The sequence below is a fragment of the Streptomyces sp. NPDC094034 genome, assembly GCF_040303865.1.
Lineage (GTDB): Bacteria > Actinomycetota > Actinomycetes > Streptomycetales > Streptomycetaceae > Streptomyces.
Map to the genome: position 1 here is coordinate 57,672 of NZ_JBEOUD010000017.1, position 102,482 is coordinate 160,153.

98 protein-coding genes, 2 tRNA genes, 2 pseudogenes and 2 riboswitches (1 of these 104 only partly in view) are annotated in these 102,482 nt (G+C 70.4%); of the genes and pseudogenes, 76 read left to right on the forward strand and 26 right to left on the reverse strand.

Translation table 11 applies throughout. The annotated features are described in order from the left end of the window. The 8 genes from ABTZ59_RS17290 to ABTZ59_RS17325 all read left to right on the forward strand — a co-directional run. Window positions 1–758, forward strand: partial view of a uroporphyrinogen-III synthase gene (locus ABTZ59_RS17290; protein ID WP_351397551.1) — the 3' portion only. The gene continues 382 nt to the left of window position 1, outside the view; only the last 758 of its 1,140 coding nucleotides appear in the window; its start codon lies beyond the left edge, outside the window; its stop codon occupies window positions 756–758. A gap of 26 nt (window positions 759–784) precedes the next feature. After that, window positions 785–1,312, forward strand: a complete 528-nt coding sequence (locus tag ABTZ59_RS17295) for a GNAT family N-acetyltransferase (protein ID WP_351397554.1) — start codon at window positions 785–787, stop codon at window positions 1,310–1,312. A gap of 109 nt (window positions 1,313–1,421) precedes the next feature. Beyond that, complete coding sequence (locus ABTZ59_RS17300; RefSeq protein ID WP_351397557.1) at window positions 1,422–2,027, forward strand: CGNR zinc finger domain-containing protein; 606 nt, start codon at window positions 1,422–1,424, stop codon at window positions 2,025–2,027. A gap of 276 nt (window positions 2,028–2,303) precedes the next feature. Continuing rightward, window positions 2,304–2,891 (forward strand): sigma-70 family RNA polymerase sigma factor, encoded by a 588-nt coding sequence (locus ABTZ59_RS17305; RefSeq protein ID WP_249953362.1) that lies wholly within the window; start codon window positions 2,304–2,306, stop codon window positions 2,889–2,891. After that, entirely contained in the window at window positions 2,888–3,706 is an 819-nt protein-coding gene (locus tag ABTZ59_RS17310; protein ID WP_351397560.1) for a zf-HC2 domain-containing protein, read from the forward strand. The genes ABTZ59_RS17305 and ABTZ59_RS17310 overlap by 4 nt, the downstream gene beginning before the upstream one ends. 62 nt (window positions 3,707–3,768) lie before the next feature. Next, window positions 3,769–6,249 carry a HelD family protein gene (locus tag ABTZ59_RS17315; RefSeq protein WP_351397563.1) on the forward strand — a complete coding sequence of 827 codons (2,481 nt, stop codon included), beginning with the start codon at window positions 3,769–3,771 and terminating at the stop codon, window positions 6,247–6,249. A 413-nt stretch (window positions 6,250–6,662) separates the two neighbouring features. Next, window positions 6,663–8,099 (forward strand): NAD-dependent malic enzyme, encoded by a 1,437-nt coding sequence (locus tag ABTZ59_RS17320; protein ID WP_351397566.1) that lies wholly within the window; start codon window positions 6,663–6,665, stop codon window positions 8,097–8,099. A gap of 482 nt (window positions 8,100–8,581) precedes the next feature. Further along, a complete protein-coding gene (locus ABTZ59_RS17325) occupies window positions 8,582–8,863 on the forward strand; it encodes an HU family DNA-binding protein (RefSeq protein ID WP_004571953.1) in 282 nt (93 codons plus the stop codon). A gap of 180 nt (window positions 8,864–9,043) precedes the next feature. Here ABTZ59_RS17325 and murA read toward each other — a convergent pair whose 3' ends face one another. Then, on the reverse strand, window positions 9,044–10,384 hold the full coding sequence (gene murA / locus ABTZ59_RS17330) for a UDP-N-acetylglucosamine 1-carboxyvinyltransferase (RefSeq protein WP_351397571.1): 1,341 nt from the start codon (window positions 10,382–10,384) through the stop codon (window positions 9,044–9,046). A 274-nt stretch (window positions 10,385–10,658) separates the two neighbouring features. On the opposite strand from murA, the gene ABTZ59_RS17335 reads away from it, so the two are divergent. From ABTZ59_RS17335 to ABTZ59_RS17375, 9 genes are all read left to right on the forward strand, one after another. Continuing rightward, a complete protein-coding gene (locus ABTZ59_RS17335; RefSeq protein ID WP_249953357.1) occupies window positions 10,659–11,219 on the forward strand; it encodes a YqgE/AlgH family protein in 561 nt (186 codons plus the stop codon). Window positions 11,220–11,434: 215 nt separating this feature from the next. Then, the gene (locus ABTZ59_RS17340) at window positions 11,435–11,725 is read left to right on the forward strand and encodes a DUF3039 domain-containing protein (protein WP_351397574.1); all 291 of its coding nucleotides are present in this window, start codon (window positions 11,435–11,437) and stop codon (window positions 11,723–11,725) included. A gap of 271 nt (window positions 11,726–11,996) precedes the next feature. Further along, complete coding sequence (locus tag ABTZ59_RS17345; protein ID WP_351397577.1) at window positions 11,997–13,301, forward strand: extracellular solute-binding protein; 1,305 nt, start codon at window positions 11,997–11,999, stop codon at window positions 13,299–13,301. Window positions 13,302–13,306: 5 nt separating this feature from the next. Then, window positions 13,307–14,299 carry a carbohydrate ABC transporter permease gene (locus tag ABTZ59_RS17350; RefSeq protein ID WP_351397579.1) on the forward strand — a complete coding sequence of 331 codons (993 nt, stop codon included), beginning with the start codon at window positions 13,307–13,309 and terminating at the stop codon, window positions 14,297–14,299. A 2-nt stretch (window positions 14,300–14,301) separates the two neighbouring features. After that, window positions 14,302–15,135: a carbohydrate ABC transporter permease gene (locus tag ABTZ59_RS17355; protein WP_351397786.1), complete on the forward strand. Its 834-nt coding sequence runs from the start codon at window positions 14,302–14,304 to the stop codon at window positions 15,133–15,135. An 11-nt stretch (window positions 15,136–15,146) separates the two neighbouring features. Then, complete coding sequence (locus tag ABTZ59_RS17360; RefSeq protein WP_351397583.1) at window positions 15,147–16,790, forward strand: beta-N-acetylhexosaminidase; 1,644 nt, start codon at window positions 15,147–15,149, stop codon at window positions 16,788–16,790. Between the two features lie 294 nt (window positions 16,791–17,084). Continuing rightward, window positions 17,085–17,981 carry an FAD binding domain-containing protein gene (locus ABTZ59_RS17365; protein ID WP_351397586.1) on the forward strand — a complete coding sequence of 299 codons (897 nt, stop codon included), beginning with the start codon at window positions 17,085–17,087 and terminating at the stop codon, window positions 17,979–17,981. After that, complete coding sequence (locus tag ABTZ59_RS17370) at window positions 17,978–19,672, forward strand: (2Fe-2S)-binding protein (RefSeq protein WP_351397589.1); 1,695 nt, start codon at window positions 17,978–17,980, stop codon at window positions 19,670–19,672. Before ABTZ59_RS17365 ends, ABTZ59_RS17370 begins: the two co-directional genes overlap by 4 nt. Further along, the gene (locus ABTZ59_RS17375) at window positions 19,669–21,984 is read left to right on the forward strand and encodes a xanthine dehydrogenase family protein molybdopterin-binding subunit (protein WP_351397592.1); all 2,316 of its coding nucleotides are present in this window, start codon (window positions 19,669–19,671) and stop codon (window positions 21,982–21,984) included. The genes ABTZ59_RS17370 and ABTZ59_RS17375 overlap by 4 nt, the downstream gene beginning before the upstream one ends. A gap of 757 nt (window positions 21,985–22,741) precedes the next feature. Here ABTZ59_RS17375 and ABTZ59_RS17380 read toward each other — a convergent pair. From ABTZ59_RS17380 to ABTZ59_RS17395, 4 genes are all read right to left on the reverse strand, one after another. Further along, window positions 22,742–23,575 carry a Scr1 family TA system antitoxin-like transcriptional regulator gene (locus ABTZ59_RS17380; RefSeq protein WP_351397595.1) on the reverse strand — a complete coding sequence of 278 codons (834 nt, stop codon included), beginning with the start codon at window positions 23,573–23,575 and terminating at the stop codon, window positions 22,742–22,744. Beyond that, window positions 23,565–24,086: a DUF6879 family protein gene (locus tag ABTZ59_RS17385; protein ID WP_351397597.1), complete on the reverse strand. Its 522-nt coding sequence runs from the start codon at window positions 24,084–24,086 to the stop codon at window positions 23,565–23,567. The genes ABTZ59_RS17380 and ABTZ59_RS17385 overlap by 11 nt, the downstream gene beginning before the upstream one ends. After that, complete coding sequence (locus tag ABTZ59_RS17390; protein ID WP_351397600.1) at window positions 24,070–24,276, reverse strand: hypothetical protein; 207 nt, start codon at window positions 24,274–24,276, stop codon at window positions 24,070–24,072. Before ABTZ59_RS17390 ends, ABTZ59_RS17385 begins: the two co-directional genes overlap by 17 nt. Window positions 24,277–24,548: 272 nt before the next feature. Continuing rightward, a tRNA-Cys gene (locus ABTZ59_RS17395) sits at window positions 24,549–24,623 on the reverse strand. A gap of 207 nt (window positions 24,624–24,830) precedes the next feature. Here ABTZ59_RS17395 and ABTZ59_RS17400 point away from each other — a divergent pair. The 5 genes from ABTZ59_RS17400 to ABTZ59_RS17420 all read left to right on the forward strand — a co-directional run bounded on the left by ABTZ59_RS17400 (window position 24,831) and on the right by ABTZ59_RS17420 (window position 31,218). Continuing rightward, complete coding sequence (locus ABTZ59_RS17400; protein WP_351397603.1) at window positions 24,831–26,330, forward strand: MFS transporter; 1,500 nt, start codon at window positions 24,831–24,833, stop codon at window positions 26,328–26,330. 143 nt (window positions 26,331–26,473) lie between these two features. Then, entirely contained in the window at window positions 26,474–27,331 is an 858-nt protein-coding gene (locus ABTZ59_RS17405; protein ID WP_351397605.1) for an aldo/keto reductase, read from the forward strand. A gap of 151 nt (window positions 27,332–27,482) precedes the next feature. Continuing rightward, complete coding sequence (locus ABTZ59_RS17410; protein ID WP_351397608.1) at window positions 27,483–29,270, forward strand: DEAD/DEAH box helicase; 1,788 nt, start codon at window positions 27,483–27,485, stop codon at window positions 29,268–29,270. A 339-nt stretch (window positions 29,271–29,609) separates the two neighbouring features. Further along, window positions 29,610–30,251 (forward strand): IclR family transcriptional regulator, encoded by a 642-nt coding sequence (locus ABTZ59_RS17415; protein ID WP_351397610.1) that lies wholly within the window; start codon window positions 29,610–29,612, stop codon window positions 30,249–30,251. Window positions 30,252–30,429: 178 nt separating this feature from the next. Further along, window positions 30,430–31,218 carry a S16 family serine protease gene (locus ABTZ59_RS17420; RefSeq protein WP_351397613.1) on the forward strand — a complete coding sequence of 263 codons (789 nt, stop codon included), beginning with the start codon at window positions 30,430–30,432 and terminating at the stop codon, window positions 31,216–31,218. A 41-nt stretch (window positions 31,219–31,259) separates the two neighbouring features. On the opposite strand, the gene ABTZ59_RS17425 is transcribed toward ABTZ59_RS17420, so the two are convergent. Beyond that, complete coding sequence (locus ABTZ59_RS17425) at window positions 31,260–32,174, reverse strand: NAD(P)-dependent oxidoreductase (RefSeq protein ID WP_351397789.1); 915 nt, start codon at window positions 32,172–32,174, stop codon at window positions 31,260–31,262. A 215-nt stretch (window positions 32,175–32,389) separates the two neighbouring features. Between ABTZ59_RS17425 and ABTZ59_RS17430 the strand changes: the two genes are divergently transcribed. After that, a complete protein-coding gene (locus ABTZ59_RS17430; protein WP_351397792.1) occupies window positions 32,390–32,752 on the forward strand; it encodes a winged helix-turn-helix transcriptional regulator in 363 nt (120 codons plus the stop codon). Here the strand turns inward: ABTZ59_RS17430 and ABTZ59_RS17435 are convergent. Further along, window positions 32,739–33,296, reverse strand: coding sequence for an Lrp/AsnC family transcriptional regulator (locus ABTZ59_RS17435; RefSeq protein WP_351397617.1), 558 nt, complete (start codon window positions 33,294–33,296; stop codon window positions 32,739–32,741). The two genes, ABTZ59_RS17430 and ABTZ59_RS17435, sit on opposite strands and share 14 nt — an antisense overlap. A gap of 156 nt (window positions 33,297–33,452) precedes the next feature. On the opposite strand from ABTZ59_RS17435, the gene hppD reads away from it, so the two are divergent. Beyond that, window positions 33,453–34,592 carry a 4-hydroxyphenylpyruvate dioxygenase gene (gene hppD, locus ABTZ59_RS17440; protein WP_351397795.1) on the forward strand — a complete coding sequence of 380 codons (1,140 nt, stop codon included), beginning with the start codon at window positions 33,453–33,455 and terminating at the stop codon, window positions 34,590–34,592. Window positions 34,593–34,664: 72 nt separating this feature from the next. Here hppD and ABTZ59_RS17445 read toward each other — a convergent pair whose 3' ends face one another. Next, a complete protein-coding gene (locus ABTZ59_RS17445; protein ID WP_503003021.1) occupies window positions 34,665–36,197 on the reverse strand; it encodes a tetratricopeptide repeat protein in 1,533 nt (510 codons plus the stop codon). A gap of 98 nt (window positions 36,198–36,295) precedes the next feature. Between ABTZ59_RS17445 and ABTZ59_RS17450 the strand changes: the two genes are divergently transcribed. Continuing rightward, window positions 36,296–37,663, forward strand: coding sequence for an FAD-binding oxidoreductase (locus tag ABTZ59_RS17450; RefSeq protein WP_351397620.1), 1,368 nt, complete (start codon window positions 36,296–36,298; stop codon window positions 37,661–37,663). A 101-nt stretch (window positions 37,664–37,764) separates the two neighbouring features. Here ABTZ59_RS17450 and ABTZ59_RS17455 read toward each other — a convergent pair whose 3' ends face one another. Continuing rightward, window positions 37,765–38,241: an SsgA family sporulation/cell division regulator gene (locus ABTZ59_RS17455; RefSeq protein ID WP_351397623.1), complete on the reverse strand. Its 477-nt coding sequence runs from the start codon at window positions 38,239–38,241 to the stop codon at window positions 37,765–37,767. 314 nt (window positions 38,242–38,555) lie between these two features. Between ABTZ59_RS17455 and ABTZ59_RS17460 the strand changes: the two genes are divergently transcribed. Both ABTZ59_RS17460 and ABTZ59_RS17465 read left to right on the forward strand, forming a co-directional pair. Continuing rightward, a complete protein-coding gene (locus ABTZ59_RS17460) occupies window positions 38,556–40,106 on the forward strand; it encodes an RDD family protein (RefSeq protein ID WP_351397626.1) in 1,551 nt (516 codons plus the stop codon). A gap of 104 nt (window positions 40,107–40,210) precedes the next feature. Then, the gene (locus tag ABTZ59_RS17465) at window positions 40,211–40,936 is read left to right on the forward strand and encodes an RDD family protein (RefSeq protein WP_351397629.1); all 726 of its coding nucleotides are present in this window, start codon (window positions 40,211–40,213) and stop codon (window positions 40,934–40,936) included. Here the strand turns inward: ABTZ59_RS17465 and ABTZ59_RS17470 are convergent. Continuing rightward, window positions 40,922–41,221: a hypothetical protein gene (locus ABTZ59_RS17470; protein WP_351397632.1), complete on the reverse strand. Its 300-nt coding sequence runs from the start codon at window positions 41,219–41,221 to the stop codon at window positions 40,922–40,924. The genes ABTZ59_RS17465 and ABTZ59_RS17470 overlap by 15 nt on opposite strands. 417 nt (window positions 41,222–41,638) lie before the next feature. Between ABTZ59_RS17470 and ABTZ59_RS17475 the strand changes: the two genes are divergently transcribed. Next, the gene (locus tag ABTZ59_RS17475; protein ID WP_351397636.1) at window positions 41,639–44,053 is read left to right on the forward strand and encodes an immune inhibitor A domain-containing protein; all 2,415 of its coding nucleotides are present in this window, start codon (window positions 41,639–41,641) and stop codon (window positions 44,051–44,053) included. Window positions 44,054–44,177: 124 nt separating this feature from the next. After that, on the forward strand, window positions 44,178–44,498 hold the full coding sequence (locus ABTZ59_RS17480; protein ID WP_249953334.1) for a hypothetical protein: 321 nt from the start codon (window positions 44,178–44,180) through the stop codon (window positions 44,496–44,498). 70 nt (window positions 44,499–44,568) lie between these two features. Here the strand turns inward: ABTZ59_RS17480 and ABTZ59_RS17485 are convergent, their stop codons facing one another. Then, a complete protein-coding gene (locus ABTZ59_RS17485; protein WP_351397641.1) occupies window positions 44,569–45,171 on the reverse strand; it encodes an isochorismatase family protein in 603 nt (200 codons plus the stop codon). Between the two features lie 196 nt (window positions 45,172–45,367). Beyond that, entirely contained in the window at window positions 45,368–46,747 is a 1,380-nt protein-coding gene (locus tag ABTZ59_RS17490; RefSeq protein ID WP_503003025.1) for a nicotinate phosphoribosyltransferase, read from the reverse strand. A gap of 140 nt (window positions 46,748–46,887) precedes the next feature. Here ABTZ59_RS17490 and clpS point away from each other — a divergent pair, with 140 nt between their 5' ends. The 11 genes from clpS to ABTZ59_RS17545 all read left to right on the forward strand — a co-directional run bounded on the left by clpS (window position 46,888) and on the right by ABTZ59_RS17545 (window position 55,886). Further along, on the forward strand, window positions 46,888–47,193 hold the full coding sequence (clpS, locus tag ABTZ59_RS17495) for an ATP-dependent Clp protease adapter ClpS (protein WP_030355090.1): 306 nt from the start codon (window positions 46,888–46,890) through the stop codon (window positions 47,191–47,193). Beyond that, window positions 47,193–47,771 carry a DUF2017 domain-containing protein gene (locus tag ABTZ59_RS17500; RefSeq protein WP_351397644.1) on the forward strand — a complete coding sequence of 193 codons (579 nt, stop codon included), beginning with the start codon at window positions 47,193–47,195 and terminating at the stop codon, window positions 47,769–47,771. The genes clpS and ABTZ59_RS17500 overlap by 1 nt, the downstream gene beginning before the upstream one ends. A gap of 334 nt (window positions 47,772–48,105) precedes the next feature. Next, complete coding sequence (locus ABTZ59_RS17505) at window positions 48,106–49,572, forward strand: amino acid permease (protein WP_351397647.1); 1,467 nt, start codon at window positions 48,106–48,108, stop codon at window positions 49,570–49,572. Between the two features lie 83 nt (window positions 49,573–49,655). Further along, on the forward strand, window positions 49,656–50,069 hold the full coding sequence (locus ABTZ59_RS17510) for a M67 family metallopeptidase (RefSeq protein WP_351397649.1): 414 nt from the start codon (window positions 49,656–49,658) through the stop codon (window positions 50,067–50,069). A 29-nt stretch (window positions 50,070–50,098) separates the two neighbouring features. Next, a riboswitch (cobalamin riboswitch) is annotated at window positions 50,099–50,248 on the forward strand. A 45-nt stretch (window positions 50,249–50,293) separates the two neighbouring features. Continuing rightward, a complete protein-coding gene (locus ABTZ59_RS17515; RefSeq protein ID WP_351397808.1) occupies window positions 50,294–51,292 on the forward strand; it encodes an ABC transporter substrate-binding protein in 999 nt (332 codons plus the stop codon). Then, window positions 51,289–52,320: a FecCD family ABC transporter permease gene (locus ABTZ59_RS17520; protein ID WP_351397652.1), complete on the forward strand. Its 1,032-nt coding sequence runs from the start codon at window positions 51,289–51,291 to the stop codon at window positions 52,318–52,320. The genes ABTZ59_RS17515 and ABTZ59_RS17520 overlap by 4 nt, the downstream gene beginning before the upstream one ends. Further along, window positions 52,317–53,093 (forward strand): ABC transporter ATP-binding protein, encoded by a 777-nt coding sequence (locus ABTZ59_RS17525; protein ID WP_351397654.1) that lies wholly within the window; start codon window positions 52,317–52,319, stop codon window positions 53,091–53,093. Before ABTZ59_RS17520 ends, ABTZ59_RS17525 begins: the two co-directional genes overlap by 4 nt. A gap of 69 nt (window positions 53,094–53,162) precedes the next feature. Continuing rightward, window positions 53,163–53,276 (forward strand): putative leader peptide, encoded by a 114-nt coding sequence (locus ABTZ59_RS17530; protein WP_326612102.1) that lies wholly within the window; start codon window positions 53,163–53,165, stop codon window positions 53,274–53,276. A gap of 103 nt (window positions 53,277–53,379) precedes the next feature. Then, a complete protein-coding gene (locus ABTZ59_RS17535) occupies window positions 53,380–53,682 on the forward strand; it encodes a MoaD/ThiS family protein (RefSeq protein WP_351397656.1) in 303 nt (100 codons plus the stop codon). Beyond that, entirely contained in the window at window positions 53,682–54,632 is a 951-nt protein-coding gene (locus ABTZ59_RS17540; RefSeq protein WP_351397659.1) for a PLP-dependent cysteine synthase family protein, read from the forward strand. The genes ABTZ59_RS17535 and ABTZ59_RS17540 overlap by 1 nt, the downstream gene beginning before the upstream one ends. 501 nt (window positions 54,633–55,133) lie before the next feature. Next, window positions 55,134–55,886 (forward strand): MBL fold metallo-hydrolase, encoded by a 753-nt coding sequence (locus ABTZ59_RS17545; RefSeq protein WP_249953324.1) that lies wholly within the window; start codon window positions 55,134–55,136, stop codon window positions 55,884–55,886. 96 nt (window positions 55,887–55,982) lie between these two features. Here the strand turns inward: ABTZ59_RS17545 and ABTZ59_RS17550 are convergent, their stop codons facing one another. Both ABTZ59_RS17550 and ABTZ59_RS17555 read right to left on the reverse strand, forming a co-directional pair. After that, entirely contained in the window at window positions 55,983–57,266 is a 1,284-nt protein-coding gene (locus tag ABTZ59_RS17550; RefSeq protein WP_351397662.1) for a PTS transporter subunit EIIC, read from the reverse strand. Between the two features lie 143 nt (window positions 57,267–57,409). Further along, on the reverse strand, window positions 57,410–58,693 hold the full coding sequence (locus tag ABTZ59_RS17555) for a PTS transporter subunit EIIC (RefSeq protein ID WP_351397665.1): 1,284 nt from the start codon (window positions 58,691–58,693) through the stop codon (window positions 57,410–57,412). Window positions 58,694–58,885: 192 nt separating this feature from the next. On the opposite strand from ABTZ59_RS17555, the pseudogene ABTZ59_RS17560 reads away from it, so the two are divergent. The 4 genes and pseudogenes from ABTZ59_RS17560 to rdgB form a co-directional block, all read left to right on the forward strand. Further along, a pseudogene (locus ABTZ59_RS17560) lies at window positions 58,886–59,128 on the forward strand (PTS sugar transporter subunit IIB); the annotation flags it as partial. A gap of 88 nt (window positions 59,129–59,216) precedes the next feature. Continuing rightward, a complete protein-coding gene (gene rph, locus ABTZ59_RS17565; protein WP_351397668.1) occupies window positions 59,217–59,948 on the forward strand; it encodes a ribonuclease PH in 732 nt (243 codons plus the stop codon). Between the two features lie 126 nt (window positions 59,949–60,074). Further along, entirely contained in the window at window positions 60,075–60,473 is a 399-nt protein-coding gene (locus tag ABTZ59_RS17570; protein WP_351397671.1) for a hypothetical protein, read from the forward strand. A 34-nt stretch (window positions 60,474–60,507) separates the two neighbouring features. Next, window positions 60,508–61,110 carry an RdgB/HAM1 family non-canonical purine NTP pyrophosphatase gene (gene rdgB, locus ABTZ59_RS17575; protein WP_351397674.1) on the forward strand — a complete coding sequence of 201 codons (603 nt, stop codon included), beginning with the start codon at window positions 60,508–60,510 and terminating at the stop codon, window positions 61,108–61,110. 57 nt (window positions 61,111–61,167) lie between these two features. On the opposite strand, the gene ABTZ59_RS17580 is transcribed toward rdgB, so the two are convergent. The 3 genes from ABTZ59_RS17580 to bcp form a co-directional block, all read right to left on the reverse strand. Next, window positions 61,168–61,251: transfer RNA gene (locus tag ABTZ59_RS17580), tRNA-Leu, on the reverse strand. A gap of 41 nt (window positions 61,252–61,292) precedes the next feature. Next, entirely contained in the window at window positions 61,293–62,801 is a 1,509-nt protein-coding gene (proP, locus tag ABTZ59_RS17585) for a glycine betaine/L-proline transporter ProP (RefSeq protein ID WP_351397677.1), read from the reverse strand. A gap of 116 nt (window positions 62,802–62,917) precedes the next feature. Next, window positions 62,918–63,385: a thioredoxin-dependent thiol peroxidase gene (gene bcp, locus ABTZ59_RS17590; RefSeq protein WP_351397680.1), complete on the reverse strand. Its 468-nt coding sequence runs from the start codon at window positions 63,383–63,385 to the stop codon at window positions 62,918–62,920. Window positions 63,386–63,522: 137 nt separating this feature from the next. Here bcp and ABTZ59_RS17595 point away from each other — a divergent pair, with 137 nt between their 5' ends. The 3 genes from ABTZ59_RS17595 (at window position 63,523) to ABTZ59_RS17605 (ending at window position 64,705) form a co-directional block, all read left to right on the forward strand. Then, on the forward strand, window positions 63,523–63,843 hold the full coding sequence (locus ABTZ59_RS17595) for a DUF3618 domain-containing protein (protein WP_351397683.1): 321 nt from the start codon (window positions 63,523–63,525) through the stop codon (window positions 63,841–63,843). Between the two features lie 103 nt (window positions 63,844–63,946). Beyond that, the gene (locus ABTZ59_RS17600) at window positions 63,947–64,249 is read left to right on the forward strand and encodes a GroES family chaperonin (protein WP_351397811.1); all 303 of its coding nucleotides are present in this window, start codon (window positions 63,947–63,949) and stop codon (window positions 64,247–64,249) included. Window positions 64,250–64,285: 36 nt separating this feature from the next. Next, window positions 64,286–64,350: riboswitch (guanidine-III (ykkC-III) riboswitch) on the forward strand. Between the two features lie 34 nt (window positions 64,351–64,384). Next, the gene (locus ABTZ59_RS17605; RefSeq protein WP_351397686.1) at window positions 64,385–64,705 is read left to right on the forward strand and encodes a DMT family transporter; all 321 of its coding nucleotides are present in this window, start codon (window positions 64,385–64,387) and stop codon (window positions 64,703–64,705) included. Between the two features lie 26 nt (window positions 64,706–64,731). Here the strand turns inward: ABTZ59_RS17605 and ABTZ59_RS17610 are convergent, their stop codons facing one another. Then, window positions 64,732–67,197, reverse strand: a complete 2,466-nt coding sequence (locus ABTZ59_RS17610) for a transglycosylase domain-containing protein (RefSeq protein WP_351397689.1) — start codon at window positions 67,195–67,197, stop codon at window positions 64,732–64,734. Between the two features lie 251 nt (window positions 67,198–67,448). Between ABTZ59_RS17610 and ABTZ59_RS17615 the strand changes: the two genes are divergently transcribed. The 4 genes from ABTZ59_RS17615 to ABTZ59_RS17630 all read left to right on the forward strand — a co-directional run bounded on the left by ABTZ59_RS17615 (window position 67,449) and on the right by ABTZ59_RS17630 (window position 71,170). After that, window positions 67,449–68,249, forward strand: coding sequence for an ABC transporter permease (locus ABTZ59_RS17615; protein ID WP_351397821.1), 801 nt, complete (start codon window positions 67,449–67,451; stop codon window positions 68,247–68,249). Further along, window positions 68,242–69,213, forward strand: a complete 972-nt coding sequence (locus tag ABTZ59_RS17620) for an ABC transporter permease (protein ID WP_503003032.1) — start codon at window positions 68,242–68,244, stop codon at window positions 69,211–69,213. Before ABTZ59_RS17615 ends, ABTZ59_RS17620 begins: the two co-directional genes overlap by 8 nt. A gap of 141 nt (window positions 69,214–69,354) precedes the next feature. Then, entirely contained in the window at window positions 69,355–70,392 is a 1,038-nt protein-coding gene (locus ABTZ59_RS17625) for an ABC transporter ATP-binding protein (protein WP_351397693.1), read from the forward strand. Window positions 70,393–70,423: 31 nt separating this feature from the next. Then, window positions 70,424–71,170 carry a DUF1707 SHOCT-like domain-containing protein gene (locus ABTZ59_RS17630; protein WP_351397697.1) on the forward strand — a complete coding sequence of 249 codons (747 nt, stop codon included), beginning with the start codon at window positions 70,424–70,426 and terminating at the stop codon, window positions 71,168–71,170. Between the two features lie 107 nt (window positions 71,171–71,277). Here the strand turns inward: ABTZ59_RS17630 and ABTZ59_RS17635 are convergent, their stop codons facing one another. Then, window positions 71,278–72,609 carry an SGNH/GDSL hydrolase family protein gene (locus tag ABTZ59_RS17635; protein ID WP_351397700.1) on the reverse strand — a complete coding sequence of 444 codons (1,332 nt, stop codon included), beginning with the start codon at window positions 72,607–72,609 and terminating at the stop codon, window positions 71,278–71,280. A gap of 259 nt (window positions 72,610–72,868) precedes the next feature. Here ABTZ59_RS17635 and ABTZ59_RS17640 point away from each other — a divergent pair, with 259 nt between their 5' ends. Then, entirely contained in the window at window positions 72,869–74,299 is a 1,431-nt protein-coding gene (locus tag ABTZ59_RS17640) for a DUF445 domain-containing protein (RefSeq protein ID WP_351397702.1), read from the forward strand. Between the two features lie 216 nt (window positions 74,300–74,515). Continuing rightward, a complete protein-coding gene (locus tag ABTZ59_RS17645) occupies window positions 74,516–75,499 on the forward strand; it encodes an alpha/beta fold hydrolase (protein ID WP_503003035.1) in 984 nt (327 codons plus the stop codon). 297 nt (window positions 75,500–75,796) lie between these two features. On the opposite strand, the gene ABTZ59_RS17650 is transcribed toward ABTZ59_RS17645, so the two are convergent. Then, on the reverse strand, window positions 75,797–76,000 hold the full coding sequence (locus ABTZ59_RS17650; RefSeq protein WP_351397705.1) for a hypothetical protein: 204 nt from the start codon (window positions 75,998–76,000) through the stop codon (window positions 75,797–75,799). A gap of 105 nt (window positions 76,001–76,105) precedes the next feature. Between ABTZ59_RS17650 and ABTZ59_RS17655 the strand changes: the two genes are divergently transcribed. Next, window positions 76,106–76,738 (forward strand): hypothetical protein, encoded by a 633-nt coding sequence (locus tag ABTZ59_RS17655; protein ID WP_351397707.1) that lies wholly within the window; start codon window positions 76,106–76,108, stop codon window positions 76,736–76,738. Here ABTZ59_RS17655 and ABTZ59_RS17660 read toward each other — a convergent pair. Then, window positions 76,719–76,931, reverse strand: a complete 213-nt coding sequence (locus tag ABTZ59_RS17660; protein WP_351397710.1) for a DUF397 domain-containing protein — start codon at window positions 76,929–76,931, stop codon at window positions 76,719–76,721. The genes ABTZ59_RS17655 and ABTZ59_RS17660 overlap by 20 nt on opposite strands. Further along, entirely contained in the window at window positions 76,931–77,776 is an 846-nt protein-coding gene (locus ABTZ59_RS17665) for a helix-turn-helix domain-containing protein (RefSeq protein ID WP_351397712.1), read from the reverse strand. Before ABTZ59_RS17665 ends, ABTZ59_RS17660 begins: the two co-directional genes overlap by 1 nt. A gap of 295 nt (window positions 77,777–78,071) precedes the next feature. Between ABTZ59_RS17665 and ABTZ59_RS17670 the strand changes: the two are divergent. From ABTZ59_RS17670 to ABTZ59_RS17680, 3 genes and pseudogenes are all read left to right on the forward strand, one after another. Further along, window positions 78,072–78,278: pseudogene (locus ABTZ59_RS17670) on the forward strand (ATP-binding protein); the annotation flags it as partial. A gap of 21 nt (window positions 78,279–78,299) precedes the next feature. Then, complete coding sequence (locus ABTZ59_RS17675; RefSeq protein WP_351397837.1) at window positions 78,300–78,422, forward strand: hypothetical protein; 123 nt, start codon at window positions 78,300–78,302, stop codon at window positions 78,420–78,422. Between the two features lie 314 nt (window positions 78,423–78,736). Then, complete coding sequence (locus tag ABTZ59_RS17680) at window positions 78,737–79,852, forward strand: MrcB family domain-containing protein (protein WP_351397715.1); 1,116 nt, start codon at window positions 78,737–78,739, stop codon at window positions 79,850–79,852. A gap of 140 nt (window positions 79,853–79,992) precedes the next feature. Here the strand turns inward: ABTZ59_RS17680 and ABTZ59_RS17685 are convergent, their stop codons facing one another. Then, complete coding sequence (locus ABTZ59_RS17685; protein WP_351397718.1) at window positions 79,993–80,991, reverse strand: SEC-C metal-binding domain-containing protein; 999 nt, start codon at window positions 80,989–80,991, stop codon at window positions 79,993–79,995. A 73-nt stretch (window positions 80,992–81,064) separates the two neighbouring features. Here ABTZ59_RS17685 and ABTZ59_RS17690 point away from each other — a divergent pair, with 73 nt between their 5' ends. Beyond that, window positions 81,065–81,277 (forward strand): DUF3311 domain-containing protein, encoded by a 213-nt coding sequence (locus ABTZ59_RS17690; RefSeq protein ID WP_351397720.1) that lies wholly within the window; start codon window positions 81,065–81,067, stop codon window positions 81,275–81,277. Next, window positions 81,274–82,950, forward strand: coding sequence for a sodium:solute symporter family protein (locus tag ABTZ59_RS17695; protein WP_351397723.1), 1,677 nt, complete (start codon window positions 81,274–81,276; stop codon window positions 82,948–82,950). Before ABTZ59_RS17690 ends, ABTZ59_RS17695 begins: the two co-directional genes overlap by 4 nt. Here the strand turns inward: ABTZ59_RS17695 and ABTZ59_RS17700 are convergent. After that, window positions 82,892–84,397: an MFS transporter gene (locus ABTZ59_RS17700; protein ID WP_351397726.1), complete on the reverse strand. Its 1,506-nt coding sequence runs from the start codon at window positions 84,395–84,397 to the stop codon at window positions 82,892–82,894. The two genes, ABTZ59_RS17695 and ABTZ59_RS17700, sit on opposite strands and share 59 nt — an antisense overlap. 163 nt (window positions 84,398–84,560) lie before the next feature. Between ABTZ59_RS17700 and ABTZ59_RS17705 the strand changes: the two genes are divergently transcribed. The 4 genes from ABTZ59_RS17705 to ABTZ59_RS17720 all read left to right on the forward strand — a co-directional run bounded on the left by ABTZ59_RS17705 (window position 84,561) and on the right by ABTZ59_RS17720 (window position 87,439). After that, window positions 84,561–85,145 (forward strand): winged helix-turn-helix transcriptional regulator, encoded by a 585-nt coding sequence (locus tag ABTZ59_RS17705; RefSeq protein WP_351397729.1) that lies wholly within the window; start codon window positions 84,561–84,563, stop codon window positions 85,143–85,145. A 110-nt stretch (window positions 85,146–85,255) separates the two neighbouring features. After that, window positions 85,256–85,573, forward strand: coding sequence for a DUF6412 domain-containing protein (locus tag ABTZ59_RS17710; RefSeq protein ID WP_351397732.1), 318 nt, complete (start codon window positions 85,256–85,258; stop codon window positions 85,571–85,573). A gap of 116 nt (window positions 85,574–85,689) precedes the next feature. Next, window positions 85,690–86,448, forward strand: coding sequence for a YidC/Oxa1 family membrane protein insertase (locus ABTZ59_RS17715; protein WP_351397735.1), 759 nt, complete (start codon window positions 85,690–85,692; stop codon window positions 86,446–86,448). A gap of 130 nt (window positions 86,449–86,578) precedes the next feature. Next, on the forward strand, window positions 86,579–87,439 hold the full coding sequence (locus tag ABTZ59_RS17720) for a fumarylacetoacetate hydrolase family protein (protein ID WP_351397738.1): 861 nt from the start codon (window positions 86,579–86,581) through the stop codon (window positions 87,437–87,439). 204 nt (window positions 87,440–87,643) lie between these two features. Here the strand turns inward: ABTZ59_RS17720 and ABTZ59_RS17725 are convergent, their stop codons facing one another. Both ABTZ59_RS17725 and ABTZ59_RS17730 read right to left on the reverse strand, forming a co-directional pair. Beyond that, window positions 87,644–88,153 carry a heme-degrading domain-containing protein gene (locus ABTZ59_RS17725; protein ID WP_351397741.1) on the reverse strand — a complete coding sequence of 170 codons (510 nt, stop codon included), beginning with the start codon at window positions 88,151–88,153 and terminating at the stop codon, window positions 87,644–87,646. After that, window positions 88,150–89,244: a Gfo/Idh/MocA family oxidoreductase gene (locus ABTZ59_RS17730; protein WP_351397744.1), complete on the reverse strand. Its 1,095-nt coding sequence runs from the start codon at window positions 89,242–89,244 to the stop codon at window positions 88,150–88,152. Before ABTZ59_RS17730 ends, ABTZ59_RS17725 begins: the two co-directional genes overlap by 4 nt. 47 nt (window positions 89,245–89,291) lie before the next feature. Between ABTZ59_RS17730 and ABTZ59_RS17735 the strand changes: the two genes are divergently transcribed. From ABTZ59_RS17735 to ABTZ59_RS17795, 13 genes are all read left to right on the forward strand, one after another. Continuing rightward, window positions 89,292–90,566, forward strand: a complete 1,275-nt coding sequence (locus tag ABTZ59_RS17735) for an ROK family transcriptional regulator (protein ID WP_351397747.1) — start codon at window positions 89,292–89,294, stop codon at window positions 90,564–90,566. 322 nt (window positions 90,567–90,888) lie between these two features. Next, window positions 90,889–91,737: a hypothetical protein gene (locus ABTZ59_RS17740; protein ID WP_351397750.1), complete on the forward strand. Its 849-nt coding sequence runs from the start codon at window positions 90,889–90,891 to the stop codon at window positions 91,735–91,737. A 37-nt stretch (window positions 91,738–91,774) separates the two neighbouring features. Continuing rightward, window positions 91,775–92,542, forward strand: a complete 768-nt coding sequence (locus tag ABTZ59_RS17745) for a GntR family transcriptional regulator (protein ID WP_351397753.1) — start codon at window positions 91,775–91,777, stop codon at window positions 92,540–92,542. Window positions 92,543–92,696: 154 nt separating this feature from the next. After that, on the forward strand, window positions 92,697–93,818 hold the full coding sequence (locus tag ABTZ59_RS17750; protein ID WP_351397756.1) for a TIGR03364 family FAD-dependent oxidoreductase: 1,122 nt from the start codon (window positions 92,697–92,699) through the stop codon (window positions 93,816–93,818). A gap of 134 nt (window positions 93,819–93,952) precedes the next feature. Then, window positions 93,953–94,714: a phosphonatase-like hydrolase gene (locus ABTZ59_RS17755; protein ID WP_503003045.1), complete on the forward strand. Its 762-nt coding sequence runs from the start codon at window positions 93,953–93,955 to the stop codon at window positions 94,712–94,714. After that, on the forward strand, window positions 94,714–95,844 hold the full coding sequence (locus ABTZ59_RS17760) for an ABC transporter ATP-binding protein (protein ID WP_351397759.1): 1,131 nt from the start codon (window positions 94,714–94,716) through the stop codon (window positions 95,842–95,844). The genes ABTZ59_RS17755 and ABTZ59_RS17760 overlap by 1 nt, the downstream gene beginning before the upstream one ends. Window positions 95,845–95,899: 55 nt before the next feature. Then, the gene (locus ABTZ59_RS17765) at window positions 95,900–96,796 is read left to right on the forward strand and encodes a 2-aminoethylphosphonate ABC transporter permease subunit (protein ID WP_503003047.1); all 897 of its coding nucleotides are present in this window, start codon (window positions 95,900–95,902) and stop codon (window positions 96,794–96,796) included. Beyond that, a complete protein-coding gene (locus ABTZ59_RS17770; protein WP_351397765.1) occupies window positions 96,783–97,580 on the forward strand; it encodes an ABC transporter permease in 798 nt (265 codons plus the stop codon). Before ABTZ59_RS17765 ends, ABTZ59_RS17770 begins: the two co-directional genes overlap by 14 nt. Window positions 97,581–97,594: 14 nt before the next feature. Next, entirely contained in the window at window positions 97,595–98,725 is a 1,131-nt protein-coding gene (locus tag ABTZ59_RS17775) for a 2-aminoethylphosphonate ABC transporter substrate-binding protein (protein ID WP_351397768.1), read from the forward strand. A gap of 147 nt (window positions 98,726–98,872) precedes the next feature. After that, window positions 98,873–99,652, forward strand: a complete 780-nt coding sequence (locus ABTZ59_RS17780) for an HAD-IIA family hydrolase (protein ID WP_351397771.1) — start codon at window positions 98,873–98,875, stop codon at window positions 99,650–99,652. Between the two features lie 93 nt (window positions 99,653–99,745). Continuing rightward, on the forward strand, window positions 99,746–100,408 hold the full coding sequence (locus ABTZ59_RS17785) for a hypothetical protein (RefSeq protein WP_351397774.1): 663 nt from the start codon (window positions 99,746–99,748) through the stop codon (window positions 100,406–100,408). Window position 100,409: 1 nt separating this feature from the next. Further along, window positions 100,410–101,087, forward strand: coding sequence for a class F sortase (locus tag ABTZ59_RS17790; protein ID WP_351397777.1), 678 nt, complete (start codon window positions 100,410–100,412; stop codon window positions 101,085–101,087). Between the two features lie 140 nt (window positions 101,088–101,227). Then, on the forward strand, window positions 101,228–102,277 hold the full coding sequence (locus ABTZ59_RS17795) for a glycoside hydrolase family 6 protein (protein ID WP_351397780.1): 1,050 nt from the start codon (window positions 101,228–101,230) through the stop codon (window positions 102,275–102,277). Window positions 102,278–102,482: the final 205 nt, after the last annotated feature.

Here is a 102,482-nt window from a genome sequence, read left to right on the forward strand (position 1 = left end):
TGGCCGAGGTCCTCGACCGGCTGCTCGGCGAGGGCGTCGAGGGCCGCCGGATCGCGCTCCAGTTGCACGGCGAGCCCCTGCCCGGGTTCGTGGAGGCGCTACGGGCCGGGGGCGCCGATGTCGTCGTCGTACCCGTCTACCGCTGGATGCCCCCGGAGGATCTCGCCCCGGTCGACCGGCTCATCGACGCGACCGTCGCCCGCGCCGTGGACGCCGTCACCTTCACCAGCGCGCCCGCCGCGGCCTCCCTGCTGTCGCGCGCCGATGAGCGCGGCCGGCTGCCCGAGCTGCTGGCCGCCCTGCGCCACGACGTACTGGCCGCCTGTGTCGGGCCCGTCACCGCGCTGCCGCTCCAGGCGCGGGGCGTCGACACCGTCCAGCCCGACCGCTTCCGGCTCGGGCCGCTCGTCCAGGTGCTCTGTACGGAGCTGCCGGGGCGCGCCCGGGCGCTGCCGGTCGCGGGCCACCGCGTCGAGATCCGTGGTCACGCGGTCCTGGTCGACGGCGATCTGCGGCCGGTGCCGCCCGCCGGAATGGCGCTGCTGCACGCGTTGACCCGAAAACCCGGCTGGGTGGTGTCGCGGGCCGACCTGCTGCGCGCGCTCCCTGGCTCGGGCCGCGACGAACACGCCGTCGAGACCGCGATGGCCCGGCTGCGGACCGCGCTGGGCGCTCCCAAGCTGATTCACACCGTGGTCAAGCGCGGCTACCGGCTCGCGCTCGACCCGTCGGCGGACTCCAAATACGCGGACGTGTGAAACCGGCCCGTGGGTACCGTACGAAGATGTCCCACGACTCCTCGATCCGCCTCAGGCCCGCCACCCCGGACGACGCCGAACTCGTCACCGAGGCACTTGTCCGCAACAGGGATCACTTGAGCCCCTGGGAGCCGGACCGCCCCGCCGACTTCTACACCCCGAGGGCCCAGGCCAACCGGCTCTCCGATCCCGCCGTCCGGCGCTGGCACCTCGTGGACGGCGACCGCATCGTCGGCGAGGCGACCCTTCTCCACATCGCCCTCGGACCGTTTCGGAGTGCGAATATCGGCTACTGGATCGATGCCGCGTACACCGGCCGCGGTCTGGCGACCCGCGCGGTCGGGGAGGTCTGCCGCGCCGCCCGTGACGAGCTGGGTCTGCACCGCCTGGAGGCGGCCGTGGTCCTGGCCAACACCGCCTCGCAGCGCGTGCTGGGCAAATGCGGCTTCGAACTGATCGGTACGGCGTCGGGCTATCTCCACATGCACGGCGAGTGGCGCGATCACCATCTCTTCCAACGCGTCCTGCACAACGGCCCGCCGAACAGGCCCTAGGGGAAAATCCGCCGACACCGCCACCGGCGGCAGGGGTTCCGGCCGCGTCCCGGGGCAGGCACTCTGAGGAGGACGGCACCCACGGTGAACCCGAGGCGGTGACAGGCACATGACGGCGGGCACGGCGGCGGGCATGGGCTCGTACGAGTGGCGGTTCGACTCCGGGCGTATCTGCCTGGATCTGGTGGCCACCGGGGAACGGACCTCCAGAGGCCGGGAGCGGCTCGACGGCGCCGCGCCGCTCGGCCGGTGGCTGATCGGCGCGGGGCTGGTGCCCGAAGGGACGCCGCTCGCGGGGGTCGACGCCCGCTGGGTTCGGTCGTTCACCGAACTGCGCGACCGAGTGGGGCAGTTGGTGCATGCCGAGATCGACGGGCGGGACGCCGCCGGCGCGCTGGAGCGGGTCAACACGCTGGCCGCGGCGGCGCCGCCGGGGATCCGGGCGGTCCGGGACGAGGACGGCGATCTCGTACGGGCGCTGAGCGCCGAGCCCGAGTGCGACGCGCTGCTGGCCGCCGTGGCCAGGGACGCGGTCGAACTGCTCACCGACCCCGCCGCACGGGCCCGGTTGCGCGAGTGCGAGGGCGACAGCTGCCGGCGCGTCTATCTGGACACCTCGCGCGGGCGGCGCCGCCGGTGGTGCTCCAGCGAGGTGTGCGGCAATCGCGAGCGGGTCGCCAGGCACCGCCGCAGGGCGGCTCTCGCGCGGCCCTGATGAGACCTGGGCGGCTCTTTCCGTAAGGTTGTTGCGCGATTTTCAGACAACTACCGCACGGTATCCGCGCGAGTTCGAGACATGCCCTCCACATCTCCTCCATCAATCGCGCACGGGTCCCGGACCCGTGCGAACCCGCCCATGCCGCCGCCCTTCGCCCTCCCTTCCGACGCAAAAGATCTTGAAAGTTTTCGCGTCGGCCGTTGAGTGCCCTCTCCCGGGCTTCCGTAGTGATGAAAGAGAAGCAGCCATGAAGGTCTCGACCGGGAGGTTTGGGTGCGCAAAGATGCGGCCGTGGCCGATGACCGCCCTCACCGGGCCCGACACCGGAGCGCGGCACCGCGCGCCAACACCCCCGTGCCCGACGAGGAGATGATGCGCGCCCTCTACCAGGAGCACGCGGGACCGCTGCTCGCCTATGTCATGCGTCTGGTCGCGGGCGACCGCCAGCGGGCCGAGGACGTCGTACAGGAAACGCTCATCCGTGCCTGGAAGAATGCCGGTCAGCTCAATCGGGCGACCGGCTCTGTCCGACCCTGGCTGGTGACGGTCGCCCGGCGCATCGTCATCGACGGTCACCGCAGCCGGCAGGCCCGGCCGCAGGAAGTCGACCCGTCGCCGCTGGAGGTCATGCCCGCGGAGGACGAGATCGACAAGGCGTTGTGGCTGATGACGCTCTCGGACGCGCTTGAGGATTTGACCCCTGCCCATCGGGAAGTACTCGTGGAGACGTACTTCAAGGGACGCACGGTCAACGAGGCGGCCGAGACGCTCGGCATACCCAGCGGGACCGTGCGTTCCCGTGTGTTCTACGCACTACGTTCGATGAAGCTCGCATTGGAGGAGAGGGGGGTCTCGGCATGACCACGCACGAGCAGTACGGACTGGGCGACGAAAGTACTGTGCATGAAGCCGTCGGAGCGTACGTCCTCGGAATTCTGGACGATGCCGAGGCCACGGCCTTCGAGGCGCATCTGGCCGGCTGCCGGATCTGCGCCGTCCACCTGGAGGAGTTCTCCGGGATGGAGCCGATGCTGGCCATGCTGGCGGACGACCCCGACCCCTTCCTCGCGCCCACCCCGCTGACCCCGCCCCCCGTACCCCTCGCGCAGCTGCCGACCCCCGCCGTCTCCGTGCGGCCCAGCCCGCAATTGCTCGGCCGGCTGGTCGACGAGGTCGCGGTCAAGCGCGCCAGGCGCAAGCGCCGGGGGCTGTATCTGGTCGCCGCCGCCGCGGTGCTGATCATCGGTGGGCCGGTGGGCGTCGGGATCGCCACCTCGGGCGGCGCCGAGGCGGGCACGCCGGTGGCGAAGGAGCGGACCCCGGCCGAGGAGTTCGCCGGTATGCCGGGCAAGATCGGTGCCACGGACACCCTCACGAAGGTCAGCGCCTCCATCGCCATGGAGCCCAAGGCCTGGGGCACCCGCGCCGCCCTGGAGCTGAAGAATGTGAAGGGCCCGCTCAAGTGCAGTCTGGTCGCCGTCTCCAAGACCGGCGAGCAGGAGGTCGTCACCTCGTGGTCGGTGCCCGCGTGGGGGTACGGCATACCCGACAGCCCGGACGAGAACGGCAAGAAGCCGCTCTACGTCGAGGGCGGTACGGCCATGGAGAGCAATGACATCGATCACTTCGAGGTCCGTACGTTCGACGGCAAACGTCTGGTGGAAGTCGACGCCTGACATACCCGCCCCCTTCGCGTACGGTTGACGGCTGCCCAACGCACGTCATGAAGGGGGCCTCGGTGGCCGCGCAGGATGCCGCTGTAGAAACCGCTGGACCCGCCGTCGATCCCGTACGCGCCACGGAGCACGACTCCGTGCGCGACCGCGAGATCGGCGTCGAGCAGCGCCATCTGGACCAGGTGTACCGCCGCCTTGAGGAGAAGATCCACGAGGCGGAGTTCCTGATGAACGACGCCGCCAAACGGGGGCAGGTCGGCACGCCGGGAGCCCTCGCCGAGCGAGACGCCCAGGTCTTCCGCGCCGGGGTCCACCTCAACCGGCTCAACAGCGAATTCGAGGACTTCCTCTTCGGGCGGATCGACCTCCTGCGGGGCAAGGACGGCAAGAAGGGCCCGGACGGCGCGTACACCTCGGTCGAGCCCGCCGACGACGCCATCGGGCCCGACAGCACCGCCGAGATCGCCGAGACGCTGCACATCGGCCGTATCGGAGTCCTGGACTCCGACTACTCCCCGCTGGTCATCGACTGGCGCGCGCCCGCCGCCGCGCCCTTCTACCGCGCCACCCCGGTCGATCCCGGCCGGGTCGTGCGGCGCCGGGTCATCCGCTCCAAGGGGCGCCGGGTCCTCGGGGTCGAGGACGATCTGATGCGGCCGGAGCTGACCGCCTCGCTGGACGGCGCCGCGCTGGCCGTGATCGGGGACGGCGCGCTGATGGCGGCGCTCGGCCAGGCCCGCGGGCACACCATGCGGGACATCGTCTCCTCCATCCAGGCCGAGCAGGATCTGGTGATCAGGGCCCCCGCCGCCTCGGTCACCGAGGTCTCGGGCGGGCCCGGTACGGGCAAGACCGCCGTGGCGCTGCACCGCGCCGCGTATCTGCTCTACCAGGACCGGCGGCGGTACGCGGGCGGCATCCTGGTCGTCTCGCCGACGCCGCTGCTCGTCGCGTACACGGAGGGCGTGCTCCCCTCGCTGGGCGAGGAGGGGCAGGTCGCGATCCGCGCGGTCGGGTCGCTGGTGGACGGCGCGGAGGCCACGGCGTACGACGAACCGGCGGTGGCGCGGGTCAAGGGCTCGGCCCGGATGCTGAAGGTGCTGCGCAAGGCGGCCAGGGGGGCGCTGGAAGGTTCCTTCCCGGCGGGCCCCGGATCCAGGAACCGTGATCAGCGGGGTCGGCAGGGGCAGCGGGGGCAGCAGGGCCAGCTGGCCTTCGGCGAGATCGGGGACGAGGACGGGGACGGCGACGAGGACTCCGCCGGGACCGTGGCCGTACGGACCGATCTGCTCCGGGTCGTCGCCTTCGGCCGCAGGCTGGAGCTGGAGGCCGGCGAGCTGAACCGTATCCGGCAGTCGGTGCTCAGCGGCACCGCGCCGGTCAATCTGCTCAGACCGCGCGCCCGCAGACTCCTGCTGGACGCCCTCTGGGCGAAGTCCGGATCGGCCCAGCGGCACACCGACCCGGAGCTGGCCGCGGAACTGCGCTCGTCCTTCGACGAGGACGTCACGTCCGAGGACAGCTTCCTCGCCTTCCTGGGCGCCTGGTGGCCCGAGCTGACCCCGCGCGGGGTGCTCGCCGAGATGGCCGACGAGCGACGGCTCGGCCGCTGGGCGCGACGGATTCTCAACCCGGGCGAGACCCGCCGTCTCGCCCGCTCCCTGAAGCGGCTGGGCCCGGACGGCTCGGGCCCGCTCTCCGTCCATGACGTGGCGCTCCTGGACGAGCTGGAGACGCTGCTCGGCGCGCCGCCCCGGCCCAGGAAGAGGCGCGATCTCGATCCGCTGGACCAGCTGACCGGCCTTGAGGAGCTGATGCCGGAGCGCGAGGAGTCGCAGCGCGAGCGGGCCGAACGGCTGGCGGCGGAGCGTACGGAGTACGCGCATGTCATCGTCGACGAGGCGCAGGACCTGACGCCCATGCAGTGGCGGATGGTCGGCCGCCGGGGCAGGCATGCCACCTGGACGGTGGTCGGCGACGCGGCGCAGTCGTCCTGGTCGGACCCGGACGAGGCGGCGGAGGCCCGCGACGAGGCCCTCGGCACCCGCCCGCGCCGTCGCTTCACCCTGACCGTGAACTACCGCAACCCGGCCGAGATCGCCGAGCTGGCGTCGAAGGTCCTGGCGCTCGCCATGCCCGGCATGGAGTCGCCGAGAGCGGTGCGCTCCACCGGCGTACAGCCGCGCTTCCGTGTCGTGCGGAACGGCGATCCGGCCGCGACGGTACGCGCGGAGGCCGAGCGGCTGCTCGACCAGGTGGACGGCACGGTCGGGGTCGTCGTCGCCATGAACCGGCGTGAGCAGGCGGCGCGCTGGCTGGCCGGTCTCGGCGACCGCGTGGTGGCGCTGGGCAGCCTGGAGGCCAAGGGGCTGGAGTACGACGCGACGGTCGTGGTCTCCCCGGCGGAGATCGCGGACGAGTCGCCGGCCGGTCTGCGGGTGCTCTACGTCGCGCTGACCCGGGCGACCCGGCAGCTCACGGTGGTCTCGGCGGCCCGCGACGAACCGGACGCGGAGGGCGTACCGGATCTGCTGCGGGACTGATTCCCGCTCGATCCCGGGACCGGCCCCGAGCCGGTCCCGCGATTGACCGGTAGTCAACTCGCGCGGACGGAATCACTTACCGGGGTGGTTTGTTAGCCTGGGGGTGGCACCGACTCGATCCAAGCCCCCGGGCCCAACCTTCGTCGCTTCGAGCGACCACTTGCCGCGAGGCGAGCATGGCGGGTCGGTGCCACCCTTTGCGTCAGCTTTACGCCAGTGCCACAGACACGTCGGCGGGCCTTCACCACACTTTGGTGAAGGCCTGTTTTCGTCGCACATCATGGAAGACCGCGTTCCGTAGATAAAGGTCTTTACCTGTTACCAGTCGGTAGGTGCGACGATCTGAAGGTTCCGCCGCCGATGTGGGGCGGGCGGAACGGCAAAGAGGCTAGGGAAAGAAGAGGGACTCGGTCATGGCAACGGCGCCCAGCGTCTCGTACTCGATGACGGTCAGGCTGGAGGTGCCCGCGAGCGGTACCGCGGTCTCGCAGCTGACCACGGCCGTGGAGTCCTCCGGCGGCTCGGTGACCGGCCTGGACGTGACCGCCTCCGGCCACCAGAAGCTGCGTATCGACGTCACCATCGCCGCCAGCTCCACGGGGCACGCGGAGGAGATCGTCGAGCGGCTGCGGAGCATCGAGGGCGTCACCCTCGGCAAGGTCTCCGACCGTACGTTCCTGATGCACCTCGGCGGCAAGATCGAGATGCAGTCGAAGCACCCCATCCGCAACCGCGACGATCTCTCGATGATCTACACCCCGGGTGTGGCCCGGGTCTGCATGGCGATCGCGGAGAACCCCGAGGACGCCCGGCGGCTGACCATCAAGCGCAACTCCGTGGCGGTCGTCACGGACGGCTCCGCGGTGCTCGGCCTGGGCAACATCGGCCCCAAGGCCGCGCTGCCCGTCATGGAGGGCAAGGCGGCCCTCTTCAAGCGCTTCGCCGGTATCGACGCCTGGCCGCTCTGCCTGGACACCCAGGACACCGACGCCATCGTCGAGATCGTCAAGGCGATCGCCCCCGGCTTCGCGGGCATCAACCTGGAGGACATCTCCGCGCCCCGCTGCTTCGAGATCGAGGCGCGGCTGCGCGAGGCGCTGGACATCCCGGTCTTCCACGACGACCAGCACGGCACCGCCATCGTGGTGCTCGCCGCCCTGACCAACGCGCTGCGTGTGGTGGGCAAGGGCATCGGGGACGTACGCGTCGTCATGTCCGGCGCGGGCGCGGCCGGTACGGCCATCCTCAAGCTGCTGATCGCCGCGGGCGTCAAGCACGCGGTGGTCGCCGACATCCACGGGGTGGTGCACGCGGGCCGCGAGGACCTGGTGGAGGCGGCCCCCGAGTCGCCGCTGCGCTGGATCGCCGACAACACCAACCCCGAGAGCGTCACCGGCACGCTGAAGGAAGCCGTGGTCGACGCGGACGTCTTCATCGGTGTCTCGGCCCCGAACGTGCTGGACGGCGACGACGTCGCGGCCATGGCGGACGGCGCGATCGTCTTCGCCCTCGCCAACCCCGACCCCGAGGTCGACCCGGCGATCGCGCGCGAGACGGCGGCCGTGGTGGCCACCGGCCGCTCCGACTTCCCCAACCAGATCAACAACGTGCTGGTCTTCCCCGGTGTCTTCCGCGGCCTGCTGGACGCCCAGTCCCACACGGTCAACACGGAGATGATGCTGGCGGCGGCGGCGGCGCTCGCCGATGTCGTCACCGAGGACGAGCTCAACCCGAACTACATCGTGCCCTCGGTCTTCAACGACAAGGTCGCGGGCGCGGTGGCGGGCGCGGTGCGCGACGCCGCCAGGGCGGCCGGCGGGGACGTGACGGCTCCCGTCACCCAGGTCTGATCCGAGGACCGCGGCGGAGGAGGGGTCCCGGGCAGCGCGAAACACGCCCCCCGGGGCCCGGCCCGAAATGTGACCAGGCCCACCACCGGGCCCGGACACGCTACCCAGGACTGCGGTACATCTCACGTCCGTCCGGTGCCCGGCGCGTCGCGATTCGCCGGGCCCCACGGGCCCCTCTAGGGTGGCGGACCATGAGCCCCGCCGCTCCAGGGAGGTTTTCAGGGCCTCCGGCGGGCTCAAGGGCCCCAAGGCTCCAAGGAGTCTCCACAGAGTCGACGGAACGTCACGACGACGAGGCAGTGGCGCTTTTCGTGTGACTCCGGAGGGTGCCGGATTGGCTTTCCCGCCGCTGGTGGGGGCAGGATGCGTATTCGGGCGCGAGGGTCTGTCAGCAGACCCGGGTCCGGGGACTGTCCGAGGGCCCTGGCAGCATCGGCTTCGATCTCACGCCTTACAGGCAAGAAGAACACGGGAGTAACAACATGAACCGCAGTGAGCTGGTGGCCGCCCTGGCCGACCGCGCCGAGGTGACCCGCAAGGACGCCGACGCTGTGCTGGCCGCTCTCGCCGAGACGGTCGGTGAGGTCGTCGCCAAGGGCGACGAGAAGGTCACCATCCCCGGCTTCCTGACCTTCGAGCGCACCCACCGTGCCGCTCGGACCGCTCGTAACCCGCAGACCGGCGACCCGATCCAGATCCCGGCCGGCTACAGCGTGAAGGTCTCCGCGGGCTCCAAGCTCAAGGAAGCCGCCAAGGGCAAGTAACACCCATAGGCGACACGCAGGGGCGGCCACCCGGACAGGGTGGCCGCCCCCGGTGTTTCCGGCCGCCAGAGGGCCGTCAGAAGCCCCGAAGGGCGCCCGCCGGACCCGGGTACGCCGTCGGCCCCGCTCCGAGGAGAGCGGGGCCGACGGCGTACCGGACGTGATGGGTGTGACGGCGCGTCAGACGAGCGCGCCGCCCGGCAGCTCGACCTTCGCGCCCAGCTCGACGAGCTTCTCCATGAAGTTCTCGTAGCCGCGGTTGATCAGATCGATGCCGTGCACCCGCGACGTGCCCTGCGCCGCCAGCGCCGCGATCAGATACGAGAAACCGCCGCGCAGGTCGGGAATGACCAGATCCGCGCCCTGGAGCCGGGTCGGGCCCGACACGACCGCGGAGTGCAGGAAGTTGCGCTGCCCGAAGCGGCAGTCCGAGCCGCCCAGGCACTCCCGGTAGAGCTGGATGTGCGCGCCCATCTGGTTGAGCGCGGAGGTGAAGCCCAGCCGCGACTCGTACACCGTCTCGTGGACGATGGAGAGCCCTGACGCCTGCGTCAGCGCCACCACCAGCGGCTGCTGCCAGTCGGTCTGGAAGCCGGGGTGCACGTCCGTCTCCAGCGCGATGGCGTTGAGCGAGCCGCCCGGGTGCCAGAAGCGGATGCCCTCGTCGTCGATCTCGAAGGCGCCGCCGACCTTGCGGTAGGTGTTGAGGAACGTCATCATCGAGCGCTGCTGCGCCCCGCGCACGTAGATGTTGCCCTCGGTGGCCAGCGCCGCCGACGCCCAGGAGGCCGCCTCCAGACGGTCGGGCAGCGCCCGGTGCGCATAGCCGTCCAGCCGGTCGACGCCGGTGATCCGGATCGTCCGGTCGGTGTCCATGGAGATGATCGCGCCCATCTTCTGCAAGACGCAGATGAGGTCCTCGATCTCCGGTTCCACGGCCGCGTTGGACAGTTCGGTGACGCCGTCGGCGAGCACGGCCGTCAGCAGCACCTGCTCGGTCGAGCCGACCGAGGGGTACGGCAGCCGGATCTTCGTGCCGCGCAGCCGTTGCGGCGCCTCCAGGTACTGGCCGTCCGCGCGCTTCTCGATCGTCGCGCCGAACTGGCGCAGCACGTCGAAGTGGAAGTCGATCGGCCGGCCGCCGATGTCGCAGCCGCCGAGACCCGGAATGAACGCGTGGCCGAGCCGGTGCAGCAGCGGTCCGCAGAAGAGGATCGGAATGCGCGACGAGCCCGCGTGGGCATCGATGTCGGCGACATTCGCGCTCTCGACATGGGTCGGGTCGAGGATCAGCTCACCCGGTTCGTCTCCTGGACGTACGGTCACGCCGTGCAATTGCAGCAGTCCCCGTACGACCCGTACGTCGCGGATGTCGGGCACATTGCGCAGTCTGCTCGGACCGCTGCCGAGAAGCGCGGCGACCATGGCCTTCGGCACCAGGTTCTTCGCGCCGCGGACGCGGATCTCGCCCTCCAGCGGGGTTCCGCCGTGGACAAGCATTACATCGTCTGTGCCGGTCATGAATCTCGCGTTCCGGAGTGGGCGGGCAGGTGGTCAAGGAAAAGGGTAAGGGGCCGGGACCCCCGCCCCGTAAGGCCCGGGGAGCGGCCGGCGTACAGGTTTCACGTAATCGAAGCGACTCGACACGTACGGTCTCCGTCTCTTCGCGGAGGGTCACCATGCCGATTTCCGGGCGATCGCGTGCTCCCGTCACCGCCGGGTGTGCTGAGCTGCGTTCACGCGCACTGTGCCGGGTGCGCCCCGCGGACCCCGAATATGCGGGATCATGTCTCGCATGACCGAGGTGTCCTCGCTCACAGGGCGGCTGCTTGTCGCGACTCCCGCCCTGGCCGACCCGAATTTCGACCGCGCGGTGGTGCTTCTCCTCGATCACGACGAGGAGGGCTCACTCGGCGTGGTCCTCAACAGGCCCACGCCCGTGGGTGTCGCGGACATCCTGGAGTCCTGGGGGGAGCTGGCGGGCGACCCCGGTGTGGTCTTCCAGGGCGGGCCCGTCTCCCTGGACTCGGCCCTCGGTCTCGCCGTGATCCCGGGCGACGAGGGGCCGTTGGGGTGGCGCAGGGTGTACGGGGCGATCGGCCTCGTCGATCTGGAGACCCCGCCGGAACTGCTCGCGCGTGCGCTCGGCTCGCTGCGGATCTTCGCCGGCTACGCGGGCTGGGGCCCCGGTCAGCTGGAGGAGGAGCTGGGCGAAGGGGCGTGGTACGTCGTGGAGTCGGAGCCGGGCGATGTGTCGTCGCCGAGACCGGAGAGCCTGTGGCGGGCGGTGCTGCGCAGACAGCGCGGCGAGCTGGCCATGGTCGCGACATATCCGGACGATCCCTCGCTCAACTGACGGTCGGCCGGTCCGGCCCGCGCGGCCGGCGATCCCTCGGCGTCCCGTTCCGCCGCCTGGCCCGGCCGTCGGCCCGTCCGTCGGCGCGCCGAGCGCCCCGGTGGTTGTCACTCGGCGTGTCGTCGGCGTGTCGGCGCGATGCGTGAGCGTATGGCTCCGGAGTGCACGGACCCGGAGCCTCCGGGATGCCCCGGGCCTGGGTACCCTTGGCTGCTATGAGCACTCTTGAGCCCGAGCGCGGGGCAGGTACGGGCACCCTCGTGGAGCCGACACCGCAGGTGTCGCAAGGCGACGGCGACCACGAGCGCTTCGCCCACTACGTCCAGAAGGACAAGATCATGGCGAGTGCCCTCGACGGCACTCCCGTGGTCGCACTGTGCGGAAAGGTCTGGGTGCCGGGGCGCGACCCCAAGAAGTACCCGGTCTGTCCGATGTGCAAGGAGATCTACGAGTCCATGGGTCCCGGCGGGGACAAGGGCAAGGGCAAGGACGGCGGCAAGAAGTAGCGACCGCTGGTCCACTGCCGGTAGACGGCCTCCGGGGCGCGCGTGCACACGCGCACCCCGGAGGCCGTCTCGCGTTGTGGTGCGCGGGCGCCGTACGGGCACTGTACGGGCGCCGCGCGCAGGGCCGCCCGGGGTGCCTCGCCGGGCCTTCGCGTCACAGATTGGTTGAGACCACTTGTCGGCGACTTCCAGCCGCGCTTAATCTCCTGCGAGTTGTGCAGCACGAAACGTACGTTGCGCATACTGCAACGCCGACTCGTAGGGATCCCGGATGAAGCTTTCCTCCCGCATTGCCGTCCCGGTCGCGGCGCTCGCGCTCACCGGCCTCACCGCCACCGCCTGCGCCCCCCAGACCTCCGACACCAGCACGACGAAGGACGAGAAGAGCGGCACGCTGCGCGTCTGGCTCTTCCAGGAGGTCAACAACAAGCCCAAGGAGCAGGTCGTCGACGCCGCCGTCGCCGCCTTCGGCAAGGAGCACGAGGGGACGAAGGTCGAGATCGAGTACATCCCGGTCGAGACCCGCGCCCAGCGCATCAAGGCCGCCTTCAACGACCCGAAGAGCGCCCCGGACCTGATCGAGTACGGCAACACCGACACGGCCGGATACGTCAAGGACGGTGGACTCGCCGAGGTCACCAAGGAGTTCGACGCCTGGGACGAGGCCAAGGACACCGACCCGACGGCCCGGCAGTCCGTCACGGTCGACGGCAAGATCTACGGAGCGCCCCTCTTCGTCGGCGTCCGCGCGCTCTACTACCGCACCGACGTCTTCGAGGAGTTGGGGATCGCCGCCCCCAAGTCCCAGGCGGAGCTGATCTCCACGGCCAAGAAGGTCCACAAGGCGAAGCCGGAACTGTACGGGCTCGCGGTCGGCGGCGCGTACACCTACGGCGCGATGCCGTTCCTGTGGGCGAACGGCGGCGAACTGGCGCAGGAGAGCGGCGGTACGTACAAGTCCGCCGTCAACAGCCCGGCCGCCCGCAAGGGCATCGAGGCGTACACCTCCCTCTTCGGCGACGACAACTGTCCGGCCGCCAAGTGCGCCTCGATGGGGGGCAACGCGACGGTGACCGCCTTCGCCTCCGGGAAGGCCGCGATGGCGATCGGCGGCGACTTCAGCCACCAGGCCGTCGAGGCGGGCACCGTGAAGGGCAAGTACGCGGTCGTGCCGCTGCCCGGGGTCGAGGCGGGCTCGATCGCGCCGGCCTTCGCGGGCGGCAACAACATCGGCGTACTGAAGAGCAGCCCGCGCCGTACGCTCGCCGTCGACCTGATGAAGTCGTTCACCGGCAAGGAGACCCAGGCCAAGCTGTTCGACGCGATGGGCTTCCTGCCGACGTACAAGGACGTGCTGGCCGACTCGGCGAAGAAGCAGCCGTTCATCGAGCCCTTCGTCAAGACCCTCGGCGCGGGCGCCAAGTTCGTCCCCGCGTCGCCGGGCTGGGCGCAGATCGACTCCTCGCTCATCCTGCCGACGATGTTCCAGGAGATCGTCAGCGGCCGTAAGGACGTCGCCGCGGCGTCGGACGACGCGGCGAAGAAGATGGACGCGGCGTTCTCGTCCGCGGGCTGAGCGCCATGACGACCGACGCCGGCCGGATCGACTCCGGCCGTAAGGCCACCGGGGTCCCGGGGCCGCCCGTATCCGAGGCCCGGCAGGCACCCCGGAAGGCCCGGCGGAACCCCCGCCGGGCCGGCCGGGCCGGCTGGACCCCCTGGCTCTATCTCGCGCCCGCGCTCGTCGTCCTCGGCGGGCTGCTGGTCTACCCGATCTACCAACTCGGCCTGATCTCCTTCCTGGAGTACACCCAGGCGCAGGTCAGCGGCGGGGAACCGACCTCCTTCAAGGGCTTCGGCAACTACACCGCGCTGTTCGGCGACAGCCAGTTCTGGCAGGTGCTGCTGGCGACCGTGCTGTTCGCCGCGGCGTGTGTCGTCGCCACCCTGGCGGTCGGCTGCGCGCTCGCCGTCCTGCTGACGCGCGTACGGGCCGCGCCGCGGCTCGCGCTGATGCTCGCCGCGCTCGGCGCCTGGGCCACCCCGGCGATCACCGGCTCCACCGTCTGGGTGTTCCTCTTCGACCCGGACTACGGACCCGTCAACCGGCTGCTGGGGCTCGGCGACTTCTCCTGGACGTACGGCCGCTACAGCGCCTTCGCGCTCGTCCTGTTCGAAGTGGTGTGGTGCTCGTTCCCGTTCGTGATGGTGACCGTCTACGCGGGCATCAAGGCCATCCCGGGCGAGGTGCTTGAGGCGGCCTCGCTGGACGGTGCCTCGCAGTGGCGGATCTGGCGGTCGATCACCGCGCCCATGCTGCGGCCGATCCTGCTGGTCGTCACCATCCAGTCGATCATCTGGGACTTCAAGGTCTTCACCCAGATCTATGTGATGACGAACGGCGGCGGAATCGCGGGCCAGAATCTCGTGCTCAATGTCTACGCCTATCAGAAGGCCTTCGCGTCCTCGCAGTACAGCCTGGGCTCGGCGATCGGCGTGGTCATGCTGCTGATTCTGCTGGCGGTCACGCTCGTCTATCTGCGACTGATCCGACGCCGGGGAGAAGAACTGTGAACCTGCTCGGTATTCGCCGCCCCTGGCGGCTGCTGGCCGAGGCATCGGCCCTCGTCATCGCCGTGATCGTGGCCTTTCCGCTGTACTGGATGGTGCTGTCCGCGTTCAAACCGGCCGGTGAGATCCAGTCGACACAGGCCCGTCCCTGGACGCTCTCGCCCTCCCTCGACTCGTTCCGCCGGGTCTTCGAACAGCAGGAATTCGGGCGTTACTTCCTCAACAGCCTGGTGGTCGCGGGAACGGTCGTGATCGCCTCCGCGCTGATCGCGTTTCTGGCCGCTACGGCCGTCACCCGGTTCCGTTTCCGATTCCGCACGACCCTCCTGATCATGTTCCTCGTCGCGCAGATGGTGCCGATCGAGGCGCTGGCCATCCCGCTGTTCTTCCTGATGCGGGACGCGGGGCTGCTCAATACGCTCGGCTCGCTGGTCCTGCCGCACCTCGCCTTCTCGCTTCCGTTCGCCGTCTGGATGCTGCGCGGATTCGTCAAGGCCGTACCCGAGGCGCTGGAGGAGGCCGCCTACATCGACGGCGCGAGCCGTACCCGGTTCCTGTGGCAGATCCTTTTCCCGCTGGTCTTCCCCGGGCTTGTCGCGACGAGTGTCTTCTCCTTCATCTCGACCTGGAACGACTTCCTCTTCGCCAAGTCCTTCATCATCAGCGACACCTCCCAGTCGACCCTTCCGATGGCGCTCCTGGTCTTCTTCAAACCGGACGAGAACGACTGGGGCGGGATCATGGCCGCGTCTACGGTGATGACCGTTCCCGTGCTGGTTTTCTTTGTGCTCGTACAACGGCGCCTGGTCTCCGGACTCGGCGGCGCCGTCAAGGATTAGAGGTGGACTTCATGGATCTGATCCCGGACCCCAGGCGGGCCTGGCCGACACATCCGGGGGCGGGTGTCTTCCCGCTCGACGAGGCGACGGTGATCGTGGCGGAGCCCGGTACGGAGGGCGTGGCGCGATGGTTCCGCACCACCGTCGGAGCCGCGACGGGGCTGCCGTTCCCGGACGACTCCGGTGTCGTCGGCGCCGACGACAACCGGATCGTGCTGGGGATCAGCCCGGACATCGCACGCGAACTGGGCCCCGAGGGGTACCGGATCAGCGTCGACGCGGAGGCGATCCGTATCGAGGGCGGCGCCGCGGCCGGGGTCTTCTGGGGGGCGGGGACCCTCCGGCAGCTGCTGGGGCCCGACGCGTACCGCGGTGCCCCGCTCGACCCCGCGCGCGAGTGGTCCGTCCCGATGACCCTCATCGAGGACGCGCCCCGCTTCGCCTGGCGTGGGCTGATGCTCGACGTGGCACGCCACTTCATGCCCAAGGACGGCGTCCTGCGCTATCTGGACCTGCTCGCCGCCCACAAGCTGAATGTCTTCCACTTCCATCTCACCGACGACCAGGGCTGGCGCGTCGAGATCAAGAAGCATCCGAAACTGACGGAAGTCGGCTCCTGGCGTCCGCGCACCAAATGGGGCCACCGCGCCTCCGAGCTCTGGGAGGAGAAGCCGCACGGCGGTTACTACACCCAGGACGACATCCGCGAGATCGTCGCGTACGCCGCCGAGCGGCATATCACCGTCGTCCCCGAGATCGAAATCCCGGGACATTCGCAGGCCGCCATCGCCGCGTATCCGGAACTCGGCAACACCGATGTCATCGACACGACCTCCCTCACCGTCTGGGACACCTGGGGCATCAACCCAAACGTACTCGCCCCCACTGACAACACCCTGCGGTTCTACGAGGACGTCTTCGAGGAAGTGCTCAGGCTCTTCCCCTCGACCTTCATCCATGTCGGCGGGGACGAGTGCCTCAAGGACCAGTGGAAGGCTTCGCCGGCGGCCCAGGCCACGATCGCGCGGCTCGGTCTGACCGACGAGGACGGGCTCCAGTCCTGGTTCATCCGGCACTTCGACCGCTGGCTCGCCGAGCGCGGCCGGCGGCTGATCGGCTGGGACGAGATCCTGGAAGGCGGGCTCGCGCCGGGCGCCGCCGTGTCGTCCTGGCGCGGATACGCGGGCGGGATCGCCGCCGCGAAGGCGGGCCATGACGTCGTCATGTGCCCCGAGCAGCAGGTGTATCTGGACCACCGTCAGGCGGCGGGCGACGACGAGCCGATGCCCATCGGGTACGTACGCACCCTGGAGGACATCTACCGCTTCGAGCCCCTGCCTCCCGAGCTCACCGAGGAGGAGGCGGCCCATGTCCTCGGCACCCAGGCCAATGTCTGGACCGAGGTGATGCAGGACAGTTCCCGCGTCGACTACCAGGTCTTCCCGCGGCTCGCCGCCTTCGCCGAAGTCGCCTGGTCGGATCTTCCCGCCCCCGCCGAACGTGATTTCGCCGACTTCGAGCAGCGCATGGCCGAGCACTACCGGCGCCTTGACGCCCTGGGGGTCGAATACCGCCCGCCCGGCGGGCCGTTGCCCTGGCAGCGCCGCCCCGGCGTGCTCGGCCGCCCGATCGAGGGGGCGCCCCCAAACGTGTGAGCCCACGGGGAGATGGCCACCCCGAGACGGTGTCCCTGCGACCGTGGTAGTCCGTAAGGACAAGTAGTCCGTCAGGACAAGTCGCACAACGACCGCTGAAGAGTGGCATTCCGTATGTGACGGCGAAGAGGTGCGAAACCGGACCTTCCTCCTGGTGGGGGACGGATACGTCCTTCGCGGACCCTCGCGTCGGGCGGGCCGGAAGATGTGCCAGAGTTGCCACGTCCGGTCTGTGAGCACGTACGGTACGGCCACACGGGCGGGACACCGGGACACCGGAAAGGGGCAGCTGGGTTGACCACGCACGCACCGCAGACGGCGCAGTTCGTGACGCTGCCGGCCTCGCTGGACGAGGCCGTGGCGGCGCTCACCGCGATGCCCGCAGCCGTGCCCGTCGCGGGTGGAACCGATCTCATGGCGGCCGTCAACAAGGGCCAGCTGCGGCCCGCGGGACTCGTCGGCCTCGGCCGGATCAGCGAGCTCCGCGGCTGGCACTACCAGGACGGTCACGCCCTGCTCGGCGCCGGTCTCACCCACGCGCGCATGGGCAGACCGGACTTCGCCGCGCTCATCCCCGCGCTCGCCGCGTCCGCGCGCGCGGCGGGCCCGCCCCAGATCCGTAACGCCGGGACGCTCGGCGGCAATATCGCCACCGCGGCCCCGACCGGCGACGCGCTGCCCGTACTCGCCGCGCTGGAGGCCGATCTGGTGATCGGGGGGCCCGGCGGCGCGCGCCGTGAGATCCCCGTCTCGCATCTGCTGGCCGGCCGCGAGATGCTCGCGCCCGCCGAACTCATCGGCTTCGTGCGGGTGCCCCTGCTGCACGCCCCGCAGGTCTTCCTCAAGGCGACGGGACGGACCGGGCCCGGCAGGGCCACCGCGTCCGTGGCCGTCGTGCTCGACCCGGCGCGGCGCGGGGTGCGGTGCGCGGTCGGCGCGATCGCCCCGATGCCGCTGCGCCCGCTGGAGGCGGAGCGCTGGATCGCCTCACTGATCGACTGGGACGGCGCGCGGGGGCTCGCGCAGGAGGCGCTCGCCGCCTTCGGCGAGTACGTCGCCGCGGCCTGTATCCCGGACCCGCCGGCGCCGGACGACGGGGGCGAGGCGCCACCCCCGTCACCCGCCGTACTGCATCTGCGGCGTACCGTCGCCGCGCTGTCCCGACGAGCACTGGGGAGGGCGCTGTCGTGACCACCAACGAGAACTCCGGTGCCGCCTCCGGGGACCAGGGCGGCTGGCAGCCCGTCCCGCAGGGCGGGGAGTACGACGGCGAGTCGACCGCCTTCGTGCACCTGCCCCCGGAGGACACCTTCGACGCGCCGCTGGCCGCGCCGGGGCACGGATACGTACCGCCGCAGATCGTGCCGCCGACACCGGTGGACCCGTCGGCGGCCGATGGCCAGGGCGGGGTGCACTGGCCGGCCGCGGGGCAGGGCGGCGGGGCACAGGACCACGCGCCGTACCCGCAGGGCGGTTACGTCCAGGGCGGGTACGCGCAGGGCGGGTACGGCCACGGTGGCTACGGGCCCGGCGGTGGCTACGACCCGCAGGCGACGGGCCACTGGAACTTCGACGACACGGGCGCGGGTACGGGTACGGGCAACGGCGCCGACGCCGGGGCGGGCGCCGGTGCCGGTGCGGGCGCGGGACAGACCGCGCCCGGGGACGCCGCTGGTGGATCCGAGCTGACCGGTCAGTGGACGATCCCGATCGCCCAGGGTGATCTTCCGGATGAATCGGGCGAGTTCAGCAAGTCGGTGCTGGCGTCCCAGTGGAACGGCGGCAGCCCGCCGGCGACGCTGCCGGGCGGCGCCGCCGCGCCATGGGCGACGGAACCGGCACCTCCTGGCGCAGACGCCGGGGGATTCACCGCCCCCGAGGGCGTCGGGGTACCGGGGGTCCCGGAGGCTTCTTCGGCCCCGGCGGCTTCGGCCCCGGCGGCACCAGTGGCCCCGATGGTCGCCGAGCCCGGGCCGTCCGCGGCCCTGCCGGACGCCCTACCGGACCTCGCGCACGAGCCCGCCTCGGGGACCGTGCCCGAAGCGGTCCCCGAAGCCGCTTCCGGGGCCGCTCCCGAGATCCCGGCCGAGTCCGAGCACGCCGCTGAACACGCGGCTGAGCACGCCGCTGAGCCCGTGGCGGAGGCCGCGCCGGAGCCGACGGCGGCACCCGAGCCCGCGCCGGAGGCCGAGGCCGAGCCGGCGGTGCTCACCAGCAGCAACGACAGCGCCGAACACCCCTCCGGCTCCTACGTCCTGCGCGTCAACGGCGCCGACCGCCCCGTCACGGACGCCTGGATCGGCGAGTCGCTCCTGTACGTGCTGCGCGAGCGCCTCGGCCTCGCGGGCGCCAAGGACGGCTGCTCCCAGGGCGAATGCGGCGCCTGCAACGTCCAGGTCGACGGCCGGCTCGTCGCCTCCTGCCTCGTCCCCGCCGCCACCGCCGCCGGATCCGAGGTCCGTACCGTCGAGGGGCTCGCCGCCGACGGCGAACCCTCCGACGTCCAGCGGGCGCTGGCGAAGTACGGAGCGGTGCAGTGCGGGTTCTGCGTCCCCGGCATGGCCATGACCGTCCACGACCTGCTGGAGGGCAACCACGCCCCCAGCGAGCTGGAGACCCGCCAGGCGCTCTGCGGCAACCTCTGCCGCTGCTCGGGCTACCGCGGTGTGCTCGACGCCGTGAGCGAGGTCGTCGCCGGGCGCAGGGCGAGCGCGGAGGCCGCCGCCGCGGCCACCGAGGAAGCCCGCATCCCGCATCAGGCACCTCCCGGGGCCGGCGGCGTCCAGCCCCCGCACCTGAACCCGCACACCGGCCCGCACACCCCGCCCAGCAATTCGCCCAGCAACCCGCACCCGCACTCGCCCGACGGAGGCATGGCGTGAGCAACGACGCGGCCACCGGGGCCCCGACGCTCGACGGCCCCCAGCAGGAGCCTCCCGCGCACGGCCTCGGCGCATCCCTCCTTCCGGCCGACGCGCGCGCGAAGACCGAGGGCACCTTCCCGTACGCCGCCGACCTGTGGGCCGAGGGCCTGCTGTGGGCGGCGATCCTGCGCTCGCCGCACCCGCACGCCCGTATCGTCTCGATCGACACCGCCGCGGCCGCCGAGATGCCGGGCGTGCGCGCCGTCGTCACGCACGAGGACGTCCCGGGCGACTCGGCGTATGGCAGGCGGATCGCCGACCGCCCCGTCTTCGCCTCGGAGGTCGTACGCCACCACGGCGAGGCGATCGCCGCCGTCGCCGCCGACCACCCCGACACGGCCCGGCTCGCCGCCGCCGCGATCGCTGTCGAGTACGAGGTGCTCGACCCGGTGACCGACCCCGAGAAGGCGTTCGCCGCCGAGCCGCTGCACCCCGACGGCAATCTGATCCGCCACATCCCGCTGCGCTACGGCGATCCGGACATCACCGGCGAGGTCGTCGTGGAGGGGCTGTACCGCATCGGCCGCCAGGACCCGGCGCCCATCGGTGCCGAGGCGGGTCTCGCCGTACCGCGGCCCGACGGCGGCGTCGAGATCTACACGGCCTCCACCGATCCGCACACCGACCGCGATCTGGCCGCCGCGTGCTTCGGCCTGGAGCCGGACCGGGTGAAGGTCGTCGTCACCGGCGTACCCGGCGCCACCGGCGACCGCGAGGACCCGGGCTTCCAGATCCCCCTCGGCCTGCTCGCGCTGCGCACCGGCTGCCCGGTCAAACTCGCCGCGACCCGCGAGGAGTCCTTCCTCGGCCACGCCCACCGCCACCCGACGCTGCTGCGCTACCGCCACCACGCGGACGCCGAGGGCCGGCTCGTCAAGGTCGAGGCCCAGATCCTGCTGGACGCGGGCGCGTACGCGGACGCCTCGTCCGAGTCCCTGGCGGCGGCGGTCGCCTTCGCCTGCGGCCCGTACGTCGTCCCGCACGCCTTCATCGAGGGCTGGGCCGTACGCACCAACAACCCGCCCTCCGGACATGTACGGGGCGAGGGCGCGATGCAGGTGTGCGCGGCGTACGAGGGCCAGATGGACAAGCTGGCCGCCAAGCTGGGCGTGGAACCGGCCGAGCTGCGCCTGCGCAACGTGCTGGCCACCGGCGACATCCTGCCCACCAGCCAGACGGTGACCTGCCCGGCTCCCGTGGCCGAACTGCTCCGTTCCGTACGCGACTTCCCGCTGCCCCCGCTCCCCAAGGACACCCCCGAGGCGGCCTGGCTACTGCCCGGCGGCCCCGAGGGCGCGGGCGAGCCGGGGGCCGTGCGCCGGGGAGTCGGCTACGCGCTCGGCATGGTCCATATGCTCGGCGCGGAGGGCGCGGACGAGGTCTCCACGGCCACCGTCAAGGTCCACGACGGCGTCGCCACGGTCATCTGCGCGGCCGTCGAGACCGGCCAGGGCTTCGCCACCCTCGCCCGGCAGATCGTGCAGGAGACGCTGGGCATCGAGGAGGTCCATGTCGCCTCGGTCGACACGGACCAGCCCCCGGCGGGACCGGCCGCCCACGGCCGGCACACCTGGGTCTCGGGCGGCGCGGTCGAGCGGGCGGCGAAGATGGTCCGCACGCAGCTGCTCCAGCCGCTGGCCCACAAGTTCGGGATGTCCACCGAACTGCTCCAGATCACGGACGGCAAGATCACCTCGTACGACGGTGTGCTGTCCACGACGGTCACCGAGGCGATGGACGGCAAGGAACTCTGGGCGACGGCGCAGTGCCGCCCCCACCCCACCGAACCCCTCGACGCCTCCGGACAGGGCGACGCCTTCGTGGGCCTGGCCTTCTGCGCGATCCGCGCGGTCGTGGACGTCGACATCGAGCTGGGCTCGGTCCGGGTCGTCGAGATGGCCGTGGCCCAGGACGTCGGGCGCGTCCTCAACCCGGCGCAGCTGGCCACCCGTATCGAGGCGGGCGTCACACAGGGCATCGGCACGGCCCTGACGGAGAACCTCCGCACGACCCGCGGTCTGATCCGCCGCCCCGACCTCACGGGGTACGCGCTCCCGACATCCCTGGACGCCCCGGACATCCGTATCGTCAAGCTGGTCGAGGAGCGCGACGTGGTGGCCCCCTTCGGCGCCAAGCCCGCGAGCGCCGCCCCGGTGGTCACCTCCCCGGCGGCGGTCGCCTCAGCCGTCCGCGCGGCCACGGGCCGCCCCATCAGCCGCCTCCCGATCCGCCCCCAGGCGGCGGTGGCGGCGGCGCCCGCGGGCTCGTAGGACGACCGTAGGCGGGTCGCAGGCGGTGGGTACGGGCGCGACCCGGCGTCGGCCCGGCGGGCGCCGGACGCGCTCCGAGGATGGTCAACGACGCACCGGGGCAAGGCCGGTCGCGGCAACCCGCGTAACTCGCTGGGCGGGCGGTCGGGGACCCCGATTCCTGCTCTGGCGCGGGGATGCCCCTGCCGTCCGCCACGAGATCGGCGTACGACAGGGGCTGTTCAGCCGACCACGGGGGCTACGTGTCCTCACCTCCTTGCGGGGAGGGCTCCCGGGGGGCCTCAGGGGGCATGGGGCCTCCGTCGTGCTTCCCGCTGTCCGCCTCGGCGGTTACCTCCATGTCACCGGCCATGTCACCGGGGTGCCTGAAGGGGACTCCGCGCCATCCTCCAGCGTCGGGTGTGCGCGTCTCGTACCTGTCGACGGCAGCAACGCTCATCCACGAACCTCCTCTTTCGCGAGAGGCCATGCCGCCGTACTGTCGATGGCATGGCCCGTGGCCGCGGAGAACTCATCTCCGCGGGCTGGTCACCCGCCCTGGCGCTCGACCTGTCCAGGGTTTCCACCGCCGGGGCGGGAGCTTCTTCAGTGGACGGTCGCCTTGAACCGGGCCCGCCTCTTGTCGTGAGCCTCAAGCTTGCGGGCGACGCGATTCCAGCCGTCGCTCATATCTGCCCCTTCGAGACTCGTTGACTGGAATCAAAGATAAGGGCAGCTGACGGGCCTTCCGGTCAATATTTCTGTTGTCGGGTAAGAATCATGTGCGGCACGTGCCGGCCCACTCGGACAATTGTTCTTGGCATCGCTCGCCGAACAAGGAGTAGCGTTCGTACACGGAGAACTCATCAAGATAGGCGGAGACGTCCCGGTGATCTCGAAAAACCATCGCTCCCGTCTGTGTCTCCACTGTGGCTATCCGAGTGTCATAGACGGTGAAGGTGTTCAATGGCGCCACCGGTATATGGCTGTCCATAGTGATGATCCCGAGTCGGACATTCGGCAGCAAGCTGATCGATGCCAGCCGGTCCATCTGCATGGCCATGGCCGGCCCGGGGAGAAATGGCCACCTGACAGCCTGTTCGGTCAGGATGAACGTGAAACGCTTCGATGTGTCGTAAAGAATTGATTGCCGTTCCAGCTTCTTGGTGATCGTCTTTCCGTGGTCCCCGGGGATGTGGGCAAGGCTCGCCCTCACGTAGTCGGGCGTCGCGAGTAGGCCAGTCACCATGGACAGAAGGAAGTACCGAAACTCTTTGGAAGTCTGCTCGAAGCCGGCCAGCTCATTCTGCTTCTTCTCCAGCCCCGTACGACGTTGCGACCAGACGTCTTGCCATTCGGTGTTTGCTGTGCGAGCAAGGGCCGCTACCCGTGCGACAAGGTCCGGCGGAGCATCCAAGGCTCTGAGGATCAGCTCTACGTCAACGAGGCTCGGCGTCAGCTTCGAGCCCTCAATGTTGCTGATCTTTGTCTGAGACATATTGCAACGCTGAGCGAGCCGGGTCTGAGTGATCTCGGCTCGCTTGCGGAGTGTTCTGAGTGTGTCGGCTAGGTCCGCTTTGGACTGTCCTAGCTCTTCCGGATCAAACGTCAAGGCCCTTCACGTACTCCTCAAAGGGCACCGACTCGGCCAACGCGATGCGCTGATACCGGAGGTATGGCGTTACGTCACCCTCGTACACTTCCCGGCCTGTCTGTGTGCCGTCTGTCTTATAGTGCATGAGGACGACCTCCTTCTTGTCGAACATCCAGAAATCTTGGACTCCGGCCAGGGGGTTATCCCCTTCGGTCACGTCCATGATTCGGATATCCTCGCCTGCCCACACATGCGGCCGGTAGTACATGAACTCGTACTGGAGGTAGGTGGAGAGGGGGCGGGTGACGATGTGTACGCGCCCTTTGCTCTTTCCTTCGCCTCGTACCCTCTTCAGATCTTCGGTGTACCCGTTCGAGTGTGTGTGAGGGTTGATGCGCTCGCCCGCCAGAAAGGCCCTGATCTCGTCTTCTTCCTGCGGGACGTTGTAGGCAGGCATGGTCTCAAGTCGCCACGCCTCGCTCCCGAAGTCCCGGAACTTTGCCTGCCATGCTTCACCATCCAAGAGCATGAACAGCCTCCTTGAGCACTGCTTCCGGAATTTCTACCAGGGCCTCTCCCGGTGGGGGCTGGAAAGCACGGGACAGGTCGCCCTGAACGACAATGGAGCCGCTTGCGGTCCGGTAGACGTTGGGGCAGTCGTTTTGGTTACATTCCCCGTTGCCGCTACCGGTAAGTCGGGTGAGTTCCTCGCGCGCCATGACGAAACCTCTTGTGTTGGGCCCCTGTTGAGACTCTTGAACACGACGGTACGAGCGCTGATCCTCGACCGTCCATGTGGCAACGCCAATATTTGCGTAGTCGGGTAAAGATCTTGGTGCGACCCGTAGGCGCCCGTCGGCGGGCGCAGGCCGGAGGAGGGAATCGGCGCGAGCCTCTGGCCGGCCTCGACCGGGCGCGGGTGGACCGACGGCGCGGCCCATGGCATGAAAGCGGCCGCCCCGGCGATTCCCGGGGCGGCCGCTTTCGGATCTGGAGGCCGTGGCGGGAATCGAACCCACGTAACTCGCTTTGCAGGCGAGCCCCTGAACCACTCGGGCACACGGCCGTGCCTTGACTTCCGCTCATGACCGTAGGTCCGCGGTGCGCGGGGCTCAAGGTGTCCGGGCGGGCCGCAACGCGACTGCCACACTCCGTTCACGGTGGGCCCGTCGCCGATGGTGGGTACGGGCCGGGGCGGCGTACGTCCAAGGGACCAGATCCGATCAGCCTTACGACAGGGCCGAATCACGGCTGTGCCCCTTACTCTGAGACCATGACCGCCCTGGACCCACGCGACGCAGATGTCGCTCCCGCCGACATATCCGCCGTAGCGGATCCCCTACGGAAGTCCCCGGCCCGCGACCAGGGCGGCGCCCCTGACCAGGGCGGGGTGCTGGGGCCCGAGCATCGGGCGCTCAGTATCGGCATCGTCTCCGTCGTCCTGCTCATCGCCTTCGAGGCGACCGCCGTCGGTACCGCGATGCCGGTCGCCGCGCGCGAGTTGAACGGGATTCCGCTGTACGCCTTCGCCTTCTCCGCGTACTTCACCACCAGCCTCTTCGCCATGGTGCTCTCCGGCCAGTGGGCCGACCGCAGCGGGCCGCTCGCGCCGCTCGCCACCGGAATCAGCGCCTTCGGGGCCGGGCTGCTGCTCTCGGGCACGGCGGGCACCATGTGGCTGTTCATCCTCGGCCGCGCCGTCCAGGGTCTCGGCGGCGGGCTGGTCATCGTCGCGCTGTACGTCGTCGTCAGCCGGGCCTACTCGGAGCGGCTGCGGCCCGCGATCATGGCCGCGTTCGCCGCGAGCTGGGTGATCCCCTCCGTCGTCGGACCGCTCGCCTCCGGCACTGTCACCGAACACCTCGGGTGGCGCTGGGTCTTCATCGGCATCCCGGCCCTGGTCGTGCTGCCGCTGGCGCTCGCGCTGCCCGCGATACGCCGCAAGGCGTCGGGGCCCGCCGATGCGCAGGGGCCCGTCCCGGCGTTCGACCGGCGCCGGATCCGGCTCGCGCTCGGGATCTCGCTGGGCGCGGGGCTGCTCCAGTACGCGGGGCAGGATCTGCGCTGGCTCTCGCTGTTCCCGGCGCTGGCCGGTGTCGCGTTCCTCGTCCCCGCCGTTCTCGGGCTGCTGCCGGGCGGCACCTGGCGCGCGGCGCGCGGGCTGCCCTCCGTGGTGCTACTGCGCGGGGTCGCCGCCGGGGCCTTCATCGCCGCCGAGAGCTTCGTACCGCTGATGCTCGTCACCCAGCGCGGGCTGTCGCCGACGATGGCCGGGCTCTCGCTCGCGGTGGGCGGCGCGACCTGGGCGCTCGGCTCGTACGTGCAGTCCAGGCCGCGCCTGGAGCCGTACCGCGAGCGGCTGATGGCGGGCGGGATGGTGCTGGTCGCGCTGTCGATCGCGACCGCGCCGAGCGTGCTCATCGCGTCCGTACCGGTGTGGATCGTCGCGGTCGCCTGGGCGTTCGGCTGTCTCGGCATGGGCGCCGTGATCGCCTCCACCAGCGTGCTGCTGCTCAAGCTCTCGGCGCCGGAGGAGGCGGGCGCGAACTCCGCCGCGCTCCAGATCTCCGACGGGCTGTCGAACGTCCTCCTGCTGGCGGCGGGCGGCGCGGCGTTCGCGGCCCTGGGCGGCGGCGCGGTGGGCGGCCACGCCGTCTCGGCCGCGTCGGGCGCCGGGGGTTCCCATCCGGCGGCCTTCGCCGCGGTGTTCCTGCCGATGGCGGCGGTGGCGCTGGTGGGGGTGTGGGTGGCGACGCGAATACGGACGCGCTGAGCGCGGCGGATACGCGCCCGCGATGTGCGCGTACGAGCACGTAAAGGCACTAGGGGCGCCTACGGGCCTGCCGGACAATGCCCGCGCCTCGCCCAACCGCCCTGTTAGCGTGGGCCCTTGACCGAGAGGGCGGAGCCGGCACGATGACAGCGACCACGTTTCGTATCGGCGGGGACCTGAGCGTACGGCGGCTCGGGTTCGGAGCGATGGGGCTGCCGACGGAGCCGGGCCCGGCCCGCGCGCTCTCCCTCGGCGTCGCCCGGCGGGCCGTCGAGCTGGGCGTCACGCTGATCGACACCGCCCATCTGTACGGCGGGGGAGCCAACGAGGAACTGCTCGCCGAGGCCCTGTACCCCTACCCGGACGGGCTGCTCGTCACCACCAAGGTCGGCGTCGCGCGATCGGCCGAGACGGGCGAGTGGCGGCTCGACGGCCGGCCGGACGTCCTGCGCGACCAGGTCGAGAACGCCCTTCGCCGACTGCGTGTCGAGCGGCTCGAACTGCTCCAGCTGCACCGCCTCGATCCGGAGGTGCCCCTCGCCGACCAGCTCGGCGCGCTGCGGGAGTTGCAGACCGCGGGCAAGGTCGGCCGGCTCGGGCTGTCCGAGATCAGCGTCGCGGAACTCGAACAGGCGCGGGAGATCATCGACGTCGTGTCCGTACAGAACCGCTACAACGTGCTCGACCGCGAGCACGAGTCCGTGCTCGTGGCCTGCGAGGCGGCGGGGATCGCCTTCCTGCCCTGGCGCCCCGTCGCCTGGGGGAAGTCGGGCGCCCACGCCGAGATCGCCGCCGTGGCGGCCGAGCTCGACGCCACCCCCACCCAAGTCGCGCTCGCCTGGCTCCTCGACCGCTCGCCGGTCGTCCTCCCGATCCCGGGCACCGCCAGGATCGGCCATCTGGAGGAGAACGTCGCCGCGGCGGACCTCCGTCTGACCCCGGCCCACCGCGACCGTCTCGCCGCTCTCGCCCCTCTCGACCGGCCGGCCGATCAGTCATAGCGCCCCGCCTCGCCGTACGGAATGTGGCGCCCGTCGCACCTGGCCGTTCCCCGTCCGATTCGTACCGGTGCCGCGTCGCGCCACCGGTAGGGTGGCCCGGTTGTCGTACGTACCCGCCCCACCCAGCCGACCCGCGCCCGAACCGGAGACCGTGACTACTACAGCCTCCTCCCACCACCTCTCACCCGCCTTCCCCGGCCGCGCCCCCTGGGGCACCGCGAACAAGCTGCGTGCCTGGCAGGAGGGCGCGCTCGGCCGCTACTTGGAGCAGCAGCCGCGTGACTTCCTCGCCGTCGCCACCCCCGGCGCCGGGAAGACGACCTTCGCGCTGACGCTCGCCTCCTGGCTGCTGCACCACCATGTCGTCCAGCAGGTGACCGTCGTCGCGCCGACCGAGCATCTCAAGAAGCAGTGGGCGGAGGCCGCCGCGCGGATCGGCATCAAGCTGGACCCCGACTACTCCGCGGGGCCGGTGAGCAAGGAGTACGACGGCGTCGCCATCACCTACGCCGGCGTCGGGGTGCGGCCCATGTTGCACCGCAACCGGTGCGAGCAGCGCAAGACCCTGGTCATCCTCGACGAGATCCACCACGCGGGCGACTCCAAGTCCTGGGGCGAGGCATGTCTTGAGGCGTTCGAGCCCGCGACCCGGCGGCTCGCGCTGACCGGCACGCCGTTCAGGTCCGATACCAACCCCATCCCCTTCGTGGCGTACGAGGAGGGCAACGACGGCATCCGCCGCTCGGCCGCCGACTACACCTATGGGTACGGCAACGCCCTCGGCGACGGCGTCGTCCGGCCCGTCATCTTCCTCAGCTACAGCGGCAATATGCGCTGGCGCACCAAGGCCGGTGACGAGATCGCGGCCAAGCTCGGCGAGCCCATGACCAAGGACGCCGTCTCGCAGGCCTGGCGCACCGCGCTCGATCCGCGCGGTGACTGGATGCCCAATGTGCTGCGCGCCGCGGACCAGCGGCTCACCGAGGTACGCAAGGGCATCCCGGACGCCGGTGGTCTGGTCATCGCGACCGACCAGGACTCGGCGCGCGCGTACGCCAAGCTCATCCGCGAGATCACCGGCTCGAAGGCGACCGTCGTCCTCTCCGACGACACGGGCGCGTCGAAGCGGATCGATGACTTCAGCGAGAGCGACGACCGGTGGATGGTCGCGGTCCGGATGGTGTCGGAGGGTGTCGACGTGCCGCGCCTGGCCGTCGGCGTGTACGCCACCACCATCTCGACCCCGCTCTTCTTCGCGCAGGCCGTGGGCCGTTTCGTACGTTCACGGCGGCGCGGTGAGACCGCGTCCGTCTTCCTGCCCACCATCCCGGGGCTGCTCGGCTTCGCCGCCGAGATGGAGGTCGAGCGCGACCACGTACTCGACAAGCCCAAGAAGAACGGCGAGGAGGACCCCTACGCCGAGTCCGAGAAGGAGATGGCGGAGGCCGAGAAGCAGGAGGACGAGGACACCGGCGAGCAGGACATGCTGCCCTTCGAGGCGCTGGAGTCCGACGCCGTCTTCGACCGGGTGCTCTACGACGGCGCCGAATTCGGTATGCAGGCACACCCGGGCAGCGAGGAGGAGCAGGACTACCTCGGTATCCCCGGGCTGCTCGAACCCGACCAGGTGCAACTGCTCCTCCAGAAGCGGCAGGCGCGGCAGATCGCGCACAGCCGCAAGAAGCCGGACGCCGAGGCGGATCTGCTGGAGCTGCCGGCCGAGCGGCGGCCCGTGGTGTCCCACAAGGAGCTCCTGGAACTGCGCAAGCAGCTGAACACCTTGGTCGGCGCGTATGTCCACCAGAGCGGCAAGCCGCACGGCGTGATCCATACGGAGCTGCGCCGGGTGTGCGGCGGGCCGCCGAGCGCCGAGGCGACGGCGGGGCAGATCCGGGAGCGGATCGCGAAGGTACGGGAGTGGGCCACCCGGATGCGGTGATGCCGTGGAGATATCCGGCGGGCGCCGTAGCGGTGATCGAGAGAGGTCGTAGGGATTTCGGAACGCCGTGACCACGGCCCCGGGCCGATGGCGGGCACTTCGGGTTCACATCCGTCCGATATGGCGTGAATGATCGAACCAATTCCGCGTTCTGCGGGATTTTGTCCGCGAATAGGGATCAACTCTCTTTCTGTGCCCGGATTCTGGACGAGGTCTTCCGCTGAGCGGTGTCCGTGGTTAGTGTCCCCGCAATGTAAACGCTCCGTGGCAACTCCGCCGCGTAGCGGAGCCGGTGGTACCGAGGCCCGCCGGCGGCCTCACTCCGAAGGAGAAGGCGTCGTGACCGCGGAGACCTCCCAGACGCTCGACCGGGGACTGCGCGTCCTCAAACTGCTCGCCGACACCGATCACGGCCTGACGGTCACCGAGTTGTCCAACAAGCTCGGTGTCAACAGGACGGTGGTCTACCGACTGCTCGCCACCCTCGAACAGCACGCCCTGGTCCGCCGCGATCTGGGCGGCCGGGCCCGGGTGGGCCTCGGCGTGCTGCGTCTGGGCCGCCAGGTGCATCCCCTGGTACGGGAGGCCGCCCTGCCCGCCCTGCGCTCGCTCGCCGAGGACATCGGCGCCACGGCGCATCTGACGCTGGTCGACGGGGCGGAGGCGCTGGCCGTCGCGGTCGTCGAACCGACCTGGACCGACTACCACGTCGCCTACCGGGCCGGCTTCCGTCATCCGCTCGACCGGGGCGCGGCGGGCAAGGCGATACTGGCCGCCCGGCAGGCCGCCCTCACCGAGCCCCGCTGCACCCTCACCCACGGTGAGCTGGAGGCCGGTGCGAGCGGGGCCGCCGCCGCGCTGGTCGGGGTGACCGGGATAGAGGGCAGCGTGGGTGTGGTGATGCTCGCGGACGCCGTGCCCGAACGGGTGGGGCCCCGGGTCGTGGACGCGGCCCGGGAAGTGGCGGACGCGCTGCGCTGAGGCCCGGCCCGGGAAGTGGCGGACGCGCTGCATCGGCGGCCAGGCCCGGTGGTGGGACGGGCCGGGCGGCCCACCGGCCCCTCGCGCCGCCCGGCCGGACCGGCCGCCCACGAGCACACCCGAGCACTCCCGAGCACACCGTCCCGCGCGCCCGATCGCGCCAGATAGATTGACACCCGTGTTCTCTCGTCTCTCGCGCCCCCGCGCCCTCGTCCTCTGCGCCGTCCCGATCGTCGCCCTGTTCGCCGTGGTCGGGGCCGCGCCCCTGCCGTACTCCGTGGCACAGCCGGGGATGACCGCGGATGTCCTCGGCACGGACCAGGGCCGGCAGATCATCACGATCAGCGGGGCGCCCACCAGGAAGACCGAGGGGCAGCTGCGGATGACGACCATCGTGGCGACCGGCCCCTCCGCCGACGTCGACTTCGGCGATGTGATCGAGGGCTGGTTCCGTACGGACCGAGCCGTGCTGCCGCGTGACGCGGTCTACCCGTCCGGCGAGTCCGACAAGGAGATCGAGCGGCACAACACCCAGGACATGGTGAAGTCCCAGAACTCCGCGACCGAAGCCGCCCTCGGCCTGCTCGGCAAGGATCCGAAGACCGTCGACGTCGGCCTCCATCTCGCCGATGTCGGCGGCCCCAGCGCCGGGCTGCTCTTCGCCCTCGGCATCGTCGACAAGATCGACGGCGACGGCTCGGGCGGTGATCTGACCGGTGGCCGCAAGATCGCGGGTACGGGCACGATCACCGGTGGCGGCGAGGTCGGCCCGGTCGGCGGAGTGTCCCTGAAGACCCAGGCCGCGGGGCGCGACGGGGCTACGGTCTTCCTCGTCCCGAAGGCGGAGTGCGGCGACGCCCGAACCGAGCTGCCGAAGGGGATGCGGCTGATCCCGGTCAGCACGCTCAAGGGCGCGGTGTCGGCGCTCCAGGCGCTGGAGCGGGGCGGCGACGTCCCCAGCTGCTGACGCGTTCCTGTCGCCGGCGGTGTCCGCGGCCGCCGACGGCGTCAGCCGGCGCTGTCGGTGGTGTCGCCGCGGTCGTCGCTGTTGTCGGACGTCAGCAGTTCGACGAGCCCGGTGAGGCCCTCCGCCCCCGCCCCATGACCGCCCTCCGACCCCTCCGGACCCTCTGGCCCTTCCGGCCCCTCAAGTCGGCGCTTCATCAGGTCGAAATACGGGGTCAGCAGCTCGGGGCTCACCCCCTGCTCGTGTGCCGTCCCCACGAAGGTCTTCACCCCAGCGACCTGCATGGCCAGGTTCGAGACCACGTCCGACGTGTAGTCGCCGCTCTCCAACTGCCCGGCGATTTGCTCGACCGTCGGGGACATCGACATCAGCCAGCCGGTCAGCAGCGGTGTGAACTCCTTCAGTGAGATCCCCGCCTCCCCGCGTACCAGCGCGAAGGCGTGGGTGATGCCCGCGAGCATGCCGTACATCCCGCTCAGCAGCGCCACGTCCTGGAGTGCGGCATGACCGGCGTTCGCCCCGACATAACGCGTGCCGACCGGGACCGCCAGAGCCACCTGGTGCGCGTCGAAGAGTTCGGGCGATCCGCTGTAGAAGACATAGCCGCCGGCCTCGGGAACCCCGACCATCGGCGGTACGGCCATGATCCCGCCGCTGAGGAAGCGGGCCCCGCGCGCCGCGGCCCACTCGCCGCGCGCCCGCGCCTGGGCCGGGGTCCCGGTGGTGATGTCCACCAGGTCCTTGCCGGTCAGATCGACATCCGCCAGCGCCGCGCCGACCGAGGCGTCGTCCAGCAGACAGGTGACGACCAGCGTGTTCGCGGCGACCGCCGCGGCGGCGCTCGCGGCGGGCCTGGCGCCCTCGGCCACCAGGGCTTCGGCCCGGCCCGGCGTACGGTTCCAGACGGTCACGGAGTATCCGGCGGCGAGCCAGGCGCGAGCGAAGGCCGTACCCATCGCCCCGAGCCCGAGCAGCGAGACGGAACGGGAAGAAGGGGACGCGAAGGGCGAAGAGGCAGGGGCGGAGGAAGAGGAAAGCGCGTCAGAAATGTTGTCGGTCATGACGAATAAGCTGGTCGACAACCCGGGGACGGACAAGTACGCACTCCGAAGTGGGTGGTTCCCCCGAGGTATGTGACCAGGTCGGACCGGAGACAGGGGGGCTGAGCACGATGGCGACCGTCGGCAGGCCGGGCGCGCCCGACGCGTATCACTGCGGCATCGACGCGGCCATGGATGTGATCGGCGGAAAGTGGAAGGTGCTGATCCTCTGGGCGCTCGACGAGAACCCGCGGCGCTTCGGTGAGCTTCGCCGGATGCTCCCCGGCGTCACGGAGAAGGTCCTCACCAGCCAGCTGCGTGAGCTGGAGACGCACGGCATCGTTTCCCGTGAGGTGTACGACGAGATCCCGCCGCGTGTCGAGTACGCGCTGACCGAACGCGGTGTCGCCCTCGGGGCCGCCCTCGAACCGCTCGGACTGTGGGGCCGGGAGCACATTCTGGGCAAGACCCCGCGACGGGTCACCCCTTCCTGATCAATCCCTCCCCGGCGGCGCCCCCGGACGTGCCCCGGGAAACGCCCCCGGCCGCACCTCTGGCGGCGTCCCCGGCGGAGTCCTCGGCCGCCTGCTCCACCAGCGGGATGATCCGCAGTGGTACGGGGTTCTCCATGACGATCGCGGTGGCGGCCCGCACGATGCCCTCGAAACCGACGACCCGGTCGATCACCCGCTGGAGATCGGCGTTGGAGCGGGCCACGAGACGGCAGAGCATGTCTCCCTGCCCCGTGGTGGTGTGCAGTTCGAGCACCTCGGGGACGGTCGTCAGATGGGCCCGTACATCGGTGCCCTGCCCCTGCTTGATCTCCAGCGTGGCGAAGGCGGTCACGGGGTAGCCGAGGGCGGCCGGATCCACGGTCGGGCCGAATCCCCTGATCACCCCGTTCGACTGGAGCCGGTCGAGCCGCGCCTGCACCGTGCCCCGGGCCACTCCGAGTCGGCGCGATGCCTCCAGCACCCCGATCCTGGGCTCGCGCGCGAGCAGCACGATCAGTCGGCCGTCGAGTCCGTCGATGCTCATGGTCCGCTCCCCAAGACGTTGCCACATCAAACGTAGTCATACTGTGCAGATAGCCCCGCCATTCTCGCCATCCGCTCTACATATTGCCCAGTGAATCAGAGAACTATTGCGCACCTTGTGGAACGGCGGGAGTCTGAGGCCATGGCTGACACCTCGATGCACCTCGATACCGCTCCCCACACCCCGCGCGAGGCCGACCCCTTCCCGGTCAAGGGAATGGACGCGGTGGTCTTCGCCGTCGGTAACGCCAAGCAGGCCGCGCACTACTACTCCACGGCCTTCGGCATGAAGCTCGTCGCCTACTCCGGACCGGAGAACGGCAGCCGCGAGACCGCGAGTTACGTCCTCACCAACGGGGCGGCCCGCTTCGTCTTCACCTCCGTCATCAAGCCGTCCACCGAGAGGGGCCGCTTCCTCGCGGACCATGTCGCCGAGCACGGCGACGGCGTGGTCGACCTCGCGATCGAGGTGCCGGACGCGCGGGCCGCGTACGCGTACGCCACCGAGCACGGCGCCCGCGGCATCCAGGAGCCCTACGAGATCAAGGACGAGCACGGCACGGTCGTCCTCGCCGCGATCGCCACGTACGGCAAGACCCGCCACACCCTCGTCGAGCGCTCCGGGTACGACGGCCCGTATCTGCCGGGCTTCGCGCCCGCGGCCCCGATCGTCGAGCCCGCCGCCAAGCGCACCTTCCAGGCCATCGACCACTGCGTGGGCAATGTCGAGCTCGGGAAGATGAACGAGTGGGTCGACTTCTACAACAAGGTCATGGGCTTCACGAACATGAAGGAGTTCGTGGGCGACGACATCGCCACCGAGTACTCCGCGCTCATGTCGAAGGTCGTCGCGGACGGCACGCTCAAGGTGAAGTTCCCGATCAACGAGCCGGCGATCGCCAAGAAGAAGTCGCAGATCGACGAGTATCTGGAGTTCTACGGCGGGGCGGGCGTCCAGCACATCGCGCTCGCCACGAACGACATCGTCGCGTCCGTACGGGCGATGCGGGCGGCGGGTGTGCAGTTCCTCGACACCCCCGACTCGTACTACGACACGCTCGGCGAGTGGGCGGGCGAGACGCGGGTGCCCGTGGAGACGCTGCGCGAACTGAAGATCCTGGTGGACCGCGACGAGGACGGGTATCTGCTACAGATCTTCACCAAGCCCGTCCAGGACCGGCCGACCGTCTTCTTCGAGATGATCGAGCGCCATGGCTCGATGGGCTTCGGCAAGGGCAACTTCAAGGCGCTCTTCGAGGCGATCGAGCGCGAGCAGGAGAAGCGCGGCAATCTCTGACGGAACGCGCGACGCGTGCCGGGACCGATGGCCGGCCCCGGCACGCGTCACACCGTTTCCGGCGCCCGACACTCAGACCTGCGGCGGGGGCGACAGCTCCCTCCGCTCCAGCGTGGGCTTCTCGGGCCCCGAGCCGTAGAAGTCCTCCGGCCCGCCCCCCGTCGGCTCGCCGAGCGCCTCCAGCGCCTCCCGGGCCTTCGGCGCCAGCAGCGGCGAGAAGTGCGGATCGGTCCGCAGGGCCTCTTCGATACGGCGGCGGGCCGGACCGTACATCTCCAGTGACCGTTCGATCTCCCCGCGGTGGTACGAGAACAGCGCGCTCCGCCGCCCCGGCTCGGTGGCCTTCGTCGCGTACACCAGCGCCTCGCGCGACTGGCCCGCCCGGTACAGCGCCCAGCCCAGTGCGTCCGCGACCTCCATGCTCCGGTGCGAGCGTGCCCACTCCGCGCGCAGCCGCGAGACCGCCGCCCGCGCATCGCCGTGGTCGGCCTCGAAGCGGCCGAGGACCAGTTCCTCGTTCACCCCGTTGCCCCGCGCGCGCTCGGCCCGTTCCCGCAGCGTCTCGTACTGCGTCTGGGCGTCCCCGTCCAGCCCCAGTGAGTCGTACAACTCGCCCAGCTCCAGGGCGTATTCGGGCCGGGGCAGCTTGGCGAGCGCCGATTGGTAGTCGCGGGTCGCCTCCTCCGTCCTGCCCAGCGAGGCCAGCGCCCTCGCCCGTCCGGCCAGTGACTGGGCCCGGCCGCGCGCCGCCGCCAGCGCCGCCTCGTGGTGGCCCAGCGCCTCGGTCGGCTCGCCCCGCTCCCAGGCCAGCTCGCCCAGCGTGTCCAGCGCCTTCGCGCGCTCCGCGGGTGATCCGGCGCGCGCCACCGCCTCGGTGGCCTTGGCCAGCGCGTCCTCGCGCCAGCCGCGGTCGCGGTACACCTCGGCGGCGCGGATCAGCACCGGCGCGCCCGAGTGCAGTTCGCGCAGCTTCTCCAGCGCCCTGCCCGCCTCCTTGTAGTCGCCCAGACCGGTGTACGCGTCGATCAGCACCGGATACGACGTCCACGCCTCGGGCCGCTGGGCCCGTACCGACTCGCCCCACCGCTTGGCCGCGACGAAGTCATGGCGCGCGTTGGCCAGCGAGGCGAGTCCCACCAGCGCCTCCGGGGTGCCCGTCACCGCGCCCTTGCCGGGCTTGGCGTCCTCCGCGCGCCCGCCGTGCCCGCCGGACCCGGCGTCCTTCGCCGGCGCCTCGCCGGAGCCGCCCCGGGTTACCGCCAGGGAGTGCTGGAGCGCCCGGTCGGCCTTCGGGTAGTACGCCGGATCCGCCGCCGCGACCCCGCGCTCCACATATGCCGAGCCGAGCACCGCCCATGCCTGTCCGTCCTCCGGGTGTGTCCGCAGCCAGTTCTCCCGCTCGCGGATGAGCGCGGTCAGATCCGACAGCGCGGCCGGCGCGCCCGCGCCCACCGCGGCCATCGCCCGCGCCTCGGGGCCCAGCGTGGCCGCCCCTTTGTCGTCGGGGACGAACAGCAGCACGCCCCCGACGAGCACCGCCCCCACCCCGGCGGCCAGCGCCGCCTTTCTGACCTGTCTGACCTGCTCCGTTTTCATGGCGTTCATGGCGATTACTGTGCGTCAATATGAAGAGCACACCGCTGTTTGCCGTTGTGGATCGCAGACGGGTTCACACCGATGGCCCCGGATGCGAGTCTGGGATCATGGACGATCTCCTCGCACAGTTGCGGGCCGGGCTCCCCGCCGAAGCCCTGATCACCGACCCTGACGTCACGGTCTCCTACGCCAACGACATGGCCAGCTTCTGCGAGGCGGGCACCCCCGCCGTGGTGGTGCTGCCGCGTACGGTCGAGCACGTCCAGCATGTGATGCGCACGGCGACCGCCCTGCGCGTCCCCGTCGTCCCGCAGGGAGCCCGTACGGGGCTGTCCGGCGCCGCGAACGCCTCGGACGGGTGCATCGTTCTCTCCCTGACCAAGATGGACCGGATCCTGGAGATCAACCCCGTCGACCGGATCGCCGTCGTCGAACCGGGTGTCATCAACGCGACACTCTCCCGCGCCGTCGGTGAGCAGGGCCTCTACTACCCGCCGGACCCGTCCAGCTGGGAGATGTGCACCATCGGCGGGAACATCGGCACCGCGTCCGGCGGGCTGTGCTGCGTCAAGTACGGCGTCACCGCGGAGTATGTCCTCGGGCTGGAGGTCGTCCTCGCCGACGGCCGGCTTCTCAGCACCGGCCGCCGCACCGCCAAGGGCGTCGCCGGTTACGACCTGACCCGGCTCTTCGTCGGCTCGGAAGGCAGCCTCGGCATCGTCGTCAAGGCCGTGCTCGCGCTCCGTCCGCAGCCGCCCCAGCAGCTCGTCCTGGCCGCGGAGTTCGCCTCCGCCGCGGCCGCCTGCGACGCCGTGTGCCGGATCATGGAGCGCGGTCATACGCCGTCACTCCTCGAACTCATGGACCGTACGACCATCCGCGCCGTCAACGCGATGGCCAACATGGGCCTCCCCGACACCACCGAGGCGCTGCTGCTCGCGGCCTTCGACACCCCCGACCCCGCGGCCGATCTCGCCGCCGTCGGGGAGCTGTGCACCGCGGCAGGCGCGACCGAAGTGGTCCCCGCCGAGGACGTCGCCGAATCGGAACTGCTGCTCCAGGCCCGCCGGCTGTCGCTCACCGCGCTGGAGACCGTCAAGTCGGCCACCATGATCGACGACGTGTGCGTGCCCCGCTCGCGCCTCGCCGAGATGCTCGACGGCACGGCGGCCATCGCCGGGAAGTACGACCTGACCATCGGTGTCTGTGCCCACGCGGGCGACGGCAACACCCACCCCGTCGTCTGCTTCGACCAGGCCGACCCGGACGAGTCACGGCGGGCCCGGGAATCCTTCGACGAGATCATGGCGCTCGGTCTCGAACTCGGCGGCACGATCACCGGCGAACATGGTGTCGGTACCCTCAAGAAGGAGTGGCTGTCGCGCGAACTGGGGCCTGTGGGGCTGGAGTTGCAGCGAGGCATCAAGCGGACCTTCGACCCGCTGGGCCTGCTCAACCCGGGAAAGCTCTTCTGAGGCCGCCGCACGCGTGACCGTCCCGCGCTTCCCGCGTGTGGCCGTCCCGTGCTCCCCGCGCGAGACGGCCCGCGCGCACCGGCGGGTCCGGACGACAGCGCCTACGCCTCGTCGTCCACGGACTCGTCCGAGGGCCAGGGGGCCCGCAGCCACAGATCGTCGGCCGGCGTCGGGGCCAGCAGCGCGGCCAGCCCGTCGTCGAGTCCGAGCCGCTCGGACTCCGTACCCGGTGGCACGATCCGCAGCGTCCGTTCGAGCCACGCGGACACCGCCGCGCAGGGCGCCTCCAGCAGCGCGTCGCCGTCGGGTGAGGAAAGGGCGACACAGAGGACGGTGCGCCCGTCGATCTTCGTCGGCCAGATCCGCACATCGCCGTGCCCGCAGGGCCTGAACACCCCTTCCACCAGCAGTTCGCGGGCGAAGGTCCAGTTCACCGGGTTGTCCGAGCCGATGTGGAAGGTGATGTGCACGGCGTACGGATCGTCCGTGCGATAGACCAGCCGGGCCGGGACAGGGATGCCGCGCTCGGGCGACAGCACCAGATTCAGTTCCAGTTCGCGTTCCACCACGGTGTGCATGAGCGGCACTTCCTTTCCTGGCGAGCGGCCCGACGCGGGGGCCGTACCAGTGGAGAGGCGCTGCCCCGCCGACTATGACGCGACTTCGGCGATGAATTTCGCGGGACTTCCGACGCGTACCCGGCGGGGCACATGCGTACGGTGTTCCGTACGCCCTGACGAACGAATCCCACCCCGGGACCTCACGCTTCGCATCGGCGTCCGCGGTCCGCCGCGGGAACGCGGTCGTTTCTGCCGGTCTCCTTTCTCAGGGCCTCGTGTTCTTCGTTACTGTCCTCCTTGGACAATGGTGTGAGTGAACGGAGTTGGGGTCAGTGGCTACTCCTCCTGGTGACGGCGGGAACGTACCCCGGGAAGGGTTTTATCCGGACCCGTCCATCCCTGGATATGTCCGGTACTGGAACGGCGCCGCGTGGGTGCCCGGCACGAGTCGGCCCGCGCCGCAGGGCGGTGAGGCGACGCCCGGTACCTCCCCGGCGGACCCGGCCACCTCCGCGCCGTCCGCCGCCGTCGAGGAGACCGGGCCGGTCTTCTTCGACGAGGATCCTCCCGAGGGACCCCGCCAGGAGCCGCGTCAGGAGCCCCGTCAGGAACCGGCGTCCGCGTGGCAGGCCGACGCCTCGCGGCAGACCGGCTTCGGCGGTGAGCGCGACGCCCGGGTGTCCTGGGGAGCGGCGCGGCCGGATCCGCGGGTTCCGGGTCCGGCGCCCGAGCCCGCCCGTGAACTGCCCGCGCCCACGCCCGGCGATCCGACCGGCGGCGCCCTGCCCGGGGTACGCGCGCTGGGTCCAGGCCCGGGCTCCGGCTCGGATTCCGGGTCCGGCTCCGGGTCCGGGTCCGGGTCCGATTTCGCCTCAGGTCCCGGTCCCGGCGACGGTCCACCGCTCACCGACGGCACGGTCACGATCCGCGCCATACGACGCGGCGTCAGGCCCGGCTCGGGCGAGGACACCGGCTCCGGGACCGGCCGCGCCGAAGGCCCGGCCGACCCCCGCAGGGCACCGGCGCCTCACGAGGGCGGGCCGGGGGCCGTCGACAGCACCATGGCCATCCGCGCCCTGCGCGCCGCGCGTCGCGCGAAGAACGAGGACGCCCCGGCGGGCGCCACGGCGCGGTCCGAGGGCACCACGGCCCCCGGCGTGCCGGCCCAGGCGGCTGACGGCGCGGGCCGGGTGGCGGAACGGCCCCGGCTTCCCGGACCGCAGCACTCCCCGCCGGCGGGCGGTCAGCACGCGCCGGTCAGTCCCGGCGCCGGGGGCGGCGCCGCGTCCTGGGCCCAGCAGGCGCACCCGCTCGCGACGCCCGCACAGCCGGACCAGCCCGTCGTACCGTGGAAGCCGCCGGTCAACGACCCGTTCCTGCAAGCCGCGCAGGCTCAGGCGAACGCCAGGCCCGCGGCCCTCGGCAAGCGGTTCGCGGCCCGGCTGATCGACACCGTGGTGCTGGGCGCGATCGTCGGCGCCATCGCGTACCCGCTCGTTTCCAGGGCCCTCGCCCATATCGACGACAAGATCGCGGTGGCCGAGCGGACCGGGGAGACCGTCACCGTCTGGCTGCTCGACGGCACGACCGGGGCGTATCTGGGCGCCGCGCTCGCCGCGCTGCTGATCGTCGGGGCGCTGTACGAGGCGCTGCCGACCGCCAAATGGGGCCGTACGCTGGGCAAGAGGCTGTGCGGTCTCGACGTACGGGACATCGAGTCCCATGAGGCCCCGGCGTTCGGCGCCGCGCTGCGCCGCTGGCTCGTCTACGGCGTGCTGGGGGTGCTCGTCGTGGGTGTCGTCAATGTGCTCTGGTGTCTGATCGACCGGCCCTGGCGGCAGTGCTGGCACGACAAGGCGGCCCACACGTTCGTGTCAGGCTGAGCCGAGGCCGGTGACCCGACACGCGTCCGGTCACCGGCCGGGGCGTTCCTCCGAACGGCGGGCAAGCCGTTGCGGGCCCCTGCCCGGCGCGATGCACTGCCCGTATGAGCCATGATCAGCCGCCGCCGGGCGAGCCCCCGGAGGAAGACCCTTTCCTCAAGAAGCCGCAGGGGCCCCCGCCCGGGGAGCCTTCGCCCGAGGGGCCCGGGCCCTCGCAGGGCCCGCCGCGGGGGGCACCGTACGACTCCCCGTACGGTGCCCCCTACGGCGGCGCCGGCGGGCAGCCGCCCCCGGGCTCGCCGTACGACTCGAACGCCTATGGCGGGGGACCGTACGGCGGCACGGATCCGCTCGCCGGGATGCCGCCGCTCGCTCCGTTCGGCACGCGGTTCCTCGCCCGGGTCATCGACGCCCTGATCATCTTCATCCCGCTGGGGATCGTGTCGCTGTTCGTCGGGGGCTGGAACACCGCGAACAACACCGGGGCGTGGGACGAGGTCACCAATCAGGTGAATACCGGCACGCAGTGGATCTGGTCGGTCATCTCGATGGTGCTGTACGTCGGCTACGACACCCTGATGAACCGCAAGTACGGGCAGACCCTCGGCAAGCGCTGGATGAAGCTGCGTGTCGCGATGCTGAACGACGGCTCGGTCCCCGATACCGGCTCCGCGCTGCTGCGCGCGGCGGTGCTCTGGGTGCCGGCGCTGCTGTGCTGCCTCTGTATCTGGTGGGCCATCATCATCGTGTCGATCGTGACCAGCAGGCCCTATCGGCAGGGTCTGCACGACAAGGCCGCCAGGACGGTCGTGGTGTCAGCGGCGCAGTGAGGGCTGGCCCAGCCGGGCCTCGGCGCGCGGTCCGGGCCTCGGGGCGCTCGTCGCCCGGGGCGTGGCGGGATGCGGGGCGGGGGCCGTACGCGCCGTCGCGGTACGGCCGTTGGCCCGGCCGGCGGGGATGGTGACGGCGACCAGCAGCCCCAGGCTGAGAGCGGCGAGCCCGATCAACGCGATGCCCAGACCGGCGGTGGTGCCGGAGAGCATCAGCATGACGAGGGTGGAACAGACGACGGTGGCGGTGCCGTAGGCGAGCTGTGCGGCAGTCGGACGCGGCATGGCGGAATCCGTCCCTCGGGGCGTCATATTCGGGGGTGTTGGGGGGTATTGCGCATATCTCGCACGTACGCCGCAGGGCGGGTCGCACTGCCAAGCGACTCTACGACGGTGGATGCCCGGGCGGAGCGAGTAGTAAGCGTGACCTCACCCACGGTGCCGGTGCATGGGGGGCGCATCGAGTCACGCCCCTTGCCAATGGGCCGGATCGGTGCGCCGGTTGTCCGAAATCCGCCCTCTCCGGAGTCATGTCCGGATAGCGGAACTGGAAGGCCGCATAGTGCAGTTGACCAGTTCAAGTCAAGGTCTGTCTTTTCTCCTTCAACTCCGGTCCAATGTCGTCACTTATGACGCGCAAACGCGCGCGGATCCCTCACCCCCGGTCCGCGGATCGCGTGCGCCGGGGAGGAACAGCATCAAGTGATCAGAAATCGACGGGCAAGAAGACTGTCCGCGGTGATCGTGGCGCTGGCCGCGACCGCGGCGACGGCTTCAGCTTTCACCACGGCCCAGGCCCAGAACAACCCCGAGTCCGGCTCCGCGGACATCGAGCGCCGTGACCCGGCGCCCCAGAAGGGCCACGTCGAACACGACCTGGAAGGCCCGTTCAGCAAGCGGCAGGAGCAGCAGCGCGAGGCCGCGCTCCAGCAGGTCATCGCCGGTGACGCCACCGTGCAGAAGCGCGGCGGCTCCCAGGTGGTCAAGCTCGACGACAAGAAGTACGTCGAGCTGGGCCGGGAGAAGACCGACAAGATCTTCACCATCCTCGTGGAGTTCGGCGACAAGGTCGACGACACCACGATGTACGACCCGGACGGTGCCGACGGACCGCTGCCGCCCGTCAAGAAGTACGGCGGCGAGCCCGGCCCCCTGCACAACGAGATAGCCGAGCCCGACCGCAAGGTCGACAACTCCACCGCCTGGCAGGCCGATTACAACCAGGCGCACTTCCAGGACCTCTACTTCGGCGAGGGCAAGGACGCGAGCGGCAAGCAGAAGGAGTCGCTCAAGACCTACTACGAGAAGACCTCCTCCGGCCGTTACTCGGTCGAGGGCGAGGTCTCCGACTGGGTCAAGGTCGACTACAACGAGGCCCGTTACGGCTCGAACTACTGCGGCAGCACCAACTGCGCCAACGTCTGGGACGCGGTGCGCGACGGCGTCACCGCCTGGACCGCGGACCAGAAGGCGCAGGGCAAGACGGACGCCGAGATCAAGGCGGACCTCGCCCAGTACGACCAGTGGGACCGTTACGACTTCGACAACGACGGCGACTTCAACGAGCCCGACGGCTACATCGATCACTTCCAGATCGTGCACGCGGGCGAGGACGAGTCGGCCGGCGGCGGCGCCCAGGGCGAGAACGCCCTGTGGGCCCACCGCTGGTACGCGTACGGCACCAACGCGGGCAGCACGGGTCCGGCCGACAACAAGGCCGGCGGTACGCAGATCGGCGACACCGGCATCTGGGTCGGCGACTACACCATGCAGCCGGAGAACGGCGGTCTCGGCGTCTTCGCCCATGAGTACGGCCACGACCTGGGCCTGCCCGACCTGTACGACACCTCGGGCGGCGAGAACTCCACCGCCTTCTGGTCCCTGATGTCGTCGGGTTCCTGGCTGGGCACCGGCAAGGACGCGATAGGCGACCTGCCGGGCGACATGACCGCCTGGGACAAGCTCCAGCTCGGCTGGCTCAACTACGCCAAGGCCAAGGCCGCGACGGACTCCACCCACAAGCTGGGCGTCTCGGCGTACAACACCAAGAACCCGCAGGCCCTCGTCGTCGAGCTGCCCAAGAAGTCCACGACCACCAGCGTGGTGAAGCCCACCGAGGGCGCCAAGCAGTGGTGGAGCGACATGGGTGACGACCTCAAGAACACCCTCACCCGTTCGGTCGATCTGACCGGCAAGTCCGGGGCGTCGCTTGAGCTCCAGGGCTGGTGGGACATCGAGGCCGACTACGACTACCTCTACGCCGAGGTGTCGACGGACGGCGGCGCCAACTACACGCCGGTGGACGGCACGGCCGACGGCACGTCGATTCCGCGTGACGCCGCCGACAAGCCGGCGCTCACCGGTGTCTCGGGCGCGTACAAGAAGCTCGTCTACTCGCTGGACGCCTACGCGGGCCAGAAGTTCGACCTCCGCTTCCGCTACCAGACGGACGGCGGCGCGGGCGGCAAGGGCTTCACCGCGGACGAGATCAACCTGATCGCCGACGGCGCTCCGGTCTTCACGGACAACGCCGAGGGCGACGACGCGGGCTGGACCGCGAAGGGCTTCTCGCGTATCGGCGAGTCCTTCACCCAGGACTACGACCAGTACTACATCGCCGAGAACCGTCAGTACGTCTCGTACGACAAGACCCTGAAGGTCGGCCCGTACAACTTCGGCTTCACCGCGCCGCTCGACGGCAAGGTCGAGCACTTCCCGTACCAGCCCGGTCTGCTGATCTGGCAGTGGGACACCTCGCAGCAGAACAACAACACCAGCCAGCACCCGGGCGAGGGTCTGATCCTGCCGATCGACGCCCACGCCAAGCCGCTGAAGTGGGCGGACGGCACGCTGATGCGCAACCGGATCCAGGCGTACGACGCGGCGTTCAGCTGGTGGCCGACGTCCGGTCTGTCGCTGCACAAGGCGGACAAGCTGACGCGGATCGCACCCCAGCTCGGTGTCCCGGTCTTCGACGACCGCAAGGGCACCTACTGGAGCGAGGAGAACAAGGGCGGCAGCGTCCGGGTAACTGACACGAACACCAAGATCAGCATCGTCAGCCAGCCCCTGGACGGGCAGACGATGACGGTCAAGGTGGGTCCCTCGACGAGGTAACCCCAAGTAACCGCAGGTCAAGTGTGTGATCGGCCGTCGCCCTCTAGCGGGCGGCGGCCGATCGTGTTTAGGTGCGTCCTACGATCTCTTATTGACACGATGTCTCACGGGGGAGATGAAGGACATGGCAGGCGGAGGCTTCAGCAAGCTCCCGAACGGCACGGTGGTGGTGGCACTGACCCTGCCCAGCCCGGCGGCCGAGGGCGGTACGGTGCGCGTTCTGGTGCACGCCGCGAACCGGGCCCGCGCCCTGACCAGGCTGCGGAACCTGGGGCTGCGGGCGGTCTATCTGCGGGGCAACGCGGAGCCCCCGACACCGGACGAGATCACCGCGGTGCTGCATCACCCGGACGGCCTGCTGTGGCGGACCACACCGGAGTGTCTGGAGCAGCTCTGGCAGCCGATACGAGCGCTGCTGAGGCCCCCGGCGCGGGCGGGGTACTGACGGGCGCGCCGGAGGGCCCGAGGGCCCGGGGCGGGGGCCCGGAGCGATCGGAAAAGCCGGTGAAAGCGCCTCAGGCGGCGTGGACCACCGGCCGCCCGGTCAGCTCCGCGCCCGCCGCCCGCAGCTCCTCCATGGCCCGCTGAGTGGTCTCCGGCTTCACCCCGGCGGTCAGATCGAGCAGTACGCGCGTGACGAAGCCCTCACGGACCGCGTCCAGGGCCGTGGCGCGTACGCAGTGGTCCATGGCGATACCGACCACATCGACCTCGGCGACCGCACGCGACCGCAGCCAGTCACTCAGCTGGACGCCGTTCTCGTCGGCGCCCTCGAAGCCGCTGTACGCCGCCGAGTACGCCCCCTTGTCGAAGACCGCGTCGATCGCGCCGGAGGCGACGGCCGGGGCGAAATTCGGGTGGAAACCCACGCCCTCCGTGCCCGCCACGCAGTGCACCGGCCAGGTGTGGACGAAGTCCGCGACGGCCGGGGGCGTCGCGAAGTGATCACCGGGGTCGATGTGGTGATCACGGGTGGCGACCACATACCGGTATCCGGGGGTCGCGCGGCCGATCAGATCGGTGACGGCGGCGGCCACCTCGGCACCACCCGCCACCGGGACGCTGCCGCCCTCACAGAAGTCGTTCTGCACGTCTACGACGATCAATGCGCGGTGCATGGCGGTCATCCTTCGATGGGGAGCGGGTGCCGGTGCGGGAGCGGCGAGTGGGGGCGGGCGACGGGGAGTGTTCGGGGACGTTTTCGATCCTTGAGGGCGAGCCTAGAGACTCCGCTCCCGTGACGGCAGGGGGTCGGGGGTGGGGCGTGTCCGCCGATTCCCCCTCTTTCCCACGGCTACCACCGTCCCGTCCGCCTCACACGTACTCGGTCGGGATCACGGGCTCGCCGCGCGACAGCTGGATCGCCGACATCGGCAGCCCCGCGCGCGCCGCGATATGCCGCTCGCGCACCGCGTCCAGCGGCTCGCGCGCGACGATCCCGCCGCCCTTGACCAGCTGCACCAGCAGTTGCCGGTCCAGCAGTTCCTGCGGTACGGGGCCCGTGCCGACCACCTCGGCCTCGGCGTACCCCTCGGCGTCCCGTCGGCGCGCGGCCCACTTGCGCCCGCCGATGGAGGTCTTGCCGCCCAGCGACTTCTTCGCCACGGGGTACAGCGGGGCCCTCGGGTCGGCCGAGGTCGCACGGGCGACGATCTTGTACACCATGGAGCAGGTCGGATGCCCGCTGCCGGTGACCAGCTGGGTGCCGACGCCGTAGGCGTCCACCGGCGCCGCCGCCAGCGAGGCGATCGCGTACTCGTCCAGGTCGGAGGTCACCACGATCTTGGTGTTCACCGCGCCCAGCTCGTCCAGCTGCTGCCGTACCCGGTGCGCGACCAGCAGGAGATCGCCGGAGTCGATCCGGACGGCGCCCAGCTCGGGGCCGGCGATCTCCACGGCGGTCCGTACGGCCTCGGCCACGTCGAACGTGTCGACGAGCAGCGTGGTCCCGCGGCCGAGCGAGTCGATCTGCGCCCGGAAGGCGTCCCGTTCGCTGTCGTGCAAGAGGGTGAACGCGTGCGCGCTGGTGCCCACCGTCGGAATGCCGTAGCGGAACCCGGCTGCCAGGTCCGAGGTGGTGTCGAAACCCCCGACGTACGCGGCGCGCGACGCGGCGACCGCGGCCAGCTCGTGCGTACGGCGCGCGCCCATCTCGATCAGCCCGCGCCCGCTCGCCGCCGCCGCCATCCGGGAGGCCGCCGCGGCGATCGCCGAGTCGTGGTTGAGGATCGACAGGATCACGGTCTCCAGCAGCACGCACTCGGCGAAGGAGCCCTCGACCCGCAGGATCGGCGAGCCAGGGAAGTACACCTCGCCCTCCGGATAGCCCCAGATGTCCCCGCTGAAGCGGTACGAGGCCAGCCACCGGAGTGTCGCCTCGTCCACGATGCCCTGCTCCCGGAGGAAGCCCAGGACGTCCGCGTCGAACCGGAAGTTCTCCACGGCGTCCAGGACGCGTCCGGTGCCGGCCACGACCCCGTACCTGCGGCCACCGGGCAGCCGCCGGGTGAAGACCTCGAAAACCGAGCGCCGGTCGGCCGTCCCGGCCTGGAGGGCCGCCCGGAGCATCGTCAGCTCGTACTGATCGGTGAAGAGCGCGGTCGACGGCACGCCCACCCGTCGCCCGCCGCCACTCTTGTCCGGATGCGCTTCGCGCGCTTCCCCCTCCGGCAAACCCAGATCCGCAGTGTTCATACGACGATGCTACCCAATACTCGTCACTCTGACGATTTCTCGTCGCCGTTTGTGCGACACGCCGCGACGGGTGGCAGCATGGTTCATGTGAGGCTGTGAATTCCGGCACGCCCCCGCAGAGAAGAAGGTCGTCCCGAACCGTGAGTGTTGCCCCGACTGAGATCGAACGCCCCGAATCGGCCGAGGAGACTTTCGCCGTCCCCGAACCCGACGTGCCCTGGGTGACGATCGTGCACAACGACCCGGTCAACCTGATGAGTTATGTGGCGTATGTCTTCCAGACCTATTTCGGCTATCCGAAGGACAAGGCGCACAAGCTGATGCTGGACGTCCACCACAAGGGCCGCGCGATCGTCTCCAGCGGCAGCCGCGAGGAGATGGAGCGCGACGTACAGGCGATGCACGGATTCGGGCTGTGGGCCACCCTCTCGCAGGACCGCGCCTGATGGCCGGGCAGTTCGAGGCGATCCCGGGCGGTGGCGCCGCCGTCGCGCTCGACGAGGTCGAGATCTCGATCCTGCGCTCGCTCGCCGTGCAGCTGCTGGAGCTGATAGGGCCCGGCGACGAGCCGGCCCAGGGCGAGGACCCGCTCGCCTCGCTCTTCAGCGAGGGCCCCAGCGAGCCGCCCGCCGATCCGGCGCTGGCCCGGCTCTTCCCGGACGCGTACGGCGATGACGACGACGAACTGCGCGAATTCTCCTCGGAGTTCAGACGGTTCACGGAGAACGACCTGCGCGGCCGCAAGCGGGAGGACGGCATGGCGCTGGTCCGCACGCTGGACGCGCTCGCCGTGGAGGAGGGGGGCGCGGCCGTACTCAAGCTGACCGCCGACGACTGCCGGCACTGGCTCGGCGCGCTCAACGATCTGCGGCTGACCATCGGCACGCGCCTGGAGGTCTCCGACGAGGACGAGGGCGGCGAGCTGTACCGGCTGCCCGACTCCGATCCGCGCAAGCCGATGGTGATGGCGTACCTCTGGCTCGGCGCGCTCCAGGAATCGCTCGTCGAAACCCTCATGCCCTGACTCCCGTGTGTCATATGCCCGTTCCCGGCAGGCCGCCTTCCGTACGCTCAGGTGACGCTCAATTCGCCATAACGATCCCGTCACCGCTCCGGCGACCTTTGCGGTTCGCGGTGCGATTTATCCGCTTCTCCCTGTGGCCTGTGCCACAGCGTGCTCCGCTGATCGCCCGGTTCGCCGTGATAGATCTGCACGACCCCCCGGGGACGCCACCCCTGTCCCCGGGGGTGCTTCGGCCGGCCGACCGCCGGCGGCACTCCATCCATATCCGGGGGGATCGGGAACTGGTCCGCGGCCGAGCACGGCGCGGATCTGCATGGAGAAAGGGCGCACGACCATGACCTCTGCGCAGGTCGACAAGGAGTACGGCGGCGACGGGACCGCCTCAGGACCGACCGGCGGCAGCGCCCCGGAGGAGGGCTACGAGCGCGGGCTCGGCAGCCGTCAGGTCCAGATGATCGCCATCGGCGGCGCCATCGGCGTCGGGCTCTTCATGGGCGCCGGAGCGAATATCGCCAAGGCCGGACCCAGCATCATCCTCATGTACGCCCTCGCCGGCGTCGTGATCTTCTTCATCATGCGGGCGCTCGGCGAGCTGCTCCTCTACCGGCCGGTCTCCGGCTCCTTCGCGGAGTACGCCAGAGAGTTCCTCGGTCCGTTCTTCGGCTTCGCCACGGGCTGGACGTACTGGCTGATGTGGGTCGTCACCGGGATGGCGGAACTGACCGCCGCGGCCATCTACATCCACTTCTGGTTCCCGCAGATCCCTCAATGGGTCAGCGCCCTGGTCTTTCTGGTGGTGCTCTTCGGCGTCAATCTGATCTCGGTGAAGATCTTCGGCGAGGTCGAGTTCTGGTTCTCGATGATCAAGGTCACCGCGATCATCGGAATGATCGTCATCGGTCTCGGTGTGCTCACCCTCGGCTTCTCCGACGCCGGCGACACCGCCACCGCCTCCAACCTCTGGGCACACGACGGGATCTTCCCCAACGGCATCGGCTCCAGCCTGATGACCCTTCAGGGCGTGATGTTCGCCTATCTCGCCGTCGAGCTGGTCGGCGTCACCGCGGGCGAGTCCGAGAACCCGGAGAAGACCCTCCCCAAGGCGATCAACACACTGCCCTGGCGCATCATCGTCTTCTACGTGGGCGCGCTGACCGTCATCCTCGCGGTCGTCAAGTGGACCGAGTTCTCGGCGGGCGCCAGCCCCTTCGTCCACGCCTTCGAGAAGATGGGCATCCCGCTCGCGGCCGGCATCGTCAACTTCGTGGTGCTGACCGCCGCGCTCTCCTCCTGCAACTCGGGCATGTACTCCACCGGCCGGATGCTGCGCGACCTCGCCGCCAACAGCCAGGCGCCGAAGCTCTTCGGCAGGCTCAACTCCCGTAAGACCCCGGCGTTCGGCATCACCGTCTCCGTCGCCCTCATGGGCATCGGTGTGGTCCTCAACTACATCGTCCCGGAGAAGGCCTTCGGCTATGTGACGTCCGTGGCCACCGCCGCCGGTATCTGGACCTGGATGATGATCCTGATCAGCCATATCCGCTACCGGCGCGGGGTACGGGCGGGCCTGCTGCCCGCCTCGTCGTTCCCCGCCCCGGGCGGTTCGCTGTTCAGCTGGGTCGCGGTGGGCTTCCTGGCCCTGGTCACCTGTCTGATCGCGTACGACGAGGACGCGCGAATCTCCCTCTATGTGGGGGCGGTCTGGGCGGTCGGTCTCCTGATCGGCTGGCAGGTCCTCAAGCGCCGCGCGCCGCGCGCCACGGCGGGTGACCCCACCCGGGAGTACGCCTCCGCGGAATAGCCCGCCGAGACCGTGACGGCCCCTGGAACCGGAAGACTCCCTCCCGGATCCGGGGGCCGCCCTCGTCCCTTTATATTCTCTCCATGCTCACCATCACCCAGGCCCTGCACGACAAGATCGTCGAGCACGCGCGCGCCGACCATCCCGACGAGGCGTGCGGCGTGGTCGCGGGTCCCGCCGGGACGGGCCGGGCCGAGCGGTTCATCCCCATGCTCAACGCCGCACGCTCGCCCACCTTCTACGAGTTCGACTCGGCGGATCTGCTCAAGCTCTACCGGGACATGGACGACCGCGACGAAGAGCCGGTGATCATCTACCACTCGCACACCGCGACCGAGGCGTACCCCTCCCGTACGGACATCACGTACGCCAACGAGCCGGGCGCCCACTACGTCCTCGTCTCCACCGCCGATCACGACGGAGCGGGCCCCTTCCAGTTCCGCTCGTACCGCATCGTCGAGGGCGAGGTCACGGAAGAGGACGTCGAGATCGTCTGAGGCGCTGATCGCGGTGCTCGGACGGGCGCCGATCGCGGGGCTCGGGCGGTCTGACAAACTGAGCGCCGAACCGAGGCGGTGGGGATCAGGAAGCCGGTGTGAATCCGGCGCGGTCCCGCCACTGTGACCAAGCCCAGCTTGGCAGCCAGGAACTGACCTGCCGCCCTTCTCCCACCAGCCAGGGGACGCGGAAATCCCCCGGAGGAGGCCCTGCCGTGTCTGTGCTGTCCCGGCGCCGCCGTGCGCTCGTGCCCGCCGTCATCACCGCCGTACTGCTCCCGCTCACCGCCTGCGGCGGCGCCACCATACCGGACACGGAGGACGGCGCGCGGGCCGCGACCACCGCGCCCGGCTTCCCGTACACCGTCACCAACTGCGGGGTGAAAACCACCTATCAGGCGCCGCCGAAGCGGGTCGTCACCATGAACCAGCACGTCACCGAAGTGATGCTGGCGCTCGGCCTGGAGAAGTCCCTCGTCGGCACCGCCTGGCTGGACGACCGAATACTCCCCGCCTACGAGAAGGCGTACAAGAGCGTCCCGGTGCTGGCCAAGGAGTACCCCTCCAAGGAGCGGCTGCTCGCCGCCAACCCCGACTTCGTCTACGGCGGCTACGCGAGCGCCTTCGCCGCCAAGGACGGCCGCGGTCGTGATGACCTCAAGGCCGCCGGCATCGACACCCGGCTCAATCTGGAGAACTGTCCGAAGGACAAGACCTCCCTCGACGACATCTACCAGGAGGTCCGCGAGACCGGCCGCACCTTCGGCGTCGCCGACCGCGCCGAGAAGTGGATCGCCGACGCCCGCACCACGGTCACGGACACCGCGGCCCTGCTCAAGGGCGTCGAGCCGCTCTCCGTCTTCGTCTACGACAGCGGCGACAAGACCGCCTTCACCGCCGGCGGCAACGGCATCGGCAACGAGCTGATTACCCGCGCCGGCGGCCGCAACGTCTTCGCCGACCTCGACAAGTCCTTCGGCGACGCCACCTGGGAACAGGTCGTCGCCCGCAAGCCGGATGTCATCGTCATCTACGACTACGGCTCCACCACCGTCGCCCAAAAGAAGAAGCGGCTGCTGGAGGACCCCGTGCTCAAGGACGTACCGGCGATCAGGAACGAGCGGTTCGCCGTCATGCCCCTCTCGGACGTGGTCCTCGGCGTACGCGCGCCCGACGCCATCGAACGGCTCGCCGCGCAGCTCCACCCCGAGTCCGTCAAGTGAGGCCGCGCGGCCACGGGCGGCTGCGCTACACCCTGGTGCTCGGCTGCCTGGCGGCGGCGCTCGCCGCCGCCGTCGTGGCGGGCCTTGCCCTCGGCTCCGTACGCATCCCGCCCGGCCAGGTGATCACCATCCTCACCGGCGGCGCCGACCCCAGCCCCTTCCGCACCATCGTGCTCGACGTACGGCTGCCGCGCGTGCTGCTCGGCGTGGTCGTCGGCGCCGGGCTCGCCGTCGTCGGCACCGTCCTCCAGGCGCTCGTACGCAACCGGCTCGCCGACCCCTTCCTCCTCGGCATCTCCTCCGGAGCGTCCGCCGGCGCCGTCCTGGTCATGGTCCTCGGCATCGGCGGCGGGATCACCACCACCGTCGCCATGCCCGCCGCCGCCTTCGCCGGCTCGCTCCTCGCACTGGCGCTGGTGTACGGGCTGGCCCGCCGCCGTTCCACGATGACCGGCGGCAGGCTCGTCCTCGCCGGGGTCACCGTCTCGTACATCCTCTCCGCGCTCACCACCCTCATCCTGATCATCTCGGCACGCCCCGAGCACTTCCAGGAAGCCGTCTACTGGACCTTCGGCGGACTCGGCAGCGCCCGCTGGTCCACCCTGGTCCTGCCCGCGATCGTCCTCACCCTCGGCACCACGCTGCTCATGACGCTGGCCCGGCCGCTCGATCTGCTGCTGGCGGGTGAGGAGGGCGCGACCGTACTCGGCCTGGACACCGGGCGCTTCCGTGCCGCGGTCTTCGTCCTCGCCTCCCTGGTCACCGGCGTGCTGGTGGCCGCGAGCGGCGCCGTCGGCTTCATCGGACTGCTCGTCCCGCACGCCGCCAGAATGGCCGTCGGCGGGGGCCACCGGGCCCTGCTGCCGGTCGCGGCGCTGGGCGGAGCCGTCCTCCTCGTCGTCGCCGACCTCGCGGCCCGTACCGTCGCCGCGCCCCAGGACGTGCCCGTCGGCGTCCTCACCGCGCTCACCGGCGGCCCCGCCCTCCTGTGGCTGATGCGCCGCCGCCCCGAAGGAGCCCCCGCATGACGGCGTCACTCCGGCTCGAAGGACTCTCCTACGCCGCCGACGGCCGCCGGCTCGTCGACAGCGCCGACCTGACCGCCGCCCCCGGCGAGACCGTCGGACTCGTCGGCCCCAACGGCAGCGGCAAGACCACCCTCCTGCGCTGTGTCTACGGAACGCTCCGCCCCAGCCACGGACGGGCCCTGCTCGACGGCGACGACCTGCTCGCCATGACCCCCAAGGCCAGGGCTCGCCGTGTCGCCACCGTCCCGCAGGACGGACAGCCGGACTTCGAGCTGACTGTCCGCGAGGTCGTCGCGATGGGCCGCGCCCCGCACAAACGCTTCTGGGAGGCGGACACCGCCGACGATGCGGCCCTCGCCGAAGCCGCCCTCGACCGCGTCGGGATCGCCGCCCTCGCGGACCGGGCCTTCCCCTCCCTCTCCGGGGGCGAACGCCAGCGCGCGCTGGTCGCCCGCGCCCTGGTCCAGCGGCCCGCCCTGCTCGTACTCGACGAACCGACCAACCACCTCGACATCCGCTACCAGCTCGACATCCTCACCCTGATCAGGGAGTCCGGGACCACCAATCTGCTGGCCCTGCACGATCTGAACCTCGCCGCGTACTACTGCGACCGCGTCTATGTCCTCCAAGAGGGGCGAATCGTCGCCTCCGGCACCCCGCGCGAAGTCCTCACCGCCGAGCTGCTCGCCGCCGTCTACGGGGTGAGCGCCGAGGTCAGCACGCATCCCGCCACCGGCGCGCCGACCGTGGTCTATCTCCCGCCGTCCGCCTGACGGATAGCGACCGTCCGGGATACGAGATCACATGCCGGACCGCGGATCGGGAATCGATACGATGACCGCATGGTTTTCCACGACGTGAGCGACAAGACGCCGAGCACCCCGCTGCTCGTGGCGCGGCTGCACGTCGATCTGTGCCGCCTCGCCAGTGCCATCTGTCCCAGCGCCGCCGGCTGAGCCACGGCCCCGAGCGCAGCTTTCCGTACGTACGCACCACCCCCTCGCGCGGGGGCCCCAGCCGCGCGCCCGTCACGCCATCTCCCGATCAGGAGCCCATGTCATGGCCATCGAGGTCCGCATTCCGACCATCCTCCGCACCTACACCGACGGCGCCAAGGCCGTCGAGGGCAGCGGCGACACGCTCTCCGCGCTCTTCGACGACCTCGAAACCCGGCACGCCGGCATTCGGGAGCGGCTCATCGACCCGGCCAAGGACAACCAGCTCCGCCGCTTCGTGAACGTCTACCTCAACGACGAGGACGTCCGCTTCCTCGACGGCGTCTCCACCAAGCTCGCCGACGGCGACAGCGTGACCATCCTCCCGGCCGTGGCCGGCGGCGCGCTCGAAACGTACCCGGTCTGATGCGGTACGACTCCCCGCTGGCGGCGGTCGGCAACACGCCCCTGGTCCGGCTCCCACGGCTCTCGCCGTCGGACGACGTCCGGATCTGGGCCAAGCTGGAGGACCGCAACCCGACCGGCTCGATCAAGGACCGGCCCGCCCTGCACATGGTCGAACAGGCCGAGAAGGACGGACGGCTGACCCCGGGCCGCACCATCCTGGAGCCCACCAGCGGCAACACCGGCATCTCACTCGCCATGGCGGCCAGGCTCAAGGGCTACCGCATCGTCTGTGTGATGCCGGAGAACACCTCGCGGGAGCGGCGCGACCTGCTCGCGATGTGGGGGGCGGAGATCGTCTCGTCCCCGGCGGCGGGCGGCTCCAACACGGCGGTACGGGTCGCCAAGGAGCTGGCGGCCGAGAACCCGTCCTGGGTGATGCTCTACCAGTACGGCAACCCGGACAACGCGGGCGCCCACTACGCCACCACCGGCCCGGAGATCCTGGCCGACCTGCCCTCCATCACCCACTTCGTGGCGGGCCTGGGCACGACGGGCACGCTGATGGGCGTGGGGCGCTATCTGCGCGAGAACGTCGAGGGCATCCAGATCGTCGCCGCGGAGCCGCGCTACGACGACCTGGTCTACGGTCTGCGCAACCTGGACGAGGGCTTCGTACCGGAGCTGTACGACGCGTCCGTCCTGACGACCCGCTTCTCCGTCGGCTCCGCGGACGCGGTCACGCGTACCCGTGAACTGCTCCAGCAGGAAGGAATCTTCGCGGGGATCTCCACGGGGGCGGCGCTGCACGCGGCGATCGGTGTCGGCCGGAAGGCGGTGAAGGCCGGCGAGAGCGCGGACATCGTGTTCGTGGTCGCGGACGGGGGCTGGAAGTACCTGTCGACGGGCGTCTACACGGCGACGACGACGGAAGAGGCGATCGAGACGCTGCGCGGTCAACTCTGGGCGTAGCGCCTTCCGGCGGGGGCCGTTGTCCGGGGTCCGTTTCGGCTCGGGCCGGTGGTCGTGTGCGGGTCCGTCGTGGTGCCGGGTACCGGGGCCATCGGGCCGAACCCGTCCCCAAGACCCTGGCCGAGGCGGTGAGTGGGGCCGACCACCGGGGGGAGGGGGTCGGGGGCGTAGGAGGTGCGTGTCCGGACACTAAAGCGTGATTTGTGGCGCGCGACCGCCCGTGCCCTGACTGTGGCGAGGGTCGCGACGTAAATCATGCCGTCCGGACATGTACCTCCGGAGGCCCCGGCCCCCGGCCGACGAGAACGCGACCGCACCCCCCGCACCCCCACCGGGAGCCGCACCGCCGGAGGCGAACCCCCACGCCGAACCGGTGACAGGCCAGGTGAGTTCCCCCACAACGGCCCACTGTGGAGGAGCGACCCGCCCTTTCGCGCCTTACGCTCGACGAACCGCACGACCCCCGTCGCCCCCCTTCCATGCCACGGAGGTTCCCGCTCCATGAAGCTCACCGTCGTCGGCTGTTCAGGCTCGTTCCCCTCCGCGGGATCGGCCTGCTCCAGCTACCTCGTAGAGGCCGACGGCTTCCGGCTGCTCCTCGACATGGGTAACGGCGCCCTTGGCGAGTTGCAGCGCCACGTTGGTCTCTACGACCTCGACGCCATTTTCCTCAGCCATCTCCACGCCGATCACTGCATCGACATGTGCGCCTACTTCGTCGCCCGTTACTACCGGTTCGACGGCGGACGCTGTGACGCCATGCCCGTCTACGGCCCCGAGGGCACCGAGCAGCGCCTTACCACGGCGTACGCGGACACGCCCTCCGACAAGTCGATGAGCGAGGTCTTCGACTTCCACACGCTCAAGCCGGGCTCCTTCGACATCGGCCCCTTCTCGGTACGGACGGAGAAGGTCGCGCACCCCGTCGACACCTTCGGTATCCGGGTCGAGCACGGCGGCCGGTCGCTCACGTACTCGGGGGACACCGGTGTGTGCGAGCCGCTGGTGGAGCTGGCGGAGGATACGGATCTGTTCCTCTGCGAGGCGGCCTTCACGCACGGCAAGGAGGATGTCGTGGGGCTCCATCTGAATGGCCGTGAGGCCGGCGCCCATGCCGCGCGGGCGCGGGCGCGCAGGCTTGTGCTCACGCACATCCCGCCGTGGACGGACGCCGAGCGGAATCTGGCGGACGCGCGCGATGTGTACGCGGGCCCGGCGGAGCTGGCCGTGCCCGGCACGGTGTACGAGATCTGACGGGCGGCCGGGCCACGCACGGCCGTGGGCCCCCACGCACGGCCGTGGGCCCGGCCGTTCCTGACAACGGCCGGGCCCACGGAGCGTGCGGAGAGGTTACTTCGCCTCGGCCTTCTGCAACTCGGCGAGTTCCTCGTCGCTCTCCCGGCCCGGCGTCGGGATATTGAACTTGGTGATCGCGAAGCGGAAGATCGCGTAGTAGAGCGCGGCGAAGCAGAGCCCGACCAGCGCCAGCCCCCATGGGTTGGTCGCGATGCCCAGGTTGAGGACGAAGTCCACCGCGCCTGCCGAGAAGCCGAAGCCGTCCTTCATGCCGAGGGCCCAGGTCAGCGCCATGGAGACACCGGTCAGCACCGCGTGCACCGCGTACAGCGCCGGCGCGATGAACATGAAGGTGAACTCGATCGGCTCGGTCACGCCCGTGACGAACGCGGTGAGCGCGAGCGACAGCATCATGCCGCCGACGACCTTGCGGCGCTCGGGGCGGGCGCAGTGGACGATCGCCAGACAGGCCGCCGGGAGAGCGAACATCATGATCGGGAAGAAGCCGGTCATGAACTGTCCGGCCGTCGGGTCGCCCGCCAGGAAGCGGTTGATGTCGCCGCTCTTGCCCTCGAACGTGCCGGCCTGGAACCACGGGAACGAGTTCAGCAGGTGGTGCATCCCCACGGGGATCAGCGCGCGGTTGGCGACCCCGAAGATGCCCGCGCCCACGGCGCCGGAGCCGACCAGCCACTCACCGAAGTTGTGCAGCCCCGCGCCCAGGACCGGCCAGATATAGCCGAAGACGATGCCGATGATCAGACCCGCGAAGGCGGAGAGGATGGGTACGAGGCGACGGCCGCCGAAGAAGCCCGCCCAGTCGGGCAGCTTCGTCCGGTAGAACCGCTGGTAGAGCAGCGCGACCACGATGCCCATGACGACCCCGCCGAGAACCTTCGCGTCGACGGGCGCGTCGTTCATGACTATTTTGCCGTCGACCACCGCCGCGACCTTGGGCAGATTGGAGTCGGTGAAGGTGGCCAGCACGTTCTTGAAGACGAGGTAGCCGGTGACGGCGGCGAGCGCGGTGGAGCCGTCCGCCTTCTTGGCGAAGCCGATCGCGATGCCGACCGCGAAGAGCAGCGGCATGTTGTCCAGGATGGCGTTGCCGCCCGCGGCCATGAACGAGGCGATCTTGGTGATGAACGCCGGGAACGAGTCACGGCCGAGCATGTCGGCGTTGCCGAGGCGCACCAGCAGGGCGCCGGCGGGCAGGACGGCGACGGGGAGCATCAGGCTGCGGCCGATACGCTGCATCACGGCCATCGCGCCGCTGCTCTTGCTCTTGCCCGCCGAGGGCTTCTTGTCCGCCGAAGCGGCGGCGCTGGCCGTGGACATCAACTTCCTCCAGGGGGAACACGGCACACGGCCGCGTGGTCTACACCATCAGTGGTGTAGACCAGTTGTAGCACGGTGTGAATCGCATAAGGAACCCGCGGCGGTGATATTCGACGCTGTGGCCTGGGCCATAGCCCGCGGCGTCAGGGCTGGGTGTTCTGCTTCTCGACGGCCTGTTCCAGCTCCTCGGGCTCATTGCCCGGCGTCGGGATGTCGAACGCCCTGATCGCGACCCGGAACACCACGTAGTACACGACGGCGAAGCACAGGCCGATCGGAATGATCAGCCAGGGCTTGGTGTCGAGGTGCCAGTTGACCACGTAGTCGATCAGGCCGGCCGAGAAGCTGAACCCCGCGTGCACCCCCAGCGCCCAGGTGATCGCCATCGAGGCACCGGTCAGCAGCGCGTGCGCACCGTACAGCAGGGGCGCGGCGAACATGAAGGAGAACTCCAGCGGCTCGGTCACGCCCGTGACGAACGAGGTCAGCGCGAGGGAGGCCATCAGGCCCGTCACCCTCTTGCGGTGCTCGGGGCGCGCGCTGTGCGCGATGGCGAGCGCGGCGGCCGGCAGGCCGAACATCATGATCGGGAAGAACCCGGACATGAACTGGCCCGCCGAGGGGTCCCCGGCGAAGAACCGGGTCAGATCGCCCATCACGACGGTGCCGTCCGGCTTGGTGTACTGACCGGCCTGGAACCAGAAGAAGGTGTTCAGGAACTGGTGCAGGCCGATGGGGATGAGCAGCCGGTTGGCGACCCCGAAGATGCCCGCGCCCCACGCGCCCAGATCGATCAGCTGTTTGGCGAACGCGGTCAGCGCGTCCCCGACCGGCTGCCACAGCAGTCCGAAGGCCACGCCGAGGAGGGTGCAGATGAAGGCCATCAGGATCGGCACCAGACGGCGGCCGTTGAAGAAGCCGAGCCAGTCGACCAGTTTCGTACGGTGGAACCGCTGCCAGACGATCGCCGTGAGCAGCCCGATCAGGATGCCGCCGAGCACACCGGGGTTCTGCGGGGTGCCTTCCGGCGTCGCCCTCGTCACCGAACCCCCCACCGGGAAGGCGGCCAGCACACCGTGGTAGACGAGGAATCCGACGACCGCGGCGAGCGCGGTGGAGCCGTCCGCCTTCTTGGCGAAGCCGATCGCGACCCCGATGCAGAAGAGCAGCGGCAGCCCGAAGGCGCCGTCCAGAATGGCGCCGCCGCCCAGGCTCAGCACCTTCGCGGTCCTGTCCCAGAACGGACCGTGCAGATACGCGGCGAAGAGATTTCCGAGGCTGACGAGCAGCCCGGCGGCGGGCAGCACGGCCACCGGGAGCTGGAGGCTGCGGCCGATCTTCTGAAGCCCCTGGAACAATCCGTTCCGCCAGCTCTTCCACGGCGGCGCCGGCCTCCGCCGCGGCGCTGCCGTGCTGTCGGAGCTCATCGGCACCCTCTCGTCGTTCCCGACTGGTGTAGACCAGTTGCGATAGGCTCCCGAGGGCCGGTCGCGGGCGGGGCGCCGTTGATCGTCATCATTGGGTACGTGGTGAACGCGCGCCCGTGAAGATGGTCCAACCGTGCGTTACCGTGACGAAACGGTTCACAGTGCTTTTCGCCAGTCAGTTCGACAGTCAGGGAGAAAGACATGGCCACCAAGGCTGAGAAGATCGTCGCCGGGCTCGGCGGACTCGACAACATCGAAGAGGTCGAGGGCTGCATCACCCGCCTGCGCACCGAGGTCGTCGACCCCGACCTCGTCGACGAGACCGCCCTGAAGGCCGCCGGCGCCCACGGTGTCGTGAAGATGGGCACCGCGATCCAGGTCGTCATCGGCACCGACGCCGACCCCATCGCCGGTGAGATCGAAGACATGATGTGAAGCGCTGACAGCCACCCAGAATCACCCAAGGGCCTGATCCGGACCACCGGAACAGGCCCTTCGCGCGGGTCCCTATAGGCTCGGGCCCATGTCTCGTATCGACGGCCGAACCCCCGAACAGCTCCGTCCCGTCACCATCGAACGTGGATGGAGCAAGCACGCCGAGGGCTCCGTCCTCATCTCCTTCGGCGACACGAAGGTCTTCTGCACCGCCTCCGTCACCGAGGGCGTCCCGCGCTGGCGCAAGGGCAGCGGCGAAGGCTGGGTCACCGCCGAGTACTCGATGCTGCCGCGCTCCACCAACACCCGCGGCGACCGCGAATCCGTACGCGGCAAGATCGGCGGCCGTACCCACGAGATCAGCCGTCTCATCGGCCGGTCGCTGCGCGCCGTCATCGACTACAAGGCGCTCGGCGAGAACACCATCGTCCTCGACTGCGATGTCCTCCAGGCCGACGGCGGCACTCGTACCGCGGCGATCACCGGCGCCTATGTCGCCCTCGCCGACGCCGTCGCCTGGGCCCAGGGCAAGAAGATCGTCAAGGCCGGACGCCGCCCGCTGACCGGCACCGTCGCCGCCGTGAGTGTCGGCATCGTCGACGGCACCCCCCTCCTCGACCTCTGCTACGAGGAAGACGTCCGCGCCGAGACCGACATGAACGTCGTCTGCACCGGCGACGGCCGCTTCGTCGAGGTCCAGGGCACCGCCGAGGCCGAGCCCTTCGACCGCAAGGAACTGAACGCGCTCCTCGATCTCGCCACCGGCGGCTGCGCCGACCTCGCCGCGATCCAGCGGACGGCGCTCGACCAGAGCCTCTGAGCAGGGCCTCGCGGGCCGGGCCCGCCGGGTAAAGACGCAACCAAGAAGAACCCCGGGGCGTCTCCACCCACACGGGCGCACGGACCGAACCGTGCGCCCGTCCACACCTCGGAGAGGAACCGCACCATGTCCGCCGCGCCGATACGCCGACGCCGCATCACCCTGGCACTCGCCGCCACCGCCGCACTCGCCCTGCCCCTCACGGCCGGCTGCGGCGCCCTCGACAAGGCGCTGGACTGCGTCAAGACCGCCGACGCCATCGCGGGCAGCGTCAACGACCTCCAGCAGGCCGTCTCCAACGCCGGGGACAACCCGCTCAAGATCGACGAGACGCTCAACGACATCGACAGCAAGCTCGACACCCTCGGGGACCAGACCGACAACGCGGACCTGAGCAAGGCCGTCGACGACCTGGGCAAGGGCGTCGACAATGTCCGTACGGCCGTCAAGAACGGGGACACCGCCCCCGATCTCGCCCCCATCACCGACGCCGCGTCCGAGATCGGCAAGATCTGCACCCCCTGACCGGCCCCTCCGGGACCGGTCCGATACTGGGGGCATGACCCGCCTGATCCTCGCCACCCGAAACGCCGGGAAACTCACCGAACTCCGGGCCATCCTCGCCGACGCGGGTCTGCCCCACGACCTCGTCGGCGCGGACGCCTACCCCGACATCCCCGACGTCAAGGAAACCGGCGTCACCTTCGCGGAGAACGCGCTCCTCAAGGCGCATGCCCTCGCCGACGCCACCGGACTCCCGGCCGTGGCCGACGACTCCGGCCTCTGTGTCGACGTCCTCGGCGGCGCCCCCGGCATCTTCTCCGCCCGCTGGGCAGGCACGCACGGCGACGACACCGCCAACCTGAACCTGCTCCTGGCCCAACTCTCCGACATCGCCGCACCCCACCGCGGCGCCCACTTCTTCTGCGCGGCGGCCCTGGCACTCCCGGACGGCACGGAACGCGTGGTCGAGGGCCGCCTCCTGGGCACCCTCCGGGAGTCCCCGTCCGGTACGGGCGGCTTCGGCTACGACCCGATCCTCCAGCCGTCCGGCGAAACCCGTACCTGCGCGGAACTCTCCCCGGCGGAGAAGAACGCGATCAGCCACCGGGGCAAGGCGTTCCGGGCCCTGGTCCCGGCCGTCAAGGAGCTCCTGGGCTGACCGCCGGGAGCACGGAAACGGCCTGCGCATCAATCCTTGATTCGCAGGCCGTTCATGTGCGGCGGAAGGGATTCGAACCCTCAAGCCCTATCACGGGCCACAGATCCTAAGTCTGCTGCGTCGCCATTGCGCCACCGCCGCCAGCCGCCTGCCATCGTACCGGGCAGGCGGCTGAACGTAGGTCAGAACCTGGGCTCGGGGGACTGCGACTCCACCAGTGCCGCCGCCTCCGCGCTGGTCGCGACCGACGGGGGTGAGCCGTCCAGCGGGCGCCGGGCCGTCTCCTTCATACGCCACACCGCGGCCACGCCCACCAGCGCCGCCGCCATCGAGTAGTACGCGGGCATCAGATTGTCGCCGGTCAGACTGATCAGGCCGGTGATCACCAGCGGGGTCGTGCCGCCGAAGAGCGACGCGGAGAGGTTGTAGCCCACCGCGAGCGAGCCGTATCTGACCTCGGTCGGGAACAGCGCCGGGAGCGCGGCCGACATCGTGCCCAGAAGACAGACCAGGGACAGGCCCAGCATCAGGACGCCCGCCGTGATCGCCGGGATGCCGCCCTGCTTGATCAGGAGGAACGCGGGCAGCGAGAGGAAGAAGAAGCCGAGCATGCCCGCCATCAGCAGCGGCTTGCGGCCGAAGCGGTCGTTGAGCCTGCCGACCTGATTGATGATCAGCATCAGGAAGGCCATCACGCCGAGCAGGATGAGCAGCCCGTGCGTCTCGCTGTAGCCCAGCTCGTCGGAGAGATAGGTCGGCATGTACGACAGCAGCATGTAGTCCGTGATGTTGTACGCGCCGACCAGCGCGACGCACAGGATCAGCAGGCGCCAGTACTGCCGGAAGATCTTGACGAGATCGTCCTTCGTGGTGACCTCCACCGAGTCCGCCGCCTCGGACACGCGCGCGGTGTCCGACTCAAGCCGCTGGAACGCGGGCGTCTCGTCGAGCCGCAGCCGCAGATACAGGCCGATCAGCCCCAGCGGTCCCGCGACCAGGAACGGTACGCGCCAGCCCCAGGCCCGCACGCCGTCAGGGCCGAGCACCGCGGTCAGCGCGGTGACCAGGCCCGCCGCGCCGATGTATCCGGCGAGAGTGCCGAACTCCAGGAAACTGCCGAAGTAACCCCGGCGCTTGTCGGGGGCGTACTCCGCGATGAACGTGGCCGCGCCGCCGTACTCGCCGCCGGTGGAGAAGCCCTGGACCAGCCGGAAGAAGATCAGCAGGGCCGGGGCCCAGAAGCCGATCGAGGCGTACGAGGGGATCAGCCCGATGGCGAAGGTGCCGATCGCCATCATGATCATGGTCAGGGCGAGCACCTTCTTACGGCCGAGCCTGTCACCCATCGGGCCGAAGAACAGGCCGCCGAGCGGCCGTACGAGAAAGGCCACGGCGAAGGTCGCGAACGAGGACAGCAGCTCGACCGTGGAGTTCCCCGACGGGAAGAAGACATGCCCGATGGTGACGGCGAGGTAGCTGTAGATGCCGAAGTCGAACCACTCCATGGCGTTGCCCAGGGAAGCCGCCTTCACCGCCCGTTTGACCGCCGCCTCGTCGGTGACGGTGATGTCGGACCGGCGCAGCTTGGGCTTCTCGCGCCGTCTGATGGTGCGGAAGAGGGCCGGGTGGCGCTTGACCGCGGCGGGGTCGACCGTCTTCTCGCGCTTCTTCCCGTGCTTCCGGTCGGCCAAGGAGCGGTCCTTTCCTCGGGCGAGTCGGTCCATCGGTCCAAGGGAACCTTCCGCGCGGTCGTGGCGATCGCGGACCGAGGTCCCACCGGAGTGGGACCTCGCTCACGCCGGGCCCCTCAGATACCGAGGTCCTTGATGATCTTCGCCACATGGCCGGTGGCCCGCACGTTGTAGAGGGCCCGCTCGACCTTGCCGTCCTCGTCCACGACGATCGTGGAGCGGATCACGCCGGTCACGGTCTTGCCGTACATCTTCTTCTCGCCGAAGGCCCCGTACGTCTCCAGGACGGCCTTGGAGGGGTCGCCGACCAGGGTGACCTTGAGGCTTTCCTTGTCGCGGAACTTCGCCAGCTTCTCCGGCTTGTCGGGGGACACGCCGATGACGTCGTAGCCCGCGCCGGCCAGCAGGTCGAGATTGTCCGTGAAGTCGCACGCCTGCTTGGTGCAGCCGGGGGTGAGCGCCGCCGGGTAGAAGTAGACGATGACCTTGCGGCCCTTGTGGTCGGCGAGCGATACGTCGTTGCCGTCGGCGTCGGGCAGGGTGAAGGCGGGGGCGGTGTCGCCGGGCTGGAGGCGCTCGCTCATGGTTCTCCTCGGTGGAGCGGGGTGGACGTCGTGCCGTACGCCGCCGAGCGTAATCGGGGGTGCCGCCGGGTGCGGCGACGACGGAGCTGACAGACTGTCGGCGAAGGACTACCGGACACGACGACGGAGGCAGCGCGGTGTCGGATTCCAGGACCCCGGCGCAGATCGAGGCGGACATCGTCCGCAGGCGCGGACAGCTCGCCGAGACGCTCGACGAGATCGGGGTGCGGGTGCACCCGAAGACGATCGTCGGCGACGCCAAGGCCAGGGTGGTCTCCACGGTGGATCAGACGGCCGGACGCGCGTTCGTGGCCGTGAACAGGACGCTGGCGGGCGTACGGGCGCCGTTCGTCAAGGACGACGGCGCGCCGCGGCTGGAGCGGCTGGTGCCGGTGGCGCTGGTGGCGGTCGGGCTCGTGGGGCTGTTGGTGGTGTCGACGAGGCGCCGCAAGCTTTGATCCGCCCCTGTGGCGTGCGCCGGCGCCCCGGGCAGGTAGGTTCTGGGGCGTGAGCGAGAACACCCACAACCCACGCGACCAGCACGACAAACTGCCCATCCGGATGCTCCATGACCGCGTGCTGGTCAGGACGGACATCCCGGAGGGCGAGCGGCGTTCGTCCGGCGGCATCCTCATCCCCGCGACGGCGGAGGTCGGCCGGCGGCTGGCCTGGGCCGAGGTGGTGGCCGTGGGGCAGAACGTACGGACTGTGACACCGGGGGACCGGGTGCTGTACGACCCCGAGGACCGCGCCGAGGTCGAGGTGCGCGGGGTGGCGTACGTACTGATGCGCGAGCGCGATCTGCACGCCGTCGCGGCGGACCGCTTCGAGGGGTCCGACGATTCCACCGGGCTTTATCTGTAGCCCTTCTTCCGCTGCCCTTCGCAGGGGTCTCCGCGGGTTTGCTACCTTGGGGGGACCCCGACGAGACGCGCCGTACCGGGACAAACGAAAGACGACGCACCTGTTGTCCGTGTTTTTGTTGCCGGAGGTGCCGTCATGGCGTGGGTTCTGTTGATTGTCGCCGGTCTGCTTGAGGTCGGCTGGTCGATCGGGATGAAGTACACCGAGGGGTTCACCCGGCTGTGGCCGAGCCTGTTCACCGGCGCCGGGATCGTCGCCAGCATGCTGTTGCTGTCGCATGCGGCGAGGACACTGCCGATCGGTACCGCGTACGGCGTGTGGGTCGGTATCGGCGCGGCCGGTGCGGCGGTGCTCGGCATGGTGGTGCTGGGGGAGCCGGCGACCGCCGCCCGGATCTTCTTCGTCTGTCTGCTGCTGGTGGCCGTGGTGGGGCTGAAGGCGACGTCCGGCCACTGAACCGAGGCCGCGGCGCCCGGCCGCTGTCAGGCGCTCGGCTCGTCGGACAGGGAGGCGCGGGCGCCCTGACCCTCGCCCGCGTCTCCGCGACCGCCCCCGCCGGTGCCCGCGCCTGTACTGCCCTTGGCCGACGCTCCACCGGTGCCGTCGCCACCCGTGGGCGCGCCGCCGCCGTCGGACCGACCCGGCGGCCGGCCCTGGGGCTGACCGGTCGTCCGCTCCGCCGACTGTCCCTGGCTCCGGTCCTGCTCGGAGCCTTGCGGCCGGCCCTGGGGATGGCCGCCGTTCGCGCCGTCCATATCCGGGCCGTGCTGCGCCCGCTCCTTCGTCTCTCCCGGGGACTGCCCCGGGCCCCCGCCCGGTGCCGCGCTCTGGGCGCCCCCCGGGTGTGAGAGTTTCGGCTTGCCGGGCGGTCCCGCCTGCTGCTCGTCCGAGGACGAGTCCTCCTCGGAGTCCCCCTCCAGCCGCAGATCGAAGTCGCGCGCCGGGCTCTTGCCCAGAGCGGCGGCCGTGTACCGGCCCCAGATCTCGGCCGGCGGTCCGCCGCCGTTGATGCGCTCCCGGCCGAGGGCCCCGTACAGCGGCTTCTGCGCGGCGGTCACCGGATCGGCGCCCATGACCGCGACGACCGTGGCCAGGTCCGGGGTGTACCCGGCGAACCAGGCCGCCTTGTCCTCCTCCGCCGTGCCGGTCTTGCCCGCCGCCGGGCGGCCCGCGGACTGGGCGGCGGTGCCGGTGCCCTCGGCGACGACTCCGCGCAGCACCGAGGTGGTGGTGTCGGCGGCCTGGCGGCTGATGACCTGCTTCACGTCCTGCTTCGGCAGGGTGACCTCCGTACCGTTCCTGGTGATCTTGTCGACCAGGGTGTACATGCCGTGCCGGCCGTGGTTGGCGAGGGTCGCGTACGCCTGAGCCATGTCCAGTACGGAGGCGGTGGCCGGGCCGAGCGCGATGGAGGGGGTCGGGGTCAGGTCGGGGGTGTTCTCGGGGAGGCCGAGCGCGACGGCGGTCTTCCTGACCGTGCCGGGGCCGACGTCCTGGGCCATCTGCGCGTAGACGGCGTTGACGGAGTAGTCGGTGGCGGTCTGCACGGAGATGGGCCCGTAGTTGGTGTCGTCCTCGTTCGCCGGCGAGTAGTCGGTGGGGCCGTCGGGGCCTTCGACCATGTGCTCGTTGTCGCCGTCGTAGACGGTGTACGGGGTGATCGGTTCGCCGTACAGGGTCTCGGAGCCGTTCTCGACGGCGGCGGCGAAGACCAACGGCTTGAAGGTCGAGCCGACCTGGTAGTCACGGCGGGTCGCGTTGTTGACGTACTGCTTGGTGTAGTCGATGCCGCCGTACATGGCGACGACCTTGCCGGTCTTCGGTTCGATGGAGACGCCGCCGACCCGGACGACGCGGTCGGCCTTGCGGCCGGCTTGGAGCCGTGAGGTGACCTGCTTCTCGACGGCGGTGGTGAAGGCTTCCTGCTTCGCGCGGTCCAGCGTGGTGGTGATCCGGTAGCCGCCGGCGGCCAGGGTCTTCTCGTCGATGATCTTGTTGCTGGTGAGATGTTCCTCGACGGCCTGGACGACATAGCCGCGCTGTCCGGAGAGCCCGGAGCCGGCGTGCCTGATCTTGCCGGGCTTCGGGAACTTCATCTTGCGGCGCTCGGCGGGGCTGAGCCAGTCCTCCTTGACCATGCCGTCGAGGACATAGTTCCAGCGCGCGACGGCGGCCCGCTTGTTCTCGGGGTGGAAGACGACGTCGAACTCGCTGGGCGCGTTGAGGAGGGAGGCCAGATAGGCGCCCTCCGCCGTGTTGATCTCCTCCACGTCCTTGCCGTAGTACGCCTGGGCGGCGGCCTGGACACCGTACGCGTTACGGCCGAAGTAGCTGGTGTTGAGATAGCCCCGGAGGATCTGCGCCTTGGTCGCCTCGCGGTTGAGCTTGATCGCGATGAAGAACTCCTTGGCCTTGCGGACGATCGTCTGTTCCTGGCCGAGGTAGTAGTTCTTGACGTACTGCTGGGTGATGGTGGAGCCGCCCTGGGTGCCCTTGCCTGTGACGGTGTTCCAGGCGGCGCGCACCATGCCCTGCGGGTCGATGGCGGGTTCGTTGTAGAAGCCGCGGTCCTCGGCGGCCAGTACGGCGAGCTGTACGGTCTTCGGCACCTGCGCGAGCTTGACGTTCTCGCGGTTGACCTCGCCGTCGCGGGCGAGGTGCGTGCCGTCCGCGTACAGGTACACATTGGACTGGGCGGTGGCGGCGGCGTTGGCCGGCGGGATGCTGACGAGCTTGTAGCCCAGGACGAACCCGCCCATGAGGACGAGCCCGAAGATCAGTAATCCGCCGAACAGCGTGCGCCGGTTCGGGAGGGCGCTGCGCCAACCGGTGCGGGGACGCGCGGGCCGCCCGGCCTTCCCGGCCGGCCGCCTGCCCCGGCCGGGGGCGGAGTGGGGGGCCGAGGGGTCCCGTGGGGCCCAGCCGTGTTGCTGTGGCTCGTCGCTCATATCAGTGGAGACTCCTCGGCCGCGGACGGCGGTTCACTTCCGGCATAACGGTGTCGTACCAGGCGATTAGCGTTTCAGACCCATGAAACGCTGTGTACTCCCATGAAACACGGACAGAACGGTGGGGCGCCGACAGCCGGATAACCGGTCGCGGCGGCCGGTCCCCGTGGGCTAGGGTCGTGCGCTTTGGTGCCAGGACGCCGACGACGCGCTGAGGGAGTGGGGGAAATGGTGTGGGGGAGGGGACTGTGGTGCGGCTGTACGCAGTAGTGGCCGCAGGTGGGTTCCGCCGCTACGCGACGTACCGGATGGCCACTGTCGCGGGAGTGTTCACCAACACCGTCTTCGGCTTCATCATGGCGTACACCTATATGGCTCTCTGGGACGAGCGGCCGCACCTCGGTGGCTACGACCTCTCCCAGGCCGTCACCTATGTGTGGCTCGGCCAGGCGCTGTTGATGACCTGCGCGATGATGGGCGGCGGTTTCGAGGAGGAACTGATCGAGCGAATCCGCACCGGTGACATCGCCGTCGACCTCTACCGGCCGGCCGATCTCCAGCTGTGGTGGCTGGCCGGGGATCTGGGCCGGGCGGCGTTCCATCTGCTGGGGCGCGGGATCGTACCGTTGGTGCTCGGCTCGCTCGCCTTCGAACTGGCGCTGCCCGGGGATCCACTGACCTGGCTGGCGTTCCTGTTCGCCGTGGCGCTCGGGGTGGTCGTCAGTTTCGCGATCCGCTTCCTGGTCGCGCTCTCCGCGTTCTGGCTGATGGACGGCGCGGGCGTGGCGCAGATGGCGGGGCTGGGGGGAATGTTCTTCTCCGGGATGCTGCTGCCGCTCAGCCTCTTCCCTGGGGCGCTGGGGGAGGTGGCGCGGGCGCTGCCCTGGTCGTCGCTGCTCCAGGTCCCGGCGGATGTCTTCCTCGGCAAGCACACCGGATGGGACTTGGCGGGGGCGTACGCGTTCCAGGCCGGCTGGGCGCTGGCCCTGCTGGCGACGGGGCGGCTGCTCCAGACCGTCGCGACACGGAGGGTGGTCGTCCAGGGTGGCTGACGAGATCGCCGCGGGCGGGGCGGTGGGAGAGACCACGGCCGCGGCGCCCGCGGAGCCGGTGGCCGAGGGGAGACCGGCGGTGGCCGCGGACGCGGGATCGGCGGGGGCCGGGTACGCGGGATCGGAGGAGTGGATTCCGAGGCTGTCGCGGCGGGCCGCCCTGCGCGACGGGCTGCGGGCGTACGGCCTGATCGTGGCGATGTGGACGCGGTCCACGATGGCGTACCGCGCGTCCTTCGTGATGACGGCGTTCGGGAACTTCGCGGCGACGGCCTTCGACTTCGTCGCGATCCTGCTGATGTTCGGCCATGTGGACGCGCTCGGCGGCTACTCGCTGCCCGAGGTGGCCTTCCTGTACGGGACGTCCGCCACCGCCTTCGGCCTCTCCGATCTGGTGCTCGGCTCCATGGACCGGCTGGGGCGCCGGGTACGGGACGGCACGCTCGACACGCTGCTGCTGCGGCCCGTGCCCGTACTGGCACAGGTGGCGGCCGACCGGTTCGCGCTGCGCCGGCTCGGCCGGGTCACCCAGGGGCTGCTGGTGCTGGGCTATGCCCTGCTCACGCTCGACATCGACTGGACGGTGGCGCGGGCGCTGATGCTTCCGATGATGGTGCTGAGCGGGGCGGCGATCTTCGCGGCGGTGTTCGTGGCGGGCGCCGCGTTCCAGTTCTGGGCGCAGGACGCCTCCGAGGTGCAGAACTCGTTCACATACGGCGGGACGACCCTGTTGCAGTACCCGCCGACGGTGTTCGCGAAGGATCTGGTGCGCGGGGTGACGTTCGTGGTGCCGCTGGCCTTCGTCAACTGGATCCCCGCGCTGTATGTCCTCGGCAGGGAGGACCCGTTGGGGCTGCCGGATCTCGCCGCGTTCCTGCCGCCGGTGGTGGCGGCGGTGTGCTGCGCGCTGGCGGGGGTGGCATGGCGCGCGGGGCTGCGGGTGTACCGGAGCACGGGGAGCTAGGGCCTTTCGTATGGATCAGGCCGGATCAGGGGGCTGCCGGGGCACGCGAGCCCGGCAAGATCCGAACGAAAGGCCCTAGGGATTCGGCGTTGGGCGCGTACGTCGTACGGATGAGACAGAGGGAGAGGCGGCGGAGCGTTCATGAATACGGATGGCACGGGCGGTAGGGAGAGCGGTGGGGGCGCGGACGGTACGGAGAGCGGTGGGGGCGCGGACGGTACGGGCTTCATCGAGCTGGACGGCGTCGAGAAGGTCTTCGACGTACGCCGCAAGGCCGGTCTGCTGCGCCGTGAGAGGCATCAGGTGCGGGCGGTCGACGGCATCAGCTTCCGGGTGCCGCGCGGCGAGATGGTTGGCTACATCGGCCCGAACGGCGCCGGCAAGTCGACCACCATCAAGATGCTCACCGGCATTCTGACCCCGAGCGGTGGCCGGCTGCGGGTCGCGGGCATCGATCCTTCCCGGGAGCGTACGAGGCTGGCGCACCGCATCGGCGTGGTCTTCGGGCAGCGGACGACGCTGTGGTGGGATCTGCCGCTGATCGACTCGTACCGGCTGATGCACCGGATGTACCGGGTGCCCGACGCGCGGTACCGGGTGAATCTGGAGCGCTGTGTCGAACTCCTCGATCTGGCCGAGCTGCTGGACGTACCCGTACGGCAGCTCTCGCTCGGCCAGCGGATGCGCGGCGATATCGCGGCGGCGCTGCTGCACGACCCGGAGGTCCTGTATCTGGACGAGCCGACGATCGGCCTCGATGTGATCTCCAAGGCCAAGGTCAGGGAGTTTCTGCGGGATCTGAACGCGGAGCGCGGGACGACGGTCCTGCTGACCACCCACGATCTGACCGATATTGAGCAGTTGTGCAAGCGCGTGATGGTCATTGACCACGGCCGGCTGCTGTACGACGGCGGGCTGGCCGGACTGCACGAGGTGGGGGAGAGCGAGCGGACCCTCGTCGTCGACCTGGAGCGCGAATGTCCGCCGATCGAGGTGCCCGGGGCGCGCGTGGTGCGGACGGAGGGTCCTCGGCAGTGGCTGGCCTTCCCCGCCGCCGAGTCCGCGGCGCCGCTCCTCGCGCGGATCGCGGCGGAGTATCCGCTGGTGGACCTGTCCGTGCGGGAGCCGGACATCGAGGCGGTGATCGCCAAGATGTATGCCGATCGATCAGCTGTGTGACGCGACCCCCGCCTTTGACTAGTCTGCTCGTATGACGAGTGACCGGCCTCATCCGCCGACCAATCCGCGCACTGACACGCGAGCCTCCGACGCCGAACGGGAACGGGTCGCGGAGCGGCTGCGCGAGGCCATGGCCGAAGGCCGGCTCGATATGGAGGAGTTCGACCAGCGCCTGGAGGCGGCCTACACGGCCCGCACCCATGGCGAGTTGGCGCCACTGGTACGAGACCTCCCCGCGCCGGGGACGACGACGGACGTGGCGCTCGCCACCGACTCCTCCGTAGCCGGGCGCGGTGCGCGCGACTCGTCGGGCACGGGTGAGGTGAGCAGCTGGCAGAGCCGGATCGGCCGGGAACCGGCCACCTCGAAGGGCGCCTTCGCGTTCTGGGGCGGGTTCCGCCGTAAGGGGACGTGGACGGTGGGCCGTAAGTTCACGGCCGTCGTGCTCCAGGCGGGCGGCGAGATCGATCTGCGCGAGGCGCGGTTCGAGGACCGCGATGTGGTGATCCGCTGCGTCACGATCATGGGCGGGGTGCATGTCACCGTACCGCCGGACATGGACGTCCAGGTCAGGGGCTTCGGTCTGATGGGCGGCTTCGGCGAGGTGGGCGAGAGCGCGGCGAGCCCGGGGTCGCCGCGGGTGATCGTCACGGGCTTCGCGCTGATGGGCGGGGTCGGGGTGGAGCGCAAGGTGCGGGAGTCGGAGAAGCGCCGGCTCAAGGAGGAGCGCAAGCGCCAGAAGCTGGAAAAGAAGTCGGAACGCAAGGAACTGGACTGAGCGCTGGACTGAGGGGTGGGGCGGCGGTGACCGCCCGGCAGTCCGCGGCGGCGGTCCGCGCGCCGCTCGGGCGACGAGTTGTCCGCGGTGGCCCTGGCGAGGAGCTGTCACAGCCGGGCCGGGGCCCGGTCCGCCAGTAGCCGGGGGCTCAGGTAGCGGCCCATCACCCGGTACCCGGCGTCACTCGGGTGCAGCCCGTCGCCCGAGTCGTACACCGGCCTGATCCGGTCGGGCGCGTACGGATCCCGTATCACCTTGTCGAAGTCCACGACCTCGTCGAAGACCCGGCCCGAGCGGATCTCCTCGTTGACCCGGGCGCGTACGGACTCGGTGGTGGCGTTGTACCCGCCATACGAGCCGAACGGTGTCAGCGTCGACCCGATCACGCGCAGCCCGCGCGCCTTCGCCCGCTGGGCGAGTTCGCGCAGCCCGGCGGTGATCCTGGCGGGGTCGGTCTCGCGGCCCCGCAGGATGTCGTTGACGCCGAGGTCGATGACGACGACCTTGGCACCGGCCCGGTCGAGCACGTCGCGCTGGAAGCGGGCGAGCCCGCTCGCGCCGTTGCCCAGCGGTGACCCGTCGGCCAGGACGCGGTTACCGCCGATGCCCTCGTTGAGTACACCGATGTGCTGGTCGCGCAGGCGCGCGGCGAGCACATCGGGCCAGCGGCGGTTCGCGTCGTAGCCGGAGCCGACCCCGTCGGTGATCGAGTCACCGAACGCGACGACCGCCCCCCGCGCCTCGGGGTTGAGGACATCGACGGCGGTGAGATAGCGCCAGACCCTGCGCGACGGGGCGTACGCGGTCGCGTCGAGGTCGCGCGTACGGTCGCCGTCGGCGAGATACGAGGTCTGGAGCGCGTGCCGATGGTAGGTGACGGGCCCCCCGGCGCGCGGGGTGTGGAGGGTGACCAGCAGATCGCTGTCGTACGGCACCCGGAGCGCCACGGGATCGCTGACGATCTGCCCGCCGGGCGGTACGGTCACGGCCGGTCGGCGGCCGAAGGTCAGCTGCCGCATGGTCCCCGCGACCGCCTCGGGACCGCCCCCGCCCTCGCCGACCGCGACCGAAGCGGTTCCTATCAGCAGCGGGGTGGGGCTGTGGAGATTGGAGAGGGTGATCCGGACCTTGCTGCCGCCGATGCTGGTGTGTACGACGTTACGGATGGAACGCCCGGGGTACCCGACCGGCGCCCCCGGCTCGGCGCCCGCCGGAGCGGCGGCCCAGGTGCCGGTCCAGTTGTCGGCGGAGGCGGGCGCGGCCGTCCCCATGGGGGTGCGCCCGCGCGTACGGGGGTCCCCGGAGGTATCGGCGGGGCCGCCGCTGTCCGTGCGTGTGCCGCTGTCGAGGAGTCCGTATCCGGCGATGATGACGCCGCACACCAGCGCCACCACCGTGACCAATGCCCCGAGCAGGGCGAATCCGCGATGTCTGGTCATTGCCCCCGAGTCCCCCGTGTCTCCCTCGTCACCACATCACCACGTACGGCAGCACGTACGGGCCTACGTACGGCACTCCGTACAGAACACATCATCCGACATCGCGCGGGAACTTGACGTGCGTCCCGGGAGTACCTCAGGCAGGGACAATGCGGTAGGGGCGGGTGCGCGGGCACGAGAACGGGAGCAGGGAGCGTTGAGCCGAGTGCGTTGAGCATGGCGCCGGCGCTTACGCGGACGGGTGGATCGGGTGGAGCGGATGGAACGTACAGATCCGGAGAGAGCGGTGGAGGGCGGCGACGGCAGCGGCCAGGGCAGTGGCCAGGGCAGCGGCCAGGGCAGCGGTGGGCGCAGCGGCCACGGCAGTGGCCAGGGCAGGCCTGGTGGGCCTCGGCCGTCCGGGACCGGAAAGCTGTCGGCGCTCCCCGCCTTCACCTATACGGCCGCCGACGCGGAGAAGCTGCGCGGCGTCCGCCGGATGAAGACCACCGCCACCGGTCTGCTGCTGCTGGTGGCCCTGATCTATGTGCTCGCCACCTGGGCGAAGAACTCCGGCATGGGCGGCTGGGCCGGCTACGTCGCCGCGGCGGCCGAGGCGGGCATGGTGGGCGCGCTGGCCGACTGGTTCGCGGTGACGGCGCTCTTCCGGCACCCGCTCGGTCTGCCCATCCCGCACACCGCGATCATCCCGAACAAGAAGGACCAGCTGGGCACGTCGCTCGGCGCGTTCGTCGGGGAGAACTTCCTCTCGGCCGAGGTCGTACGGAACCGGCTGAGAGCCCTCGGTATCGGCCGCCGGCTCGGCACCTGGCTCGCCGAGCCGGACCACGCGGACCGGGTCACCGCCGAACTGTCCACGGCGCTGCGCGGCGCGCTGACCGTCCTGCGGGACTCGGACGTCCAGGCGGTCGTCGGCGAGGCGATCACGCGGCGCGCGGACGCGGTGGAGATCGCGCCGGGGCTCGGCAAGACCCTGGACACGGTCGTCGCCGACGGCGCCCACCACCGCGCGGTCGATCTGATCTGCGCCCGTGCGCACGACTGGCTGGTGGAGCACGGGGACTCGGTCATGGACGCGGTCCAGGGCGGGGCGCCGGGGTGGACGCCGCGCTTCGTCGACCGGAAGATCGGCGACCGCGTCTACAAGGAACTGCTCCGCTTCATCACCGAGATGCGCGACATGCCGGACCACCCGGCGCGCGGCGCCATCGACCGCTTCCTGCGCGATTTCGCGGTGGACCTCCAGTCGGACACGGACACCCGCGCCCGGGTCGAACGCATGAAGTCGGAGCTGCTCGCCCGCCCCGAGGTGCAGGACATCATCGCCTCGGCCTGGGCGTCCGTACGAGCCATGGTCATGTCGGCCGCGGAGGACGAGCGGAGCGAACTGCGCCTGCGGGCGCGCGCCTCGCTGCTCTCCCTGGGCTCGCGGCTGGCGACGGACGCCCGGCTCCAGGGGAAGCTGGACGGCTGGATCGAGGACGCGGCGGCGTATGTCGTCTCCACGTACCGCGGCGAGATCACCTCCCTGATCTCGGACACGGTCGCGAGCTGGGACGCCGCCGACACCTCCCGGAAGATCGAGGCGCATATCGGCCGCGACCTCCAGTTCATCCGGATCAACGGCACGGTGGTGGGCGCGCTGGCGGGCCTGCTGATCTATACGGTGTCCCACCTGCTGGGGGCGTGACGAAGGGCTGGGCGCGGGAAAGCGCTGGGCGCGTGGTCCGGACCCTGTCGTCCGTTCACGCGCCCAGCCACCATGGGGGAGTTGCTCCTTGGTACGGCGGGCGAGGCGGGACCGTTCAACGGAACGAGTCATGGCCATCCACCGGCGCGGCGGCTGACGGCCCAGGGCGCGCGAAACCGGCGTGCCCCTGAGCGCGGGCCGTGGGACCGTCGGCCCATGGCGCGGATGACGGACATGGTGACGGGCGAGGACGGGGTACGGCTGGCCTGTACCGACCATGGCACGGGCACGGGCACGGGCACGGGCTTGGGCGCGGGCACGGGCGCGGGCTTGGGCACGGGCACGGGCATGGGCTTGGGCGCGGGCATGGGCGTCGGCGAGGGCGAGTGCTTCGTCAAGGGCGAGGGCAAGGGCGGGGGTGTCGGCGAGGGGCGGCCCGTACTCCTGCTGCACGGGCTGGCGGGCCACGCGGCCGAATGGGACCACCTCGTACGGCTGCTCCGGCCCGCGCGCCGGGTGGTGGCGTATGACGCGCGCGGCCATGGCGCCAGCGAACGCCGTCCCGCGGACGTCTCGCGCGCGGCGCACGTACGCGATGTGGTGGCGGTGACGGAACAACTGGCGCTCGCTCGACCCGTCCTCGTGGGCCAGTCTCTGGGCGGCCATACGGCCATGCTCGCCGCCGCGGCTCATCCGGAACTGTTCAGCGCCCTGGTACTGATCGAGGCGGGCCCCAAGGGCCCCGATCCGGAGCTGCCCGCGCGCATCGGCGGCTGGCTGGACTCCTGGCCGGTTCCCTTCGCGTCCACGGAGGCGGCGACCGCGTTCTTCGGCGGCGGCCCGGCCGGTCAGGCGTGGGCGGCGGGCCTGGCGGAACACCCGGACGGCCTGCGCCCGCGCGTCGACCGGGAGGTGATGGTCGCCTGCGTCACGGAGAACGCCCGCCGCTCCTTCTGGGAGGAGTGGTCACGGGTGCGCTGCCCGACGCTCGTCGTGCGCGGCGAGTCGGGCTGGATGCCGGAGGCGGAGGCCAGGGAGATGCGGGTGCGCCGTCCGGGGACGGAGCTACGCGTGATTCCGTCCGCGGCCCACGATGTCCACCTTGATCAGCCGGGGGCGCTGCATGAGGTGATCGAGGCGTTTCTGCGTCGGACCGACGACGGGTTGGCCGACCTATACAAGTCGGACCATATGTCCTGAACGCTACGGAGGACGCAAGAGATCGTCACAGTCCGCCGACGCGTGTCCACTTCGGGCCCGGTGTGGGCACGCAATCCCCATGCCTCGAACCACCGCCGCCGACCCGGCCATCGCCCAACTGTCCCGTACGCAACGGCGCCTGGCGACCACCCGCCAACTGCGCGCCACCGGCCTCGCCACCAGCACCACCACGGCCCGCTGCGCACCGTCCGGCCCTTGGCAGCGCCCGCTGCCCGGCGTCGTCCTGATACAGACCGGAGCCCCGGACCCGCGCCAACGGCTGCTCGCCGCCGTCCTCTACGCGGACACGGAGACGGCCACCCTCTCGGGTACGAAGGCCGTCCTGACCGGCGAGGCGGCGCTCGCGCTGTACGGGGTACGGGACGCGCGCACGGACCGCGCCGACGTGCTGGTCGCCGCGCGCCGCGGTCTGCGCGACAGAGCGTACGTACGTCTGCGCCGCACCAGCCGCTGGCCGCCGACGCTGCTGGTCGACGGCATCCCCTGCGTACGCCCGGTCCGCGCGGCCTCCGACTTCGCCGCCTACTCGGGCCTGTCTTCGAAGTCCCGCCTGCCCGGCGACGCCCGGCACGCACGCTCGCCGCGTTGTCGGGTCACCCCAGTACGTCCAGTACTGGGGAGACCCTCCGCCTTGCGATCGCACGCACCGGACGCCGCCGGGCCCGCCCTGCGGGCGGACGGCGCTACTTCGAAGACAGGCCCGAGCCCTCACCGGAACGGATCCGCGCGATCCTCGCCGCGACGGTCCAGCGGTGCAGCTGCCACCCGGAAGACCTCCGCGCCGAACTCCACGCCTCGCACGCCCTGCGCAACCCGGCGGTACGCACCGCCCTGGAAGAACTCCGCGCAGGCATCCGCTCCATCGCCGAGGCCCAGGCCCGCGACACGCTCCGCACCGCCGGCCTCCCGGACGCCCTCTGGAACCCGACCCTCCTCACCCCGCAGGGCACCTTCCTGGCCAAGCCGGACGCCTACTGGCCCTTCGCGGGGGTGGCCCTGGAGGTCGACTCGGAGGAATACCACCTGGGCGCGCCCCAATACCGCGCTACCTTGCGCCGCCGCCTGCTGATGGAGTCCCACGGCATCGACGTCACGAGCGCGGCCCCAGCCCTGATCCGCGACCACCCCGAAGAACTGGTAGCGGCGATCCGCACCAAACTCCGCCTGGCCAAATCCCGCCCAGACCGCCCGGACATCATCATCCGCCCGTACCTCTAGCCCGCAACGCCCCTTCCCGCACCCCCAGAACAAACCGTCTCCAGGCCGCCCCACCGAAGACGATCCTGCCCCCACCGGGATCCTTCGAGTCCCGCACGATCGAACCATCGGCCAGTTCGGCGACCTCGACGCACTCCGTGCCGCTCCCGCCGCTGTACGACGACTTGATCCAGCAGAGGCTTTCGCAATCCATTACAGCTCCTTGCAGACCCGATTCAGGAGCGCGACTGACGCCTCGATGTCCAACGCCTGAGCGCGCAGGTATTCGAACGCCAATTTATAGCGCGCGAGTTCCTGAGGCTTCTCCATGAAGAGGCCACCGCCCAGGATGTCCACATACACCACGTCGAGTTCGGGCTTCGCTCCACCGAGGATGACGAAGCTGCCGACGGCGGTGGCATGGGCACCGGCCTCGAACGGCAGTATCTGGAAGGTGATGTGCGGCTCGTGAGCCCGCGCGAGCAGATGACGTAACTGCCGACGCATGATTTCGCGTCCACCGACCGTTCGTCGGATCACCGCCTCGTCGATGACTGCCCAGATGTGTGGAGGTTCGTCCCTCTCCAGCAGGTCCTGTCGCTTCATGCGAATGTCGACCATGTGGTTGATCTCCTGGTCGGTGCAGCGCATCTCCGAAGCCCGGTGAACCGCCTCCGCGTACGCGCGGGTCTGAAGCAGTCCAGGGACGTACATACAGGCGTAGTGATCCTCTCGAACAACCTCGTCCTCAAGGGTCAGCATGAGGTTCATCGACTCGGGAATGGGATCCGCCAACGAGCGCCACCACCCGCGGATCTTGGCCCCCTTGGCCAACTCGACGAGCGTCAGGCGTTCTTCCTCCGAGGCCCCGTACTCACGACAGAGTGCGTCCACCGCAGGCCACTTGACCGTTCCTTCTTTGGTCTCGTACCTGCTTAAGGTCGCTTTGGAGATACCTACCAGGGCCCCCGCCTCTTCCAGCGTGAGGCCCTTCCTCTCTCGTAGTCGGCGGAGGGCGGCGCCGAGTTGGCGCCTCCGTGTTGTTGGTCCGACTGCCATGAGTGTGGCCCTTCTCGTCTGATCTTCCAGAGCGTGCACGGTGCCGCGCATCACAGGCAACACAGCGTGCGCCGGGGGCGTGCGGCAACTGTCGTGCTTCCAGGAAGCCTGTCTGAGAGTTCCATATTGAGAGTTCCAATGTCACGCTGAGAGCGCGAACGGCCACGCAGGGTGGCCAACAAGCAATGCGACAGAGGTGGTTGATGTGGGTGAGTGTCGATTCGGCATCGCCAGGAAGGGATGGAATCTGCCCTTCCTGGCGGAAGTCGAGGAGTTGGCCGGCCTACGGAGCGTCATGCGAGTGCATCTGAACTTGTGGGGCCTGCCAGGGTTGGTCGACCCCGCACAGCTGTGTGTGACTGAGTTGGTCACCAACGTCATCAAGCACGTCGGCCCGGGGACGCCCACCACCCTGGCCGTATCCATGAAGGGCCAACACCTCCGGCTCGAAGTAAGCGACCCGGACACCCGCGCACTTCCTACGCTCATCTCTGTGACGCCTGAGGAGGAGTCAGGCAGAGGCATGGCACTCGTGAACGCCATCACGGACCGCTGGGGCGTCATTCTGCGCGGAGATTCCAAGGTCACCTGGTGCGAGTTGGCCACGGTCCTCAGTTCGGGCTCCGACCACGTAGGCGGACCTTAAGTCGCCAAGGCAGAAGCCCTCCTGGCACTCTATGGCTCCCGTGGCACTCTCATGTCGCAGCAGCACGAACGCCTGAGCGTGGTAGGCGCGGAAGAGGCGGCGATCGGCATGATCGCCGACCTCCTCCACTGGCTCCGTCCCACGGCCGCGACCCCAACGAGGCTCTGGATCGCGCCGAAGCCCGCGGCGAGGACGAAATGCCCTGAGTGGTAGAGGTGACGGCGTCGCGCCCAGAGTCCTGTCGGGCTCCATGTGACAGTTCTCGTCGATCAAACCTGATCGTCAAACACGCTGTCCTGTTCTAAATTTGGAACATGGGGATACGTGGTCTGCTGCAAGAGGTCGCTGAAACATACGATGCGAACGCGGGATCGAGACGGGACGTCGTGGGGCAGCGGGTGCTGCGAGGTGTCGCGAAGCGAGCCGACCTGGGGCTTCCGTCGGGACTCTTCGTCAGGGGGTACGGAGGGCAAACGACTCCCGCCGCAACGCCGTGGATTGGCGTGTTCGATCCCGAGATTAATAGCGACGCGGGGAAGGGGCTCTACTTGGCCTACATTTTCAGCGCGGATCTCCTAACAGTTTCGCTAACGCTCCAGCAAGGCATTACGCATCTAGAAGAGCGACTCGGTAGGGGGCAAGCGCGGCAGGAGCATCTTCGACGTCAGGCCACGCGACTTCGCAGAGCGATAGCTGCTCAACGAAGGAACGGGTGGGCGGACGAGCCGGAGTTGATGCATCATGCGGATCGTCCCAAAGCGTATGAGGCCGCGAGTGTAATTGCTCGCCGCTACGAGACGGCGGCTCTACCTGATGAGGTGGGGCTCCAAGATGACCTCGCGCACGCTGCTGAACTACTCAAGAGGGTGCATACCGCTGATCGCTTGTGGTGGTATGAGGATAGCCCCACGCCTCTTGAAGTGAATTATGCGCCCGATGGGCGCACGGTCAGTGAGCGGGACGCTCTCGCTGGCTTCTGTCCCAAGGATAGTTCTGACTACATCGCGAACATCACCGCACGGCAACAGGTCAAGAAGCGCCATCATGAGGCGCTGATCGAATCCTTTGGTCGGCATGTCGTGTCATGTGGGTACGTTCCGACAACTAGGCTCGTGCATCCTAAAGATCTTGTCTTGAACCGTATGAATGAGGGTTCGTCCACCGGTGATGAGTGGCTGGTGGAGGCGAAGGTTGTTCGCGGTGGTAATCCGACAGAGGCCGTACGGCAGGCAGTTGGTCAACTCTATGAGTACAGCCATTTCTTGTACCTTGAGCGCAAGCGTCCCGAGCCTTATCTCATAGGTCTCTTCACCGAGGATATCGGGGGTTACTCGGACTATTTGGAGCAACGGGGTATTGCGTCGATTTGGCGGGACGGTGAAGATTGGGGCGGATCACCTCGGGCCGTTGAGTGGGGAATGGCGAGATGAGATAGCAGCTGAAAAGGTCCCCGGATTGACTCTCGCTCTCTGGGTGTGCCGGAGGTTCGGCGTTCCGGCGCACCCGTCATGGTGGGGGCCTCGCATTTGATTCGTGGCGGCGGCCGCACTCCCTTCAGTGCCCCTCGCCTTTAGCCCCCGCCGTGGCAGTCCCGGTAGGGCTTTGTTGAGCCGCACCAGCAGGGGGCGTTGCGGGCTGGGGGCCAGGGGGTGGCTCGGCCTCGGGCTGCGAGGGTGGTGGCGTATTGGGGGAGCAGGTCCGTGTTGGACGGGGAGGACTGTTCCGAGGCCGCGAACGCCTCGTACGACGGGACCGTCGCCGTGACGATGCCCAGGTTCGGGGTGCCGGTGGCGGCGAGGTCGCGGAGGGAGGATTCGAGGTGGGACAGGTGGGCCTCGTGCGACGGGTACTCGGTGGTCAGGGTCGGGTACGCGGTGAGGAGTTCGGCCAGTTCCGGGGCCGGCCAGTGGAGCATCGCCACCGGGAAGGGGCGGGACAGGGCCGTGCGGTACGAGCCGAGTTCGGCGCGGAGGCGGGTGATCTCGGCCTGGAGTTCGGCGGGGTTGTCGGAGCCCAGGGACCAGAGGCGTTTGGGGTCGTGGAGTTCGTCGAGGGTGACCGAGGCGGGGTTGACACGGTCCGCCAGGCCGTCCCAGTCGTCGTGGTCCAGGGCCAGCAGACGGCGGACGCGGTGGCGGCCGATCAGTAGGTTGTGGACCGGGTAGGGGACCTCTTCGCCCGGGGTGAGCAGCGTGTTGAGCGCCGACGTGAAGGTGTCGTGGGCCACTTCGAGTTCGTCGTGGGACTCCAGGGTCTCGGCGACGATCTCCCAGGGGCCCGGGTCCAGCGGGGCCGCGGTGCGCAGGCCGTCGATGATCGCGCGGGCCTCCGCCTCGTGGCCGTACTCCCAGAGGTTGGCGGCCTGGAGCGCCTTCACCAGATGGGGGTGGTCGGGGGAGGCCGCGAGGAGGGTGTCGTAGAGGCCGGTCGCGCGAGCGCGGTCGCCGGCCAGTTCCAGATGGGCCGCGGCACGGAGGAGCAGGGGCTCGTGATCCTCGGGGTACCGGGCAGCGGTGCGCAGCAGGCGCTCGGCTTCCGTGGTGTGGTCGGCAGGCATGTCGGGGCGCATGACGGACACCGTACTGCCGTGCGGGGCGGGAGCGGAGGGCGGTGGCCGGTCGTGCCTCGTCTAAGGTCCTGACGTGCTTCGACACCGTCCTCATCTGCTCTGGCTGCTGGTTCCCTTCGTGCTGTTCCTGGTGGCGCTGCCCTGGGTGAACCGGGTGGAGCCCGTGCTCCTCGGGCTGCCGTTCCTGTCCTTGTGGCTGCTCGGCGCGACGGTGCTGACGCCCGTCGCCGTCGCTCTGGCCTGGCGCGGGGATCAGCGGCTGCGGCGCCGGGAGGGAGCGGAGTGAACGCGGCTGTCGCCACCACGATCTTCGCCGTCTTCATGGTCGGGACGGTCGGCCTCGGGCTGCTCGCCGTCCGTCGCCGTACGGGCGGCGGGATCGCCGAGTGGTCTGTCGGGGGACGCAGTCTCGGCGCCGTCTTCATCTGGGTGCTGATGGCCGGCGAGAGCTATACGAGTTTCAGCTATCTGGGCGCCGCGGGCTGGGGCTACAACTACGGCGCCCCGGTCCTCTATGTGGTCGCCTATATGTCCTGCGGTTACGCCGTCGGTTATGTGGTCGGCCCCATGTTGTGGGCCTATGCGCGCCGCCATGACCTTGTGGGGATCACGGACATACTCGCCCACCGCTTCGGACGGCCCTGGCTCGGTGCCCTGACGGCGGTGCTCGCGACCGTCTTCCTGCTGCCGTACATCCAGCTCCAGATCACCGGCATGGGCGTCGTCGTGTCGACCATCTCGTACGGGGCGATAAGCCTCAACTGGGGTTATTTCATTGCCTTCGCGGTGACCACCGGATTCGTGGTGGTGAGCGGGCTGCGGGGGAGCGCCTGGGTCTCGGTGCTCAAGGACGTACTGGTGATCGGCACCCTGGGGTTCCTCGCCGTCTATGTGCCGCTGCACTACTTCGACGGCTACGGGCCGCTCCTCGACCGGCTGGTGGCGTGGAAGGGGGAGTGGCTGACCCTGCCGGGACACGACGGCGGCGGAGCGGGCGGCAGTGGGCTGGGCACCGCCTGGTTCATCACCACATCCCTGCTCAACGCACTGACCGTGGTCATCTTCTCCACCACCGTCGCGGGCTATCTGGGCGCCCGCGACGCCGACGCGCTGCGCCGCAACGCGATCTGGCTGCCCGCCTACAACGTGCTGCTCTTCATCCCGATGCTGCTCGGCATGGCCGCGCTCTTCGTCGTCCCCGGGCTGACCGGCGCCGACTCCAACCTCGCGCTCTTCCGGCTGGTGGTCGACTCGCTGCCCGCCTGGGCGGTCGGGATCATCGGGGTGGCCGCTGCCCTTTCCTCCATCGTGCCGATGGCCGTGTTCATGCTGGTGATCGGGACGATGTGGGGGCGCAGCGTGCTCTCGCTCGTACCGCGCTTGCGGGCCAGGCAGAAGGGCGCCGCGCAGGTGGTCGTCGTGGCGGCGGGCGCGAGTGCGCTGGTGCTGACGTACGTCGCGCCCAACACGCTCGTACGGCTCTCCCTCATCTCGTACGAGGGGATGGCGCAGCTGCTCCCCATGGTGCTGCTGGGGCTGGTGTGGCGGCGACTGACGCCGACAGGCGGGTTGAGCGGGCTGGCGGTGGGGGTGGGGACGGTGTGCGCGCTGGTCTTCACCGGCCACGATCCGGTGTGGGGGGTGAACGCGGGGATCGTCGCGCTCGCCGCCAATCTCGTCGTCGCGCTGGTGGTGACCTCGGTGACGAAGGCCGATGCCGATCCTCGGCCGGACGCGGACGTACTCGCGAGTGATTCGCTCGATGCCACGCCTTCGGCCTCCGGTCGTGCCGCCTTGGGTCGTGCCGTCTCGGGTCGCGCCGTCTCGGGCGACTCTGCGGACGGCGGCTTTGCGGACGGCGCCGCTGCCGAGGGCGACTTTGCGGACGGCGCGTGCGCGGTCACGGCTTCGGAGGGCGCTCCCGCAGCACCAGCACCGCCGTCGCGCCCAGCACCGTGAACCCCGCCGACGCCAGGATCGCCAGGTCCGCGCCGTGCGCCGGATCGGCCACGGAAGTGGCCACCGCGATGATCAGCGCGACACCCGCCGACGAACCGATATAGCGCGCCGTGTTGTTGGCGCCCGAGCCCATCGCCGCGCGCTCCGCCGGGACGGACTCCACCGAGAGGCGTGGCAGCGCGGCGTTCAGCAGACCGCTGCCCACCCCGGCCACGAACAGGCCCGGTGTCAGCCGTATCCAGGACCCGGCGTCCAGCGCCCCGAGCATGCCCAGCGCGCCCACCGCGTGCAGTCCGAACCCCAGGGCCAGCTGGTGCCGGGCCGCCACCCGGCCCGCGAGACGCCGGGCCTGGAGGGCGACCAGGAACGCCGTACCCGACCAGAGGAGGAAGAGCCACGCGGCGCCGATCACCGAGACGCGCAGGGTCTGCTGGATCAGCGCGGGCAGATAGCTCATCAGGCCGATCACCGCGAGCCCGGTGAACAGTCCGCCTGTCGACGCGGCCAGGAACAGCGGCCTCCGCAGCAGCCCCAGGTCGATCAACGGCGCGGCGGCCCGTCGCTCGATGACGATGAAGGCCCCGGTCAGCGCGAGCGCGGCCGGCAGCAGAAGCAGGACCGGCGTACGCAGCCAGCCGTCGCGCCCCAGGGTGAGCGCGCTCAGCAGCGCGGTCAGCGCGAGACCGAGGACGAGCGCGCCCGGCAGATCGGGCCCGGCCCGGCGTGGGGCGCGTGATTCGGTCAGTACGTGGGCGGCGAAGCCGGCGGCGACGAGCGCGGCCACGGCGAGGACGCCGTATGTCACCCGCCAGCCGAAGCCGCTCAGCCCGCCGGACAGCAGCGGCCCCAGGGCGATCCCGGCGCTGACGAACGCGCCCCATATGCCCGTCGCCCTGATCCGGCCGAGCCCGGTGGGGAACGCGTGCACCAGCAGACCGAGGCTGCTCGCGATGATCGCGGCGCTCGCCGCGCCCTGGCCGACCCGGGCGAGGGTGAAGAGGAGCGTGTCGCTGGTGAGGCCGCCGAGAGCCGTGGTGACACCGAGCGCGACGGTGCCGAGGAGGAAGACCCGGCGCCGCCCGTAGTCGTCGGCGAGGCTGCCCGCGATCAGCAGGACGACGGCGAGGCCCAGCGGGGCGCCGTTCAGCAGCCAGGCGCGGGCGGAGAGGGGGGTCCCGAAGTCGGCGCTCAAGCGCGGGAGGGTGAGCAGCGGGGTCGTGTAGTTCATCAGCGCCACGGTGGTGGCGGCGCTGGTCACGGCGAGGGTGGCCGCCGCGCGTGGCGGCCGGGCGGGTGCGGGTGCGGGTGCGGCGGCGGGTGCGGGTGCGGGCGGGCCCGACTCGGTGTCCCGCGGCGCGCGCCCGCTTCCCGCGTCGGTCCGTACTGCCTGCCGTCCTGCCTGCCGGGCCGGTCGCCCGGCCGATCGCTGGGGTGCTCGCTGGGCCATGGCGGTGTCGTCCCCTCGTTGACGGCTCGGTTCCCTGCCGTGAGCTCCGTGAGCTCCCTGAGTGCCGTGAGTGCCGTGAGTTCAGTGAATGAACCTGACGTGCGCGCCCCACCCTAACAGCTTAGGTTCATTCATTGAACCCAAGTTTTGTTAAGGTGACTCCATGGCTCTGGGCAAGGACTACGCGACACAGCAGTGCTCGATCGCCCGCGCGCTGGAGATCGTCGGCGAGCGCTGGACGCTCCTCGTCGTCCGCGATGCCTTCTACGGGGTGCGCCGGTACAACGATTTCCTCGTCCACCTCGGTCTGCCCCGCGCCGTACTCGCCGCCCGTCTCCAGGCGCTGGAGCGGGCCGGTGTGCTGGAGAAGCGGCGCTACCAGTACTCCCCGCCGCGCGACGAGTACGTACTGACCGATCGCGGCATCGCCCTCTGGCCGGTCCTGCGCTCACTCAGCGTCTGGGGTACCGGGCAGGCGGACGGCACGGGACGGGAAGGCGGCACCGGGCAGACGGACGGCGCCGGGCAGGCCGACGGTGCGAAGCCGCTGCGGATCTTCACACACGCCGCCTGCGGTACGGAACTGGGCGCGTACGGCGAATGCCCGGCCTGCGGCGTCCCCGTACCACCCGGTGACGTCGAGATGCTGCCGGGCCCGGGACTCGATCCGGACCCGCGGGATCCGGTACGCCGGGCCCTGCTCCGGCCCCGTCGGCTCCTTCAGCCCCTGGAGACCGATCGTGTATAACGGCTGAAGCGGCTTCTGTCGCGAGAACGAGGACGAAAACGAGTACGAGTACGCCTACGAGTACACGTACACGTACACGTACGAGAACGAGGAACCGAGAGGGGCAGGCCATGGTCCGCAGCGCGCTACGGCTGCTGCGCCCCGCCGGGCTGCTGCTCTTCCTCGTCGCCGAAGTCCTGCTCCTCGACGCCGGCGGTCTCTCCGCCGCCGTCGCGCTCGCCGCCACCGCCACGGCCGCCGCGGGCTCCGCCCTCGTCGTCTGCGCCCTGATCAGCGCACGCTCCGTACCCGCCCACCCGCGACACCGGGTACGTACGGCCATCCGCGACCGCGAGCAACGCACCGCCTTCCTGCCCCAACGGGACCCCGACGCCTCGGGCCGCACCCGGCCCCGAGCGCCAGGCCGTCTGCTTCCGACGGCCGCGTAGCAGGGGCACGCAGAGCAGGGAAACGCAGGACAGCCGCCCGCTCCACACCCCCCCGCGCGGGTCGTCATGCCGAGCTGCATCTCATCCGGCACGACGAGACCCACGGAGGGCTCACCATGTCCGTTTTCGCCAATCTGGTCGAACAACTCGCCAATCTGCTCCAGCCGCTCTTCAGCGCGGGCGCCGCCGCCGCGGCGATCATCCTCTTCACCGCGTGCGTACGGCTGGCGATCCATCCGCTCTCCCGCGCGGCGGCCCGCGGCCAGAAGGCGCGTACCAAACTCGCCCCGCAGATCGCCGAACTGCGCAAGAAGCACGGCAAGAACCCCGAGCGCATGCAGAAGGCGCTCATGGAACTGCACGCCAAGGAGAAGGTCTCACCGCTCTCGGGCTGCCTGCCGAGCCTGCTTCAGATGCCCGCGTTCTTCCTCATGTACCACCTCTTCTCCAACAGCACGATCGGCGGCGAGCGGAACGAACTGCTCGGTCACTCCCTCTTCGCCGCGCCGCTCGGCGACCGCTGGACGGACGCGCTCGCGCACGGCGGTCTGCTGGGCGGCGCGGGGCTGGTGTATCTGGGCCTCTTCGCGATCGTCGCCGGCGTCGCCACCTTCAACTTCCGCCGGACGAAGATCCAGATGGCGCACGCTCCCGCGATGCCGGCGGGGCCCGACGGGCAGCAGCTGCCGGGCATGGGCGCGATGACGACGATGATGCCGCTGCTGTCCTTCGCGACGCTCTTCACTGTCGCCGTGGTGCCGCTGGCCGCCGCGCTGTACGTGGTGACGAGTACGACGTGGACGGCGGCCGAACGCTACTTCCTCTACCGGGACATGTATCCGGCGGGCGGCGCACTGGCCACCGCCACCCCCTGACGCCCCGCCCGCCTCCGGTCCAGGGGGTGAACAGGGGCTTGCAGAGTGATCGGATGTCTTGGAGGATCGGCCAATTCCTTCCGGTGGCCGCATCCATCGGCCGGGTCATGTTCGACCAGAGGAGACAGACATGAAGCTGCTGCGTGTCGGTACGGCGGGGGCCGAGCGCCCCGCGCTGCTCGACCAGGACGGGACGAGCCTCAGGGACCTGTCCGGGCTGGTCACGGACATCGACGGCGCGCTGCTCGCCGATGACACCGCGCTGGACCGGATCCGGGCGGCCGCCGCGTCCGGCGAACTGCCCGTGCTCGACGGACCCGCGCCGCGCGTCGGACCGCCGCTCGCCCGGATCGGCAAGATCGTCTGCATCGGGCTGAACTACCACGACCACGCGGCGGAGACCGGAGCGGAGATTCCGGCCGAGCCGATCATCTTCTTCAAGGCTCCGGACACCGTGGTCGGCCCCGACGACACCGTTCTCGTCCCCCGGGGCAGCGTCAAGACCGACTGGGAGGTCGAACTCGCGGTCGTCATCGGCCGTACCGCCCGCTATCTGGACTCCGCCGAGGAGGGGCTGGCCCATGTCGCCGGGTACGCCGTCTCGCACGATGTCTCCGAGCGCGAGTTCCAGATCGAGCGCGGCGGCACCTGGGACAAGGGCAAGAACTGCGAGACGTTCAACCCGCTCGGCCCCTGGCTGGTGACCGCGGACGAGGTGCCGGACCCGCAGGCCCTGGCGCTCAGGCTCCACGTCAACGGCGAGTTGAAGCAGGACGGCACGACCGCCGAGCAGATCTTCGGGGTGGGTGAGGTCGTGCGGTACGTCAGCCAGTTCATGACGCTGTACCCGGGCGATGTCATCAACACCGGGACGCCCGCCGGGGTGGCGCTGGGCAAGCCGGAGCCCAAGCCGTATCTGCGCGCGGGTGATGTGGTGGAGCTGGAGATCGCGGGACTGGGGCGGCAGCGCCAGGAGTTCAAGGACGCCTGACGCCCGGGAGTTCAGGGACGCCTGACCTCCGGGAGTTCAAGGACGCCTGACCTCCGGGAGTTCAAGGACGCCTGACGCGAGAGGCGGCCGTGGTACCGAACGGCCCGCCCGTTCCGTACCACGGCCGCCTCTCGCGCCCGTCCCTTCCTCTCCTCTCCTGCCCAGTCCATCCGCCCCCGTACGCGCCGCACGCACCGTGGCTCCTCAGCCGCGCAGTCGCTCCAGCGCCCGCACCACCATGGCGTGGTCCTCCGCCTGCGGCAGGCCCGAGACCGTCACCGTGCCGATGACGCCCGCGCCCTCCACCGCGATCGGGAACGAGCCGCCGTGCGCCGCGTACAGGTCCGGGTCCAGACGTGAGGACTCCTCGAAGGTGGTGCCCTTGGCGCGGAAGCGCGTGCCCACGAGGAACGAGCTGGCGCCGTACCGCTCCACGACCCGGCGCTTCCGGTCGATCCACGCGTCGTTGTCCGCCGTCGAGCCCGGCAAGGCGCAGTGGAACAGCTGCTGTGCGCCCCGGCGGATGTCGATCGCCACCGGCGCGCTCTGCTCGCGCGCCAGCTCGACCAGCAGACCGCCCAGCGCCCACGCGTCGTCATGGGTGAAGTGACGCAGGACCAGCCGGGCTTCCTGCGCTTCGAGCTCGGCCACCGTGGGGGGCGTGGGGGCAGGGGCTTCGTCGGGTGCGGGGGCGTTGGACGCGGGGGCGCTCATGAGCGGACCTCCAGCGTGACCGCGGTGCCCTCGCGGGCCGAGCGCCGCGCCGCCTCCAGTACGTCGAGCGCGGCCGCCGCCTCGTGCGCCGTCACCGGGGGCGCGGTGCCCTCGCGCAGAGCGGTGGCGATCCCCGCGTAGTACACCGGATAGTCGCCCGGCTCGGTCTCCACGGGATGGCCCCCGCCCGTCAGCGGCGACTCCCCGGCCCCGATCTTGCCCCACAGCGACTCGGGCTCCACGCCCCAGCCCGTCGTCTCCCTGCCCGGCCGCCTGCCCTCGCGCAGATCCGCCTCCTGGGGGTCGAGTCCGTACTTCACATAGCCGGCCGTCGAGCCGAGCACGCGGAAGCGCGGGCCCAGTTGGGCGGTGGTGGCGCTGGCGTAGAGATGGGAGCGCACGCCGCTCGCGTGGGTGATCGCGATGAAGGTGTCGTCGTCGGTCTCGGAGCCCGGGCGGCGTGCGTCCGCCTCCGCGTACACCCGTACCGCCGGGCCGAACAGCACCAGCGCCTGGTCGACGACATGGCTCCCGAGGTCGTAGAGCAGACCTCCGATCTCCTCGGCCGCGCCCGACTCGCGCCAGCCGCCCTTGAGCTGCGGGCGCCACCGCTCGAAGCGGGACTCGAAGCGCTGTATGTCGCCCAGCTCGCCCGCCGCGACGAGGCGGGCGAGCGTGAGGAAGTCGTTGTCCCAGCGGCGGTTCTGGAAGACGGAGAGCAGCAGCCCGCGTTCCTCGGCGAGCGCGGCCAGCTCTCGCGCCTCGGCGGCGCTGCCGGCGACCGGCTTGTCCACGACGACCGGCAGTCCGGCCTTGAGCGCGGCTGTGGCGATCGGGACATGGGTCTTGTTGGGCGAGGCGATGACGATGAGGTCGAGGCTGTCCGCCCGCTGCCACAGTTCGTCCGGCGAGGCCGCGAACCGTACGCCGGGGAACTCGGCGCGCGCCTGTTCCCGGCGCTCCTGGCTGGAGGTGACGATCGTGTCGAGTACGAGCCCGTCGGTGGCGGCGATCAGCGGGGCGTGGAAGACGGAGCCCGCGAGGCCGTAGCCCACGAGTCCGACGCGCGTTGGGGTGCCGGTACCAGTCATGCGTCCACTTAAGCAACGCTGTTGCCAAAGTGCAAGCAGGAGTGACAATGGCAGATGTGACGGATGTGAGCACGGGGAACGGCAGAGGGAACGACAGCGAGAACAGGAACGTGGAGTGGAGCGGGAACGCGGAGTGGAGCGGGAGCGAGGGCGGGAACGGCAGCGGGGGTGGGAGCAGGAGTGGGAACGGCAGGGAGAGCGCGGGCGCCAATCTGCCGACGCTGCGCGGCCACAACGCGGCGCTGGTGCTCGACCTGCTGCGTACGGCGGGTGAGGGCGGGATCAGCCGGCTGGAACTGGCCGAGCGCACCGGCCTCACCCCCCAGGCGGTCAGCAAGATCACGGCCAGACTGCGTACGGAGGGCATGGCGGCGGAGGCCGGTCGCCGCGCCTCCACGGGCGGTAAGCCACGGACCGTACTGCGGCTCGTCCCCTCGGCCGCGTACGCCGTGGGCCTGCATCTGGACCGCGACGAACTGACGGCGGTCCTGGTCGACCTGGCCGGCACGCCGGTGGCGGTACGCAGGGTTCCGTTCGACCTCGGGGCGGGGGCGGAACGGGTGATCGAGGCGGCGGCGGTACAGGTGGACGCGGTACGGGCGGAGGCAGGACGGGCCGGACGCGTCGTGGCCGAGCGGGGCGGGCCCGAGCTCCGGGGCGGAGAATTGCTCGGTGTCGGCGTGGCGATGCCCGGACCGCTCGATCACACCACCGGCGTACCTCGGCGCGTCACCGGCTTTCCGCAGTGGGACGGTTTCCCGCTGCGCGACGCCCTCGCCGCGCGCCTCCAACTCCCCGTCGTCCTCGACAAGGACACCAACGCCGCCGCCCTCGGACTGGCGCTGCGCGGGCCCGGCGACTCGTTCGTGTATCTCCATCTCGGTACGGGCCTGGGGGCCGGGCTCGTCCTCGGCGGTACGCTCCACCGCGGCGCACGCACCGGCGCGGGCGAGTTCGGTCACCAGGTCATCCAGCTCGACGGGCCCCTGTGCGAGTGCGGCAGCCGCGGCTGTATCGAGGCGCTCTGTCTGGCGGCGGTCGCCCGCGGCGATCTGGCGGAGGCCGCGCGGGTGCTCGGTGCCGGGGCGGCGAACCTCGTGGGACTGCTCGACATCGACCGCGTCCTGCTCGGTGGCCGGACGATCGCCGCGTACGAGGAGCGTTTCGTACGGGGAGTGGCCGCCGCCGTCGCCGAACGCGCCCGGGGCGCGGGCATCGCCGTGGCGGCGGCCCAAGGGGGCGCGCACCCGGTCGCGGAGGGCGCCGCGCAGCTGGTCCTGGCGCCGGTGTTCAGACACCGCCGAAGTGCGGAGCTGGGCTGATCGAGTTCATTTGTTCGATTGGTCACCCATTTGGGGGTACAGCGCTCGGGCCGGGCCTCCGGCACATGACAGCGTCAGGGATGCGGGGCCCGACTCGTTCGTCCAGTGGCTGGGCAACGCCGCCCCGACCGTCACGCGATCAGCAAAGGCCGTGCGACCCATGCCGTCTATCCGACCCGAGCCGTCCATACGACCCGAGCCGTCTATCCGACCCGAGCCGTCCATACGACCCAAGCCGTCCATACGACCCAAGCCTTTCGCGAGGCTCCGGCGCACCCTTGCCCTCGGGGTCACCGCCGCCGGCGCGTTCGCGCCGACCGTAATGCCCGCGCCGCCCGCGCTGCCCGCGCTGAACCAGGAGGCACGGGCCGAGCAGGCGACGACTGTCCGGACGGCGGCCTCCTCCGGCGCGCGTGAGTCGACGCGTGAGTCAACACGTAAGTCGACGCGCGAGTCGACGCGCGAGCCCCGCTGCGGCGATGTCTCCGATCGTGACTTCCCGATCGAGGCCCGCATCCATGGCGGGCCCGCCGGCTTCCGGCCCGGTGGCGGCCCCGGGGCCTGGTTTCTCGATCTGACCAACACCACGGACGCGGACTGCCGGTACGTCCATCCCGTCGTCGTGCTCGCCGACCGGGACCGCACGCTGGCCGTATCCCAGGTCACGCTCCAGATCAGGCCGGCGACGTCCGGCGACGGAGGGCGGTGGCGCACGCTGTCGCTGGAGAAGACCGACGAGGACGAGATCGTCGGTGTCCTCAACGACGGCTTCCCGGGCTTCGTCGTGCCAGAGGGCCGGACCGTGACCATCAGCGCGCGGCTCGCCTTCGCCGCGGACACGCGCCCGAACAGGGTCGTGATGAGTGCCGCGACCGTGCAGCGCCGGGGCCGTGACGGCGACTGGCTGGGGGAGTCCAACACGTACGACTTCGCCGTCGGCTCGGGCGGGGTGAACGGCGACAAGGTGAACGGCCACAGGGCGGACAGCGACCAGGAAGAGGGGTACCGCGAGAAGGGCCACAAGGAGAAGCGGGCGGACGCACCGCCCGAACTCGCCCGCGCCGGAACCGGCGACGACCTCATCGGCCGTATCGCCGCCGCGGCGGCCCTGCTCACGGCCGGAGTCGTGCTGGTCGCCGGCGTACGGCGGCTGCGGACCGGGCGCCCCTGACCGGCCGGGCCCGTACGCCGCATGCGAATATCCCCAGGTGGACTACCCGAACGACCAGGCACCAGGCGCACCCGTCCGCTCCGGCATTCCGGAGCACGGCCGCATCCCCAAGTACTACGCGGTCAAGGCGCGGGTCGCCGTTCTGATCGAGGAGTTGGGCGAAGGCGGGCTGCTCCCCACCGAACGCGATCTCGCCGTACGGTACGAGGTCTCCCGCGAGACCGTGCGCCAAGCCCTGCGCGAACTGCTGCTGGAGGGCCGGCTGCGCAGACAGGGCCGGGGAACCGTCGTCGCGGGCCCCAAGCTGGAGCAGCCTCTCTCGCTCGCCAGCTATACCGAGGGTGTACGCAGGCAGGGCCGCCGGCCGGGCCGTAGCCTCATCTCCCTCGACCGCTTCGCCTGCCCGCCCTCGCTGGCCGCCGCGACGGGGGTGGCGCTCGGTGAGCCGATCTGGCACATGGAGCGGGTGCTGCTGGCCGACGATGAGCGGGTGGGGCTGGAGAGCACGTATGTCTCCGTCGCCCGCGTGCCTTCCCTGGCCACGGAGTTCGACCCCGATTCGTCCTTCTACGCCTATCTCCGTGACGAGCTCGGCATCTCCTTCGGGGACGCGGACGAACGGATCGAGACCGTGCTCGCCACCCCGCGCGAGGCGCTGCTGATCGGCACCCCGCCGGCTCTGCCCATGCTGCTGATCCACCGTGTCTCGCGCGATACGGCGGGCAACCCGCTGGAGCGCGTACGCACCCTCTACCGCGGTGACCGATTCAGCTTCACCGCCCACCTGGGCGCGGCTCGCGCCTGAGGACTCACTGTTGGCGACCAGTCGCCACGGTGGCCACGACTATCTCGCTCGATCACGGAAAGATAACGGGTCTGGTCCAAACTTGAGGGCCCGTTAACCGTCCGGTCGCCGACCGGACGGTTCCGGGCCACCACCCGCGAGGAGCGTTGCCGCTGTGAGAGTCATCGTCGTAGGAGCCGGCGTGGTGGGAACCATGCACGCCTGGCACGCAGTGAACCGCGGCCACGAGGTCGTACAGATCGAGCGCGAGACCGAGGCGCGAGGGGCCTCTCTCCGTAATTTCGGACAGATTTGGGTCAGTGGCCGCGCGGGCGGCGAGGAGCTGGAGACGGCGCTGCGGGCCCGCGAGCTGTGGGAGGACATCGGCCGTCGTGTCCCCGACCTCGGCTTCCGGGCCAACGGTTCGCTGACGCCGGTACGTACCGAGCTGGAGCTCGCCGTCGCCGAGGCGGCGGCCTCCCGCCCCGACGCGGCCGCCCGCGGTTATCGACTGCTCACGGCCGCCGAGGCGCGGGTGGTCAACCCGGCGCTCCGGGGTGACTTCACGGCCGCTCTGTGGTGCGAGCGGGACGCGGCCGTCGAGCCGCGTACGGCCCAACTCGCCCTCAAGCGGGAGCTGCTGGCCTCCGGGCGTTACGCCTACGTCGGCGGGCGCGAGGTCCGCGAGGTCGTCGGTGAGCACGCCGTCCGTGACGACCACGGCGAGACGCACACCGGCGACGCCGTCATCCTCTGCACGGGCGCCGCGCTGAGCGGGCTCGTCCGTGAGCTGGTGCCCGATCTGCCGGTGCGCCGCGTGCGCCTCCAGATGATGCAGACCGATCCCCTCGGCGAGGACCTCACCACCTCGGTCGCGGACGCCGACAGCTTCCGCTACTACCCGGCCTACGCGAGCGCGGCGCTGGACGCGCTCAACGCGGGCCAGGCACAGGACCCCGTCGCCGCCGAACACCGGATGCAGCTGCTGATGGTGCAGCGCCGGGACGGCGGGCTGACCATCGGCGACACCCATGAGTACGCGCACCCCTTCGCCTTCGACCTGCTGGACGACCCGTACGCGCATCTCTCCGCCGTCGTCGAGTCCTTCCTCGGCCGGCCGCTGCCGCGGATCAGGCGCCGCTGGGCCGGGGTGTACGCGCAGTGCGTCGACACCACCCGGGTCGTGCACCGGGAGCGGGTGCGGGACGGGGTGTGGCTGGTGACGGGGCCGGGCGGGCGCGGGATGACCTGCTCGCCCGCCATCGCCGAGACGACCGCGAACGAACTGGACTGGTGAGCAGGGTGAATGACGCGAGCAAGGTGACTGAGGTGGGCAAGGCGACGGAGGCGAGCAAGGCGTCGGAGGCGAGCAAGGCGATGGAGGCGAGCGAGGCGATGGAGGCGAGCGAGGCGATGGAGGCGAGCGAGGCGATGGAGGCGAGCGAGGCGACTGTGGTGGGCGAGGCGGACAAACCGACTGTGTCGGGGAAGCCGGCCGACGGCACCAACGGCCGGGCCGACGCGATCAAGCTGGTCGTGCTGGACATGGCGGGCACCACGGTCGCCGACGGCGGACTGGTCGAGCGCGCGTTCTCGGTCGCGGTCCGTCGGATGGGCGCCGAGCCGGAGTCGATGCTCGCTCATGTGCGCGCCACCATGGGCGAGTCCAAGATCTCCGTCTTCCGGCATCTCTTCGGGGACGAGGCGAAGGCCCAGCAGGCGAACACGGCCTTCGAGGCGGCCTACGGGGAGCTGGTCGCCGCCGGGCACATCGCGCCCGTACCCGGTGCGCGCGAAGCCATCGAGGAACTGCGCGCCGAAGGCCGGACGGTAGTACTGACCACGGGCTTCGCCCGCGTCACCCAGGACGCGATCCTGGCCGCGCTGGGCTGGCGGGACCTGGTGGGACTCACCCTCTGCCCGGCCGACGCGGGCGGGCGCGGGCGTCCGTACCCGGACATGGTGCTCGCGGCCTTCCTGCGCACCGGCGCGGCCGACGGGGTCCGGGAGATCGCGGTCGTGGGTGACACGTCGTACGACATGCTCAGCGGGGTTCGGTCCGGCGCGCGAGTCGTCGCGGGCGTGCTCACCGGCGCCCATGGCCGGGACGCGCTGGAGGCGAGCGGCGCGACGCATGTCCTCGCGTCGGTCGCCGGTCTGCCGGCCGCCCTCGCCGCGGCGGAGGCGGAGTGATGACCCGCTCCACGGTCAGGAACACCGCGCCCGAAGCCGGGGCCTCGCACTCGCCCCCGCGCAGTGGCATCCGCTTCGACGGCGTGTCGGTCGCGTACGACGGGACCACCGTCCTCGATTCCCTCGATCTGACCGTCGAGCCGGGGGAGTTCATGGCGCTCCTCGGCCCCTCCGGCTCCGGCAAGACGACCGCGCTGCGCGCCGTCGCCGGATTCGTCAGGCCGGCCGCCGGACGGGTGTTCATCGGCGACAGGGACGTCACCGACCTGCCGCCGTACCGACGCGGCATCGGGATGGTCGTCCAGCAGTACGCGCTCTTCCCGCATCTGCGGGTCGAGGAGAACGTCGCCTTCGGGCTCAAGGCGCAGCGGGACCCGAAGGTCCCCAGGAGCGAGATCCCCGGCCGGGTCGCCGAGGCGCTCGGGCTGACCGGCATGGCCGCGTACGCCCGGCGCTACCCGCGCGAACTCTCCGGCGGCCAGCAGCAGCGCGTCGCCATCGCCCGCGCGCTGGCCATCCGCCCCCGGGTGCTGCTCCTCGACGAGCCGCTGTCCGCGCTCGACGCGCGGCTGCGTTCCGGAATGCTCACGGAACTGGCCCGGCTGCACCGCGAGTTGCCCGATGTCTCCGTCCTGTACGTCACCCATGACCAGGTCGAGGCGCTCACCCTGGCGGACCGGATCGCCGTCATGGACCGGGCGCGGCTGACAGACTGCGGCACCCCGCGCGAGCTGTACCGCAGTCCGCGTTCCGAGTTCACGGCGTCGTTCGTCGGCAACGCGAATCTGCTGCCCGTCACGGTCGCCGCGGCCGGGGTCGCCTTCGCGGGTACGGAGATCGAGGTCGCGACCGGCGACGCGGCGCGGGGCGCCACGGCCACCCTCTGCGTACGCCCGCATCTCGTCGGTCTCGGTGCCGGGCCCAACGCCCTGCGCGGCACGGTCGCCGAGGTGCAGTGGCGCGGCTCCACCCACCGGCTGTACGTGGAGGTGGCCGGCCACCGGCTCAAGGCGGATGTTCGGGAGCTGCGCGAGGCCCCGGCCCTCGGCGACGAGGTGACCGTGCACTTCGCGCCCGAGGACGCGGTGCTGCTGCCCGCCGGCGCGGCTGGCGGTGGACCCGATGTCTAGCGCCGTGTCCGGCGCCGGGGCGGCGAAGGAGGCCGTGCGACGACCCGGAAGCGGGATGTGGAAGGAAGGCGAGCCGCGTAAGGACCGTACGCCGGGGCAGGATCCTGAGCCGCTGAAGACCCGTGGGGCCCGGCGCCACCGGAGGCTTCTGTGGGCGCTGCCGCCCGTCGCCGCCCTCGCGCTCTTCTTCCTCTATCCGCTCGCGTTGGTCGTCGAGCAGTCCTTCTCGCCCGACTCGGGCGGCACCTCGATCGAGCCGTACACCGAGGTCTTCGCCTCCGCGGCCTTCCGCGAGGCGCTTACCACCACGGTCTGGCTGGCGGTCGGTTCGACCGCCGGGTGTCTGGTCCTCGGCTTCGCACTCGCGCTCGTCATCGCCTTCGTACCGTTCCCCGGCAGCCGGGCGGTCGCCCGTTTCATCGATGTCTTCCTCTCCTTCCCGTCCTTCCTGATCACGCTCGCGCTGCTGTTCATCTATGGCACGGTCGGCATGGTCAACGGCGCCTGGACGGACCTCACGGGCGCCGCGTCCGGGCCGGTCCAATTCCTGACCACCCCCTGGGGCGTGCTCCTCGCCGAGATCACGTACTTCACGCCCTTCGTGATGCGCCCGCTGCTCGCCGCCTTCTCCCAGCTCGACACCGCGCAGATCGAAGTGGCGTCCTCGCTGGGTGCCCGGCCGGCCAGGATCGTGCGGCGGGTGATCCTGCCCGAGGCGCTGCCCGCGCTCGCCGCCGGGGGCAGTCTCGTTCTCGTCCTCTGTCTCAACGAGTTCGGGATCGTGCTCTTCACCGGCGCCAAGGGCGTCACGACCCTGCCGACGCTCGTCTACAGCAAGGCGATCCTCGAATCCGACTATCCGGCCGCCTGCGTGGTCGCCGTCGTCAATGTCGCGCTCTCCGTCGGGCTGTACGCCGTCTACCGAATGGTGGCTCGCCGTGCTGGTGCATAGCCGTACGGGACGGTGGGCCGCCTGGGGCGGCTTCCTCGTCCTCTTCGTTCCGCTCTTCGCGCTGCCGCTGCTCGTCGTGGTCGCCGCGTCGTTCGCCACCAACTGGTCGGGCGCGCTTCCCTCCGGGCCGACCGCCGGGCACTACAGCGCCGCCGTACGCGGTGAATCCCTCCAGGCCCTGCTGACCAGCCTGATCACGGCCGTCACCGCCAGCCTGCTGGCGCTGACCATCGGGACCTGGGCCGCGCTGGCCGGAGCGGCGCTGGGAAGGCGCGGACGGCGCGTCCTCGAAGCGCTGTTCATGCTGCCCGTGGCCGTGCCGTCGGTGGTCGTGGGGCTCGCCGTACTGGTCGCGTTCAGCCGGCCGCCCCTGCTGCTGAACGGCACGCGCTGGATCGTGATCCTGGCGCACACCGTGCTGGTCACGGCGTTCGCCCACCAGTCGGTGGCGGCGGCCCTCCGGCGGCTGGACCCGATGTACGAACAGGCGGCGGCGTCGCTCGGCGCCCGCCCCTCCTATGTGCTGTGGCGGGTGCGGATTCCGCTCCTGCTGCCTTCGCTCAACGCGGCCGCCGGCCTCTGCTTCGCCCTGTCCATGGGCGAGTTGAGCGCCACGATGATGCTCTATCCGCCCGACTGGATGCCACTGCCGGTACGGATCTTCACCGCCACTGACCGCGGCTCCCTCTTCACCGGCTCCGCCGTCGCCGTCGTCCTGATGGGCACGACGCTGCTGGTGCTGCTCGCCCTCTCCCGTATCCGCACCAAAGCCACTTTCCGCTAGGAGAAGACCACGTTATGCGCGCCTTCACTCGCCGGCCGTTCCCCACCCCGCGGACGTCCGCCCCGCACAAGCCCGCCCCGCACAAGCCCGTCCTGCGGGCATCCGTCCTGCCCTTGATCGCGGGCGGAGTCGTCCTCGCGCTCTCCCTCACCGGCTGTGGCGGCTCCTCCACCGCCTCGGACGAGAAGTCCGTCACCGTCTACAGCGCCGACGGACTCAAGGGCGAGAACGGCGACGGCTGGTACGACCAGGTCTTCAAGGACTTCGAGAAGGAGACCGGCATCAAGGTCAACTACGTCGAGGGCGGATCCGGCGAGGTCGTGCAGCGCGCCGTCCGGGAGAAGTCCAACACCCAGGCCGATGTCCTCGTCACCCTCCCGCCGTTCATCCAGCAGGCCGACGCCAAGGGTCTGCTCCAGCCGTACGAGCCGAGCGGCGCCGAGCGGATCGACGCGGCCGGCAAGTCGGCCGACTCCACGTGGACCACGGTCGTCAACAACTACTTCGGCTTCATCCGGAACACCAAGGAGCTGAAGCAGGCGCCCACGACCTGGGAGGACCTGCTCGACCCGGCGTACAAGAACAAGCTCCAGTACTCGACGCCCGGCGTCGCGGGCGACGGCACGGCCGTGGTCATCAAGGCCATGCACGACTTCGGCGGAAAGGAGCCGGCGATGGCCTATCTCAAGAAGCTTCAGGCCAACAACGTCGGCCCGTCGTCCTCCACCTCCAAGCTCGCGCCCAAGGTCGACAAGGGCGAGATCCTGGTGGCCAACGGAGACGTTCAGATGAACTTCGCGCAGGCCAGGTCCATGCCGAACCTGGGCATCTGGTTCCCGGCGAAGGACGGCGGCAAGCCCACCACCTTCGCCCTGCCCTACGCGGCCGGACTGGTCAGCAAGGCCCCGCACAGCGAGAACGGCAAGAAGCTCCTCGACTTCATGCTCGCCGAGCGGGCGCAGGGGCAGGTCAGCGAGATCGGCGGCGGCTTTCCGGCCCGTAGTGACATCAAGCCCACCGACGCGAACGCCGTCGCGCTCTCGAAGCTGATCGACGGCGTGGAGATCTTCGAGCCGGACTGGAAGGACATCGAGAAGAACCTCGACACGTACATAGACGCATGGAAGTCGGCCACCGGCAGCTGACGGACCTCCTCGGCCGGCCGCGATCCCGGCCGCCGTCCTGGTCGTCTGTGCGGTGGACGGGACCCCGTGCCGTCCACCGCACGCGCTGGTTAGGCTGAGCGTGTCGGACCGTGCATTATTGGCCACCGCAGAGCGGAGAACAGTCCAGTGGCAGAGCGCAAGCCGATCGAGTCCTGGCTCACCGACATGGACGGCGTCCTCATCCACGAGGGTGTCCCGATCCCCGGCGCCGCCGAGTTCATCAAGCGACTGCGGGAGTCGGGCAAGCCGTTCCTCGTCCTCACCAACAACTCCATCTACACCCCGCGCGACCTCCAGGCGCGGCTGGCCCGGATGGGGCTCGATGTGCCCGTGGACAACATCTGGACCTCGGCGCTCGCCACCGCCAAGTTCCTGGACGACCAGCGGCCCGGCGGTACGGCCTATGTCATCGGCGAGGCCGGGATGACCACGGCCCTGCATGACATCGGCTATATCCTCACCGACCACGAGCCGGACTATGTGGTGCTCGGCGAGACCCGTACGTACAGCTTCGAGGCGCTGACCCGGGCGATCCGGCTGATCAACGGCGGCGCGCGGTTCATCTGCACGAACCCCGACGAGACCGGTCCCTCGACCGAGGGGCCGCTGCCCGCGACCGGCGCCGTCGCCGCGCTGATCACCAAGGCCACGGGCAAGGCCCCGTACTTCGCGGGCAAGCCCAACCCCCTCATGATGCGGACCGGGCTCAACGCCATCGGCGCGCACTCCGAGACCAGCGCGATGATCGGTGACCGGATGGACACCGATGTGCTGGCCGGGCTGGAGGCAGGGATGGAGACCTTCCTGGTGCTGACCGGCGTGACGACCCCCAACGATGTGGACCGCTATCCGTTCCGCCCGTCGAGGATCGTCGACTCGATCGCCGATCTGATCGACCGCGTCTGAGTGTGTCCGTGCGGCGTATGAGCGAGTGACCGCGCGCTGCGGATGCGAAATCCCGCGGCGCGCGTGAGTCTGTCGTGTACCAGGAGGTTCACGATGCGTTCAGGGTTGCTCGCTCTCCGTGCCGCGGGGGTGGTCACCGTACTGATGGCCACGCCCGTCCTCGGCGCCGCCGACGCGCGGGCCCATGACTCCGTACAGCTCATGGTCACGCCGTCCGCGGTCGCCCCGGGCGGTGCGATCGAGATCAGAGCCGAGGGCTGCGCGAGCACTTCCGCTGCCGCCGTGTCGCGGGTGTTCGCCGCCGAGGCGGAACTGAAAGGCGGCGCGGGCGGCGCGTTGACCGGATCCACCGTCATCGGATCCTCCGTCAAGGAGGGCAGATACGAGATCGATGTGCGCTGCGACGGTCATGGTCACGCGGGCGCGGGCAGCTTCGATGTCGTCGCCCCCGCCGGGCACGACCGGCCAGGTCACCACGCCAGTCCCGTCGCACCGGTCCGCGCGGGCGGCGGTGGCGCGGCGCCCCTGGCCGCGGACGCGGGTGACGTAGACGTACAGGGGACACGAGACGCGCGCCGCGTGGGTGACGTGGATGACATGGGTGACGTGGACACGGATTCACGGTCCGCCGCCGAGGCCACCGGGCCCGGTATGCCGCACGCGGTGATCGGCCTGGTCCTGGCCGGTGTCGCCGCGGTCGCCGTGGCCCTCAGGAGCGCACGGCGCTCGCGCCACTCCGAGCGGGACTCGGACTGATATGTCCGGCCGGAGCGCCGCCCCGGGCATCGGGAGACTGCTGGCCGGAGTGACCTGGGCCGTCCTGCTGCTGGGGCTCTGGGTCTGGGGCCGTGACATCGGCGAAGGGCCCGGTGGATGGTCCGCGCTCACCACCGGCGATGTCGCGGCGGTCGGCCGCCCGCTGAGGGTGGCGCTGCCACCGGCCCGTACCCCGCTGGAGCCGGCCGAGCCGCGGCGCGTGGAGATGCCGGCGATGGGGATCGACGCGCCCGTCGTGGCCCGCGGGCTCGATGGCACCGGGGCGATCGACCCGCCGCCGTTCGCGACACCGCGCGTGGTCGGCTGGTACGGCGGCGGGGTCAAGCCGGGCGCGGAGGGCGCCGCGCTCTTCGTCGGCCATGCCGACACCACGACGGAACCGGCGGTGTTCCACGGGCTGAGCGCGGCCCGGCGTGGCGCGAAGATCCTGGTGACCCGGGCGGACGGGAAGACCGCCGAGTTCACCGTCGACGACGTACGGGTCTTCGGCACGGACCGCTTCGACGCGCACAAGGCCTATGGGCCGCACAGAAGGTCCCGTGCGGAGCTGCGGCTGATCACCTGCGGCGGAACCTTCGACCGTGCGACGGGCTCCTACACAGCGAACGTGGTGGTCTCGGCGTATCTGACGGGAGTGAACGAGCCGCGCGACAGCTGACCGCGACAGCCGACGGGGACGCCGCCCGGCCCAGGGCCGGTATGCCAGGATTGGCGACGACCGGGCCGGCTCGCTCGGGGCGGCCGGGGGAGAGCGGCCCCGGACCCAGGACACAGTGATCGTGCACCAAGGGGGAGTGAATGTACGGCAGGTATTCCGGCCGCGGCCGCGGCGCCGGGGCCGGACGCGTACGGGCCGGTGTGGCGACGGCGGGGGCCGTGCTGCTGCTCGCGGGCTGTTCGTCCGACGGCGACGGTGACGACGCCGACGGTGGTACGAAGGCGTCGCCGATCGGCCAGCGGCCCAAGGCGGAAGCGCCGTACTGGGTCAACCCCGAGGGCAGGGCGGCCCGTCAGGTCGCCGCGTACGACAGCGCGGGCGCCACCGAGAACGCCGCGCTGATCCGGAAGATCGCCGAACAACCGGTCGCCGAGTGGATCGGCGCCGACACCCCCGAGGCACAGACCAAGGGCTTCACGGAAGCGGCGAAGAAGGCCGACCGCGACGCACTGCTCGTCCTCTACAACATCCCGCACCGCGACTGCGGCCAGTTCTCCAAGGGCGGCGCCTCGGACGGCAACGCGTACCGCGCGTGGGTCGACCAGGTCGCGAAGGGCATCGGCGACCGCCGCGCGACCGTGATCCTGGAGCCCGACGCCCTACTGCACCTGGTGGACGGCTGTACCCCAGGCCAGTTCCACGAGGAGCGCTACGACCTGCTCAAGGGCGCCATCCAGCGGCTCAAGCAGCAGCCGGCGACCTCGGTCTACCTGGACGCGGGCAACGCCGGCTGGCAGACACCCGACGCGCTCTTCGAACCGCTCCAGCGGGCGGGCATCGCCGACGCGGACGGGTTCTCGGTCAACGTGTCCAACTTCTATCCGACGGCGGCGAGCAAGGACTTCGGCAAACGGCTGTCCGCCAAGGTCGGCGGCAAGCCCTTCGTGGTCGACACCAGCCGCAACGGCAACGGCCCTTACACCCAGGGCGATCCGAGCGAGAACTGGTGCAACCCGCCCGGCCGCGCGCTCGGCGAACAACCGACCACGAAGACCGGGGACCCGCTGGTCAAGGCATACCTGTGGATCAAGCGCCCGGGAGAGTCGGACGGCGACTGCAAGGGCGGCCCCAAGGCCGGGGACTGGTACCCGAATTACGCCTTGGAGCTGGCCCGCAACAGTGGGGGGTAGTTGGGGTGGGGTTGGCGTCGGGTGAGGGCCGAGGGGTAGTCGGGGTGGGCCGGGGGGTTTGGGCTCGGGTGGGGGCCGCCCCTGGGTTTCAGTTTCGCGGTTGCGGGTTGGGCGTCAAGGGCGCTCCTTCGTCGCGTCGGCTGCGCCGATTGCGCTGCGCTCCTCCCTTGACGCCCAACCCTCCACCGCAAGTGCTGCTTTGAGG

What these genes read in the sequence shown, in the direction of transcription:
- ABTZ59_RS17360 (WP_351397583.1), top strand. Translation starts at nt 15,147, where the DNA reads ATGGATCTGATCCCGGACCCCAGGCGGGCCTGGCCGACACATCCGGGG.
- ABTZ59_RS17430 (WP_351397792.1), top strand. Translation starts at nt 32,390, where the DNA reads ATGGCGACCGTCGGCAGGCCGGGCGCGCCCGACGCGTATCACTGCGGC.
- ABTZ59_RS17790 (WP_351397777.1), top strand. Translation starts at nt 100,410, where the DNA reads ATGTCCGGCCGGAGCGCCGCCCCGGGCATCGGGAGACTGCTGGCCGGA.
- ABTZ59_RS17405 (WP_351397605.1), top strand. Translation starts at nt 26,474, where the DNA reads ATGACAGCGACCACGTTTCGTATCGGCGGGGACCTGAGCGTACGGCGG.
- ABTZ59_RS17455 (WP_351397623.1), bottom strand. Translation starts at nt 38,241, where the DNA reads ATGCACACCGTGGTGGAACGCGAACTGGAACTGAATCTGGTGCTGTCG.
- ABTZ59_RS17570 (WP_351397671.1), top strand. Translation starts at nt 60,075, where the DNA reads ATGTCCGCCGCGCCGATACGCCGACGCCGCATCACCCTGGCACTCGCC.
- ABTZ59_RS17350 (WP_351397579.1), top strand. Translation starts at nt 13,307, where the DNA reads ATGACGACCGACGCCGGCCGGATCGACTCCGGCCGTAAGGCCACCGGG.
- ABTZ59_RS17725 (WP_351397741.1), bottom strand. Translation starts at nt 88,153, where the DNA reads ATGAGCGCCCCCGCGTCCAACGCCCCCGCACCCGACGAAGCCCCTGCC.
- ABTZ59_RS17300 (WP_351397557.1), top strand. Translation starts at nt 1,422, where the DNA reads ATGACGGCGGGCACGGCGGCGGGCATGGGCTCGTACGAGTGGCGGTTC.
- ABTZ59_RS17675 (WP_351397837.1), top strand. Translation starts at nt 78,300, where the DNA reads ATGGCACTCGTGAACGCCATCACGGACCGCTGGGGCGTCATTCTGCGC.
- ABTZ59_RS17680 (WP_351397715.1), top strand. Translation starts at nt 78,737, where the DNA reads ATGGGGATACGTGGTCTGCTGCAAGAGGTCGCTGAAACATACGATGCG.
- ABTZ59_RS17755 (WP_503003045.1), top strand. Translation starts at nt 93,953, where the DNA reads ATGGAGGCGAGCGAGGCGACTGTGGTGGGCGAGGCGGACAAACCGACT.
- rdgB (WP_351397674.1), top strand. Translation starts at nt 60,508, where the DNA reads ATGACCCGCCTGATCCTCGCCACCCGAAACGCCGGGAAACTCACCGAA.
- ABTZ59_RS17480 (WP_249953334.1), top strand. Translation starts at nt 44,178, where the DNA reads ATGGCAGGCGGAGGCTTCAGCAAGCTCCCGAACGGCACGGTGGTGGTG.
- ABTZ59_RS17555 (WP_351397665.1), bottom strand. Translation starts at nt 58,693, where the DNA reads ATGAGCTCCGACAGCACGGCAGCGCCGCGGCGGAGGCCGGCGCCGCCG.
- rph (WP_351397668.1), top strand. Translation starts at nt 59,217, where the DNA reads ATGTCTCGTATCGACGGCCGAACCCCCGAACAGCTCCGTCCCGTCACC.
- ABTZ59_RS17530 (WP_326612102.1), top strand. Translation starts at nt 53,163, where the DNA reads ATGGTTTTCCACGACGTGAGCGACAAGACGCCGAGCACCCCGCTGCTC.
- ABTZ59_RS17705 (WP_351397729.1), top strand. Translation starts at nt 84,561, where the DNA reads ATGGCTCTGGGCAAGGACTACGCGACACAGCAGTGCTCGATCGCCCGC.
- ABTZ59_RS17320 (WP_351397566.1), top strand. Translation starts at nt 6,663, where the DNA reads ATGGCAACGGCGCCCAGCGTCTCGTACTCGATGACGGTCAGGCTGGAG.
- murA (WP_351397571.1), bottom strand. Translation starts at nt 10,384, where the DNA reads ATGACCGGCACAGACGATGTAATGCTTGTCCACGGCGGAACCCCGCTG.
- ABTZ59_RS17635 (WP_351397700.1), bottom strand. Translation starts at nt 72,609, where the DNA reads ATGACCAGACATCGCGGATTCGCCCTGCTCGGGGCATTGGTCACGGTG.
- ABTZ59_RS17600 (WP_351397811.1), top strand. Translation starts at nt 63,947, where the DNA reads ATGCTCCATGACCGCGTGCTGGTCAGGACGGACATCCCGGAGGGCGAG.
- ABTZ59_RS17610 (WP_351397689.1), bottom strand. Translation starts at nt 67,197, where the DNA reads ATGAGCGACGAGCCACAGCAACACGGCTGGGCCCCACGGGACCCCTCG.
- ABTZ59_RS17500 (WP_351397644.1), top strand. Translation starts at nt 47,193, where the DNA reads ATGGCCGGGCAGTTCGAGGCGATCCCGGGCGGTGGCGCCGCCGTCGCG.
- ABTZ59_RS17665 (WP_351397712.1), bottom strand. Translation starts at nt 77,776, where the DNA reads ATGGCAGTCGGACCAACAACACGGAGGCGCCAACTCGGCGCCGCCCTC.
- ABTZ59_RS17605 (WP_351397686.1), top strand. Translation starts at nt 64,385, where the DNA reads ATGGCGTGGGTTCTGTTGATTGTCGCCGGTCTGCTTGAGGTCGGCTGG.
- ABTZ59_RS17760 (WP_351397759.1), top strand. Translation starts at nt 94,714, where the DNA reads ATGACCCGCTCCACGGTCAGGAACACCGCGCCCGAAGCCGGGGCCTCG.
- ABTZ59_RS17445 (WP_503003021.1), bottom strand. Translation starts at nt 36,197, where the DNA reads ATGAACGCCATGAAAACGGAGCAGGTCAGACAGGTCAGAAAGGCGGCG.
- ABTZ59_RS17525 (WP_351397654.1), top strand. Translation starts at nt 52,317, where the DNA reads ATGACGGCGTCACTCCGGCTCGAAGGACTCTCCTACGCCGCCGACGGC.
- ABTZ59_RS17710 (WP_351397732.1), top strand. Translation starts at nt 85,256, where the DNA reads ATGGTCCGCAGCGCGCTACGGCTGCTGCGCCCCGCCGGGCTGCTGCTC.
- ABTZ59_RS17470 (WP_351397632.1), bottom strand. Translation starts at nt 41,221, where the DNA reads ATGCCGCGTCCGACTGCCGCACAGCTCGCCTACGGCACCGCCACCGTC.
- ABTZ59_RS17785 (WP_351397774.1), top strand. Translation starts at nt 99,746, where the DNA reads ATGCGTTCAGGGTTGCTCGCTCTCCGTGCCGCGGGGGTGGTCACCGTA.
- ABTZ59_RS17775 (WP_351397768.1), top strand. Translation starts at nt 97,595, where the DNA reads ATGCGCGCCTTCACTCGCCGGCCGTTCCCCACCCCGCGGACGTCCGCC.
- ABTZ59_RS17630 (WP_351397697.1), top strand. Translation starts at nt 70,424, where the DNA reads ATGACGAGTGACCGGCCTCATCCGCCGACCAATCCGCGCACTGACACG.
- ABTZ59_RS17400 (WP_351397603.1), top strand. Translation starts at nt 24,831, where the DNA reads ATGACCGCCCTGGACCCACGCGACGCAGATGTCGCTCCCGCCGACATA.
- ABTZ59_RS17335 (WP_249953357.1), top strand. Translation starts at nt 10,659, where the DNA reads ATGACCGAGGTGTCCTCGCTCACAGGGCGGCTGCTTGTCGCGACTCCC.
- ABTZ59_RS17465 (WP_351397629.1), top strand. Translation starts at nt 40,211, where the DNA reads ATGAGCCATGATCAGCCGCCGCCGGGCGAGCCCCCGGAGGAAGACCCT.
- ABTZ59_RS17715 (WP_351397735.1), top strand. Translation starts at nt 85,690, where the DNA reads ATGTCCGTTTTCGCCAATCTGGTCGAACAACTCGCCAATCTGCTCCAG.
- ABTZ59_RS17425 (WP_351397789.1), bottom strand. Translation starts at nt 32,174, where the DNA reads ATGGGTACGGCCTTCGCTCGCGCCTGGCTCGCCGCCGGATACTCCGTG.
- ABTZ59_RS17730 (WP_351397744.1), bottom strand. Translation starts at nt 89,244, where the DNA reads ATGACTGGTACCGGCACCCCAACGCGCGTCGGACTCGTGGGCTACGGC.
- ABTZ59_RS17310 (WP_351397560.1), top strand. Translation starts at nt 2,888, where the DNA reads ATGACCACGCACGAGCAGTACGGACTGGGCGACGAAAGTACTGTGCAT.
- ABTZ59_RS17450 (WP_351397620.1), top strand. Translation starts at nt 36,296, where the DNA reads ATGGACGATCTCCTCGCACAGTTGCGGGCCGGGCTCCCCGCCGAAGCC.
- ABTZ59_RS17505 (WP_351397647.1), top strand. Translation starts at nt 48,106, where the DNA reads ATGACCTCTGCGCAGGTCGACAAGGAGTACGGCGGCGACGGGACCGCC.
- ABTZ59_RS17295 (WP_351397554.1), top strand. Translation starts at nt 785, where the DNA reads ATGTCCCACGACTCCTCGATCCGCCTCAGGCCCGCCACCCCGGACGAC.
- ABTZ59_RS17545 (WP_249953324.1), top strand. Translation starts at nt 55,134, where the DNA reads ATGAAGCTCACCGTCGTCGGCTGTTCAGGCTCGTTCCCCTCCGCGGGA.
- ABTZ59_RS17490 (WP_503003025.1), bottom strand. Translation starts at nt 46,747, where the DNA reads ATGAACACTGCGGATCTGGGTTTGCCGGAGGGGGAAGCGCGCGAAGCG.
- ABTZ59_RS17345 (WP_351397577.1), top strand. Translation starts at nt 11,997, where the DNA reads ATGAAGCTTTCCTCCCGCATTGCCGTCCCGGTCGCGGCGCTCGCGCTC.
- ABTZ59_RS17540 (WP_351397659.1), top strand. Translation starts at nt 53,682, where the DNA reads ATGCGGTACGACTCCCCGCTGGCGGCGGTCGGCAACACGCCCCTGGTC.
- bcp (WP_351397680.1), bottom strand. Translation starts at nt 63,385, where the DNA reads ATGAGCGAGCGCCTCCAGCCCGGCGACACCGCCCCCGCCTTCACCCTG.
- ABTZ59_RS17720 (WP_351397738.1), top strand. Translation starts at nt 86,579, where the DNA reads ATGAAGCTGCTGCGTGTCGGTACGGCGGGGGCCGAGCGCCCCGCGCTG.
- ABTZ59_RS17765 (WP_503003047.1), top strand. Translation starts at nt 95,900, where the DNA reads ATGTGGAAGGAAGGCGAGCCGCGTAAGGACCGTACGCCGGGGCAGGAT.
- ABTZ59_RS17325 (WP_004571953.1), top strand. Translation starts at nt 8,582, where the DNA reads ATGAACCGCAGTGAGCTGGTGGCCGCCCTGGCCGACCGCGCCGAGGTG.
- ABTZ59_RS17700 (WP_351397726.1), bottom strand. Translation starts at nt 84,397, where the DNA reads ATGGCCCAGCGAGCACCCCAGCGATCGGCCGGGCGACCGGCCCGGCAG.
- ABTZ59_RS17535 (WP_351397656.1), top strand. Translation starts at nt 53,380, where the DNA reads ATGGCCATCGAGGTCCGCATTCCGACCATCCTCCGCACCTACACCGAC.
- ABTZ59_RS17510 (WP_351397649.1), top strand. Translation starts at nt 49,656, where the DNA reads ATGCTCACCATCACCCAGGCCCTGCACGACAAGATCGTCGAGCACGCG.
- ABTZ59_RS17685 (WP_351397718.1), bottom strand. Translation starts at nt 80,991, where the DNA reads ATGCGCCCCGACATGCCTGCCGACCACACCACGGAAGCCGAGCGCCTG.
- ABTZ59_RS17650 (WP_351397705.1), bottom strand. Translation starts at nt 76,000, where the DNA reads ATGCCGTCGACCAGCAGCGTCGGCGGCCAGCGGCTGGTGCGGCGCAGA.
- ABTZ59_RS17660 (WP_351397710.1), bottom strand. Translation starts at nt 76,931, where the DNA reads ATGGATTGCGAAAGCCTCTGCTGGATCAAGTCGTCGTACAGCGGCGGG.
- ABTZ59_RS17795 (WP_351397780.1), top strand. Translation starts at nt 101,228, where the DNA reads ATGTACGGCAGGTATTCCGGCCGCGGCCGCGGCGCCGGGGCCGGACGC.
- ABTZ59_RS17390 (WP_351397600.1), bottom strand. Translation starts at nt 24,276, where the DNA reads ATGGCGCGCGAGGAACTCACCCGACTTACCGGTAGCGGCAACGGGGAA.
- ABTZ59_RS17625 (WP_351397693.1), top strand. Translation starts at nt 69,355, where the DNA reads ATGAATACGGATGGCACGGGCGGTAGGGAGAGCGGTGGGGGCGCGGAC.
- ABTZ59_RS17485 (WP_351397641.1), bottom strand. Translation starts at nt 45,171, where the DNA reads ATGCACCGCGCATTGATCGTCGTAGACGTGCAGAACGACTTCTGTGAG.
- ABTZ59_RS17740 (WP_351397750.1), top strand. Translation starts at nt 90,889, where the DNA reads ATGCCCGCGCCGCCCGCGCTGCCCGCGCTGAACCAGGAGGCACGGGCC.
- ABTZ59_RS17550 (WP_351397662.1), bottom strand. Translation starts at nt 57,266, where the DNA reads ATGTCCACGGCCAGCGCCGCCGCTTCGGCGGACAAGAAGCCCTCGGCG.
- ABTZ59_RS17435 (WP_351397617.1), bottom strand. Translation starts at nt 33,296, where the DNA reads ATGAGCATCGACGGACTCGACGGCCGACTGATCGTGCTGCTCGCGCGC.
- hppD (WP_351397795.1), top strand. Translation starts at nt 33,453, where the DNA reads ATGCACCTCGATACCGCTCCCCACACCCCGCGCGAGGCCGACCCCTTC.
- ABTZ59_RS17645 (WP_503003035.1), top strand. Translation starts at nt 74,516, where the DNA reads ATGGCGCGGATGACGGACATGGTGACGGGCGAGGACGGGGTACGGCTG.
- ABTZ59_RS17385 (WP_351397597.1), bottom strand. Translation starts at nt 24,086, where the DNA reads ATGCTCTTGGATGGTGAAGCATGGCAGGCAAAGTTCCGGGACTTCGGG.
- ABTZ59_RS17640 (WP_351397702.1), top strand. Translation starts at nt 72,869, where the DNA reads ATGGAACGTACAGATCCGGAGAGAGCGGTGGAGGGCGGCGACGGCAGC.
- ABTZ59_RS17340 (WP_351397574.1), top strand. Translation starts at nt 11,435, where the DNA reads ATGAGCACTCTTGAGCCCGAGCGCGGGGCAGGTACGGGCACCCTCGTG.
- ABTZ59_RS17735 (WP_351397747.1), top strand. Translation starts at nt 89,292, where the DNA reads ATGGCAGATGTGACGGATGTGAGCACGGGGAACGGCAGAGGGAACGAC.